Here is a 115343-nt window from a genome sequence, read left to right as displayed (position 1 = left end):
TGCGGAGGCCGGAGAGATCGTCGGAGGCGACCGTGAATCCCATCAGCGCGATCTGTACAACGCCATCGAGAACAAGGATTTCCCAGCATGGCGTGTGTGCGTGCAGATCATGCCGGAAGCGGAGGCGGAGAACACACCCTACAACCCGTTCGATCTGACCAAGGTCTGGCCGCACGGCGATTATCCGTTGATCGAGATCGGTGAACTGACTCTGAACCGCAATCCGGAAAACTACTTCGCCGAGGTGGAGCAGGCCAGTTTCAGCCCCGCCAATGTGGTGCCGGGGATCAGCCACAGCCCCGACAAGATGCTGCAGTTCCGTATCTTCAGCTACGCCGACGCGCACCGTTACCGGCTTGGTGTTAACTACGAGAGTCTGCCGGTGAATCTGCCACGCTGTCCGGTGCATGGCTATCACCGGGATGGCCGGATGCGTTTCGATGGTAACGGTGGCGGCAGCGTCAATTATGAGCCGAACAGCTTTGGCGGTCCGGTGGAGGATCCGGCGTTCAGAGAACCGCCGCTGAACATCAGCGGTGACGCTGATCGCTACGACCATCGTGAAGGCAATGACGACTACACCCAGGCCGGCGACCTGTTCCGGCTGATGACACCGGAACAGCAGGAGCGCCTGTTCGGCAACATCGCCCGCGCCATGGACGGAGTGCCGGAAGAGATCGTGCGCCGGCAGCTTGAGCACTTCGAGAAAGCCGATCCGGCCTATGCCGCAGGAGTGGCCAAGGCGTTGGGGCTGAGTCGCTGATACGCCGGGTGTCAGCCCATCGCGGCTTGTGAGCGGAGTAGCTGCTCACGGGCCGCGAGGCTTGTCGGCGTCATCGCCTTACATTCCTTACGGAACTGTGCATTAAATGTGGATTCCCGCGGACGCGGTTGCGCGCGCGGGAAGGCGCTCTCTAGAATGCGAGTCGTTATCATCTGATCGCCCTGCCCGGTGAGGTCTCTGGTGTCCGTGCTCGCCCGAGTGCGGCGTCGGCATCGCCGGCGGATTGACCCTGTGCCGGTGCCGACTCCATGTCTGAAACTCGTTCCGTTCCATTGTCCCGATCTCGCCTGGCCTGGGCGGTGCTGCTCATCGTCGTGCTCGGCGGGCTCTGGTATCTGCTATCCCGTTCCAGCTCCACACCCACCGGACCGATGCCGCGCAACGCCTGGGAAGGTCCGGTGGTGGTGCGGGTGGTGAATGCCGAAGCCGGTGACCTCAATGTTCAGATCAAGGCCATTGGCACGGTGACGCCGCTGAATACCGTCACCGTGCGCAGCCGGGTGGACGGGGAACTGGCCCGCGTGTTGTTCGAGGAAGGCGCGGAAGTCAGCAAGGGTACCCTGCTGGCGGAGATCGATCCGGATCCGTATCAGGTGCAGCTGGCTCAGGCCCAGGGGCAGTATCAGCAGAACAAGGCGGAACTGGCCGGCGCCGAGCAGGATCTGGCGCTGTACCAAACGCTTTATAAACAAGACTCCATCGCCCGGCAGCAACTGACCCAGCAGCAGGCGCTGGTCAATCAGCTGCGGGGCGCGGTGAAGGCGAATCAGGCGCAAGTCGACGATGCCCGCCTGCAGCTGTCCTGGACCCGTATCGAAGCGCCCATCGACGGCCGGCTCGGCCTGCGCAACGTGGATGCCGGAAACCTGGTGAGCAGCGGCGACACCGATGGGCTGGTGACGATCACCCAGATGCGGCCCATTTCGGTGGTGTTCACGGTGCCGGAGACGCAACTGGATGCGGTGCGCAATGCCTTCGCCACGGGCGCGGCAATGCCGGTTCAGGCACTGGATCGCAATGGCGCCACCCTGCTGGCCAGCGGCCGCCTCACCACCCTGGACAATCGCATTGATACCGCCACCGGAACCCTGCGTTTGCGGGCGGAATTCGCCAACGAGAAAAACGAACTGTTCCCGAATCAGTTCGTCAATGTGCGCTTGCAACTGCGGACCCTGCCGGACGCGGTGACCATTCCCACCGACGCGGTGCAATACGGCTCTCAAGGCACCTATGTTTATGTGATTGAAGACCAGAAGGCGCAATTGCGGCCCATCACCCTGGGGCCGGTGGACGGTGACCGTATCGCCGTGAGTGAAGGGCTGGCCGATGGCGAGGTGGTGGTGCTGGAAGGCATGGAAAGGCTGCGTGATGGCCGTGACGTGATCCTGGTGGAAGGCGACAGCCAGCCGGTTGCTCCGGCCGGAGCCGGTGAAGGCGCCACCGGCGGTCGCCGCGGTGGTGGTCAGGGCGGCCGTCCATGAGCCTGTCCCGGCCGTTCATCCTGCGCCCGGTGGCGACTTCGCTGCTGATGGTGGCGCTGCTGGCGGCGGGGCTGCTGGCCTGGCGGCTGTTGCCGGTGGCGGCGTTGCCGCAGGTGGATTACCCGATCATCCAGGTGTTCACCTTCCAGCCGGGCGCCGGGCCGGATATCACCGCGCGCACCATCACCGCGCCGCTGGAGCGCAGCCTGGGGCAGATCCCGGGGCTCAAACAAATGTCGTCCACCAGTTCCGGTGGGGCGTCGGTCATTACCCTGCAGTTTTCCCTGGAGGTGGATCTGGGGGTGGCCGAACAGGAAGTGCAGGCGGCCTTGAACACCGCCGACAACCTGTTGCCCAGCGACCTGCCCACGCCACCGATTTATCGCAAGGTGAATCCCGCCGACGCGCCGATCCTGACTCTGGCGATCACTTCGGACACGCTGCCGTTGCCGGATGTGTACGATCTGGTGGATACGCGCATGGCGCAAAAGCTGGCTCAATTGGGCGGTGTCGGCATGGTCAGCCTGGCCGGCGGCCAGCGGCCGGCCTTGCGTGTGCGGATCAATCCCATGGCCCTGGCCGCCCATGACCTGGATCTGGAGGACGTGCGCAGTGCCATCGCCGCCACCAATACCAATCAGCCCAAGGGCAGCTTCGATGGTCCGCAACGTTCCACTTTGCTGGACGCCAATGACCAGATTCGTTCGGTGGAGGATTACCGGCAACTGATTCTTGCCTGGATCGACGGCGCACCCCTGCGCTTGGGCGACGTGGCCACCATCGTCGACGGCGCCGAGGATCGCTTCCTGGCCGCCTGGGCCGATACCCAACCGGCTGTGTTGCTCAATATCCAGCGTCAGCCCGGCGCCAATGTCATCGACGTGGCCGACAGTGTGCGCGAGTTGCTGCCGCAACTGATCAATACCCTGCCGGCCTCGGTGGACGTGACGGTGCTGACCGACCGCACCCAAAGTATCCGCGCCTCGGTGCGGGATGTGCAGAAGGAACTGGTGTTCGCCATCGCTTTGGTGGTGCTGGTGACCTTCGCCTTCCTGCGCAATGTTCCCGCCACCATCATTCCCAGCGTGGCGGTGCCGCTGTCCCTGGTCGGGACTTTCTCGTTCATGTATCTGGCCGGCTTCTCCATCAACAACCTGTCGCTGATGGCGCTGACCATCGCCACCGGCTTCGTTGTCGATGACGCCATCGTCATGCTCGAAAACATCGCCCGGCACCGCGAACAGGGCGCCTCGAAAATGGAGGCGGCCTTGAAGGGCGCCGGGGAAATCGGCTTTACCCTGGTGTCGCTGACCTTCTCCCTGGTGGCGGTATTGATCCCGTTGCTGTTCATGGGGGACGTGGTCGGGAGGCTGTTCCATGAGTTCGCGGTGACGCTGGCGGTGGCCATCGTCATCTCCCTGGTGGTGTCGCTGACCCTCACGCCGATGATGAGCGCGCGCATGCTCGACAAGCCGCCCGGCCATGACGAGCAGTCGCCGGGGTTGATGAACCGCGTCATTCGCCGCTATGGCCAAGCGCTGGACTGGGTGCTGGAAAGACAGCCCCTGGCCATGTTGGTGATGCTCGGCACCATCGCCCTGACCGCGGTGTTGTACCTGCTGGTGCAAAAAGACTTCTTCCCGGTACAGGACAGCGGCGTGATTCAGGTGGTGACGGAGAGTCCGCAAACCTCATCGTTTGCCCGTATGTCGGAACGGCAGCAAGCGTTGGCGGCGGCGTTGCTGGAGGATCCGGGCGTGGCCAGTCTGTCATCGTTCATCGGTGTCGATGGCACCAACACCACGCTCAACAGCGGCCGCATGCTGATCAATCTGCCGGCCCACGGAGAGCGCGACGGTTCCGCCTTCGAAGTGATGGACCGGCTGCGAGAGCGGGCGGAGAAGGTCGAAGGGATCACCGCCTGGTTCCAGCCGGTGCAGGAATTGAGCATCGAGGACAGAGTCAGCCGCACTCAGTACCAGTTCACGCTGACCACCCCGGACAGCGCCACCCTCAACGAATGGGTGCCGCTGCTGATCGAGGCGCTGCGGCAGCAACCGGAGCTGGCGGATGTGGCCTCGGACCTGCAATACGACGGCCTGCAGGCGTATGTGGATATCGACCGTGATGCCGCGGCGCGCCTTGGGGTCAGTGTCTCCGCCATTGCCGGCGCGCTGCAGAACGCCTTTGCCCAGCGACAGATCGCCACCTTGTTCACCCAGGCCAATCAGTATCGGGTGATTCTGGAAGTGGACCCGGAGCACGCCGAGGGCCTGTCCGCGTTACAGACCACTTATGTACCCACCGCCTCCGGCCAGCCGGTGCCGTTGTCCAGCGTCGCCCGCGTCACCCAGCGCCCGGCGGCGCTGCTGATCAATCACCAGGGGCAGTTTCCGGCGGCCACCATCTCCTTCAATCTGGGGCCGGACGCGTCCCTGGGCGGGGCGGTGAAAGCGATCGAACGGGTACAGCAGGAGATCGGTCTGCCGACGGAAGTGGAAAGCCGTTTCCAGGGCGCGGCGGAAGCCTTTCGGGCTTCGTTGTCGAATACCCTGTGGTTGATCCTGGCGGCGATTCTGACCATGTATATCGTGCTGGGTATTCTGTACGAGAGCACCATTCACCCGATCACCATTCTTTCCACTTTGCCTTCGGCCACCGTCGGCGCCTTGCTGGCATTGCTGCTTACTGGCCGGGCGCTGGACCTGATCGCGGTGATCGGGGTGGTACTGCTGATCGGCCTGGTGAAGAAGAACGGCATCATGATGGTGGACTTCGCCCTGGAGGCGCAGCGTAATCAGGGGATGCCGCCGCGGCAGGCGATACATCGTGCCGCCATGTTGCGTTTCCGGCCGATTCTGATGACCACGCTGGCGGCGTTGTTCGGTGCCATTCCGCTGATGCTGGCCAGCGGCTCCGGTGCCGAGCTGCGGCAACCGCTGGGCCTGGTGATGGTCGGCGGCCTGCTGGTGAGCCAGGTGCTGACACTGTTCACCACACCGGTGGTGTACCTGTTCTTCGACCGGCTGGCGGGCCGCCGGTCACCGGTGGTGGACCAGGGTGGGGCGGGCCCGTGAACCCGGCGCGGGCGTTCATTCAACGGCCCATCGCCACCGTCCTGATGGCGGTCGCGGTGGTGCTGTCCGGTCTGCTGGCCTGGCGCCTGTTGCCGGTGGCGCCGTTGCCGCAGGTGGATTTCCCGATTATCACGGTTTCCGCCAGCCTGCCCGGGGCCAGTCCGGAAAGCATGGCCGCCACCGTGGCGACGCCGCTGGAACGCGCGCTGGGCAGTATCGACGGCATCATCTCGATCACTTCGTCGAGTAATCAGGGTGCCACGCAGATCATGCTGCAGTTTGAATTGGGGCGTGATCTCAATGACGCTGCCCGCGACGTGCAGGCGGCGATCAATGCGGCGCGCAGTCAGTTGCCTTCGGGTATGCCCGGCAACCCGCAGTATCGCAAGGTGAACCCGTCCCAGGCGCCGGTGATGGGCCTGGCGTTGTCCTCGCCGAATCTGGCGCCGAGCGAACTGTACGATGCCGCCGCTACGATTCTGGCGCAGAAACTGTCGCAGATCAGCGGGGTCGGTGAAGTCAGTGTCAGCGGTGCGTCGCTGCCGGCGGTGAGGGTGCAACTGGATCCCGGTGCGCTGCTGCAGTATGGCATTGCGCTGGATGACGTTCGCAATGCCATCAACGAAGCCAATGCGTTGCAGCCGCTGGGTCTGGTGGAAAATGACGACCATCGCTGGGAAGTGCGCACCAGCGATCCGCTGCGCAAGGCCAGTGCCTATCGCAAGCTGGTGATTCGTCACCAGGATGGCGCGGTAGTGCGGCTGGAGGACGTGGCCGAGGTGTCGGATTCGGTGGAGAACCGCTACAGCAGCGGTTTTCACAATGATCACCCGGCGGTGATCATGATGATCAGCCGGCAGCCCGGCGCCAATATCGTCGAAACCATCGATGCCATCCGTGAGACCTTGCCGGGGCTGCGTGCCCTGATGCCGGCGGACAGTGAACTGGCGGTGGTGATGGACCGCTCGCCGGGGATCCGCGCCACCTTGCGTGAAGCGCAAATCACCTTGCTGATCGCGGTGGCCCTGGTGGTCATGGTGGTGTGGTTGTTTCTGGGCAGTGCCCGTACCGCGCTGATTCCCACCGTGGCGATCCCGGTGTCCCTGATCGGCAGCTTCGTGGTCATGTATTTCTACGGTTTCTCGGTCAATAACCTGTCGCTGATGGCGTTGATCATCGCCGCCGGACTGGTGGTGGACGATGCCATCGTGGTGCTGGAAAACATCGAGCGGCATATCGAGAACGGGCTGCCGCCGTTGCAGGCGGCGATCAAGGGGGCTGGCGAAGTGGGCTTCACACTGCTGGCGATGAATGTGGCGCTGGTGGTGGTGTTCGTGTCGATCCTGTTCATGGGCGGCATTGTCGAGCGTTTGTTCCGCGAGTTCTCCATTACCCTGGCGGCGGCGATGCTGATTTCCCTGTTGGTCTCGCTAACCCTGACTCCCAGCCTGTGCGCGCTTTGGTTGCGGGGAAAAGCCACCGGCGCGCCCTCGGCCCTGGCCCGGCGCAGTGAGGCCGCGTTCCATTCCCTGCAACACGCCTATGCCGCCAGTCTGGACTGGGCGTTGCGTCATCGGCTGATTACCCTGCTTACCTTGCTGGCGGTGGTGGCGGTCAATGTGTGGCTGTATGTGGCGATCCCGAAAACCACGCTACCGCCGCAGGACACCGGACAAATTCGCGGCTTCGTCCGCGGTGACGACGGTTTTTCATTCCAGTTGATGCAGCCGAAGATCGAAGTGTTCCGGCAATTGATCATGGACGATCCGGCGGTGCAGGACGTTACCGGCACCAGCGGTGGCGATGGCGGTATCACCAATGCCCAGCTCACCATCAACCTCAAGCCGCTGGCGGAACGGGGGGTGTCGGCTCAAGAGGTGGTCAACCGGCTGCGGGCCAAGGCGCCTCATGTTCCCGGTGGCATGATGTTTCTGATGGTGGATCAGGATATCCGGCTATCGGGAGGGTTCAGTCGCAGTGATTATGAGTTGGTGTTGCGTTCGGATTCCCTGGAGTTGCTGGATATCTGGTCACGCAAGGCATCGGAAGCGATGCAGAAACTGCCGGAACTGGTGGACGTGGACTCCGCCGGTGACGAGGAAGCGCAACAGGTGGTACTGGATATTGATCGCGAAGCGGCGCGGGTGCACGGGGTCGACATGGCGACGGTGGCGTCGGTGTTGAACAACTCCTTTTCCCAGCGGCAGGTGGCCACGCTCTACGATGAATTGAACCAGTACCGGGTGGTGATGGAGTTATTGCCGCGCTACACCGAACAACCTTCGGTACTGGAGCAACTGGAAGTGTTGACCGACGATGGCGCGCGCGTGCCGCTGTCCACCTTCGCGACCTGGGAATACGGACTGACCAACGACCGCATTCGCCACGACTCTCAGTTCGCCGCCACGGGGATAGGGTATGCGCTGGCCCCCGGGGTCACGCCGATACAGGCGGAAGAAGCGATCCAGAAGGCGCTCAACGACATCATGCTGCCGCCGAGCGTGTATGCCGGGCCGGGTTCCGACCGGCCCAATTTCGAAGGCAACCTCAGTCAGCCTCTGCTCATTCTGTCGGTACTGCTGGCGGTGTACATGGTGTTGGGCATGCTGTACGAAAGCACCCTGCACCCGCTTACCATTCTTTCCACTTTGCCTTCCGCCGGTATTGGCGCTTTGTTGGCGCTGCGTATCAGTGATACGCCATTCAGCCTGATCGCGCTGTTGGGATTGTTCCTGCTGATCGGCATCGTGATGAAGAACGCCATTCTGATGATCGACTTTGCCCTGGAAGCGCAGCGCCGGGATGGCCTGGCCCCGCTGGCGGCGATCCGTCAGGCGGCGTTGTTGCGATTACGGCCGATTCTGATGACCAACCTGGCCGGTCTGCTCGGCGCGGTGCCGCTGGTACTGGGACTCGGCGAAGGATCAGAGCTGCGCCAGCCGCTCGGGATTACCATCATCGGCGGTTTGGCGTTCAGTCAGCTGTTGACGCTGTACACCACGCCGGTGATCTATCTGTATCTGGAAACATTGCGCCAGCGCACCCTGCGCCGCCGGTCAGGTGATAACCCTCTGGAGTCGGTATGAAGAGAAGAGGCCTGTAATGATGCGTCTATCCGCCACTTCCCTGTTGTGCTTGCTGGCCCTTGCCGGCTGCACCCTGGGACCGGACTATCGCACGCCGGAGAGTGCCATTCCGGCGCGATTCCAATACCAGGATGGCTGGCGAACCATGCCGGAGCAACCCTGGGTGGCCCAGGGTACCTGGTGGGAAGCGTTTGACGATCCAGTGCTGACCGATCTGATCCGGCGCGCGGATCAGGCCAGCCAAACCCTGGCCCAGGCGGAAGCCCGTTTCCGCGCCGCCGAGGCGCAGTGGCGTCTGGCCCGTGGTGAGTACAGCCCGCGACTGGACGCGTCCGTGAACGGTACTCGTAGCGGCGGCAGCGATACCGATCCCGGCAACTTGTTCAGTGGCCGTCTGGATATCAGCTGGGCGCCGGATCTTTGGGGGCGGGTGCGGCGCCAGGTGGAAGCGGAGCGTGCTGGTCTGGCCGCCAGCGCCGCCGACATCGCCGCTGCCCGACTGACCCTTCAGGTAGCGGTGGTGCAGGGCTATGTTCGGGTACGCGCGCTGGATCGCCAGCGCGATATTCTCGAACTGACCATGGCGGCATACGATCGCTCGGCGGAGTTGACTCGCAATCAGTACAACGCCGGTATCGTGTCCCGGTCCGATGTGATCCAGGCGGAAACCCAGCGCCAGTCTCTGCGCACGCAGCTCTATGATCTGCAACAACAACGAGCCCAGGAAGAAAATGCGCTGGCGGCCTTGTTGGGCGTGGCGCCGGTGTCGTTCAGCATCGCCGCCACCGATGACCTGCCGTTGTTGCCGGCACTGCCGGCGGCCCTGCCATCGGTGTTGATCGCGCGCCGCCCGGATGTGGTGGTGGCGGAACGGGGCGTGGCCCAGGCCAATGCGCTGATCGGCGTGGCCCAGACCGCCTGGTTGCCGGATCTCACCTTGAGCGCCTATGGCGCTTTGCAGGATGACACCTTCTCGGGCTTGTTCGATGCGCCGCAACGAATCTGGTCGGTGGGGCCGTCACTGGCGCTGACATTGTTCGATGGTGGCCGCCGGCGCGCCACCCGCGATATCGCGGTGGCCCAGTACGATGAGCAGGTGGCGAACTACAGACAGACCGTCCTGGACAGTCTGCGCGATGTGGAAGACGCCCTGGCGACGATGCAAATTCTTCGCGAGAAAGCGGAACAGCAGGATGAGCTGCTGGCCTTGGCGGAACAGAATGAAAGCGTCATCACCAACCGCTACCGTGCCGGCATGGTGTCTTTCCTGGAGGTGGCCACGGCGCAGAATCTCACCCTGGAAGCGCGCCGCTCACGCCTGGACATCACCAGCCAGCAATTGCAGGCAGCGGCGGAACTGGCCGCCGCCATAGGCGGCGGCTGGGACCTGGATGACCCGGTGATCCAGCGTATAGCCCGCCCTGAACCCGGCGAATAGCCAGCCAGGCGTGTTCGCATAGTGAAGGGCTATGGCAAAAATAGAGGCAAACGTTTTTATTAATTAAGACTCTGTCCTTATGCTCCTTGTCTATCAGAGACGTAATGAATGAAAGACGAGGAGAGTGTCCATGTTGAGCAATCGGGAAGGCCAGCGTGTTCCGGAAGTCACCTTCCGCACCCGGGAAGGCAATGAATGGCGGGACGTGACCACCACGGACCTGTTCCAGGGCAAGACGGTGGTGGTATTCGCGTTGCCGGGGGCTTTCACGCCGACCTGCTCCTCCACTCACCTGCCGCGCTACAACGAGCTGGCGCCGGTGTTCAAAAGCAATGGCGTGGACGACATTCTGTGCCTGTCCGTTAACGACGCCTTTGTCATGGACGCCTGGGCTGGCGACCAGGCAGCGGAGAACATTCGCTTTATTCCCGATGGCAACGCCGAGTTCACCGAGAAGATGGGCATGCTGGTGGGCAAGAAGGAGCTGGGTTTCGGTTCCCGCAGCTGGCGTTACTCGATGCTGGTGAAGGACGGCGTGATCGATAAGATGTTCATCGAGCCGGACCAGCCCGGTGACCCGTTCGAAGTCTCCGACGCCGACACCATGCTGGGTTATATCAATGGCGAGGCGGCGTTGCCCAAGCGGGTGACGGTATTCAGCAAACCGGGTTGCCCGCACTGTGCCCGCGCCAAGAACGCGCTGCGAGAGGCGGGTTACAGTTTCGAGGAAATCGAGCTGGGCAGCCGTGGCCTCAGCTACAGCACTCTGGCGGCGGTGACCGGCGCCGGTACCACCCCGCAGGTCTATATTGAAGGCGAACGTATTGGCGGCGCCGATGAATTGGAACAGTGGCTGGCGGCCGCCGTTTCCTGACCCTTACCCGCGCTCACCGGGTAGCGGCGCACAAGGACGCGCGCCCACTGTTTTCCCCAAGTGACTTCCCCTTCCTCGGCCGGCTCCCCGCCGGCCTTTTTTTGCGGTGAGCCCCATTCACTTATCAGTCTGAAACCGTTTCCTATCGAAAGGGCTACGGAGCCGCTGTAGATACCCTGTTCGATATCAAGCGTTTTGAAGCCCTTGAGGCTGAAATAAACGCGATGAATCGAATGGGGTATCGGTCTTCAAACAGGCCCACAGGCCGGTGAGGTATTTACGCATCACCGCTACCAGAGCCTGGATCTTCTTCTTGCCCCGCGCCACCAGAGCCTCATAGAACGCCTTGGCGTTGGGATCATAGCGCACCGCCGATAGCGCCGGCATATACAAGGCGGAGCGTAGGTAAACATTGCCCGCCTTACTGATGCGTCCAGGCCGGTTCACACTGGTTCCAGACTGGTGCTGACGCACATCCAACCCCGCATGCCGACTGACCTGACTGGACTTCAGATCCCGTGGCAGCACGCACAACTCCGCCAGGACCGACAAGGCTGTCGCCTCTCCAACACCCTTGGCCGCCAACAGATGCTCATACTGACGCTGCAGTACGGGAGCCTCGGCCATCAGCTCCAGGGCGGCCTGGCGAAGCCGCTCAATACGGCTCTCCAGAGTGGCGATGCCGTCCTGCTCATCCTCGATCAGCAGAGCCGGAGTGGAGCGGGTGGCCTTCAGAGCATGCAACCGGTTCTTAGCCTGAGCCCGGCTGCCCACCAGCCGGTTGATCTGTCGTCCCAAGCTTCTCAGCGCCTGGTGCTGCTGATCGGGCGGCGTCCACAGCGCCGGGGCCATACGCTGGCCGTATTCGGCCAACAGATCCGCATCGATGCCGTCGGATTTACTGGTCTGCAGCTTCAACTCAGCGAAATGGCGGAAACTCTTGGGGTTGATCACCGCGACCGGCAGGCCCGCGTCGGCCAGTGCCACCGCCAGATCGAAATAATAGATGCCCGTGGCTTCCATCACGATCAGGGCCGGCTTGGCCTTCTTCAGCTGTGAGATCAGAGCCGCGTGCCCCTCCACGGTCTGTTTGTACTGCTTGGGCTGAGAGGCCTTGTCGCCTTGCCGAATCACGGCATCCACGCTGTAAGCACTGATATCCAAGCCCACATTAACTGACACGTCACTTCACCCCAGGTCATTGATTAGAGACAATGGGCACCGGTTCCCCGACCTCGCACTGCTTGCCACTACCGACCTTGTGGATACGAAGTCCCTTGGTGGGCTTCGGGATACCCTTCGGAGTGAGCAATGAGGCGGGGAGCCGCTCTACAGACGAAGTCAGACCACGCTGCTTCCAGGAGCGAACGGCCTCCCCGGTAACCGTGTTAAACCCTATCAATATCTTCCGGGGCAACATACAAGGGGCTTCGTAGCACCGCTCATGGACCCTGATCGGCTGGCGCCCGGCGTCCGCCAGGCCGTTTTTGGCATTCCGGGCAGGGCAAAATGGCACAAGCGGCACTGGCGTGCCGAATCGCCGTGATCGCATAGTGAAGGCCATTCGAGAAGTTCATCGGGAGACCGGGCATGAACGCCAAAGTGACCGCCATGCGCACCAACGCCAGCGACATCCAGCCGCGCCGTATGGATTTCCAGTTCGATCCGTCCATGTCGCGCTACTGGTTCGCCGACGATCAATTCAAAACCACGCTGCTGACGGCTTTATCCTGCACCTTTCCAGAGGGCGAACGTTTCTTCGTCCGCGCCGTGCGCCACTATCAAAAGCAAATCTCCGATCCGGATCTGCGCGAGCGGGTGAAAGGGTTCATCGGCCAGGAGGCGCACCACGGTAAGGAGCACGAAGCGTTCAATGATTTCATGGAAGAAAAGGGCGTGCCGACCCGCAAGGTCCATGACTTCGTGCACAACGGCATGAAGTGGATCGCCAAGAACCTGTCTCCGGAGCGGCAATTGGCAAAGACCTGCGCGTTGGAGCATTTCACCGCCATGCTGGCGGAACTGATTCTGGAAAACCCGGAGTTTCTCGAAGGCATGGACGAACGCATGCTGCCTCTTTGGCTATGGCACGCGGTGGAGGAAAGTGAGCATAAGGCGGTGGCCTACGACGTGTACGCGGATCAGGTCGGCAGCTACTGGATTCGCACTTCGGAAATGGCGCTGACCACGGTGGAATTCATCGGCTTCACCATTTTTCACTATATCCAGTTGCGTCAGGGTATGGACGATAAACGGGATCTTCGTTCCGTGGGGAACGGGCTGAACTGGTTGTTCGGCCGGCCGGGTTGGCTCCGGCGCCTCGGACGGTCCTATGTGGCGTATTACAAGCCATCTTTCCATCCGGAAAAAAAGGACAGCCGCGCGGTACGTGAACAGGCGCTGAAAAAGCTGTCTCGGATGCTTGATCGTCCAGAGCTTCAGGGCGTCGGCTAAAGCAAAAAATAGCCGGCGGAGTTGCCGCCGGCCATCGTCGTTATTGCAGAGCTTCGGTGATGGCGTCGAGGGCCGCCGTGGTGGAGGTATAGGTAAAGCTGGAGCTGGCCACCGGGTGAGAAGAGAACTTCACCACCACCAGTTCCGCTTGCGGATCGATATGAATCATCTGGCCATGGATGCCGGCGGCCTGTAAGGCACCATGGTCGTTGTGGGTCTGATACCACTGATTGTGATAGGACTGCCCCCGACGGAAATCCAGACCACCGCCCTCGAATTTGGATCGCTCGCCACCTTTGAAGATGTCCTCGATGGCGGCCTTGCTGACCATCTGCTCACCATTGTAATGGCCTTTGCGGCGCACCATTTCGGCGAAGCGGGCGAGGTCGCGCAAAGTAGCGTTCATGCCGCCGCCGGCCAGCGGTGTGCCGTGGGGATCCACCAGAACATAGGCATCCCGTTCGGCGCCCAGCTTGCTCCAGATACGTTCGGACAGCAGGTCGGTGTAGTCCCGCCCGGAGGCCTTGCTGATGATCCAGGCCACCACTTCCGACTGCACCGTCTGGTAGGTGAACTGCTTACCGTGCTCGCCGCTCTTCTCGGTCAGGCTGGCGAGAAATTCATAAAGGGAAGCCGGACCCTGATAGTTTTTCGGTTTTGGCAGAATGCCGGAAGAGAAGGCGTAGCGGTAAACGTCGGAGGTGAAGTCCTTGTAGTCCTCGCGGTAACGCACCGCGGCGGTCATATCCAGTACCTGTTGTACGGTGGCGTCACCCCAGGCACTGTCTTTCAGTTCCGGCACGTAATGGGCCACGGTGGCGTCCGGGTCCAGCTCGCCACGTTGAATCATGTCGGCGGCCAGCAAGCCGGTGACTGATTTGGTAACGGACCACAGGATGTGCTGATCCTGATCATCCATGCCATCGGCGTAGGTCTCGTACACCACCCGTCCCTTGTGCAGTACGATGAAAGCGTCGGTATAGGTGTCGCGAAGCCATTCGGAAACGGTGGTGGTCTGGCCGCTGCCGTCGTCGAAACGGAGATCGCCCAGACCGCGGTCCTTGTACTTCAACTTTGCCACATCCGCCAGCGGATCGCGGGCGATGCCCCGTGAGGGTTGCAGTTCGCGCATGTGATGCAGTGCCCAGCGGCCATTGGGGAAACGGTTGAAATTAGCCTGGGTGACCAGCTTGTCCGGCGGTGGAGGGAAGCCCTGCATCAGTTGCAGTTTGGACAAAGTGGTGCTTTCCGGTGGCGGCAGTTGAGGTGTGTCGGCATGGCTCTGGCTGGTGATCAACAGGGCCGTGGCCGCCAAGCCGTAACGGAGGCTTTGTAACATGGTGTTCTCCCGATGGTTTTAATCCTTATTGGCTCCCGGGGTGAACAGGATCACTCAACCGTACATGGCCACGCGTTTGCGGCCCGGTGATTCACCGAACCAGTCGCGGAAGGCGCGATAAAACTGCGCTGTCTGACTGTAACCGAGCCGCACCGCCAGTTGCTCGGTGGTGAGATCGCGCCAGGGCATCAGTGTCAGCGCCAGTTGCCGGCGGCTGTCACTGAGGAGGGAGCGGAAATCCTGCCCCTCCGCTTCCACCCGCCGTTGCAGGGTGCGTTCGCTCACCGCCAGTAGCGAGGCGCACAGCGCCAGCGGCTTGCCCGGCAGCCCCACCACGGTCGGCAGCAGGCCGCGCACCGAGTCGCTCCAGCCGAGGCCGGGTTGCATGCGCCGCAGTTGCCGCTCACGCTGGCCAAGGGCGTCGAGACTGCCGGCCGTGGCGGAAGGTTGCAGCAGGTGGGCGTTGCTGAAGACCACGCCGTCCTGCTCTTCCCCGCAACTGACCGGTACGCCCAGCAGCGCCTCCAGATCCCGGCGGTCCCGCTCACCATGATGGGCGCGCAGAGTCACGCGCCGTATGCGCAAGGGGCTGCCGCGTTCCAACAGGCGGCAGGTGGAATACAGCAATGCCAGAGCCTGGCCGTCGTAGCCCTCGAAGCCAGGGCGCCGGAACAACTGCAGGCTGCTTTCCTCGGTACCGATCCGCAGACGGTAGTCACCGAGCTCCGAATGCAGGCACAAGTAGCGCTGGTACTGGTTGACCCGGTCCAGAATGTCGCCGGGGATCGGCGACAGGCCGGGGAACAGCCGGCGCTGTTGTTCCAGCGCCTGAAACCCCCGGGCCAGCAGTGCCGGATCGCCCTGCTGATCGGCAAGCCGGGCGGTCAGATCGGCGCAACGCCAATGATTGATCCGCTCCGCTTCGGTACAGCGTTCCAAATGGTACTCGTTGAGCGCCTGATCCAGCCTCCCGCCAGGCACGCGTGCATCCAGGGCCGCTACCACATGATGGAAGTTCTGGCGGGACATGGTGGCATCGATGAGCATGGTCGGGACGGTTCCGGGAACAGACTGGCTCCCATTGTCGGTTTGTCCCGCTGACCGGCAAGTGCAATTCACGTCAACCACCTTACCGTCAGCCACGCAGGATGCGCGGGCGGGGAATCCCGCGCTCCTTGAGCAACGTGGTGACGCGCACCACCACGTCGCTGCGGAAGGCGGTCTCGTAGCGCACGTCCAGGACATACGCCTTGGTGCGGAAACGGATCGCCAGGGCATTGCCGATTTCCACTTCTTCGATGGCGAAGGTCACCGGTTTTTTCAGATAAGCGTAGCGGCTGGTGACCACCACTTCGCGAATCAGCGCTTCGATCTGCTCCAGATCCGCGTCCAGGGCGACATGAAAGTCCGACACCACCATCATATCCAGGGCGCCGGCATTGCCGGAGGCGACGGCGTCGGTAATGAACAGGGAGTTGGGGATAGTGACCAGATTGTCGTCCAGGGTCTGCAGCCGCACCGCGCGCAAACCTATGGCCACGATCTCGCCGTAGGTCTCGCCGAACTGCACCCGGTCGCCCACTTGAAATGGCCGGTCGAACAACAGCAGCAGTCCGGCCACCAGCGATGCCACCACATCCTTGAGAGCGAAACCCAGCGCCACCGCCAGGGAACCGGCGGCGGCCAGAATGAACTCCCTGGGCGGGTTCAGAACGCCGAGGATGAGGGCGCCGGTACCGAGCGTGTAAATCAGAAAGCTGACCAGCGTGATGAACTGGAGAATCAGGAAGCGGCGGCTGGGCAACCGTTCCATCAGGGAATGGCCGAGCCGGTTCAGCCCCCAATTGAGCGCCCACAGAAACAGCCCGCCGAGAATCAGCAGCAGTATGGCGTAGGCGTTGAACAGGTCGATCACCACCGCCAGGTCGCTGACAATGTCGCCGTTCTCATTCATGGAGCAGATTCTTCCTGTTCAGTTGATTGATCACGGTGCGATACCACATCGGCACCACCCGGTAGCGGCTGTCTTCCCCCTTATAGATGAACCCGGCGTCCTGGCCTGCCTTGAGCGCGGAACGCACTACATTCTCGGAGAGGTCGGTGACAGCGACGATTTCATCGCCGGACAGATTCTCATGGCTGACGATGGCGGCGTAGACGAACATCAGGGAATCGCCGGACTGGCCGGCGGCCAGTGCCGACGAAGGCTGTGCCGGCAGGCCCACCAGCACCTGCCGGGGGGTGACCTTGATCGATGTCAGCCACAGTTTCAGCGCGACCATCGGGTTGCCGCCACAGGCGTCCCACAGCAAACTGAAATAGCGCTGTTCCGCATTGCGCATATTGCCGGCCTCCGGACCCCGCGAGGACAGCAGCAGATCATCGTAGCGCAGCTTCTGCTTGCTGAGGTGGTGGCGTGACAGGATCAGTGAGCGGATCTCGCTTTGATCCCAGCGTTTCACCTTGATGACCCGGCGGAACTGGTAGTCACGGCCGAACACATTGGAGAGATAGGACCAGCTCTGGTTGTTGATCAATACCAGCCAGAACAGGTTATCCAGACGGGCGTTGGTGAGCGTGAGCAAGGTCTGCCAGCCTTCCAGCCCGCCGATACGGGCGAGGAAGCAGTTTTGCGTTTCGTCCAGGATCAGCAGGGTGGGCGGGCGCTGCTCGTCGTTCTTTACCAGGCTGGCGGGGCCTTCGTCCAGGGATTCGCCGAGAGCGTCGGCGATCATCGAGGTCACCGCTTCCGGTGTCACCGTGCGCGGCGGCACCGATACCGTCACCAGGCGCAGGTCCGGTTGTTCTTTTTCCATTTTGCTGACCAGCTTGCGCATGGCCATGCTTTTACCACTGCCCTTTTCGCCGGTCACCAGCAAAGCGTTTTCTTCCACGCTTTCAGAATGCCATTGCTCCACCGCCTTGATCATCGCATTGAGCAGGCCGGTGTCGATAAACGGGGTTTCCTGGTCGTCCGGCAACTGATTGGCGAACCACTTTTGATATTCCTTTCCGGCCTCGCTGGTGTCTTCCCGAACCGGCTCCTCATCCTCTCCGACCCCTTTGGTGCGTAACCGGAACCAGCGCGCCTTGAGGCGCAGGTACCAATCCAGTTCACCGAGCAGCATGTCCAGGTAATGAAACAGAAAATTCACCAGCGCCACCGGTAACAGCACCGGTGCGGTCCAGCCAAAACGCAGGCCCTTGAGCAGGCGCTCCGCCACCGGATCCAGGACCGATGGCAGAATATTCTGTAAACACAGCAGATAATCGTCACGGCGGAACGCCAGCAGCCGGCCGATGGCGACATAAAGACACACTCCCACCAGCACCGTGCAGAGCAAACCGATAAGAGATTGGCCAATCAGCCGGTCCACCGCGAACCATAGCGCCCACGGCAGCATCATCCACAGTGCCTGACGGCGGGCCAGAGCGCTGGCCTCGGTGATCTGGGCATCGTTGAGATAGCTGTGGGCGCTCTGGCAAACCCGGAACACCAGCCATTCCCCGAATAACCACAGCAGACCGAACAGCACATACAGGCGTGCCAGTGGCAACAGCCAGCGCACCACCTGGGTGGACGGGGAATCGAGCAACGGTGCCAGCAGATGGATCACCAGCCAGAGCAGCAGCCAGGGCACCAGGGGCGCGATGCCGCTGAGCAGCCGGCTGGCGTTCCACAGCCAGCGCTTCTGGCCAGCCCGGGAAACCAGACGCTCATGCAGGCGAAGCAGGGCACGGCGGCCGCGCCGGCCCAGTTTCATCACCAGCGCCAGGATGGCGAGACCGAGTATCACCGCCAGAGCATTGCTGACCAGCGGGGTGTAATGGCGTATCTCCCGGTTCAGAGTCCATTCCCGGTAGGTCTGCGCCAAACCCTGATGGAGGCGGTCGACGGTCATCCGTGCCTCCAGGCCGAGCAGCGGGAGCCACTCCGCCGGCGCGTAGCTGAGCCACAGTCGCAGCACGCCCTGGCGCTGCCACAGCCCCGAGCGCAGCGCCAATTGTTGCCGCCGGGTTTCATAGTGGTGACGCCATAGCGCCAGACGTTGCGGGGCGGGGATATCCGCCTGGATGTCCGCCACCGGCGGCGGCCAGAGAACGTCGATCTGGCGGGCCGCGTTGGCCGGTTGGTTGCGCAAGGGCGGGAGCAGGGCGATCAGCGCGGTGAGATGATCACGCAATGGCCCGGAGGGGACCAGCGGATCGGTTTCCAGGGCCGTCAGGGACTGGTATTCCTCAAGCAACGCCAATGCGGCGGCGCGTTCCTGACGGGACAGGGAAAACCATTGGTCGCGTTGGTCATCAAGCAGGGCGCGGACGCCACGGCGTTCGGTAACCGCCTGATTGAGGCGCTCCTCCAATTGTTCGCAGCTCAGCGAGGGTGGCGTGATGGGGCCGGGCGGAGGCCGGTTGGCGGCGTCCGCCGGTGCGCCAAGCGCCTGATTCAACGTGTCCGGAGCAATGGGCGTTCCGTCCAGCAAACGCTGCAGGGGCTCCACCTGCCGATCCATGCTGACGGTTTGCTGTTCCCATTGCTCCAACTGCCGTTGTTCCCGGGCGCAGGTGGTTTCGGTGGCCGCGTTGGCCTGGCCGGCGAAAGCCAGCAGCAGCCCGGCCATCGACATAAACCAGCGAAGCCCCATAGTGTCTCCTTGTCCCTGTCCGCCCTGTCCTTCGACGGGTTCGACCCATTGTAGGGAGCCGGGGGAGGGGCGTCATCCGTAAGAGCCCTAAGACCGGCTCTTGCGCTTCACTCGGCTGGCCGGGGTGCTATAGTCGAAACAAGGACGATTTTTATGGCCACCGTCCATGGCGGCTACCCCGAAAAGGGTTGGGAAAGGGCCCTGTGAAGGCTTTTGCAGTATCGCGATGTAGGGAGAAGCATTATGGCGGGTCTGTTGGTGAAAGACGTGATGATCAAGCATCCCATGTCCATCCCGGCCGATATGGACCTCACCCTGGTGGTGGACACGCTGCTGCAATACCGCATCACCGGTTTGCCGGTGGTGGATAACGAAACCCGTGTCATCGGCTTCGTGTCGGAGCAGGATTGCCTGCGGCAACTGCTGGTTTCCAGCTATCACAGTGAAGGCGCGGTGCGTGTGGAGCAGGTGATGCACGGTGATCCGCTCACCGTGGACGTGGAGGAATCGTTGGTGGATCTGGCGGAGCTGATGCTCAAACAGAAGCCGAAAATCTATCCGGTGGTGGACGAGAAGCGCCGGCTGATCGGTTTACTGACCCGCGGTCACGTGTTGCGGGCCCTGCGCGACAGCCGTCGTGGTGGTTAAGAGCCTGTTCACGATCTCTACACCACCGCGCCGGAGTTCATTTTGTTGTCAGGCCGTGATTCCGATTGTGCGGTGTAGTTAGTCTACATAAACAAGCGTAATCGCGGCCTGGCGACAAAAGGGGCCCGGCCCTCCGGGTTGCGCTGGAAAAGCCGCCAGACGACGCCCCGGCCTTTGCCTTTGGCGCCACCAGAGCCTGCAGTCCGCGACGCCGTCTGGCGGCTTTTCCAGCGGCAACGCGGTGGTGTAGAGATCGTGAACAGGCTCTAAGCAGCCATTCCATACAATTCCCGGAGGCGGGCGCGGGCTAATCTGTCATCGATAAAGTCGTGCCGACCATGGCATCAGCCACGGCATAACAACAACAGGGAGGCGGAAGTCATGCGTGATTTAAATACCTTTTTGAGCGACTACGGTGAGAGCCACCGTAATCCGGTGAACCAGTGGGTGCACATCGTCTGTGTGCCGCTGATTTTCATTTCCACACTGGGCCTGTTCTGGTTGATTCCGGTGGGCCGCTGGCTTGGCCTGGAGGGCGCCGCCGCCTATTGGGTCAACGGCGGTTCGATACTGGCGGTGTTGTGCATGCCGTTCTACCTGCGCCTGTCCATGGGCGTATCGTTGTTGATGCTGGGCTGGCTGGCGGTGTCGATCGCGGTGGTCACCGGCATCGATCGCAGCGGTTTGCCACTGGGCTGGACGGCGCTGCTGGTGTGGGTGCTGGCCTGGGCCGGTCAAGCCTGGGGGCATAAAGTGGAAGGCAAGAAGCCGTCGTTCTTCGACGATCTGATCTTTCTGCTGGTGGGGCCGATTTTCGTCAGTCTGGAGCTGATGCATAAACTCGGTCTGAGCCGCACTCCGGGGCACGGCCGCCCCTCCTGACGGGCCGCGCGAGTGCCGTGACGCCGTTATCGCCGCTGTTTATCTGGCAGGGAGGCTGGCTGATGCTGGCCTCCTCTCTGCGTAATCGTCCCCATCGCCATGTGGCCGCCTCATTGCTGGTGGGGCTGGAAGGGCCGCTGCGCGTGCAGATCGCCGGGCACTGGGTGGGTTCGCCGCTGGTCTGGGTGGCACCGGACGTGGAACAGGCCCTGGAAAGCCCTGGCCCGGTGGCGGTACTGCATCTGGATCCCGATGACGGCGCCTGGCGCGGCCTGCCGGTACAGGGGCCGGGCGGCGCCCTGCCGGAGTCGCGTCTGCCGGGCTTTCGGGAGGCCTTGGCGGGTCTCAGGGAGCAGTCCGGGGTAGAGGCCGTGAGAGCCTTGCGTGAGCGTCTGCGGGCCGCCGCGCCACCGCTGGATCCGCGTATCGCCGCGGCCTGCCAGGCCCTGCGCCGGGAAGATCTGGACGGCGCCCGCCTGGCATCGGCGGCCGGGCTGTCCGAATCCCGCTTCCGGCATCTGTTCCGTGAGCAGGTCGGTGTGTCGCTGAAACGCTTCCAACTGCATCTCAAATGCCAGCGCGCGCTGAGGCTATGGCGCGATGGCATGAGCTTCGCCGAATTGGCCGGCGCCGCCGGCTTCTACGATCAACCCCACCTCAATCGTACCCTCCGCGCCATGTTCGACGCGCTGCCTTCCCGTTATGCTAGAGCCTTTCCGGTCCAGGTAGTGCACCTGGATTGTCTCTGACGGCCTTTTTGGCGGCCGTCCCGGCGGTTTGTTGGCGCCGGCTCAATAACAAGGAGCAGCTTATGGAGTACCAACACATCCATACCGCGTTGGCGGAAGATGGCATCCTCACCGTGACTTTGAATCGTCCCGATCGTCTCAATGCCTTTACTCTGCGCATGAAGGACGAGCTGGTGCACGCTTTCGGCGAGGCCAGCAAGGATAACCGGGTGCGAGCGGTGGTGGTTACCGGTTCCGGCCGCGTGTTCTGCGCGGGTATGGAGATGGAACCGGAGGACGGCGGCAACCTGTTTGGTTATGACCGTGCCGACAGTGAAGAACCGCCGCTGGAAGTCATACGCGACTCCGGTGGTGAGGTGTCATTGGCCATTTTCGAATGCCGCAAGCCGGTGATCGCCGCCATCAATGGCGCCGCCGTCGGCGTCGGCATCACCATGACCTTGCCGATGGACTTTCGGGTGGTGGCGGAAGGCGCCAAGATCGGCTTCGTCTTCAGCCAGCGGGGGATTACTCCGGAAGCCTGTTCTACCTGGTTCCTGCCCCGGCTGGTGGGCATGCAACAGGCGTTCGAATGGGTCTACAGCGGTGATATCTTCCTCGCCGAGGAAGGTCTGAACGCCGGTTTGTTCCGCAGTGTTCACCCCCGTGACGAAGTGCTTGAAGCGGCCTATGGTCTGGCCCGCAAGCTGATCGCCAAGAGTTCACCGGTATCGGTGGCGCTGGCCAAACAGATGTTGTGGCGCAACCCTAACTTCGATCATCCGATGCAGGCCCACGCGGTGGAGTCGCGTCTGATTTACCGGTCCAGTGAATACTGGGACGGCAAGGACGGCTTCAAGGCCTTCCTGGAAAAACGCGACCCGGTGTTCGACACCGACCTGAATTCGGTTCCAGCCCAGTTCGATTTCTGGCCGGAACCTCCTTTGCGGTAAGCGCGAGGGCGCTTGCCTTTTTAAACCGTTTGAAGGACTAGGGAAGAGAACAATGAAACGAGAAACCATAGCGATTCACGGCGGCTTCGCCGGCGACCCGGAAACCCATTCCGTGGCGGTGCCGATTTACCAGACCACCAGCTATTACTTCGACAACACCCAGCATGGCGCCGACCTGTTTGATCTGAAAGTGCCGGGCAATATTTACTCGCGCATCATGAACCCCACCAATGGCGTGCTGGAAGAGCGTGTGGCGCAGCTGGAAGGCGGCATCGGCGCTCTGGCCATGGCCTCCGGCATGGCCGCCATTACCGCGGCGGTGCAGACCCTGGCCCGTGCCGGCGACAATATCGTTTCCGTCAGCCAGCTCTATGGCGGTACCTATAATCTGTTCGCCCACACTCTGCCGACCATGGGCATCGAAGTACGCATGGCGGACGGCCGCGATGTGCAGGCTATGGCCGCCGCCATCGATGACAACACCAAGGCGGTGTTCTGTGAATCCATCGGCAACCCGGCGGGTAACATCGTGGATCTGGCCGCGCTCGCCAAAGTGGCCCACGATGCCGGCGTGCCGCTGATCGTCGACAACACCGTGGCGTCTCCGGCGTTGTGCCGGCCGTTCGAGCATGGCGCGGACATCGTGGTGCATTCCCTGACCAAATACATGGGCGGTCATGGCACCACCGTGGGTGGGATCATCGTCGATTCCGGTAATTTCCCCTGGCAGGGCAACGCCCGCTTCCCGCAGTTCAACGAGCCGGATCCCAGCTACCACGGGGTGATTTACACCGAGGCCATGGGCCCGGCGGCGTTTATCGCCCGCGCCCGGGTGGTGCCGTTGCGTAACATGGGCGCGGCGCTGTCGCCGATGAACGCCTTCCTGATTCTGCAGGGTATCGAGACGCTGAATCTGCGCATGGAGCGTCATTGCGAGAATGCCATCAAGGTGGCCCGTTACCTGAAAGCCCACGACAAGGTGGAATGGGTGAACTATGCCGGGCTGGAAGGTGACCGTGACGCGGAGCTGGCCAAGCGTTACATGGATGGCGGCTTGCCGTCGGCGATTCTCAGTTTTGGCATCAAAGGCGGCCGCGAAGCCGGCGCGCGCTTCATCGATGCGCTGCAAATGATCAAGCGTCTGGTGAATATCGGTGACGCCAAGAGTCTGGCCTGCCACCCCGCCACCACCACGCACCGGCAGCTTAATGACGACGAACTGAAGACCGCCGGCGTGAGCGCCGATCTGGTGCGTCTGTCCATTGGTATCGAGCACGTGGACGATATTCTCGCCGATATCGAGCAGGCCCTGGACGCCGTTTAGTCACCGCGTTCCGCGCGGAACCGGGCCGGCGTGCTGCCGGTCCAGCGTTTGAACGCCTTGACGAAGGCGCTTTCGTCGGAGAATCCCAATTCCTCGGCGATCCGGCCGGCGCGCTCGCCGTCGGCCAGCGCCTGCTCCGCCCGTTCCCGCAGCAGGGTGTCGCGCAACAGCTTGAAGCCGGTGCCTTCATCAGCCAGCTTGCGGATCAGATGGCGCCCGCTCATACCCAGTTGCCCGGCGATACGTTCCTTGCCCCAGTGCGGATGATCGCGGATCAGAGCGCTGACCCGGGCACCCAGGGACGGATTTTCCAGGCGCGCCAGCACGTCATCGGCGAGGCCGCGCAGATGTCGGCACAGGGCCGGGTTGGCGTGAATCAGCGGCAGTCCCAGCTGCTCGGCGTCGAATACCAGAGCGTTGTGATCGGCGTTGAAGTGCACCGGCACCCCCAGCCTGTCATGGTAGCGTGCGGGGTCGCTCTGGGGAGCGTGGCACACCGTCAGACAGGCCGGCCGGAAGGCATCGCCGGTGCTCCAGCGGGTCAGATTCAGCGTGCTCGCCATCACCGCCTCCACCCGGGTGGCCTGGCGAGTATGGTAAAGCGGCTGGTAGCGCAGCTCGCAGCGGTGGGCCGTGACCGCCTGAAAATGAAAGGTGCCGCCCTCTCCGACAATGGGGTGGTAGTCGAGCAGTGACGCCACCGCCTCGCCCAGGGTTTCGCAACTCATCAGGATCATGCCGGCGGTATCCAGGTGCCCCACCTGCAGGGCCAGCCCCAGGTCCACGCCCACCAGTGGATCGGCGGCGGCCCGACAGAACGCTTCCCAGAGCCGGTCCTGGCTGTCCAGATCCACCCGCTCCCGGGCTTCCATCTCCGCCACCAGATCATCGGGCAGACGCAGCCCCAGGCGTTGTGCCGCCTGCAGGATGGCTTGGGAGAAGTGCACCGTCACCGTGGGACTGTGGTTCATGAGCGAAGTCCTGAATTAACCGGGGCCGGGTCGCGAATCAGCCATGCCCGGCCGCCTCGGTAGGATTAGCCTGAAAACAATAACAAAAAGGACAGGTATTCATGTACGCAGTGATCGGTGCCGGACCGATGGGCCTGGCCTCGGCCAGAAACCTCAGTAAACAGGGTTTGCCCTTCGTCGGCTATGAATTGAACAACGACGTGGGTGGTTTGTGGGACATCGACAACCCGCACAGCACCATGTACGAGACCGCCCACCTGATTTCCTCCAAGCGGATGACGGAGTTCCGCGAATTCCCCATGGATGAGCGGGTGGCCACCTATCCTCACCACGCCGAACTGAAGCAGTATTTCCAGGATTACGCCCGCCACTTCGACTTGTATCGGCACTACCGGTTCGGTACCCGGGTGGTCTCGGTGACGCCGGAGGGCGAGGGTTGGCGGGTGACGGCGGAAAAAGACGGCAACCAAGACAGCCGCTACTTCGATGGTGTACTGATCGCCAGTGGCACCTTGCACACCCCTAACCGGCCGACGCTGCCCGGGCAATTCGAAGGTGAACTGCTGCACGCATGCGATTACCGCGATCCTGTGCTGTTCAAGGACAAACGCGTGTTGATCGTCGGCTGTGGCAATTCCGCCTGCGACATGGCGGTGGATGCGGTACACCAAGCGAAACGCGTGGATCTGTCGGTGCGCCGGGGCTATTACTTCCTGCCCAAATTCATTGGCGGTCGGCCGTCCGACGCCATCGGCGGCAAGCTCAAATTGCCGCGCCGCCTCAAACAGCGGTTGGATGCCTGGCTGATTCGCATGATCATCGGCCGGCCCAGCGACTACGGCCTGCCGGACCCGGATTATCGCCTGTACGAAGCCCATCCGGTGGTCAACTCCCTGGTGCTTCATCACCTGGGCCATGGCGATATCACGCCGCGTTCCGACATCGCCGGCATGCACGGCCGCACCGTCACGTTCACGGACGGGGCCCAGGCCGAATACGACCTGATTCTTCTGGCCACCGGCTACAAGCTGGATTATCCGTTCATCGACAGCGCGCTCCTCAACTGGCGTGGCGCCGCGCCGAGCCTTTATCTGAACCTGTTCCATCCACACTACGACAACCTGTTCATGATGGGCATGATCGAGGCCGCCGGCCTGGGTTGGGAGGGGCGCAACGAGCAGGCGGAGCTGGTGGCGCTGTATTTGAAGCGTCGCGCCGAGGGGCATCCGGCGGCGCGGGAGCTGGCCCGCTTGAAGCGCGAGCGCGCCGGGCAGAGCCTAGATGGCGGTTATCACTATCTGAAGCTGTCGCGCATGGCGTATTACGTGCACAAGGACAGTTATCGGGCCGAGCTGGCCAAACGGCGCCAGGCGCTGCAATAACCGGGAGACCGTTTCATGGGCCCTGATTCCCCGATTGATTTCAGCACCGGCAATCTGATCGTGCTCAACGTGATTCTCGCGTTGATGATGTTCGGTGTGTCTCTTTCCCTGCGCGTGGAGGATTTTCGCCGTGTGCTGCGCATGCCCCAGGCGCCAGCGGCGGGGCTGCTGGCGCAGTTCCTTTTGTTGCCGGCCTTGACCTGCGTGGTGACCTGGGTGCTGGATGTGGAACCGGGGCTGGCGTTGGGCATGATTCTGGTGGCGTCCTGTCCGGGGGGCACCTTTTCCAACATCATGACCTGGCTGGCGCGGGCCAATGTGGCGGTGTCGGTGAGCATGACCGCGGTGTCCAGCCTGGCGGCCACGATACTCACACCGCTCAATTTCGCCTTTTATGGCTGGCTCAATCCCCACACCCGTGATCTGGTCACCGAGATCGCCTTGAACCCCTGGAACATCCTGATGCTGGTGGTTCTGGTCCTGGCGGTACCGCTGCTGCTGGGTATGCTGACCGGCCGCCATTTTCCACGCTTCGCGGTCAGGGCGCAGAAACCCATGCGTGTGTTCACCTTGCTGGTGTTACTGGCCTTTGTCGGTCTGGCTTTCGCCAAGAACCTGGATGTGTTCCTGCAAAACGCCCACCGCATTGTCGCTCTGGTGATTGGGCAGAATGCCCTGGCACTGGCGTTGGGGGCCTGCGCCGGCATGATGATGCGGCTCGATCGGGCCGACCGGCGGGCGGTGACCTTGGAAGTGGGTATTCAGAACTCCGGGCTGGGGCTGGCGATCCTGTTCACGTTCTTCCCGCAGGCGGCGGGCATGATTCTGATCGCCGGTTTCTGGGGAGTATGGCACCTGGTCAGCGGCTTGATTCTGGCGTTGATCTGGTCGCGTGGTACCGAACCCGCGCGATCCGGGTGGGAGGCATCATGAGCCGGGTGCTGATCACTGGAGCCGGCGGTTACATCGGCCGCCTGCTTGGCGAGCGGCTGGCCGCCGGGCACACCGTGCTGGGGCTGGATGTGCGGGTACCGGCGGATTTGCCATTCGAGTGCCGGCAGGGCGACATCCGTGATCCGGCTCTGGCGGAGCTGATGCGGGAGTGGCGCATCGATACCGTGGTGCACCTGGCGGCGGTACTGGAGGATTCCGGCAATCGAGCGCGTGACCACGACATCGATGTCAACGGCACCCGCAATGTGCTCGATGCCTGTCTGATCGCCGGCGTCACCCAACTTATCGTCACCAGTTCCGGCGCCGCCTACGGCTACCATCCGGACAATCCGGCCTGGCTGGATGAGCAGGACCCGCTGCGCGGCAATCCGGAGTTCGCTTACTCCGATCACAAACGTTTGGTGGAAGAAATGCTGGCGGGTTATCGCCATCGCCATCCGGACTTACGGCAACTGATTCTGCGGCCGGGTACGGTGCTAGGGGAAAGCACCCGCAATCAGATCACCGCCCTGTTCGAGCGCAAGCGGATTCTCGCCATCGCCGGTTCCGATTCGCCGTTCGTGTTCGTCTGGGATCAGGACGTGGTGGGCGCCATTGCCCGCGGCGTGGAAACCGGCGCCGAAGGGATCTACAACCTGGCCGGCGACGGTGCTCTCACGGTGCGGCAAGTGGCTTCGATATTGGACAAGCCGCTGTTGGTCCTGCCCGCGGGTGTGTTGCGCGCGGTACTGTGGTTGGGGCACCGGCTGGGGCTTACCGTCCATGCGCCGGAGAAAATCAATTTTCTGCGTTACCGGCCGGTGCTTGGCAATCGCCGTTTGAAGGAGGAGTTCGGTTATTACCCGCAAAAAACCTCCGAGCAGACGTTCCGCTTTTTCGCTGAACGGGCCCGTGCCCGGGGGCAGCTATGACCGATAACACCGCGACCACCACGTTGATTACCGGCGCCGCCTCCGGCCTGGGCTGGGCTTTGGCCCAAGCGGCTTTCCAGCGTGGCCACCGGCTTATTCTGGTGGACCGCGACGCCATGGCGCTCGCCAACAAGAGTGAGCAACTGGCCGCCATGGATCCGTCGCGGGTGACGCATTTTGCCCTGGACCTCACCGACGGCCCGGAGCGAGATTGTTTGATTGAGCGGATCGCGGCCCGGGGGCGCCTGGATGTGCTGATCAACAACGCCGGCATTACCCATCGTTCGTTGGCGGCGCGCACCGAACTGAGGGTCTTTCGCCAGGTCATGGCGGTGGACTGGGAGGCGCCGGTAGCCCTGACTCTGGGGTGCCTGCCGTTGCTGCGAGACAGTGGTGGCTGCGTGATCAATATTGGCTCCATGGCCGGCTGGATGCCGGTGCTGGGGCGGGCCGGTTATTGCAGCGCCAAGGCCGCGCTGGCGCAGTTCTTCGAGGTATTGCGTGGCGAAGTGGCGGATCAGGGCGTCGGTGTGCTGATGGTGTACCCCAGCTTCCTGGCCACGCCGATCGAAAGCAATGCCCTGGGTTTCGACGGCAAACCCGCCGCTCATGCCCGCTCCTCGGTGGGCAGGGTGCGTAGCGCCGGGTGGATGGCGGAGCGCGTTATGGATGCCTTTGAGCGGGGTGAAAAACGCCTGTTCCCGGACCGCTTCACTCTCATGGCCAGTTTGCTGTGGCGGCTGGCGCCTGATCTCTACCATCGGTTGATGCGACGCCGCTTCGCCGAGGAACTGAATTCCTGACGGCCCGCCGGTTCAGGGGGTTGCCACTGGCCGGAGCGGCTCTGGTGTAGGGCCTGTTCACCCTATTTGCATCCCGCCTGCTGGATGCCCTTTTTGCCTCCAGCCAGGCGGGATGCAAATAGGGTGAACAGGCCTTAGCATCGACGGCAGCAGTCAGGAGATCAGCAGTATGTCCAGTGTGGAAATTCGTCCGGTGAGCGGGATCGCCGTGGAACCCTGGTTGGATGAGTTGGCCGGATTACGCATCCGGGTGTTTCGCGATTACCCCTATCTCTACGATGGGGATCCGGACTATGAGCGCCGTTATCTGGATCGCTATGCGAGGTCCGACCGCAGCCTGTTCGTGTTGGCGCTGGAATACAACCGGGTAGTGGGTGTGGCGTCGGCGTTGCCGCTGGAAGACGCGGACGAGGAATTTCTGGTGCCGTTCCAGCAACGGGGGCCCTCGCCGGAGCAGGTCTATTATTTCGGTGAGTCGGTGCTGTTGCCTGAATATCGAGGCCAGGGGATCGGCCATCGCTTTTTCGATTTGCGTGAGTTGTACGCCAGTGATTTCGGCTTCTCCACCACTGCCTTCTGTAGCGTGGTTCGGGCCACGGATGACCCTCGCCAGCCGCGAGGATACACCGGCCTGGAATCGTTCTGGCGCGGCCGCGGGTACCGTCCGGCGGCGGGATTGACCACCGGCTTTTGCTGGCGCGATCTGGGAGAGCAGGAAGAAACACGGAAAACCATGCAGTTCTGGTTGCGTGATGCCCCGGAATAAATGTAAAACTTCCCAGGTGTAGGACGTCCTTCTCGCGCCCGTGGCCCGTGGCTGTCTATAGTCCTGGTGGCAACGGAGGAGCCGCTATGGATTGGTCTAACCGGGGAGCCGGAACTCTCAAACGTCTGGCAATCATTATTTCCCTCGCCCTGATCGCCTTGTTCATCGCCATGGTGGTGGCCGGGTGATTTCTCTCCTGTCAATGCTCTCGCCGGGCAGGTTCCGGCGGGCCAACGTCACACCAATCTAAATTTCTGATGCAAATGCGTCATTGATTGGATTCCTGTCGGCCCATTTTCTGGGCCAAGATATCCGGCAGTTAAGCGGGATGTGTCTGTCCGCGTTTCGGCTCGGCTACTGGAAATAAGTGAAGAGGCCCGGGGATCGAGAATGAAATGGCGCAACGATGATCAGCGTTACGGTGCCGTCACCGTGGGGTTGCATTGGCTGGTGGCCTTGGTGGTGTTCGCCTTGTTCGGCCTTGGGCTGTACATGGTGGAACTGGATTATTACCACCCGTGGTATCGCAGCGCGCCGCACTGGCATCGCAGTATTGGACTGCTGCTGTTGGCGGTGGTGCTGGTGCGGCTGATCTGGCGGGTGCTGTCGCCGCCGCCAGCGGCGCCCGAACAACACCGCGCCTGGGAGAAAGCCGGTGCCAGACTGGCTCATTGGGCACTGTATTTGCTGTTGTTGGTGGCGATGGTCAGCGGTTATCTGATCAGTACCGCCGATGGCGCGCCGATCCAGGTGTTCAACTGGTTCTCGATGCCGTCATTGACCGGTCGCCGCAGTGGTCTCGAGGATCTTGCCGGAGCCGTGCATTACTGGGCGACCTGGGCGGTGATCGTACTGGCCGCGCTGCATGCGCTGGCGGCGCTCAAACACCACTTCATCGATCGCGACGATACCTTGCGCCGTATTTTCGGGCTGGCTCCCCGCCGGCCATCATCCCATCGTTAATCCAAGGAGAACGACCCATGTTCAAGCTGTTCACCGCTCCCGTGCTGGCTTTGATGTCGGCGTTGATGCTGAGCTCCGCGGCTTTGGCCGCCGATAAGCCCGCTGGGACCTACCACTTCGATACCGAAGGGCAGCACCAGTTCATCATGTTCAAGATTTCCCATCTGGGTTACAGCTGGTTGTATGGCCGCTTCAACGATTTCGATGGCGCTTTCACCGTGGATGCCGACAATCCGGAAAACAGCACCGTGGAAGCCACTATTCAAACGGCCAGTCTGGACAGTAACCACGCTGAGCGTGACAAGCATCTGCGCAGTGCTGATTTCCTCGACGTGAGCAAGTATCCGACCGCCACCTTCAAGAGCACCGGGATCGAAAAAACCGGCGATGACAGCGCCCGGATCACCGGTGATTTCACGCTGCACGGTGTCACCAAGCCGGTCACTCTGGATGCCAAACTGATCGGCTACGGCGATGATCCCTGGGGCGGCTACCGTATGGGGCTGGAGGCGTCCACCACCTTGAAACTGGCGGACTTCGGCATCACCACAAACCTGGGGCCGGCCTCGGAAACGGTGGAAATCATCATCTCCGTGGAAGGTGTGCGGCAGTAATCGTCAGAGGCCGGACGCTTAGGCGTCCGGCTTCAATCCAACCGCTGCAAGATCACCGCCGGGTTCTCCGCGTACACCACTCGCCAACCGTCCCGCCGCGCCAGCCAGGCGAAAGTCTCCGGTTTCCAGAAACAAACGTGGGTTGGATCACGACGGTAGTGCCAGCGTGGAAAGTGAGCGTCGTCGGTGAGCCAGCGGGTCATCAGGCCGAGCCAGCCGCCGGGGCGCACCAATTGGGCAAAGCGGGTCCACTCACGGTGGGGCCAGTGCAAATGCTCGATCACCTCGGTGCAAGTGACGAAGTCATATTGCCGTGTCAGCACGTCCGCCTCAGGATGATATAGCGGGTCATACAGAGCCATGGCAAAACCGCGTTCGAGCATCAAGTGTGCCAACGCCGGCCCGGGGCCGCAGCCGTAATCCAGCCCGTTGGCGCCAGCCGGCAGCTGTTCGGTCAGCGGTGCCGCCACCTGATCCAGAAAGCGGCGATAGCCGGCGTCTCCAGGGTCGTTCTGGTGCAGATCGTACTGGGCTTTCTCCTGATCCCGATCGGGCAACTGGCCCTGATCCAGAAAAGTCAGTTGGCAACGGGAGCAGCGCCAATAATCGCGGCCTTCCACATTGGCGAAGAGCCGGGTATCGCTGGCCCGGCACAGGCGGCAGGTTACCTTCACAGTGCCAGCCAGTCGCCCAGGGCACGGTAGGTGCGGGCATCGGAGAGCATGGCCATGTGGCCCATGCCGTGGAACAGAGCCCGGGTCAGTTGTGGCGCGTCCGGGTAGAGGCGGCGGGCGAGAGCGCTGTCGACCCCCACCAGCCAGTCGCCCAGCGGCTCCGGAGTACGGTGTTCACTCAGGGTGCCGGCCAGAAACAGATGCTGGATGTGGTCGTCCAGCGGCACTTTGCTGCGTGGGCGGGGCGCGTCTTCCGGCAAACCTTGCCACTGTTCCTCGACCACATAGCCGAAGCGCAAATCGCGGATACCGTCGGAGCGCAAATTGCCCAGCCGCATCAGCGGGCGGGAATAGGGGGTGACCGCCAGTAGCCGGTTGGCCTGGTTACCCACCTGCTCCAGCAGAGCCCCCTGATGGGGCGAACCGAGGCAAGCCAGGTGCGATACCCGTTCGACCCAGCGGTGGCCATGCTGGCGGGCATGGTGCACGGCGCTGCGGGCGAGCAGGCCGCCCATGCTGTGTCCGATCAGGATCAGCCGTGGCGGCAGGGGCGTGTGTTCAAGCAGCCGGGACAGGCGGGCACCGTTGTCGGAAATATGGCGGCCGGTGTTGTAGCGCAGATAGGCGATATCCGCATTGAAGACACTTTCGAGACGCCGGTTGAAGCGTTGCTGCGCGGTGTGTTGCCAGCAGCTTTCATTCATGCACAGGCCGTGCAGATACAAGACCAGGGCGTCGCGCTCCGGCTGCGGCCGTGGCGGATGCAGCGTCATGGGCAGGGCGTAATGGCTGCGCTGGGCGCTGAGCAACTGGCCGAAGATGCCATTGAGGACACTTTGCAGATCGAGATAACTGACCCGGCGATAGGGATCCGCGGCCAGGGCGCCAAGGGCGGCGACTTCTCCGGCGTGGCGCAGGCCTAGGCGCACCGCCCCGTAGATCCGCGGCGCCGGCACATAGTCGGCACCGCGCCAGCCCAGCGGATTGGCGATGGCGCCGTGCATGTCTTGTACCACCTGGGTGATTTCACTCCCCATGGCGGTGATCAACTGGGTCAGGCCGCCCAGCTGCCGTCCAATGCGCTTCATTCCTGGTCCTCCGCCAGGAAGCATAGCAAGGGCGCCGCGGGGCTCCCAGCGCACATGTGTGACCGCACGGTCACGATGGCCATCCCTATTGCTATACAATGCGCGGCCTCCCTGTCCAACGGAGCCTTCGATGACCCCTGAACAGCAGTTCAGCCGCTGGGTGCGCCGTGCCCTGGTGGTGTTCGCCCTGGTATTCACTTATGTGGTCTGGATGGACCTGCATGCGCCTTTGACCACTTTGTCGAGAGTGCAGCGTTATGTGGTGCAGGTGGCGCCGCAGGTGGCCGGAGAGGTGACCGGTGTGGCGGTGACCAACGGCGATCACGTGAATCAGGGGGACCTGCTGTTCACCGTGGCGGAGCAGGATTACCGGCTGATCATGGATGGCGCGGAACTACGGGTGGCGGAGGCTGGGCAGGATAACGCCGTATTATTGGCGGACCTGGCCGGTGCCCGTGCCCGTGAGACCAGCGCCCGGGCGACGCTGGAGGAGGCGCGACGGCAGCGCCAGCGGCTGAAGAACCTGTTCGAGGGCGGGGCGGTGTCGCGCCAGGAATGGGAACAGGGTGAGCTGGCGGTGGATAACGCCGAGTCCGAACTGGAGTCGGCCCGGGCCGCCATCCGCAGCCTGGAAACCCGTCTGGGCGAGGACAAGGAACACAATCTGGCCCTGGCCCAGGCCATGAACGAGCTGGAAAAGGCGCGCCTGGATTGGTCGCGAACCCGCATCACCGCGCCGGTGGCCGGGGTGGTGGACAATCTGCAGCTGGAGTCGGGGACCTACGCCAATGCCCGTGAGCCTCTGGTCAGCCTGATCGCCGATGCGCCGGTCTGGGTAGCGGCGGATTTCCGCGAAAAGAGCCTGCGGGACGTGCACCCCGGTGATCGTGCCGAAATCGTTTTCGATGCCTGGCCCGGACGGGTATTCGAGGCCCGGGTGCAATCCATGGGCAAAGGGGTTCGCGATGGCCAGGGCGTGCCGGACGGCCAACTGGCTCAAGTGGAAAATACCGACCGCTGGGTGCGTGACGCGCAAAGGGTACGGGTGCGGCTGGTACTGGAAGACAGTGAGGAAAATCTGCCGTTGCGGGTCGGCGCGCGTACCACCGTGCAGCTTTATCCACGGGATGGACTGGCGTGGCTCAGTCACGGCTTCGGCTGGCTGCAGATCCGCATGCTCTCCCTGCTGCACTACCTGTACTGAGCGGGGCTGGTATGGCGGCACATGACGCTCTCAGCCTGACCCAGGATCAATTCCGGCAATGCCTGCGTATCAGCCTGGGTTCCCTGATCGGGTTCGGCTTCGCCCACCTGACTCAGTGGAGTACCGGCCTGTTTTTCTGCGTTTACCCGGTGCTGCTGCTGGGCATGGTGCCGCGATTCAGCACCCATGCCAGCCTGCAGTTCGTGGCGGCGTCGCTGGTCAACGTGGTGGAGGTCTATGTGCTGGCCGGCATGTTCGGTGACCAGCCGCTATTGATGACCCCTCTGGCCTGGTCGCTGTTCGCCATTCGTTTCTATTGCATGGCCAGCGGGCGCTTTTTCCTGTTTGGCGCCAATGGCCTGGTCTCCTCCAGCGTGCTGTTCCATTTCGCCAGCTATCCGGACATGGACTTCGGCGGCATGGCCAAGGCCAATGTGGCGGCCTCACTGTTGACGGTGGCGGTGGCCTGGCTACTGTGCGGTCTGTTTCCGCCGAAGCAGGCCGCCGCGCCGCCCTCGCCACCGCAAAAGAGCCCGGAGCAGTTGCGGCACCAGGTGTTGCTGGGTTCGACGGTCGCCACCGTCAGTTTCCTGGTCTTCCAGATTTTTGACTTGCGCGATTCGCTGTCCGCTCAGGTCACCACCTTGTTGATGTTGTTCCCGATGACCTATGCCGGGGCGCTGCAGTACGGTCGTGCACGGGCGGTGGGCGTGCTGCTGGGTTGCAATGCCGCGTTGCTGATTCAACTGCTGTTATACGATTGGTATTCAAACTGGCTGCTGGTCGGCCCGCTTTACTGGGTGGCGCTGATGTTTTTTGCCCGGCGGCATGTCAGGGAAGGCGTCAGCGGCGTGGGGTTTGCCGGGGCGACCACCATCGCGGTGATTTTTGGGCAGTATTTATTACCGCAGCAGGACGCGATTTATCAGACGCTATACCGATTCAGTTCCATTACCGTGGCGGTGATGGTGGCGCTGACGGTGATATATATAGTCCATAAAATGCTCAATTTGTTGCCTGCCACCCGTTATACCGTTTCGTAAAATCATCATGGATATTCGTAAAATCCCAGGAAAACGCCGGACATGTAGCTGACATAAAACGGGGAAAAGCCTAGATTTGCTGCAACGTTCATGGATACGTGCAAGGAGCAATTATGCGTACGTTCAGCAAAGGTTTTGTCGTTGTGTTGTTTGGTGCCCTGCTGGGGCTGGCTGCCTGTGATCAACAGGAAGGCCCGATGGAGAAAGCGGGTGAAAAAGTGGATCAGGCCGTGGACGATATGACCAACGAAGGGCCTATGGAAAAAGCAGGCGAGAGCGCTGACGAAACCTGGCAGGATACCAAGGAAGCCAGTAAGGAAGCCCTGGATAAGACCAAGCAGGCTGGTGAGGATGCCTGGGAAAAAACCAAGGAAACCGGTGAAAACGTTAAAGACGCGGTTACCGGCGAAAACCAAAACTGATCTTTTCGTTGCAGTCTGAAAACACGCCGCTCCCCCGGTGGCGTGTTGATTTTCCGGCGGCGCCCGCGCCGTCGGCGATCTTCTTTTCCCGCCGCCGCGGGTGTCATGCCCAACCGATACAATCGGCTACATCCATTCACGCAAACGGCACTGTTTCCCTCTTTGGTGACTCCGGTCGAACTGACTAGAGTTACAACCCGGTTGCCGTGATTGTGAGTGACCGGGAAACCGCGCTCCGTTTTCCCCAGTGTGAGGTGGACCCATGGGATGCCAGGAACAGATCGATGCCGGGGATTACCCCGTCGACCTCGCCCTGTGCGCGATTCAGGGGCGTGTGCAAGCCTTGCAGGAGTATCTGGCGGTGTCCCGTTCCATGGTGCGCAACCGGCATGCCCGCGCCAGGGAACTGCGGCGTGACATTCGGCGGTTGCGGGCCTGGGCGCTGTACCTGAGTGAATCCCGCCGGCGGCCCTGGTGGTGGCGCTGGCTGAGCCATGGGGCCCGCCGTACCACCCTTGAACCGGGCGCGACGAATAGCGGTCGCAGCGGGCTGGGGTCAAGAGGGGTGCAACGTCTCAGTGCCTTCAGTGTGGTGGAGCGGGCGTATGCCGCCCTGCAGGAGGAATACCAGGGACGGCTGCTGACGCTGCGCCTGGCACAGTCCCGCCATCCGTTGACGAACCGTATTGCCGTCATTGACGAAATGGAGCAACGCGTTCAACTGTTGACCTCCATGAGGGCTTTGCTGGCCCGGCACCCCGCGGGCGTTACCCTGGTTTGCTCGGTGATCAGTCCGGCGCTGCGCGTCCGCCACTGGCTGGGATTTCGTGAAGAGTCCGTGTTCACGGTGCGCCAATGATCGAAACGGGTCCGGTATTTACTCTGGCCGACATCAAGCAAAGCGGCAGCAGCGACGAAGAGGCGATGGCGCTGGTATTGCGCTGGCTGGAGAGCGGCCGGGTGCGGCAGGTGGCGCCGCCGAGGCCGGTGTTTGTCCGTTGCGCGGTTGGTGAGGTTCTGGCCGACGAGCATCTGGCCACCGCCTTGCGATTGGCCTTTCCCTCCCTGGTGATCATCGGTGGCTCGGCGTTATGGCGGCATCAGGTCAGCCGTGAACGGGATGCCCGGCTCGACTGCGCGGTCTCCGAGGAAACCGACGGTTGTGTGTTTTCATCCGTACGCCTGCACCGGCGGCCCGTTGAGTGGCTTCGGGAAGTGTCTCAAGCCGGCGGCTTGAGCGGGCAATGGTTGCGGGTACCGCTGCTGTCGCCGGAGATGGCGGTGGCGGATGCCGCCGCGTTCACCGATGTGTGGGTGCCCGATCGGGACTCGGTGGATTGGAACCGTCTCGACCCGCAAGCCATCAGCACGGCCCAACGTATCATGCGTTCGCTGTCCGGGTAGCCTGAACCCGTCCCGCTTGCGGCTCGCCCGCCTTGACCCTGTCCGGCCCGCGGGGTTATAAATGCGAATCGTTATCATAATTTGTTGCCTCTTTCCTCATGACGCTACTTCTGGTGGTGGTGACCTTGCTGGGCGCCGCCTTGCTTTATTTCTCTGATCGGCAGCAGCGGCTGCTGGCTTTGCCTTTGCCACCGGCGGCCCGCTTCGGTGGGTTATTGATGATCGTCGGTGGCCTGGCGGGCTGGGCCGCGCACTGGGGCGTCGGTGTGGGCCTGTTTACCGGTTTGTGGGTGTTTGCCCTGGGAGGCATGGTGCTGCCGATGATAGTGGGCCATCTGGTGGACGGTTACCGGGCTCAGGGGCGATCCCGCTCATGAGGGCGCTGCTTGGAACCGTGCTGGGGCTGCCGCTGGCTTTGATGCTGTGCGGCCTGCTGGCGGCGATATTGCCGGTGGACTGGCGGCAGTGGCTGGTGCTGTATTTGCTGCTGTCCGTGGTCCTGTGGTCGGCACTGATCACCTTGGCCGCGCTGCCCGCCAGCCACTGGCGCACCGCGGTCTGGCTGGTGGCCGCCAACGGCGTCGCCTGGATAGTGCTGCAAACCACCGGACTCTATGGGGCGGCGGCATGAAAGCGGATACCCTGCGCAAACACATTGATCTGCACGGTTGGCTGGGCATGCTGGCCGGTCTGGCGCTGTTCGTGGCGTTTTTCGCCGGCGCTCTGAACATGTTCCATGAGGAGCTGCATCACTGGCAGGAGCCTTATGTCGCCGAAAGCGACGGCGGTGAGGGCGACCTCCAGGCATTGCTGGACCAGGTGCTGGCGGTCACGCCGGAGGCGGCCAAACTGATGTATCTGGTGCCGGGGGACGACCCGGTGGCCCTGTGGCAGGACGCCGACCAGGAATGGCAATTCGACCATGCCAGCGATTTCAATGCCGCCGGCGAACGAGTCAAAAAGCCGCGCTCGGAGCTGGCCGAGTTCATCAATGAGCTGCATTACAAACTGGCGCTGCCAGTGGTCGGCCTTTATCTGATGGGTATTATCTCGGTGCTGTATGGCGCAGCGCTGATTGGCGGGCTGGTGATCCACTGGCCAAAACTGAAAAAGGAATTCTTTGCTCTGCGCCATCAAGGCAACCTGCGGCGTTACTGGAAAAACCTGCATAATCTGGTCGGCGTCATCAGCTTTCCGTTCCACGCCATCTTTGCCATTACCGGTGCGGCCATGGGCTGTTTCGCGCTGCTGGCGCTGGTGGCCGGCACCCTCGTGTTCGGGCCGCAATTGCAGGGGGCCATCACCGACGCCACCGAGGCCTGGCCAACACCGCGGGCCAGTGGTGAATCGGTGGCGATGGCTGGCGTGGAGGCCTACGTGGCCGCCGCCCGTGCCGAGTTGCCGGATTTGCGGGTGGATTGGATCGAGCTCCAGCAGTACGGGGACCGTAATGCGGTGGTGGATGTGGCCGGGTCCGTGCCCGGGTGGATCGCCCATCACGCCCACGTGGTGCTGGCCGGTGATGACGCCCGCACCCTGACCGTCACCAGCCCCGGCAACCGGCCGTTCAACCATGCCGCTTTGTCACCAGTGTACTCCCTGCATTTCGGCGACTATGGCGGATTGCTGGTGCGTAGCCTGTACTTCGTTCTCGGTCTGTTGGGGTGCCTGTTGTTCTTTTCCGGCAATGTGATGTGGGCCGAACGGCGCACCGACCGCCAGGGGCCGAGCCGGTCCGCCATCATCATGCTGCGGGTAACGCTGGGGGTGACTTTTGGCGTGATGGCGGGGCTCGCGGTGAGTTGTCTCGCCAACAAGGTGGTCAGCCATTCACCATGGGCCGGTGCCGTGGCCTGGTCGGAAAAGGGAGCTTTCCTGGCGGTGCTGCTGCTGACCCTGCTGCTTGCCCTGCGGGCAGCGCCACTGGCCATGTGCCGGTGGGGACTGCGCGGCTGTATCGCGCTGTACCTGCTGGTTCCTTTGGTACAAGGCGGGCTGGAAGGGTTCGCTTCCTGGCGTGAGCCCCACATCCATCTGGTCAACACCGCCTTGTGGGCGGTGGCGGCCAGCCTGGCGGCGGTGGAGTGGCTGCGGGTGCGGCGCTTGCGCCGGGCCGGGCCACATCCGCTCTGGGTGCCCGCCCCACCGGCTCCGGCCAGTGAGGCGGAGCTGGCCAGCTCCTGATACAAACCGGCTCTGGCATCATCGCCGGGTCTGGCGCATCCTGCCTCCTCTGTCGATGGCGAGCGAGGATCGAAAGCGGATGAGTCTGGAACAGGAGTGGGCGGGTTTGACGCCCCGGGATGCCATCGCCTTGCAGCGGAAAACCGCCACCGCCGTGATCACTGAGGACCAGCTTCCCGTGGTGCGTACCGTGGCCGGCGTGGATGTGGGTTTCGAGAACAAGCACACCGCCCGTGCCGCGGTGGTGGTACTGGACGCCGCTACCCTGGAGCCAGTGGACCATGCCCTGGCGCGCCTGCCGGTTTCTTTCCCTTATGTGCCCGGTTTGTTGTCCTTCCGCGAATGCCCCGTGGTCCTGCGGGCGCTGGCGTCGCTGAAGGTCACACCGGATCTTTTACTGTGTGACGGTCAGGGTATCGCCCACCCGCGTCGTCTGGGGGTGGCCTCCCACCTTGGTGTGCTGACCGGCCTGCCCAGTATCGGCGTGGCGAAAAGCCGGCTGGTCGGTACTCATGACCCGGTGCCGGACCGGCGCGGTGCCTGGGTGCCTCTACGTGATGGCGATGAGGTGATCGGCGCGGTACTGCGAACCCGGCAAGGGGTGAAACCGTTGTTCATCTCGCCGGGCCATCGTCTTTCCCTGGCCACCGCGCTGGAGTGGGTGATGGCCTGTATCACCCGCTACCGTCTGCCGGAAACCACCCGCTGGGCCGATGGGCTGGCCTCCAATCGCGGCCAACGCTGGCTGGATCGCCTGAAATAGCCCGGCCTGCTAATCTGCCACTTTGTCCGGCGAAGTGCCGGTATGACCAGGACACGGAATGGAGAGTTGTATGTATTGTCGACCCCGCACTCAATGGCGCTGGATGACGCTGGCGTTATGTTTGTCATTCGGGGCTGCCGTTCAGGCCGAGGAGGCGCGCTACGATGCGCCCAGGGCCGTGGTGGGGCCCCTGCCGTATCTCGGTGTGCACGGACTGGGCGTGGACACGGAAGGACGCTTGTACGCCGGCAGCGTGGTGGGGCAATCGCTTAATCGCGTGGACATCAACAGCGGTAAGGTGACGGTGTTTGAAGGGCCGGATGAGGGCATGGCCGATGACGTCGCCTTCGGGCCCGACGGCGAAATGGCCTGGACCTCTTACCTCAGCGGTATTCTGCGCATTCGCGATGCCGATGGCGAAGTGCGTGACGCCGCTCTTGGCCTGCCCGGCATCAATTCCCTGGCCTATAACCAGGAAGGCCGGCTGTTCGCGACCCAGGTGTTCATGGGGGATGCGCTCTATGAAATCGACCGTCAGGGTGAGGCGCCGGTCCGTAAGATCAAGGAAGACATGGGCGGCCTCAATGGTTTCGAGTTCGGCGCCGACGGCAAGCTGTACGGGCCATTGTGGTTCAAGGGCAAAGTGGTCCGCGTGGACGTGGACAGCGGCAAGATGGAAACCGTGGCGCGGGATTTTCAGGTGCCGGCGGCGGTGAACTTCGATGCCGAAGGGCGGCTCTACGTGGTGGATACCAAAACCGGCGAGCTGGTGCGGGTGGATGTGGACAGTGGCGCCAAAACCACGGTGGCGACGTTACAGCCGGCCCTGGACAACCTGGCCGTGGATCACAAGCGCAAACGTATCTACGTCTCCAACATGGCGGATAACTCGATTCAGGAAGTGGACCCGGAAAGCGGCAAGATCCGCACCCTGGTGCGTTCGGATCTGGCCGCGCCGGCGGGGCTGTCGGTGGTCGGCGATGACATCTACATTGCCGATGTATTCGCCTTGCGTCGCTACGCGGTGGGCGAAGATAAGGTGCACGAGTTGGCGCGGGTGTGGGGCTCTGACCTGGAGTACCCGATGAACATCTGGGCGGATCAGGACACCGTGGTCACCGCCAGCTGGGCCGCCGGCGTGGTGCAGGAATTCGATCGGCACAGCGGTGAATTGAAGCGCTCCCTGCATGAGTTCAAGGCGCCCCACGATGTGGTCCGTCTTAACGACGGCAGCCTGCTGGTGGCGGAGCTGGCCAGTGGCGATCTGGTGCGGGTGTCCGGCGAGGAAGGCAAGAAAAGGGATGTGGTGGTTGAGGACCTGGAAGGACCGGCCGGCTTGTCCTTGAACAAAGACGGCTCGGCGCTGTATGTGGCCGATGCCGGCGGCAATCTGTGGGCGTTCGATACCGATGACTGGTCCCGCCGTCTGATCCGCGATGACCTGGTCTTGCCGGAAGGCATCGATCTGACCCGGGATGGCAAGCTGCTGGTGATGGAAGTGGGCAAGCGCCGTCTGTTGGAAGTGGACCCGGTCCGGGGCGACCAGCGCGTGCTGGCGGAGGAACTGCCGGTGGGGTTGCCCCAGCTTCAGGGCTTGCCGCCCACTGGCGTCTTCAATGATGTAGTGGAAGCCGCCAACGGGGATCTCTACTTCAGTGCCGACCGCAAGGGTGGTCTGTATCGTATGAAGCGGCGTTGAGGCGCGGAATGGAAGAAAGGATCGCGGCCCTTGTGAAGAAGGTCGCGATCCTGGTTTCCGTCTGGATCAGTTTTTCTTGCGGGGCAGGGTGAGCCAGTCATTGGGACTGGGAGCGCTGCCCGAAGTGGTCTCGACCACGGCCAGACCTTCGCCAACCCACTGCGTCACCTTCACCTTGCCGGCGACGGCGCCGGGGCGCCAACCGATCACCTGACCGGACGGCGCCTGGATCGCCTGTCCCGGCTGCCGCACTTCCAATTCAGTGCCCAATGCCAGCCCGTTGCGGCGGCCGGCGGGGATATAGACATGGCCGTCACCACCGTCGAAAGCGCGTACCGACCAGCGGGCGCTGTCGGCGCGGGCCGCCAGCTCATCCAGCAGCGCGTTGGCGCCGCCGTTGCTGTCCGTGTCCAGGGTCACCGTGGAGACGCCTTCACGGGTAGTATCGCGCAGGGAAACCTGCAGTTGATTCTGGCCGGCGGGAACCACTTCCACCAACAGACGAACACCTGGATAGGTGGTCAAACCGTCCAGGCAGCTTTCGCTTTGCAGCGGGGCATTGCCACAACCCTGGGTATTGCTCAGGGCGTCACGCAGGGTGCCGGTGGGAACAATCACGAAACCGTGTTCCGGAGCGCCTTCGGTGAGCGTGCTCCAGAAGGCATCGGCATTGCCGAGCTGACCCTGTACCAGCACGCCGACATTATTGAGGGGTTCATCGCGACGTTGGAATGCGGTGACGGCACCCTGGTCACTGGCGCCACGCTCCCAGAACGGCGTCTTCCATTCCGGTTTGGGCGTGTTGAGCTCGGCCGGAGAGTCGACCATTTCCAGTGCGTTTTCAGTGTCCAGGTTCTGGCTGGCGCAACCGCTGACAAAAGCGGCCGCCAGGAGGCCAAGCAGGGCTCGACGGGGGCTGTTATTCATGGATGTTTCCGTTTCTACCGCATTGAGGGGGCGGGTCGGAGCAGGCCGGCCCGGACGTCTCTTGGAGTTTGCGCAACTGAAGAGGGAGTGTCCAGTGTCAGGCTCTCCGGCCCACATGAAAAAGCGCCGCGTACCAGCGGAAATGGCACGATCCGCAGGTGACGCGACGAGAGGCGGACAACAGGGCGAAGGGACCCTCATGCCGCGCGGTATGGTGCAGTGAATCCAAACGGATTCCACGGAGGGCGGTCCATCCTGGACTGCCCCCACCACACGGAACCGGGAGCTTAGAAGTTGACGGTCATATTCAGGCTGGCGGCCTTCACATCGTCATCGGCGAAAGCCGCCGACGGCAGAGGGCCGACCAGGCCGTTGCTGGACAACATGCCGGCTTCGTTTTCTTCCAGCATACCCACGGACAGCCAGGTTCTCAGAGTCTTGTTGACCTGATAGCTGAACTGCAGGTCGTAGAACATGCTGTCGTCATCGGCGTTGATGGTCGGGTTGTCAACGGACAGTTGACCCACGGCGCCGGTAACGGCGAACTTGTCGGTGAGGTTCCAGGTCAGCTTACCGGCGATCACTTCCTCATCGTAGCCTTTGACCCCGAGCGTGCCACCCATGCGATACATGCTGGTGGGGCTTTGGGTGGAATCGGGATTGTTGTTGATCAGGCTGGAGTAGGTGTCGAAGCCGGGGGAGATCAAACCGCCGTCCTTGGACATGATGTACTGAAGGCCCCAGCCCACCACGCCGGCATCGCCTTCAAGGCGCAGATACGCCGAGGGGGCGTCATCGGTGAAGTACTGGTCGTCGGCGGCGCCTTCCACGTTGCCGTTGGTGAAATAGTTGAAGCCCACGGTAGCTTTGGCGACATCGCCGAGGCCGCCGCTGACATAGCCTGAGAAGAGGGTAACGTTGGACAGCACATAGGGCGTGGCCGCGCCGGGATAGGCGATGCTGCCCTCGTAGTTGTTCATCCACTGTACGTAGACCAGCCCGGCATTCACGTTATCCGTGATTTTGCTGGTGATACCCAGGGTGGTCATGTCGCCGTTGTCCTGGTTGGCGAACGGCGCGGCGTCCTGGCGGCGATCGTAGAGCGCCACCAGCGTGGTTTTCTTGCTCAGCGGTTGAATCATCAATACCCGGTCTCGGCGGTCATCACACACCAGGAAGCAGTTGTTGTAACTGGTGGCCTGACGGCCCACGCGGAAGATGGTGTGGCCTACCGGAATCTGCACATAACCCAGATCCAGGCGCACATTGTCGCCGCGGCTGCCGGTGTTGAAAGCCTGGTCATTGGCGGGTGAGGCGGCACCGTGGTTGTCACCCACCCAGCGGTCACCGGCCAGTTCCACGCTGGTGTAGACGGAGATACCGGTGTCCTCATCCAGGAAGTTGGCTTTGACCCGGATCAGATGGCCGAAGCCGGTATCCGTGTCGGAGGTGCCGGGATCGGTGGAGTCGAACGCGTCGGAAGTGACGCCGAACGCGGTGGCGCGATACTCCATGCCGAAATCGGTTTTCAGTGCCATGGCGGAGGACGACATCAGAGTGCCGAGGCCGATGGCGGAGCCGATCGCGGCGGCTTTAATACTTTTGCGGAGTTGATTTGAAGGGGTGCTGGTGGTCAGCGGTGTGTTTTGTTTATCGGTCCACTTAAATGCCATTGTTGTTGCCCTTTATTGTTCGAAGTTTATTGGTATATGGGAACTTCGGACGGCGCCGATGCGCCATGGCGACCACACCCGGTGTTGATTTGTACCCGTGTGCCAATCCCCGATGTCCCTCGCGTGCCCTTCCGAAGGCAGTTTCTCCCGAGTGAGCCAGCCTTATTCAGGAAGGCCCTTAATTGCCGGAGTGTATTTCTGCATAAGCGTATTAATACGCCCCGGTCAGCTTATCTTTCCCTTCATGGAGAAACGGTAACAATCGTCGTTTCCGACGAGATGTGAAATTTATACTGGTGAGAATGTTTCTAATCTTAAATCGATTTAAAAGGACTGAGTTACGGGTTAATAAAATCATTATTTAAAGTGTGGGACGATTGTTCCATTAATATAAAAATAAAAAGGGAAATGCATGAATATATAAACCGGGTTGAATTAAATAATAATGGCATGGAGAGGGATGTTTTGGGCGTGATCGGGGCTGGGGGATTCATCTTTTCCGGTGAGGCTTGATCGTGTGCTGACACACGGGCATCCCCCATGGAAAGCGGCTGAGAGATGTCGGGATTTGGCGTGGAGGGCATTGTTGACTCTCGGGCGACGGCGGCGAGCGGAAGCCGGGAGAGCCGCTGAGGTTATCTGCGGTGGGGGACAATATCAGGGTGGGTAGGGAGAGGACAAAAGGAAAGGGGCGGCTTGGGCCGCCCCTTTCCGGAGGGTTACTGATTCAGCAAACAATCAGAAGTTCACGGTCATGTTCAGGCTGGCCGCCTTCACGTCGTCGTCGGCGAAGGTGTTCATCCCCGTCAGAGGACCAACCAAACCGTTGCCGGCCAGCAAGCCGGCCTTGTTTTCCTCCAGCATGCCCACGGACAACCAGGTGCGCAGAGCTTTGTTGACCTGGTAGGCGAACTGCAGGTCGTAGACCATGCTGTCGTCGTCCACGGTACCGGTATCCACGGACAGTTGGCCCACGGCGCCGGTAACGGCGAACTTGTCGGTAACGTTCCAGGTCAGCTTGCCGATCACCAGATCCTCGTCCATGTCCTTGAGGCCGAGAGTCCGGCCCATGGTATACATGCTGTTGGCGCTCTGGGTGGCGTCCGGGTTGTTGTTGATCAGGCTGGAATAGGTATCGAAGCCGGGAGCAATCAGGCCACCATCGCGGGACAGGACGTATTGGACGCCCCAGTCAACGACGCCGACGCCGCCTTCAAGGCGCAGATAGCCGGACGGAGACTGATCGGTGAAGTACTGATCGTCCGCACCGGTTTCGACGTTACCATTGGTGAAGTAGTTGAAGCCCACGGTGCCCTTCACGGCATCACCGAGACCGCCGGTCACATAACCGGAAAACAGGGTTACATTATTGAGGGCGTAGGGGGCTGCGCCACCGCCTGGATGCGGGGTGACCCCTTCGTAGTTGTTCATCCACTGCACGTAGAGCAGCCCGGCATTCCAGCTATCGCTCAGCTTCCCGGTGACACCCAACAGGGCCATGTCGCCATTGTCCTGGTTGGCGAATGGGGTGGTATCGGAGCGACGGTCGTAGCCCAGCACCATGGTGGTGGTCTTATTTAGAGGCTGGATCATCAGGAGCCGGTCACGGCGGTCGTCACAGACCAGGAAACAGTTGTTGTAACTGGTGGCCTGACGGCCCACGCGGAAGATGGTGTGTCCTACCGGGATCTGCACATAGCCGAGATCCAGGCGAACGTTGTCGCCACGGCTGCCGGTATTGAACCCTTGTGCGTTGGTGGTGTTATAGCCGCGGTTGTCGCCGGTCCAGCGGTCGCCCGCCAGTTCCACACTGGTGTAGACGGAGATGCCGGTGTCTTCATCCAGGAAGTTGGCTTTGACGCGGATCAAATGGCCGAAACCGGTATCCGTTTCGGAAGTGCCGGCAGCACCGGTATCGAAAGCATCGGAGCTGGCCGCGAAGGCGGTAGCACGATATTCCATGCCGAAATCGGTTTTCAATGCCATGGCCGGAGCCGACATCAAGGTGCCAATGCCGATGGCCGAGCCGATCGCGGCGGCTTTGATACTGGTGCGGAGTTGGGAACGGGCAGGGCTGGCCTGACCCCCTTCGTGATTGCTGGTCCACTTAAGTGCCATTGTTATTCGTCCTGTGTTCTTCGAAGTTTATTGATAGAGGGGCCGCTGTTTTGAATTATGCCCCTGTGCCTCCCTTCGCCCTTCCGAAGGCAGTTTCTCCCGAGAGAGGACCTCCATCCCGGAGGCACCCTAGAAGACGTGCAAGTATACCCGTTTCGCAGGCCTTTAATGGGGAACGGGCGTACTCCCTGTCGACGATATGGTTGTCTCTGTGACCGAACGGTAACAATCGTCGGTTTCGACGAAATGCCTGGAGCGCCCGAAGCCCCTTGCCTTCGCGCTTTTCCCCCGCGCGTGAAGAAGGGCGATATACCGATGGTAAGCGGCTTTCAGGGGATTGGCGAACCCCTCCTTAAGTCGCATGGCCATGTGAATAATTCTTCCAAAACAATGAGTTGCATGCGATCCGCCATGACATGAAGTGTTTTGCGCCGTTTGCCGGCTGCGCCGGCCTTCGTCGCGAGCGGGTGTTCACTGGCAGGAAACGATCACGGAAAAAGAGAAATGAGAAGAGATTCTGGCGACGAAAACAATTTCCAAATGTGTCATTCGATCGGGAAATTGATCGTAAATTGAGCGATTATGGCAGTCCCTAACATATTTAATGGAAGAAAAAATCGTCCATACCGATAAGAACTATTTCAAAATAAAACAAGAGGACGTGTAAGTAAGCGCGCACACTTTAAGAAGACCTCCGAAAAGAGGATAGATTCCCCGCCCGAGGGGCAAATCGTCGCTTCGGACGACGAGTCTTCCGGGGTCACCCCCTAACAATGGAAAGAGAAGAACAACATGGACCCGGCAGTTCCGGAGAGATCTATATGGGAGACAAGGTCCCCTTCGCCGTTCGCCATGAGTACCACTTTGGCGATCGCCTGGTGCGTTGCTACGCCACCAGACCGGCCAATCTTTTGGCCTCCTTTCGCCGTGCAGTGAGCCGGGCGCCGGACAATGAGTGTCTGGTTTGTGATGGTCAGCGGCTGACCTATCGGGAGGCCAACCGGCGCATACAACATATCGCGGCCCAGCTGGCGCGGCGCGGCGTGGAGGCCGGTGACCGGATCGCCTTGCTGATGGCCAACAGCAACGAGTTCGTGCTGGCGTTGCTGGGGGCGCTGCGGCTCGGTGCCATAGTGGTGCCGGTCAACATCCGCGAATCCAAATCCGGGCTGGCTTATATCCTGTATCACTGCCAGGCCAAGGTGCTGATTCATGATGAAGTTCAGAGCGATAAAGTCAGCGGCCGGGAAACCTTGCCGGCGCTGGCGTTCCGCTTCGCGGTGGGTGACGAGGTCGCCGGCGCCGAGCCATTCGAGGCGCTGCTGAAGGAAGGCGCCCCGCGCCTGCCTCTGCCCACCCCTCAAGAAGATGATACCGCCATCCTGCTGTACACCTCGGGCACCACCGGACGCCCAAAGGGCGTGCGCCTGACCCACCTGAACCTGCTGCACAGCCTGCTGCACTTTGAACAGTCCATGGCGCTGGGTGAAAACGAGCGCTCGTTGCTGGTGGTGCCGGCGAGTCATGTGACCGGTGTGGTGGCGGTGATTCTGACCCTGTTCCACGTGGGGGGCTGCGTGGTGATTCAGCGGGAATTCGACGCCCAGCGTTTCCTGGCTCTGGCCGATCGGGAGCGGATCACGCATACGGTGATGGTGCCCGCCATGTATAACCTTTGCCTGCTGCGAGCGGACTTCGGTCAATATGACCTGTCCGCCTGGCGGCTCGGTGGCTTCGGTGGCGCGCCCATGCCGGAAGCCACCATCGAGAGATTGGCGGAACGGTTGCCGAACCTGCAGTTGGTCAACGCCTACGGGGCCACCGAGACCTGTTCACCGGCTACTATTCTGCCGTTGGGTGAGGCGGCCCGGCATGCCGACAGTGTCGGCCGGGTGGTCACCTGCGGTGACATCAAGGTGATGGACTCCAATGGCCGCGAACGGCCACCGGGCGAGGCCGGCGAGTTATGGATCGCCGGCCCCATGGTGACGCCGGGATATTGGAACAACGCGGAGGCGGATCGTGCCGAATTCGCCGGCGGCTACTGGCGTTCCGGAGACATCGGTTCGGTGGACGAAAACGGCTACGTGCGGGTGCTGGACCGCAAAAAGGACATGATCAACCGTGCCGGCTACAACATTTACAGCGCCGAACTGGAAGGATTGCTGCAGGGGCTCGACGGCGTGATCGAGTGTGCCGCGGTGGCCCGGCCTGATCCGGTGCTGGGAGAGAAAATCCAACTGTTCGTGGTCAGCGACGACCCTAGGCTCAGCGCCGCCCGTCTCAAGACTTACTGCGCCGAACATCTGGCCGATTACAAAATCCCTGATTTCATCGACTTTCTTGAAGAGCCGCTGCCTCGTAACGCCAATGGCAAGGTGTTGAAGGCGCAGTTACGGCTCCGTATCAGCGAAACCCAAACAGCGTCCGGCTAGGCCGCGGCGGTTCACCGCAACCGCCGCGGGATGGTTCCTGCGCTCCCAACATCAGCACGGATAAGCCGGTTGCGTTGCCGGGGAGGACATCTTTATGCGCGTGGTACGTTTGCTTCTGGTTATGACACTCACGGTGATGACGGCGGTGTCCGCCGCCGCGCCTTTGAGAATTTCCGCCGGTATGGGGCAGCAGCACTTCTGGGTCGGCCAGCACATGGACCCGTTCGTGGACGCCATGGAAAAGGAAACGGACCTTTCCTTCGTGCGTTTCTATTCCGGTTCCCTGGTGACACCGGGGCGGGAATGGGATGCGCTGAAGACCGGCACCATTTCCGTGGCCGCGCCGCTGCTGGCACCCTACCATGAAGGCAGTTTTCCGCTGTCCGACGTGACCCAGCTACCAACTCTGAATACCACTTCGGTGATGGTCACCAAGGCGCTTCAGACGCTGATGGACTCCGACCGGGAACTGGCGGACGGCAAGACCTTTTACCAGTACGAGTTGGCCAGCAAGGGGCTGCGTGGCTGGCCCCTGGGGGCCACTTCCGCGTATTCGTTGTCCACCATCGGCAGGGTGCTGGATTCTCCGGACGACCTGGAAGGCGCGCCGATCCGTGCCGGTTCCGCGCTGCACACCATACTGCTGCAGGAACTGGGCGCGACGCCGGTGACCATGACCAGCGCCGACTCCTACGAGGCGCTGTCCCGCAAGACGGTGATTGGCACCATCCTGTCGGTGGCGGATTGGCCGTCGTACTCGTTCGAGGACCTGCTCAAGTACACCATCACCGGCATTTCCATGGGACATTGGGAAAGCTACCTGGCGGTCACCGACCAGACCTGGAACGGATTGACCGAACAACAGCGCGCCACCTGGGACCGGGTGGCCCGTCAGATCGCCCTGGATAACGCCGCCCATATCGATAGGCAGGAGGAAGCAGTGAGAGCCAGGACCCAGAAGGCGGGCGCCACCTTCGTGGAACTGAGCGAGCTGTCCGACGACATGGCCGGGCATTTGCAGGATGCCGCCAGCCGTACCTGGATTCGCTGGATCGAACAAATGGAGGAGGCCGGGCATCCGGGCAAGGCCACCGCGCGCCTGTGGGCGGAGCTGATTGAGGAGCAGGGCGGGACCATTCCGCCGAGTGCCGCGGACTACCTCGAACAGGACTGAGCGGCACCATGTCGAATACGCAGATTATCTGGATAGTGCTGGCCTGGTTCGCCGCTTTCCTGGTGCTTGGCCAGAACGTGGCCACGGTACTGTTTGGCGCCGGTATGTTGGGCATCGTGCTGGTGGTCGGCGTGGACGTGCTCGGAGGGATTCTTGGTTCCGATACATTCTACACGGCGTCGATTTACTCCCTGTCCATCGTGCCGCTGTATCTGTTGATGGCGCAGCTGTTGTTGCGTGGCGGCGTGATACGGGACCTGTTCGCCGTGGGGCACCGGTTGTCCGGTTATCGGCGCTTCCCATTGGGGGTGGCGACCATCGTCACCGGCTCGTTGCTGGGCGCGGTGTCGGGCTCCGGCGCCGCCAGCTCCGCCTCCCTGGCATCACTGGCGTCGCCGGAGCTGGAAAAACTGGGTTACACCCGGCGCTTCTCGTTGAGCCTGTCGGCGGTGGCCGGCTCCCTGTCGGCGATCATTCCGCCGAGTCTGATCATGATCATTTATGGTTCGCTGGCATCGGTGCCCATCGGCCATTTGTTCATCGGTGCGATCGGGCCGGGGCTGCTGTGTATCGTGATCTATATCGTTTGCCTGCGCCTGTTCGGTGAATTGCGCGAGGGCGCGGTGGACGGCCAGGCGCCGGAACAGGCGCCGCCCTCCGGGGAGGCTCGTCGCAGCATGACCGCCTTTCTGTTCGTGGTGGCGCTGATGATGATCGTGTTTGGCGGTATCTACGGCGGTGTGGTCACGGTGGCGGAGGCCGGCGCGCTCGGCGCCTTCACCGCCATGGCGGGCATGATGCTGATGAGGCGGGTTAACCTGCGCGGATTGTTCGAGGCGCTGGCGGAGTCGGTGAAGGTCACCGCCACGCTCATGATGCTGGTGCTCGGCGCCAAGATTTTCGCCCGTTTCCTCACCTTTTCCCGTTTGCCCAATGAGCTGCTGTCGCTGATGGAGCCGATACTGGGCCACCCCAATGTGGTGGCGGCGATTCTGATGGCGGTGTTCTTTCTCGGTGGCATGTTCCTGGAATCGGCGGCGGTGATCGTGTTGCTGGTACCGATCATCCTGCCGCTGCTGCAAAGCGCCGGAATCGACCTGCTGTGGTTCGGGGTGATGGCCTCGCTGATGATCGCATTGGGGCTGCTCACGCCACCGGTGGGGCTGGCCACTTTCGCCGCCGCCAGCGCCGGCAACTATCCGGTGGCGCGGGTATTCCGGTCCGCCAGTCTGTTCGCGCTGGTGGCCGGCGTGGTGCTGACCGTTCTGCTGATCAGCTATCCCGCCCTGATTACCTGGCTGCCACAGCAAATTCGCTGAGCCGCGAGAGAGGTGACGCCATGGCGTTCTGGAAAGCGATTGATCGATTGGAGGGCGGGCTGGCCTCGGTGGGCGCGGGACTCTGCCTGTTCCTGATCATGATGATCACGGTGATCGGGGTGCTCGGCCGTTATCTGCTGGGAATGGACCTGATTCCCGGTGGTTACAACATGATCGAGCGCATGCTGTTTCCCTTGTTGGTGTTCTGGGCGGTGCCGCTGGGGCATCGGCAGGGCACCTTTCCCCGCTTCGATATTCTGGCCGACAGGATGTCGCCGGGATGGGCGCGAGCGATGGTGGTGTTGGTGCTGACCGTGGAGATCGTGATCTTTGCCGTATTGCTCTGGTACCTGTGGCAATTTGCCTGGGAGGCCGCGCAAAGCGCCCGGCAGATGCAGATCGGTACCCGGCTCTGGCCAGTGTGGCCGGTGATGTTGATGATGCCGCTGGCGTTCGCGCTGATGCTGCTGGAGATGGTGCGGCTGTGGTGGCAAGCGCTGGCCGGCCGCCCAGCCGGAAACGGCGAGTCATAACGGACGGCTCATGGCCAGGCGCAGGGCGAAGCCGATCAGCAGGGTGGCGAACAGGCCCCGCTGAAGGCGTTGCGCCCAGGGACGATGTTGCATCCACAGGCCAAGCGCGCGGCCACCGGCGATATAGAACAAGTCAAACAGTACGCCCAGGCCCACCAGAATCGTGCCCAGCAATAGAAACTGAGAGGCCACCGAACCGTTGCCGATGTCGATGAACTGGGGCAGCAACACGGAGCAGAACAGCAGCGATTTGGGATTGGTGAAATTGGTCAGCAGGCCGCGCCAGGCCGCCGAGCCATAGGCTCGGGGCGGGCTGCCCGGCGTCGCCACTGAATCTTCCAGTGACCAGGATGCGGAACGGCCGATCCTGATGCCGAGCCAGACCAGATAGAGCACCCCGATCCAGCGGACCAACTCGAATACCCAAGGTGAGGTTTTCAGCAACGCGGCCAGACCGGCTGCCGCCATGACCACGTGGGCCCCACGGGCCACCGCCAGCCCCGCCGCTGTCGCCAGGCCCTGGGCGCGCCCCCTGACACTGGCGGTCTCCAGCACCAGAACCAGGTCCGGACCGGGTACCAGATAGGCCACCACCAGGGCGCCAATGAAGGTTTCAAGATGAGCCATGCCAGCGGGGTTCCGGTTGCCTCTTCATGGTGCTAAGAGTACGGCCTGGATCGGCAGGTCGGATTGCGTTTTGGCGGGTGATAACGTTATGTGTTGGCATATAATGCCAATGATGAGCCTGAAGGGACCCATTTATGCCAGAAATGAAGTTGGACAATCTGGACCGGCGAATTCTGGCCGCGTTGCAGCGGGACGGCAGATTGAGCAACGTTCAGCTGTCCGAGGAAGTGGGGCTTTCGCCGTCACCCTGCCTGCGCCGGGTTCGTTTGCTGGAACAACGCGGGATCATTCGCGGCTACCGCGCCGAGTTGGACCGTGCCGGAGTGGGTTTGGGGTTGACGGTTTTCGTTGGCATCAAGGTAGGGCAGCACGATGATGAGGCGGACAGTGCCTTTCGTGGGGCCGTGGCGGATCTGCCGGAGGTGGTGTCCTGTTATCTGCTTTCCGGAGAGTCGGACTTTCTGCTTCAAGTGGTGGTGCCGGATTTGCCCGCCTACGAGCGGTTTTTGCGCGGCACCTTGCTGAAACTCCCCGGTGTCACGGATATCCGCAGTAACTTCGCCATCTCCACGGTCAAGCGGGAAACCGGGTTGTCGCTGGCGCATCTGCCAGGGGCGGCGGGATGACGGGAAGGAGGGGCGCGGGCCCCTCCTGATCAGAGGCCGTGGAACTCGGCGATCTCATCCAGCGGCGCGCGCTTGGCGCGCAGCTGATTCACTTCCGCGTTCTCGTCCCGGTAACCAATGGACATGCCGGTGAACAGCATCCACTCGTCGGGCGCCTGGAGGAATTCACCCAGGGTTTGCGGGTACAGCGACCAGCACTCCTGCGGGCAGCTGTCCAGACCGGCCTCGCGCAGCAGTAGCATCACCGATTGCAGATACATACCCAGGTCAGACCATTGCGGTGGCCCCATGGTGCGGTGCACATAGCAAAACAGAGCCACCGGCGCGCCGAAGAACTGGAAGTTGTTGGCGAACCAGCGTAACCGTGCCGCCTTGTCGTCGCGGGGAATGCCGAGCAGGCCATACATGTCCTCGCCGACCTGAAAACGCCGGTCCCGGTAGGGGGCGATCAGGTTCGGGGGATAGACGTCGTACTCTCTGTTTTCCCCGCCAGGCGAGTCTTGCAGGCGCTCACGCATGATCGCCTTGAACTGGTCCAGGCGCTCGCCCCCCACCACATAAAGATGCCAGGGCTGCAAATTGCCTCCGGACGGGGCCCGGCTGGCTTTTTCCAGAATGGCGCGCAACAGGGCGCCGTCCACCGGACGATCCTGAAAAGCGCGGATCGAGCGCCGGGATTCCAGCGCCTCACTGACGGTCTTGGCGGCATCGGTCATCGGGCCTCCCTCCTTAAATGGCCTTAAACGGCGGTTCGCTCTGCCATTCGAAGCAGTCCGGCATGTCGGTGGAGACGCGGTCGGGGAACTGCGCCGGGCGTTTCTCCAGGAACGAATTGACCCCTTCGCGAACGTCGTTGGAACCGCCCCGGGATTTCATCGTCGCACTGTCCAGGCGGTGGGCTTCCATGGGATGGGAAGCCCCGGCCATGCGCCATATCATCTGCCGCATGGCGGCGATGGAGACGGCGGAGGTCTGGTCGGCGAACTCGCGAGCCAGTTTTACCGCCTCGTCGTACAGTTCGTCAGCGGGATGCACGGAACGCACGAGGCCACGTTCCTTGGCCTCCTGAGCGTTGAAAACCCGGCCGGTGAAGCACCATTCCAGCGCCGAGGAAATCCCCACCACACGGCTCAGGAACCAGGAAGACGCCGCTTCGTTGACGATGCCCCGTTTGGAGAAAACAAAGCCAAAACGGGCGTTTTCAGCGGCGAGCCGCACGTCCATGGGCAGTTGCATGGTAATCCCGACCCCCACCGCGGCACCGTTAACGGCGGCGATCACCGGCTTGAGACTGCGGTAGATGCGCAGGGCCACCTGACCACCGCCGTCACGGTGAGCGTCGTCCGGGTTGGCGCCTTCGCCGCCGCGCTTCTTGTAGTCGAAGGTGTCGCCGCCGGAGGCCAGATCCGCGCCGGCGCAGAAGGCGCGGCCCTTGCCGGTGACGATCACCGCGCGTACTTCGTCAGTGGCGTCGGTGAAATCAAAGGCGGCGATCAGTTCGTCCTTCATCTCCCGGGTAAAGGCGTTCATGCGGTCCGGGCGATTGAGATAAAGGGTGGCGATACCATCATCGACGGTCAGTTCCAGTGTTTGGAAGGAAGGAATTTCCATGGTGACTCCCGAGTACAAAAAAAGGTAAAGGGCGGTCAGCCCGCGATCATCGCGGAAGCGCCGCCGTCCACCAGCAAAAACTGGCCGGTGGTGTGCTTGCCGGCGTCCGAAGCAAACAAAAGCGCCACGCCCTTGAGCCCCTCCTCGTCACCGATCTGGTTGAGGGGGACCCGCCGTGCCAGGCCTTCGTCGCCGTGCCGCTCACTAAGGTAGCGGGACATCTTGCTGGGGAACACCCCCGGGCCGATGGCATTGACGGTAATATTGTAAGCACCCCATTCCGCCGCCAGCGCCCGGGTGAAGGTGACCACCGCGCCTTTGCTGGTGCTGTAGCCCACCGCCTGCATCAAATCGCGATTGCCGCCGAGGGCGGCGTTGGAGGCGATATTGACGATGCGGCCGTAACGGCGCGGGATCATGCTCAAGCGGCCGATTTCCCGGGTCAGCAGGAACAGGTTGCGCACATTGAGGGTCATCACCTTGTCCCAGCCGTCCATGGGGTAGTCCTCCGCCGGAGCGCCCCAGGTGGCGCCGGCATTGTTGACCAGGATGTCCACCTGGCCGAGTTCCTTGACCGCCTGTTCCGCCAGGTTCAGCACATGCGCCTCTTGGGAAAGATCAGCCGGCAACAGCAGCACTTCGATGCCGCGTTGGCGCAGATGCTCGGCGGCTTCCTCCAGTTCCTTGACCTTGCGCGCACTGATCGCCACGCGGGCCCCGGCTTCGCCCAGCGCCTCCGCCATCTGCAGGCCGAGGCCGCGCGAACCGCCGGTGACCAGGGCGGTTTTGCCGGTGAGATCGAAAAGGGCTTGGACGGTACGTACGGGCTGTTCGCTCATGGCTGGGCCTTCTCTGCTCTGCTGTGCATGGGAGATACAGATTCACGACCCGGGTGAAAAGCGGCAATCGTCGGTTAGGACGAATCGTCTTTTCGGACGACGCCCACGGAGGGGGTTCCCAACGATCATGCGGAGCCACCTCATTGGCCTGCAAGGAGTCACCATGACCAGCGAAGCGCTTGTCGATTATCGGGTGAACGGGGCCGTGGCGATCGTCAAGATGAACCGCCCGGACGCCCTCAACGCCTTCAATATCCCTCTGCGCGAAGCCCTGTTGGCCGCCCTCAACGAGGCGGAGCAGGATGACCGCGTCAAAGTGGTGGTGCTCGGTTCCACCGGCCGTGCCTTTTCCGCCGGCGCTGATTTGATGGAGTCGCCGGAGAACAAGCCTAGTGTCATTGAGACCCTGCTGGATGGCTATCGGCCGTTACTGGAGAAAATCTCCACCATGCCGCTGCCGGTCATCGGCATGGCGCCCGGTGTCGCCGCCGGCGTCGGCGCGGCGGTGCTGATGGCCTGCGATCTGGTGTTGATGGCGGAGGAAGCCCGGATTTACATGGCGTTCAGCCACATCGGGCTGGTCCCTGATGGCGGTGCCACCTGGTTCCTCTATCAGCATCTGGGCTATCAGCGTGCTTTCCAACTGATTGTCGAGGGCGGCAGTCTGGACTCACAGCGTTGCCTGGCACTGGGTATAGCCAACCAGGTTCTGCCGGTGGATCAACTGGAAGAGCGGGCATTGGAATGGGGCGGCCAACTGGCGCAACGCTCCCCGCTGGCCACCGCGGAAGCCAAGCGATTGCTGCGCGCGGCGGCCACCAGCAGCTACGCGGAAACCTACCAGCAGGAAGCGGTGGCGCAACACCGTTGCATCGCCAGCCCGGAATCGAAAGCGGCGGTGGAGGCCTTTAAAACGAAGTCGAAGAAATAAGCGACTCAGCAAATCGTCTGATTCGACGACGTTAATCCGGCTGGCGGGTTCCTAGAATTTTTAAGCTTTCCGCCGCCGGAGCCTGAGTCCCGGTGGCGGCTGAACCGGGGTCGCGGACCCAATGAGCAGCCAGCATGGGGATCTCATGGAGTTAAACCAGGAAAACGTGGGTAAGGCGTTGCAGGCGTTGTCCTCGCGTCTGTTACCCGGTGCCGCGATTGACAAACTGACCCGTCTGACCGGTGGCGCCAGCCAGCAGATGTGGTCGTTCAATCTGGTCGGCGACGATGATGTGGAGCCGCTGATTCTGAGAATCGCCAGCCCCATGAACGGCTCCGATTCCACCACGCTGACCATGGACCAGGAAGCACGCCTGTTGCGGGAAGTGCTGCGTCACGATGTGCCGGTTCCCATCGTGCGTTACGAGTTGAAGGAGGAGGATGACCTTGGCGTGGGCTACATCATGCGCCGGGTCGATGGGGAAACCCTGCCGCAACGGATCCTGCGCGACGAAGCCTATAGCAATGCCCGCTCGGTGCTGGCGCGGCAATGCGGACAAGTGATGGCGGGTATTCATCAGGTGCCGTTGGACAAGGTTTCGTTCCTGCGTCAGCGCACCGCCGAACAATTGATCGACACCTACTACCAGCGCTACCAGGCCTGCGGCGAACCGCGTCCGGTATTCGAGCTGGCGTTCCGGTGGCTGCGTGACAACCTGCCCGCCGAGCCGGCGGAACCCTGCCTGGTTCACGGTGATTTCCGCAACGGCAATCTGATGGTGGATCGCAACGGCCTGCGTGTCGTGCTGGATTGGGAGCTTTCCTATCTCGGTGATCCGATGGCGGATCTGGGCTGGATATGCGTCAACTCCTGGCGCTTCGGGAACAGTGCTCTGCCGGTGGGGGGCTTCGGCACCCGCGAGGAGCTGTTCCAGGGCTACCAGGAAGCCAGTGGTCGCCGGGTGGATCCGAGCAGGGTGGCGTTCTGGGAAGTGTTTGGTGTTCTCAAGTGGGGTGTGATCTGTCAGAAGATGGCCCAGGCCTTCATCAGTGGTACCGACCGCACCGTGGAGCGGGGGGCCATTGGCCGCCGTGCTTCGGAAACCGAAATAGATCTGTTGACCCTGTTGGCGCGCTGAGCGCCTGTTCGAGGAGCGATCGATGCAAGATTTGCCCAAGGACCCCGACCTGCTGGCCGTGGTGGCGGAGTTCCTGCGCCGTGAAGTGATGCCGGCGGTCAGTAACGGGCTGGCGTTCCGGGTGCGGGTGGCCGCCAATGTGGTGGATATGGTCCAGCGGCAACTGACACAGCTGGAGAATATCGCCGCGGAGGAGCGGCAACGGCTGCGTGATCTGCTTGGTGAGGACGGCGATACCCGGCTGTTGACCGAACGTCTTTGTCAGGGCATCGCCAACGGTGAATTCACTCTGGATACCCCGGGGCTGGCCGATTTTCTCTGGTTCGTCACCCTGCACAAGGTGGCGGTGGATCAGCCCCGTTATTCCGGCTACCTCAACGCGCGGGACCGTTGAGGCGCGCCGATGGTGGCGGGCCGGTACAGGATTCACTCCACGGAGCCCACCCCACAAAACCCACGAAGGAGGGTGTGATGGATTTCAATCTGCCGGCGGAATTGACCGCCTATCTGGAACAGCTGGACGCGTTCATCGAAGCGGAAATCAAACCGCTGGAGAATCAGGACGATAACATTCGGTTCTTTGACCACCGCCGGGAATGGGCGCGCACCGACTTTGACAATGGCGGTCTGCCCAGGGAAGAGTGGGAAGCGTTGCTGATGGAAGCCCGTCGCCGCGCCGACAAGGCCGGCCATTGGCGTTTCCCTTTGCCGAAACAATACGGCGGTCAGGATGGTTCCCATCTGGCGATGACGGTTATTCGAGAGCATCTGGCGGCAAAAGGTCTCGGGCTGCACAACGATCTGCAGAACGAGCACTCCATCGTCGCCAATAACCCCTTTGTCTTGATGTTCCGGGATTTCGGCACCGCCGAGCAGAGCGACACTTTTATCCACGGCATGCTCAACGGTGAGCTGAAACTCTCCTTTGGTCTCACCGAGCCCAATCACGGTTCCGACGCCACCCATATGGAAACCCGCGCGGTGAAGCAACAGCGGGACGGCGTCGACGGTTGGCTGATCAACGGCGAGAAAATGTGGATCACCGGCATGCACACGTCCACCCACTGCCTGACATTCGCCCGCACCAGCGGCAAGGACGGCGACGCCAAAGGCATCACCGCCCTGCTGGTGCCCTCGGACACGCCAGGGTTGAAGGTGGAGGAGTACCTGTGGACCTTCAACATGCCCACCGACCATCCGCGCATCAGCTTTACCGATGTCTGGGTGCCGGCGGACACACTGTTCGGCGAAGAGGGCAACGGCCTGGCGCTGGCCCAGCATTTCGTTCACGAAAACCGCATCCGGCAGGCCGCTTCCAGTCTCGGCGCGGCGGTGTTCTGCATTCAGGAAAGTGTGCGGTATGCTCGCGACCGCAAACCGTTTGGGGAAGCGCTGGCGAAGAATCAGGGCATTCAATTCCCGATGGTGGAACTGCATACCCAGGCGGAAATGCTGCGGTTGCTGATTCGCCATACCGCCTGGCGGATGGATCAGTTGCCAAAGGTGGAAGTGGAGAAGCAACTTTCCGATAAAGTGTCGATGTGTAATTTCTGGGCCAATCGCCTGTGCTGTGAGGCGGCGGATCGTGCCATGCAGATCCACGGTGGCATGGGCTATTCCCGGCACAAGCCATTCGAACATATTTACCGGCACCACCGCCGCTATCGGATCACCGAAGGGGCGGAGGAAATCCAGATGCGTAAGGTCGCCGCTTATCTGTTCGGCTATCTGGGGCCGAATCGCTGGCGGGACGAACAAGGATAATGGCTATGGAATACAACTCGATCCAACTGCAACGGGACGGCGCCATCGCGGTGCTGAGCCTGCACCGCCCGAAAACCATGAACGCGCTGGCGACGGAACTGCAAAAGGAGATGCTCCACGCTCTGGCGGCCATTGAGCAGGACGACAGTGTGCGTGCCCTGATTGTCACCGGCAGTGGCCGTGCCTTCTGCTCCGGCGCCGATTTGGGCACCATGGCGCCGGCCAGCGATGAGTCGGTGGGCACGCGAGTGGCACGAATGATGCGGGAAACCTCGGTGCCCCTGATTCAGGCACTGCGCCGCTGCCGGGTACCGGTGGTGTCCGCGGTGAATGGCGCCGCGGCGGGGGCGGGGGCCAGCCTCGCGCTGGCCGGAGACGTGGTGGTCGCGGCCCGCTCCGCTTATTTCCTGTTTCCGTTCATTCCCACCCTGGGCATCCTGCCGGACCTGGGCGCTACCTGGCACCTGCCGCGTCTGGCCGGTTCCGCCCGCGCCATGGGGGCCACCCTGCTGGGAGAGCGCATCCCCTCGGAGCAGGCGGAGCGCTGGGGTATGATCTGGGGCTGCTGCGATGACGAGGCGCTGGAGAAGACCAGCCGCGAGCTGGCCACGCGCCTGGCGGCCTTGCCGCGGGGCGCTGCTCTGGAAGCCCGCCGCGCCCTGGACGCCGCCCAGCACAACACCCTGGATCAGCAAATGGAGCTGGAAACCCAGGGACAACAGCGATTGATCGATAGCGATGCCTTCCAGGAAGGCGTCCAGGCCTTTCTGGAAAAGCGCAGGCCGAACTTCGATTGATCCACCGCCGGTGACGATGCCGGCGCGATCGGCATCGTTCCTCTATCCCTTTCTCCGGTTGGAGTCACACCACGTGAAAACACAACCCTGGCAACGGGACCCCGAAGCCTACGATTTTCAGTTCACCATCACGCCGCTGTTTTTCCATCTGGATGTGGAGCGGCACGTCAATAATGTGGCGGTGCAGAGTTTCCACACCGAGGGCCGCCTGCGTTATCTGATGAACGTATCCGGAGCCGATGGCATCTGGTGTTCCGATCAGGTGTTGTTGCGCCCGCGCCGTACCGTCACCCAGTTTCTTGAAGAAACCCACTACCTCACCGACGTGCAGTGCGCGGTGAAACTGGTGGCGGTGGACAAGGACAGCTGCCGTTTCGTCATCGCCTTGTTCCAGAACGGGGAATGCACCAGCGTGCAGGACTGCCTGATGGGCGCCTGGAATGATGGTCAATGGCAGCCTCTGCCGGCGTCCTTATTCGATACCTTGAGCGCCCGGCTCGGAGAGGTGCCGGAGCTGGCGCCCTGGCCGGATTTTGAAGCCGGCCCGGAGGCGGATCAGGGCTACCCGTGCCGGACGCCTCTGGAGCCGCGCTTTATCGATCAGGACACCGACCGCCGTCTGGGGGAACTGACCATCGCCCGTTATCTGGAACAGTCCCGGGTCAGTTCTCTGGATGCCATGCGCCTGCCGGGTCTGGGTTTGCTGGTGGCCCGCATTGATATCCACTATCTGGACTGGCCTGCGCCCCTGCACAGCGCCTCGCTGGCCACCGGAATCGCGGGTTTTGGTAACAGTTCATTCCGGGTGCACAGCGGTGCCCGCGTCAACGATGTTCTGGTCGGCGTCTGCGAAAGCGTGATGGTGCTGATGAACCGCGAACAGCGGCGGCCCACCCCGATTGATGCCGCCATGCGGGACGCCATGGCCGGGTCGCTGGTGGCTGGATAAAACGCCAGCGCCTTTCCAGTCGTCCTTTTCGACGATGCGCGCCTGTGCAACCGGTCGCACCATGAATGTCCTTTGATAATGGCGGTTGGCGAGGAGGACAGCATGTCGGGACCCCTGAAAGGTTTGAAGATCATCGAGATGGTGGGCATCGGGCCGGGCCCGTTTTGCTCGATGATGTTCGCGGACATGGGGGCGGAGGTGATCCGCATCGACCGCCCCGGCCGCGGCGAGCCCGGGTCCGCCCGGTTTGATGTGCTGGCCCGGGGACGGCGTTCCGTGGCGCTGGATTTGAAGAAGCCCGGTGCCGCCGATCTGGTACTGGATCTGGTGGAACAGGCCGATGTGCTGATCGAGGGTTTCCGCCCCGGGGTGATGGAAAAAATGGGGCTGGGACCGGAAGTCTGCCTGCGCCGGCGGCCTTCCCTGGTATTCGGCCGCATGACCGGGTGGGGCCAGTTCGGTCCGCTCTCCAGCGCCGCCGGCCACGATCTGAATTACATCGCGCTGACCGGTGCGCTGCATGGCATCGGTCGTGCTGACGGCCCGCCGCCTCCGCCGCTCAACTATGTCGGTGATTTTGGTGGCGGCGCCATGATGCTGGCCTTCGGTATTCTCGCCGCTGTCCACGAATCCCGCGCTTCCGGCCAGGGGCAGGTGGTGGATGCCGCCATGACCGATGGCGCCGCGCTGCTCTCGGCGATGATGTACGGCATGAAAGCCGCCGGCGCCTGGCGTAACGAACGCAGCGCCAACCTGCTGGATGGCGCCGCGCCTTACTACGACACCTATCAGTGCGCCGACGGCAAGTTCGTGGCGGTGGGCGCCATTGAGCCGCAGTTCTATGCCGAGTTGCTGAAGCGCGCGGAAATCGACGATCCGGAATTCGAAGCGCAGAACGATCGCCAGCGATGGCCGTCTCTGAAGGCCAAACTGACCCGGCTGTTCGCCAGCCAGCCCAGGGATTACTGGTGCGAGCGTCTGGAAGGAAGCGATGCCTGTTTCGCGCCGGTGTTGGACTGGGAGGAAGCGCCGCAACACCCGCACAACCGTGCCCGCCACACCTTCATCACCGTGGACGGCGTGGTGCAGCCGGCGCCGGCGCCGCGTTTCAGCCGTACTCCGCCACCGGCGCCACGGGCCCCTTCCGCCCGTGGGCAGGACAGTGAAGCGGTGTTGTTGGACTGGGGCATCGACGAGACCCGCCAGGCCGGTCTGCGGGAAAGCGGCATTCTTTAAGAGCGTGCGGGCTCTGAGCGGAGGCATTATGAGTGAATCCCTGGTCATCGAGGAACGGGACGGCGTCGCCTGGGTGACGCTCAATCGGCCCGAGCGGTTGAACGCCCTCAGCCGTGAACTAATTCGTTCTCTCAACCATTACTTCATCGAGCTGTACCAGCGCGATGAGATTCGCGTGGTGGTATTGCGCGGTGCCGGCCGCGCTTTTTGCGCCGGCCTGGATCTGAAGGAGCGGCACGGCGCGCCCACCGAACGTCAGGTACAGGAGGCGCTCAACGGGCAGCGTGAAGTGCGCGACATCATGGTCAACATGCGCCGCTGTCCACAGCCGATCATTGCCCTGGTGCAGGGCAGCGCCAGTGGCGGCGGTTTCGCCCTGGCGCTGGCCAGTGACATCCGATTGATCACTCCGGATGCCCGTTTCAATGCCGCTTTCATTCGCATCGGCCTGGGCGGCTGCGATGTCGGCGTCAGCTATTTCCTGCCGCGCATGGTGGGCAGCTCGGTGGCCGCCGAATACCTGCTCACCGGCCGGTTCATGGACGCCGGGCGCGCTCACCAGTTGGGGCTTGCCAGTCGTGTGGACGAGTTGCCGGCACTTGAGGAAGAAGCCCGTTCGCTGATCGATGACATGCTCGCCACCACGCCGCTGGGCCTGCGTTTGACCAAGGACGCCCTGGGGCTGGCGGTGGATCTGCCCAGCCTGGAAGCGGTGGTGGCGCTGGAGGATCGCAATCAGATCCTGTGCGTGAAAGACGACAATTTCGCAGAAGGGGTGGCGGCGTTTCTGGAAAAACGTCCGCCCCGGTATGCCTGATCCGGAGGAAATAACCGTGCAAGCCAGTGATTTGATGTTTCGCCCCGATTTGCTTAAGGGACACCGCATTCTGGTGACCGGCGGGGGGACCGGGCTGGGCAGGGAAATGGCCGAGGCCTTGCTGATTCTCGGTGCCCGCGTCTATATCTGCGGCCGCCGTGGCGCGGTCCTGGAAGAGACCGCGAAAGCCTTGATGGATGCCCATGGCGGCACCGTGGTGCCGGTGACCTGTGATATTCGTGACGCCGACGCCATCGAGGCCATGGTCGACACCATCTGGAAGGACGGCGGCGCCCTGACCGGATTGCTCAACAACGCCGCCGGCAACTTCATCAGCCGCACCGAGGACCTGTCCAGCCGCGGCTTCGATGCCATTTCCAGTATTGTGTTTCGCGGCAGCTTCCTGGTCACCCAGGCCTGCGGCAAGCGTTGGCTGGCGGAAGGCGTCAGTGCTTCGGTGGTGTCCATTGTCACCACCTGGGTATGGAACGGCTCGCCGTTCGTGGTGCCTTCCGCCATGTCCAAGGCCGGCCTTCACGCCATGACGCAGTCGCTGGCGGTGGAATGGGGTAACCGGGGGTTGCGCTTCAACGCCATCGCGCCGGGCCTGTTCCCCACCGAGGGCATGAGCAAGCGGCTGGGACCGCTGGGCGGTGTGCAGGTGCGCGGGTGCCCCATGGGGCGCCCGGGCAAAATGCCGGAACTGGCCAACTTGGCGGCCTATTTGCTGGCGCCGGGTTCCGAATATGTGAACGGCCAGACCATCGCCATCGACGGCGGGCGTTATCAGGCGGACGGTGGTAACTTTGCCGAACTCGCGGCCTGGGGCGATGATGAATGGCAACAGGCCCGGGATGCCATTACCCGCCAGAACGAAAAGGACAAGCAGCAGCGTTCTTGAGCGCGGCTGTCTGGCCCGAGGAGAAACCATGAATGACGTGATCCGTGTGATCGAAACCGAGACGCCCGGGGTGGTGGAGGTGCGCCTCAACCGGCCGGACAAGCACAATGCGCTGAACAGCGAGCTGTTTGCCGCCCTGGCGGAAATGGCCGAGCGGCTTTCCGCCTGGCAGGGCCTGCGCGCCGTGGTGCTCAGCGGTGAGGGCAAGAGCTTTTGCGCCGGGCTGGACATGGAAAATTTCTCGCGCATGGCGCAAGGCAGCGGCGCCGGTGTCGGCGGCCGCAAAACCCTGGCCGAGCGCACCCACGGCGACAGCAATCTGGCCCAGTACGCCGCCATGGTCTGGCGCGACGTGCCGGTGCCGGTGATTGCCGCAGTACACGGTGTCGCCTTTGGCGGCGGCCTGCAAGTCGCCCTGGGCGCGGACCTGCGTCTGGCCCGTGCCGATTCTCGCTGGTCGGTGATGGAAATTCAGTGGGGGCTGGTGCCGGATATGGCCGGCATGGTGTTGATCAGCGAGCTGGTACGTCCGGATCGGGTGCGCGAACTGTGCTATTCCGGCCGTATTTTCGATGGTGAAGAGGCGGCGGACCTGGGACTGGTGACGCGGGTATGCGAGTCTCCCCGCGAGGAAGCCCTGGCCATGGCCCGGGACATCGCCGGCCGCAACCCCCATGCGGTGCGCGCCATGAAGCGCCTGCTCAATCAATCCGCCATGCCGCAGGAGCAGGCCGCCCGGGTGCTGCTGGCGGAATCGGTGGAACAGGATGCGATCATCGGCCAGCCCAACCAGGTCGAAGCGGTTTATGCCAGAATGGAGAAACGCGCGCCGGTGTTCCGTGATCCGGAGCATTGAACGTTCTTTTCATGACTGTCCCGTGAGGTGATACGGGTGGACCTACAGCAGGATCCGGAGGCGCCCCGGCGCCTTCTGCGCGAACTGTTCGACGCGGCGGTCCTTGCCGCGCAGCCGGAACATTGTGTTCCGCCCTGGCTGCCGGAAGACGATGGCGGGCCGTTGCTGGTGCTCGGTGCCGGTAAAGCGGCGGCGGCCATGGCACGGGCGGTGGAAGCGCATTGGTCCGGCCCGCTGTCCGGCCTGGTGGTGACCCGTTACGGCCATGGTCTGCCCACCCGCCATATCGAAGTGGTGGAAGCCGCGCATCCAGTGCCGGACGAGGCCGGAGAACGGGCCGCCCGGCGTATCCTGGAACTGGCCCGGGCGGCGGGGCCCGGAGACCGGGTGCTGTGCCTGATTTCCGGCGGCGGCTCGTCATTGCTGAGTCTGCCCGCCGAAGGCTTGTCCCTGGCCTGCAAACAGACGCTCACCGGTGAGCTGCTGCGCTGCGGTGCCGCCATCAATGAGATCAATACGGTGCGCAAGCACCTGTCGGCGATCAAGGGGGGACGCCTGGCCGAGGTGCTGGCGCCCGCCGAGTCCCATACGCTGGTGATTTCCGATGTGCCTGGTGATGACCCCAGCGTCATCGCGTCCGGTCCCACCGTGCCGGACGCTTCCACTTCGGCTCAGGCGCTGGCGGTGCTGGAACGCTACGGTATCGAGATTCCGCGGGCGGTACGCCGTCATCTGGAGGATCCAGCGTCGGAAACGCCGAAACCCGGCGCGCCCTGTTTTCAGTCCACGCGCCTCAACTGCATCGCCACGCCGGCACTGAGCCTGCGCGCCGCTGCCCGGCGGGCGCGGGAGCGGGGAGTGGCGGCGGCGGTGCTGTCCGACCGAATTGAAGGCGAGGCCCGGGACCTTGGCGCCCTGCACGCGGAGTTGGCCCATCAGGCCCGGCGTGGCGGCGGATTTGGCGGTTTGCGATTGCCTCTGGTCCTGTTATCGGGCGGCGAAACCACGGTGACCGTGACCGGCAAGGGGCGGGGTGGTCGCAATGCGGAGTTTCTGCTCGGGGCGGCGCTGAATCTGGATGATGTGCCGGGTATTCATGCGCTGGCCTGTGACACCGATGGCATCGACGGTACCGAGGACAACGCCGGCGCGCTCTACTACCCGGGTTTGATGGCCGAGGCCCGGGCGCGCCAGTTGGATGGCCGGCGGGCGTTGGCCGATCATGATGCCTACGGCTTCTTCCAGGCGTTGAACGGCCTGGTGGTCACCGGCCCCACCCATACCAACGTGAATGATTTCCGCGCTTTCCTGATCCTGGGGTAGCCGGCGTTTGCCTGCACACGTAGCCGCTGTGGGAGCTTGCCTGCAAGCGAATTGTGCTTTCGAACTCCAAGGATTCGCTTGCAGGCAGGCTCTTATGTAGCCATCTCTGATTTATGTCTCCGGCTCTAAACCACCCCGGCCTTGCGGGCAATGGCCACCGCTTCGGTGCGATTGCTGGCGTTGAGCTTGGCGTTGATATTGCGTAAATGGGTGCGGATGGTGCTGTCCGAAACGAACAGCTTTTCCGCCATGGCACTGTTGGAGTGCCCTTCCGCGAGCAGCTTGAGGACGCGGATTTCCTTGCGCGTCAGCGGTTCGGGCAGCAGCAGTGCCTGGGCATCTTCCACTGGCGGATAAGCATTGAACACGGTGGGGCCGAATCCTTGCAGCAATTGCTGCAGATACTCGGCGAACAGTGGCTCGCGGCGATCCTGTTTGCGCTCGAGCGTATCGGATTGCAGATGCACCACCAGCGCGCCCACTCGCGGGCCTTCGTCCAGGATCAGGCGGAAATAACCTTCCCGGCAGGCTTCCTTGAGCACCTTCTCCATTTCTTCCAGGGCGCCGCGCAACTGTCCCTTGCGTTGCAGCGCCACTGCCAGGAACAGGCGCAGTTTACAGGCGCGACGATGGCGGGAATCGTGCACCGCTTCCGCGATCGCTTCGCGCAGCTTCTCCACCGCGCTGCCGGCGTCGCCGACCAGGCTCTCCCAGCGTAACCGGCCGATTTGCGCGGTTTCCAGATCGTTGGCGAGCAGCCGCAGTCCCTTTACCCGGTCCCATACTTGCGGATCGTCGGCCCGGTCCAGCTCAGCCAGTGAGGCCTCTTCGTCACCTTGCAGCAGCATCAGGTGGGCCCGTTCCAGGCGCGCCGTGGCGACCACCCGGGGCTGTTGGCGCCGGTGTCCGGTCAACTCCAGGGAGGCCAGAATCTGGAAGGCTTTATCCAGATCGCCTTCGTGGAAGGCGATGCGGGAGAGCATGACATCGCCAAGGATCATGTGATCCGGCAGGCCGATGTCGCGCACCAGTGGCACATAGACGTTAAGCAGCCGCGCCGCCTGCGGCAGATCATTGGACTCATAGACGGCACTGGCATGCAATACGCCGGCCCAGGCATTGCCGGTGGTGCCGCTGAAGGAAAAGGCGCCGCGCGCCCGGGTCATGCCCACCGCCAGACGGAAGCGGGCGGCGGCCTGGCGCTGGCGGCCTTCCTGCAAGTCGATGATGCCTTCCACCGACTCGGAATACATGGCATTGAAGGCGCTTTCGTAGACCCCCTGGACATCGCGGGCGCCGTCCAGCAACTGCCGTGCTTCCTGGTATTCGCCCATCACCGAATAGGCATTGGCCACGGTATTGACCAGCGCGGTGTCGGCGAAAGGGTCGCCGTTGGGCAGTTGCTTCAGGGCTTCGCGGCCGATCCGGTAGGCTTCCTCGAAGTCGTCCATGATCGCCAGGATCGATGGGCGCAGCGCCAGCACGTGAGGGCGGATTTGCGGATCGCGGGAGTTTTCCAGGCCGGTGCGCTGCAGCAGGTCCATGGCCTTGCGCGGGCTGGCGGTGAAACACAGAGCCCAGACATGAATCGCCTGCAGTAGCGGATAGCCTTCCAGACGCTCCGCCGGGATGGTCTCGAACCAGCGCGCCAACAGACGCATGCGCCCCTGGGCCAGCAGCTCCTCGCCGTGCACCGACAGTAACTCCAGAGCGCGGCGATAATCCTTGCCCTCCAGGGCATGGTCAATGGCCGGCACCGGGCGGTGCTGATCCTCGAACCAGTGCGAGGCGGCGCGGTGCAGATACGGGACTTCCTGGGGCAGGTGCTGCTCCAGTTGGGCGCGCAGGAAGTCGGCGAACAGGCTGTGATAACGGTACAACCGCTCCTGGCCTTCGATCGGCACCAGAAAAATGTTGGCCTCGTTGAGCAGATTGATCAGCGATTCGCTGTCGGTGTCCGGTAACAGGGCATTGCACAGCGGCACGCTCATGTAGCGCAGGATGCTGGTGCGCAGCAGGAAATTTCTCACCCGCGGCGGTTGCTGGGAGAGCACATCCTCGGCCAGATAATGGGCCACGGCCCGATTCTCGCCAGAGAAGCTGGCGATGAACTCCGCCGGCGCCGGGTGGTGCTCCAGCGCCAGGGAAGCGAGCCAGAGCGCCGCCACCCAGCCTTCGGTTTTGTCATGGATATGGCCGAGATCGTCCAGCGACAGCGACAGCTGGCGGCAGCCATTGAGAAACTGGTGGGTTTCCTCCTTGGAAAAGCGCATCAGCTCGGAGTCTATTTCCAGCAGCCGCCCACGCGCACGCAGCCGGCCCAGGCCCAGCTCCGGCATGCTGCGGGAGCCGATCACCAGGCGGCAGTTGTGCGGCAGGTGATCGATGATTTCACGCACCAGCCCCAGCACGGTGGGTTCATGGATCCGTTCGAAATCATCCAGGAACAGGGCGAAGGCGGCGTGTTCGGCGGCCAGACTGGTGACCAGTTCCAACGCCGTGTCGCCGGGCGACTTGCTGGAATGAAGGCCGCGTTCCGACTCCCGGGGCAGTTCCATCATCGAGGAGATGGCCGCCTCGACGCAGGAGAGGAAGCGTTGGATGTCGTTGTCGGCGTCGTCCAGGGTCAGCCAGGCTGTGGCCACGCCCTCGGACTCAAACCGTTCCAGGCATTGCGCCATCAGCGTGGATTTACCGAAGCCCGCTGGCGCCTGGAACAACACCAGCTTGGCGGCACTGGCCCCGACCACGGAGTCACGGATGCGGGTGCGGGTAACCTGTGAAGAATGCGACGTGGGCGGACTCAGCTTGCTGTTGAGCAGCGTCCTCGTGGAAAGCAGATAGCTCGACGTCTTCATGGATGCCTACCTCAGGGGTGAACCGAGCCGATGCAACCATCGGTTCTTGTTGTTATGGCCTTTGGGGCTGCCAGTACCAGGGCAAAATGCAGGCGCGAAGCGATGAGTAGAGAGTCGTGCGGCTCCCGAGCCGATCTTGCCGCTCTCTCGTACCTATTACCTTCTAGCTGGTTCTTGCCAATTCCCGCACCTACCAAAGAGTATCCTGAAAACTACAGCCGTGGGAGCTTATGTTCAAGCCAGTGCGGTTACTTGTAGGGAGGTGGCTGGGGGTTGTCAATGAACCCGGTCAAGTGGCGAGGTTTTGCCAACCGGAGCCGGCAGTTTTCGCCAGGGATCAGACAGGAAAGCCAGGGCCATATTTCTGTTTATTCCATAAATATCAAAGGCCTTGCACTGTTTCGTCCGTTTAGACGATATCCAGCATCGATGCACTCTCCTAGCCTTTCAAAAGTAGCGGCGTGGTCTTGCCGCGGCCTTGAGCAGAGAACGAGCGTACACCGTCAGAGCCTGAATACTTCCTGGAATTTCAGTGGTCATTGCGATGCAGTGTTCTCGGAGCCGCCCCAGCGCCGCTGCCATCCCTTTATAAGTTAATTGAAGGATTTCCTATGAAACTGGATTCTTCCGTGAGCGCAGTGATTACCGGTGGGGCTTCCGGCCTGGGTGCGGCCACCGCGCGGCGCCTGGCCGCCCACGGGGTGCGTGTGGCGCTGTTCGACGTCAATGAAGAGCAGGGTGAAGCCCTGGCGGCCGAGCTGGGCGGCGTGTTCTGCAAGGTGGACGTCACCGATGACGCGTCCGTGGATCAAGGCTTCGAAAAGGCCCGCGCCGCCATCGGCCAGGAGCGCATCCTGGTGAACTGCGCCGGCATCGGAGGCTCCGCCAAGACCGCTGGCCGGGACAAGAAGGACGGCACCACCAATCATTATCCGATCGACCAGTTCAATCGCATTGTCCAGATCAACCTGGTTGGCTCTTTCCGCTGCTCCGCCAAGGCGGCCAAGGGCATGCTGTCCCTGGATCCGCTGGAGCATGGGGAGCGAGGGGTAATGATCAACACCGCTTCGGTGGCTGCTCAGGATGGCCAGATCGGGCAAACCGCCTATTCCGCCTCGAAGGCCGCCCTGGTGGGCATGACGTTGCCGATGGCCCGTGATCTGATGGGCGAGGGCATCCGTGTCAACACCATCATGCCGGGTATCTTCGAAACCCCGTTGCTGGCCCGTTTGCCGGAAAATGTGAAACAGTCTCTGTCCGCCTCGGTACCGTTCCCGAAACGGCTGGGCAGTCCCGATGAATTCGCCCAGTTGGCGGAAACCATGATCGTCAATGGCTACTTCAACGGGGAAAGCGTGCGTCTGGACGGCGCCATCCGCATGGCGCCACGGTGATCCGGCAAGGGCGGGAAAATCGTCGCTTCGGACGGTGCTCCCGCCTGGTCACGCTTTGAGAATTCAATCAATCGGTGCCGTCCGTGTCGGGCGGCACGCCGCAGGAAGGATCAAAACATGAGTGAAGCCTATATCGTTGCCGCGGCCCGCACCGCGGGTGGCCGTCGCGGCGGCCGTCTCTCCGGCTGGCACCCCGCCGATCTTGCCGGCCAGGTACTCAATGCCCTGCTGGATCGCGCCGACGCGGACCCGGCTCTGATCGAGGACGTGATCATGGGCTGCGTCGGCCAGGCCGGTGAACAATCCAATAACGTGGCCCGCAACGCGGTACTGGCCTCGCGTCTGCCGGAATCGGTGCCGGCCACCTCGGTGGACCGTCAGTGCGGGTCTTCTCAGCAGGCGCTGCATTTCGCTGCCCAGGCGGTGATGTCCGGCACCCAGGACATCGTTATCGCCGCCGGCGTGGAATCCATGAGCCGGGTCCCCATGGGATCTCCGTCTTCTCTGGCGCGTCAGCAGGGGTTGGGGCACTACTTCAGCCCGGCGATGAAGGAACGCTACCCGGATATTCCCGATTTCAGCCAGTTCATGGGCGCCGAGATGATGGCCGAGAAGTACGACCTGGCCAAGGACGAGTTGGATCGCTTTGCCCTGCTCAGCCATGAGCGTGCCAAGCGCGCCACCGAAGCCGGTGACTTCAAGGACGAAATCGTGCCGCTGCCGGTTCGCAGTGTCGATGGCGCCGGTGACGGCGAAACCCACGACGTGGATGAAGGCATTCGTTTCGACGCTACCCTGGAAGGCATTCAGAACGTCAAGTTGCTGAAAGAAGGCGGGCGTATCACCGCCGCCACCGCCAGCCAGATCTGTGATGGCGCGTCCGGCGTCATGGTGGTCAACGAACGTGGTCTGAAAGCCCTGGGACTGGAGCCCATGGCTCGCATCCACCATTTGACCGTGATCGGCCACGATCCGGTGATCATGCTGGAAGCGCCGATTCCGGCCACCGAGCGGGCACTGAAGAAAGCGGGCATGAGCATCGATGACATCGACCTTTTTGAAGTCAACGAAGCTTTCGCGCCGGTACCTCTGGCCTGGCTGAAAACGCTGGGCGCCGACGCCGACCGTCTGAACGTGAACGGCGGCGCCATTTCCCTGGGGCACCCGCTTGGTGGCTCCGGCACCAAGCTGATGACCACGCTGTTGCATGCTCTGAAAAAGCGCAACAAACGCTATGGTTTGCAGACCATGTGTGAAGGTGGCGGTCTGGCCAACGTGACCATCGTCGAGCGCCTCTGATCCCGGGCGCCCCGATCACCTCGCGGGCCGGGGCATACCGGCTTGCGGGGTCCGTTCGGTGGACGAACGGCATAACGAATAACAAAAGGAGGTATCCATGCAGGGTCTGATGCAAGACAAGCCGCTGTTGATTTCCTCGCTTATCGAGCACGCGGCCACTTTCCATCCTGAACAGGAAATTGTCTCGCGCAGCATTGAGGGGCCTATTCATCGTACCAATTACCGGGAAATCGCCCATCGCGCCAAACAGGTCGCCAACGTCCTGAATGAGCTGGGTGTCGAATTCGGTGATCGGATCGGTACCCTGGCATGGAACACCTGGCGGCACATGGAACTTTATTTCGGGGTTTCCGGGTCCGGTGCGGTGCTGCATACGGTGAACCCCCGTCTGTTCCCCGAGCAAGTGGAGTACATTCTCAATCATGCCGAGGACAAGGTGCTGTTTTTTGATACCAGCTTCGCGCCGCTGGTGGAGAAACTGGTTCCACAACTGAACAGTATCGAGCATTTCGTGGCGCTCACCGATCGCGCCCACATGCCCGAGGTCGATATTCCCGGTCTGCTTTGTTACGAAGACCTGGTGGAAGCCGCCAGTGCCGAATATGTCTGGCCGGAATTCGATGAACGCACCGCGTCGAGTCTGTGCTACACCTCCGGCACCACCGGCAACCCGAAAGGGGTGCTGTACTCCCATCGTTCCACCGTATTGCACTCGCTGATGGCGATGGCGCCGGACGCCTTCAATGTCAGCGCCCGTTCGACCCTGCTGCTGGTGGTGCCGATGTTTCACGCCAACGCCTGGGGCATGCCCTATGTGGCGGCCATGGTTGGTGCGAAAATGGTTCTCCCCGGTGAACATCTGGACGGTGAGCATCTCTATCCGCTGATGCGTGACGAGCGAGTGACGTTCTCCCAGGCGGTACCCACGGTGTGGCTTATGTTTTTCCAGTATCTGGATGCCCATCCGGAACTGGATCTGGATAAGGAACTGTGTATCGACACCATCGGTATCGGCGGCAGTGCTCCGCCCCGGGCCATGGTACGGCGGCTTGAGATCCAGCTGGGCGCCCAGGTGATTCAGGGCTGGGGTATGACCGAGACCAGTCCGCTGGGTGTGGTCAACCGGCCTCTGCCGAAACACGATGGCCTGGACCGCGATGGCCTGGATGAACTGAAGGTGAAGCAGGGGCGCGGCATCTGGGGCGTGCATATCAAGATCGTCAACGATGAAGGCGAGCCGCAACCCTGGGATGGCGTGCATTCCGGCCATCTCTATATACGAGGCCCCTGGATCGCCAGCGGCTACTTCCGGGCCGAAGGCGGTGGCGTGCTCGATGACGAGGGCTATTTCCCTACCGGTGACATCGCCACCATGGACCCGGATGGCTATTTGCAACTGGTGGACCGGGCCAAGGACGTGATCAAGTCCGGGGGGGAGTGGATTTCCTCCATGGATCTGGAAAACGCCGCCTTTTCCCATCCCGGCGTGGCGGAGGCCGCGGTGATCGCCATTCCCCATGAAAAATGGCAAGAGCGCCCGCTAATGGTGGTGGTGAAGCGCGAGGGCGCGCGGGTTGATGAAGACGAGATCATGGCGCACCTGGCCGAGCGGGTGGTGAAGTGGTGGCTGCCGGACGACATCGTGTTCGTGGACGAACTGCCGCATACCGCCACCGGGAAGCTGCTGAAGACCAAACTGCGTGAGCAATTCGCCGGTTATCGCCCTCGACGCGAAGCGGAGAGGTCCTGATTTATTTACCTTGAATTCCGCGTCTGTATTGCAGGCCAACCGTCCCATCGGCGTCTCTCAGGAGACCGGGCGCGGAGTTCCTTTTTAATCTCTTCCCTTTGTTTTCCCCTGGCGCTTGCTCCCGCTCTTCCTCCGGCTCATCTTCCGGCTCTTTGTTCCGGGAAGGGAGACTTCGTCGGAACCGACGATGATACCCGCACAAACCGCCTCTTACACTCGAAGCGCCGATGGATGAAGCGTTGCCATATATTCCCTCCAAACCCGAAATGGCAATGAATCAATTGGCTTTACTTAATAGATCACTGTTTCAGAGCCCTCTGGTTCGTCATGGAAAAGACTTAAAACAAAAACGCCGTGTCCGTTGATAACGGCGCGGTAACGCACGGGAGTCGCAATATGGCCTGGATAACAACAACAGCAAAAATCGACCTGCTTTTCCGCTAAGGAGCTTTATTTATGTATGCATTGGGTCGTTGGCTATCCAAAATCACTAATCTCATGACCGTCATCGGTGGCCTTGCCATCGCGTTGATGATGCTCCATGTCACCTTCGATGTTATTGGCCGCTATGTTTTCGGTACCCCGATACCGGGAACCATCACCATCGTCTCGCACTACTACATGATCGTCGCCGCCTTCGTGCCCCTGGCCTATGCCGAGCAGAAGAACGCTCATATTACCGTGGAAGTAGTGACTGAACGGTTGCCCCAGATCGTTCAGAAACATCTGGAAGGGTGGGCGCTGGCGTTTTCCGGCGTGGTGTTCTCTTTCCTGACGGTGCGGACCTGGGGCGAAGCCTTGTCCAAACACGCGATTAACGCCTCCGTGGTGCAAGGGGACGCCAGTATCGCCGTCTGGCAAACCTACTTTGTCCTGCCGGTGGGTATCGGCCTGATGACCCTGGTTCTTTTTTATAAGTTCATTGTTTATTTATTCGGTTTGAAATCCGGTTTGGATGACGAACGCGCGCAGCCGGATGAGATGCCGATTGCCTCGAGCCATCATTCGGACGCGAACTAGGAGACCGGCGATGAGTGACGTACAAATTGGTTTGACCGGTCTGGCTCTGCTATTGGTCTTGATCGGGTTGCGCGTGCCAATAGGCATGGCGTTGATCGGCGTATCCTTTGGCGGTTTGTGGTATCTGATGGGCTGGGGCGTGGCGTGGGGCTCTCTGGGCCTGATTCCCTATCAATTCGCCGCCAACTGGGTGCTCAGCTCCGTTCCCATGTTCCTGCTGCTGGGGTTCATCTGCTTTCATGCTCAGTTAACCCAAGGGCTGTTTCGTGCGGCGCGGCTATGGCTGGCGTCCATTCCCGGCGGTCTGGCGGTGGCGTCGATCTTTGGCTCCGCCGGCTTTGCGGCGGTATCCGGTTCTTCCGTGGCGTGCTCCGCGGCCATGGGACGCATCGCGGTGCCGGAGATGATTCGCCATAAATATCATCCGGAGCTGGCCACCGGCACGGTGGCGGTGGCCGGTACCATCGGTGCGCTGATCCCGCCATCCATCATCATGATCCTGTACGGCATCATTGCCCAAGTCCCGATCACCGGCTTGTTTCTGGGCGGTATCAGTGCCGGCATCCTGACCACGGTGGGGTACATCCTGGTGGTGATGATAAGAGTGAAGCTGAATCCGTCTCTGGCCCCGGACGTCAAGGAAGAGGTTTCCAGACGGGAAAAGATCGCGGCGCTCAAGGAAACCTGGCCGGTTCTCCTGATCATGATCGGTATTTTCGGCGGTCTGTTCGGCGGCATTTTCACGCCCACCGAAGCCGGTGCCGTCGGTGCGTTCCTCGCCTGTATCGTTGCCTGGATGCGCAAGGCCCTGACCTGGGAGCGGTTTCGCAACGCAATTCTGGAAACGCTGCTTACCACCGGCGCCTTGATGGTGATCGCCGTGGGCGCGAGCCTGCTGACCCGTTTCCTGGCGCTGTCCGGCGCCGGTGATTATCTGTCCTCTCTGGTTATTGGTGGCGGTGCCAGTACTTTCATGGTGTTGGTGATGATCGTGCTGATCTATCTGTTGCTGGGCATGTTCCTGGAGCCGATTGGAGCCATGCTGCTGACCCTGCCCATTGTTCTGCCGATTATCGGTGCCGCCGACTTGAGTCTTCTTTGGTTTGGCGTGGTGCTCACCAAGTTGCTGGAAATTGGCATGATCACGCCGCCGATTGGCATGAACGTGTTCGTGATAAAAGGGGTGGTGGGTAATCTGGCCTCCACCACCTCGATCTTCAAAGGCATTTTCTGGTTCCTGATCATGGATCTGTTCGTGCTGATCTTCCTGATGAGCGTGCCGGACTTTATTTTGTTTCTGCCTCGTATTATGGGGTAGGCCTGCGCGCGGCGCGCCATGCCCGGGCGCGCCGCTACTTACTGATGACGGATAACAACAGGGAAGAACCCGATGACAAAACAATACGACCTTTCTGACTCTGTTCAGGTGGCCATTCGCAACACCATTGGCGATGCTCTGCGCCGCTCCGCCGGCCGCCAACCCACCGCGCCGGCCCTGCAATTCGAGGATCGTCTCTGGTCCTACCAGGAGCTGGATCTGGCCGCCAATCGGGTCGCTAACGGCTTGCTGGCATTGGGATTGCAAAAAGGGGACCGTGTCGCCGCCTACGGCAAGAACTCCGACGCCTATGTCCTGCTCTGGCTGGCTTGTGCCCGTGCCGGTTTGATCCATGTGCCGGTGAACTACGGGTTGGTCCAGCGTGAGCTGGCCTACATCTGTAACCAGTCCGGCGCCCGTGCCCTGTTTTGCGACCAAAGCCTGGCGGCCAATGTGGAGGCGGTGCGCGGAGAACTCGGCGTTGAATTGCACGGATCCCTGCGCCTTGGTGAAGCCGGTGGAGAGACCGATATTCTGGCCCTAGCCCAGGGCGGCGGCAGCGCGGAGGCGCCGGACGTATTGCTCGACGATGACGATGTGGCGCAGATCCTTTACACCTCCGGTACCACCTCCGATCCCAAGGGAGCCATGCATACCCATCGGTCTCTCATGGCGGAATACCAATCCTGCCTGTTACATCTGGATATCAGTGGCAAGGACCGCAGCCTGGCGGCACTGCCTCTGTATCACTCGGCGCAGATGCATGTGTTCTTGATGCCGGGCCTGCTGTGCGGAGCGTTCAACTATCTCATTGATGCGCCGGTGGCGGAGCAGGTTCTGGCACTGATCGAAGAGCAGAAGATTACCTCGTTCTTCTCTCCGCCAACGGTGTGGATCGGTCTGTTGCGTCACGCGGATTTCGATCGCCGGGATCTGAGCACCTTGGAAAACCTGTACTACGGCGCGTCCATTATGCCGGAGCCGATCGTCCATGAATTGGCTGAGCGGCTGCCCCAAGGGCGCCTGTTCAACTGCTATGGTCAAAGCGAAATCGCGCCGATGGCGACGGTTCTGGGCCCCCATGAGCATGCCGACCGGCCCAGCTCCTGCGGCCGTCCCCTGACCTCGGTGGAGACCCGGGTGGTCAAACCCGGCACCCTGGAGGATTGCAAGCCGGGGGAGCAAGGCGAGATCGTGCATCGTTCCCCCCACTTGATGGTGGCCTACTGGGACAAGCCCGAGGAGACCGCGGAAGCCTTCAAGGGCGGCTGGTTCCATTCCGGCGATCTGGCCTACCAGGACGAGCAGGGCTATCTGTATATCGTCGATCGTATCAAGGATGTGGTGAATACCGGCGGCGTTCTGGTGGCCAGCCGCGACGTTGAGGAAGCCTTGTACGGTCACGAATCGGTGGCGGAGGTGGCGGTGATCGGGGTGCCTCACGAAAAATGGATTGAGTCGATTGTTGCCGTCGTTGTGGTAAAGGAAGGCAAAACCGCCGACGCCGCGGCGCTGATTGACCATGCGCGTCAGCACCTGGCGCCGTTCAAGGTGCCCAAGGCGGTGCATTTTGTTGAGGCTTTACCGAAGAACACCGCGGGAAAACTGCTCAAGCGCACGCTTCGTGAACAGTACGCGAGCTGAAGTGGAGGGGCCATGTATCTGACACAGCCGTTGCACAAGGCTTTGCGCGAGTGCCCCGGGCGGGAGGCCCTGGTCTTCGCCGATCGCCGTTCAACGTATCGGGATCTGGTGGGTGAGGTGGCCACGCTGGCGTCGGTATTGAAAGGGCTGGGCCTGGAAGAAGGGGAACGGGCCGGCATCCTGGCTCTGAACTCGGATCGTTACGTGACATTCGTGTTCGGCGTGCTTTGGGCTGGCGGCGTCTTCAACACCGTCAATATTCGCTGGAGTCCGGTTGAGATTGCTTATTCACTGGACGATTGTGATACCCGGATTCTGTTCGTCGATGATGAGTTCGTGCCATTGATCAAGGAAGTGCGGACTCTGTCGAAATCGCTTGAGACCGTCGTGTACATCGGCGAGAAAGCCTGCCCCGAGGGCATGTTGAATCTGTCTGAATTAATGGCCGGAGCGGAGCCGGTGGACGACGCCGGGCGCAGCGGCGACCAATTGGCTTGCATTCTTTATACCGGAGGCACCACCGGGGCTCCGAAAGGCGTGATGCTCAGTCACGCCAATCTGTACACCTGCTCCATCGGCGCGGTGATGCCCGCTTGCCGTGGTGACGGTGTGGTGGGATTGCATTCGGCGCCCTTTTTCCACGTGGCCGGAGTGGGGCTGATCCTGCAGTTGACGTTGCGGCTGGGTACCCACGTGATCGTGCCCCGGTTCGAAGAGGTGGCGGTCATGAGCGCCATTCAGCAGGAACGAGTGGTGGAAACCTTCCTGGTGCCGACCATGATGCGCGCCGTGCTCGCGCACCCGCGATTCCCGGAATTCGATCTCTCTTCCCTACGCTGCATGATGTACGGCGCGTCACCCATTGACAGCACGCTGTTGAAGAAGGCCATGACCGCCTGGCCGGAGGCGTCCTTCCTGCAGCTCTACGGTATGACCGAACTCTCACCGGTGGTCTGCATTCTCCCGGATTATTGCCATAGCGACGCCGCTTACGCCGATAAGTTAATGGCGGCCGGGTTGCCGGCGCATATGGCGGAGGTGCGCGTGGTCGACAGTGAGGATAACGAGGTGCCACGCGGCCAGGTGGGCGAGATCGTCGCCCGTGGCCCGATGGTGATGCGGGGCTACTGGAATAAGCCGGAGCAGACCGAGGAGGCATTACGCCGAGGATGGATGCATACCGGCGATGCCGGCTACATGGATGACGCCGGCTACGTTTTCCTGGTGGACCGGATCAAGGACATGGTGGTGACCGGCGGTGAGAACGTTTATTCGGTGGAAGTGGAAGACGCCTTGCTACGCATGCCCGCCATTGCCCAATGCGCGGTGATCGGGGTGCCGGATGAAAAGTGGGGTGAACGGGTTCACGCGGTCATTGTTCTGGCCGCGGGAGCGGAGGCCGCCGAAGCGGATATCGTTGCTCACTGCAAGACATTGATCGCCAACTACAAGTGCCCCCGCAGCTTCGAGTTCGTGGATGAGATGCCGCTGTCCGGCGCCGGCAAGATCCTGAAATACAAACTCAAGGAGGCTCATTGGAGTGGTCAGGGGCGCCGTATCGGCTGACCTCAAGGACGTCCGCCATGGACAGCGCAACACAAACAATCGGCGGAGGGCGGCTCCAGACCCGCCGCCATAGGGAGAGCAACATCATGGCACCACGCGCTTTGCTGCAACGTATTGTTATTGCCACGGTCTTCATGGTCGGCGTGCTTGGCGGTACATCGGCGTCCGCCCGTACCATCAGCTATGCCACCGGCTATCCGCCCAACTCCATCGGCTCCGACTCGGCGCTGGCCTATGCCGACGCACTTAAAGAGCTTTCTGGCGGTGATCTCAGCGTCAAGGTCTTTCCGATGTCCTTGCTGAGTTTCAGTGAAGCCTCACCCGGTATCCGCGACGGTATGGCGGACTCTGGATTCGTGTTGTTTTCCTATTTTCCCTCGGAATTTCCCAACACCAATCTGATCGCGGAACTGACCATGTTGCTGGAGCTGGACGATGTGGCCCCGAGCCATGCCGGTCTGGCCTATGTCGGTGCCATGTCGGAGTATCTGTTCCACCATTGCCCGGAATGTGTCGAGGAATTCGCCGCGCAAAACCAGGTGTTCACTGGCGCATCCGCCAGCGCGCCCTACATGATGTTATGCAACAAGGAAGTGACCAGTCTCGCCGATATCAAAGGCAGGCGGTTACGTAGTGCCGGCCCTCAATGGGCGCGTTGGGCACAAGCGGTGGGAGGAACACCGGTGACCATCTCCGTCAGCGATGCCTATGAAGCGCTCAATCAGGGCGTTCTGGATTGCTCCATCAGCTCCAGCGTGGACCTGGATATCTTTCGCCTTTCCGAAGTGGTCAGTGATGTCACCGCCGGCGTTCCTGGCGGCGTCTTTGGCGGCACCGGTGTCAACAACTTCAATCGGAAAGTCTGGCAGGGTTTGAGTGAAGCGCAACGCGAGCAGGTGCTTCGTGCTTCAGCCACTTTCGGAGCGATCATCAGTTGGGACTACCAGGTGGGGGCCGCCAGGGAACTCGAGGCCGCGCCGAAGCAAGAGATCAAAGTGCATGAACCGGCCGGGGACCTGCAACAAGCATCGCACCGCTTCATCGTCGAGGACATGAAGACCATCGCCCGCAATTATCAGTCCCGTTCGGGGGTTGATAACGCCGAGCAAAGCATCAAGGCGTTCCAGCCGATCCTGTCGAAATGGGTCAAGCTGGTAAAAGAGGTCAGCAACCCGGAAGAACTGGCGGAGATCTACTGGCGGGAGACCTATTCCAAAGTGGACGTGAGCGAATACGGCTTGTGAGAACCTGCTTAAACAGGCTCCAAGCCGCATCGGCCTGGTCTGTTGGCCTGGCCGCCATGACCGGAGCTGGCCTGCTTCGGATTTGAAAATGCTAGGAGAATAATAATGACGATACAGCCACGACGCGCTGCCATCGCCGCGCTGACCCTGTGCGCGGGAGCCATCACCTTCGGTGTCGCCGAAGCCCGAACCCTGACCTACGCCATGGGCTATCCGCCCAAATCGATTGGCGCCAACGCTGGTGAAGCCTACGCCAAGCGGCTCGAGGAATTGTCCGGCGGTGACCTCAAGGCACGGGTGTTTCCCATGTCTCTGCTCAGCTTCAAGGAAACGTCCGCGGGCGTACGTGATGGTATGGCGGATTCGGGGTTCCTGCTGATTTCCTATTTCCCTTCTGAATTTCCCTATACCAATCTGATTACCGAACTGACCATGGTGGATGAGCTGCAGGGCGTTCCCGACAGCCACGTGGGGCCTGCTTACGTGGGCGCCATGTCCGAGTATGTCTTCCACCATTGTGATGGCTGTCAAAAGGAAATGGCGGACCAGAATCAGGTCTTCAATGGCAGCATGTCGACGCCGCCCTATGCCTTGCTGTGCACCAAGCCGATCGCCACCGAGGAACAGCTGAAAGGTGCGCGCCTGCGTAGCGCCGGTGCCTTGTGGGCCCGTTGGGCGGAGACCATGAATGCCACGCCCGTGACGCTGTCCATCAGCGACGCTTACGAAGGGCTCAGCCAGGGAGTGATCGATTGCACCATGAGTTCCACCGTGGAGCTGGATATCTTCAACCTGCGTGAGGTGGTCAAGGATGTGACCGTGGGCGTGCCCGGCGGCATGTACGCGGCGGTGGGTGTGAACAACGTCAATAAATCCGTTTGGAAATCGCTCAGTGAAGAGGAGCGTTCCCAGGTCCTGAAAGCGTCCACGGTTATTTCCGCCAAGGGCAGTTGGGATTACCAGCTCGGCGCGGCAAAGGAAGTGCGGGACGCGAATGACAACGGCATCACCGTGCACCAGCCGAGCGAGGCACTGGTGGCGGCCACCCGTGCCTTCGTGCGTAAGGACGTCGATACCATCGTCAAGAATTACGTGGAACGCCATAACATCGACAACGCTCAGGAAATGGTCGATGAGTTCCGGCCGCTGCTGGCCAAATGGGTCAAGCTGGTGGACGGCGTGGACAACGCCGAGGCGTTGGCCGATCTGTATTGGCGGGAAACGTTCTCCAAGGTGGACGTCAGCACCTACGGTCTTTGATCAAGCCGGGGCGCGCCCGCGGGTGGCGCCCCTTGCCGGAGTAAACCATGGAAACCAAGTCAGTGGATCTTCAGGCTTTTCGTCAGGAGGTCCGTGCCTTCATAGAACAAGAGGCGGATGAATCGATTCGGGAAGCCGGCCGCAAGATGACCAGTTTTTTTCCGCCGTTCGAACAGTGCATGCGCTGGCACCGCAAACTGCACGCGCGCGGCTGGTCCGCGGCGTCCTGGCCAGAGCAGTACGGCGGGCCGGGATGGAGCCGCGAACAAAAGCGCATCTTCGAGGAGGAGTGCCGGATTGCCGGTGTGCCGCGATTGCTGCCTCAAGGTCTGGGCATGGTTGGCCCGGCGATCATGAAGTTCGGCACCGACGAACAGAAACGCCGTTTTCTGCCAGGCATCGCCTCCGGTGAGGATTTCTGGGCCCAGGGGTATTCCGAACCCAATGCCGGCTCCGATCTGGCCTCGCTCGCCTGTCGAGCCGAGCGCCGCGATGACCACTACGTTATCAACGGCAGCAAGACCTGGACCACCTACGCCCACCATGCCAACCGCATGTTTCTGTTGGTGCGCACCAGCAACGAAGGAAAGCCACAACAAGGCATCAGCTTCTTTCTGATTGATCGTCTCGATCGTCCGGGCCTGGAAATCCGGCCGATCATTGGTCTGGACGGCTTTCCTGAACAGTGCGATGTGTTCTTCGACAACGTCGAGGTGCCGCTGGATTGCTGTCTGGGAGAGGAGAATCAGGGCTGGACGGTGGCCAAATATCTGCTCGAGCACGAACGTGGCGGCAGCGCGTCTTTTGCCGCCACGTTCGGTATGGAGCTGAACCGGATCCGGGAGCGGGCCGCCGAACTCGGCGACGGCTTTGGCGGTATTCTGCGTGACGACCCGGTGTTTCAGCAGCGCTTCACTCGCCTTTATCTGGAAGTCGCTGCTCTTGATGCCACCGAGAGCCGCTTCGCCGCGATGGAAAAGGGCTCGCCTGAGTCGGGGCCGATGAGTTCGATGATCAAGATCACCGCTATGGAAACACTGCAACGCATTACCGAACTGGCGGTGGAAGTGGAAGGAAGCCCGACACTGACTTTGCAACTGGCGGCGCTGACCGTCGGCGCCGGGGTGGCGCCTGAAGGGCCGGAGCAGGCGCTCACCGTGATGCCCAAATATCTTAACAACCGGGCCGCCACTATCTTTGGCGGCAGTAACGAAATTCAACGCAACATCATTGCCAAGATGTTGTTGGGCTGAGGGACGCGACATGGCTTTTCTTAACGACGAAACCCGCGTCATGCTGGAAGACAGCGTTGATAAATTTCTCGGTGCCCATTACGACTTTCACCAGCGCCACGCCTGGGTGGAGCAGGAACCGGGGTACAACCGGGAGCACTGGCAACAGTTCGCCGAACTGGGCTGGCTGGGTCTGCCTTTCGCCGAGCGCCATGGCGGTCTCGGCGGGGATATCACCGATACGCTCGGCCTGATGCGGCGCTTCGGCGGCGCGCTGGTGGTGGAGCCTTATCTGAGCGTGGTGGGGCTGGGTGGTCAGGCCATTGCTCGGGCGGATAATCACGATGTCGCCGATAGCCTGCTGCCCGAACTGATCGCCGGCAAGGCCATGCCGGTGCTGGCCTGGGAGGAAAGCATCGGCCGCGGCAATCCTGAGCATCTGGCCACCAGTGCCCGCCGTATCGACAGTGGCTGGCGTCTGGAAGGCGAAAAGGTGGCGGTGGTCGGCGGTGACCTGGCATCCCATTTCGTGGTGTCGGCGCAGGCCTTCGAAGACGACACCGGGCCCACGGTGGAGCTGTTTCTGGTCCACGCCGATGAGCTCCAGGTGACCGGCTTTCCCACCATGGATGGGCATCGCGGCGCCCGTTTGACCCTGGCCGCCGTGGACGTCGATGACACCCGGCGTTTGACCCGGAATGGGCGTGGCGCTGAAGTGCTGCGTCAGGTGCTGGAGCAGGGGATCATGATGATGGCGGCGGAAGCGGTGGGGGCGATGCAGGCGCTGTTGCGCCGTACCCTGGACTATACCCGGACGCGCCGGCAGTTCGGCGTGCCGATCGCCTCTTTCCAGGTGCTGCAGCATCGAATGGTCGATATGCATATCGCCATGAAGAATCTGGAACATCTTCTGGATGCCGTGGCGGGCCGCTGGCAGCAGGCTCCGTCGCACGCCCGGGACAGTGCGCTGCTGAAGGCGCAGTTGTGTCAGTCCGGCCGTTATGTGGGGCAGCAGGCGGTGCAGTTGCACGGTGGGATCGGCATGACCGATGAGCTGGATGTTGGCCACTATTTCAAGCGGCTGACCGCCCTTGGGTTGCTGTTTGGTGACGAAAGCTATCACCTCAAGCGGGCTTGGGCGGCGTTGTAAGGTGCGGTTACAAGTCCTCGTCACGGACTGCCTGACGAACCAGATTCCAGATCTGTTCGCTCAGGGCCTGCTCCGTGGGGCCCTGGATCGGCATTGAATCGAATTCAAGTCAATGCTGAAAGAGCCATCACAACAACAAAAGGGAGGAGCTCATGCCACGCAAGATCGCCAATTTGAGCGTGCTGGACAGTGATCTGGCCGCTCGCCACAAGGCCTTGCGGCCATCCGCCGAGCGCAGCTCGCCGGAGATCGATCGGGACTTCGACACCCTGATGCGTGATGGCTACGTCATCATCGAGGGCGTGCTGGATCGGGACACGCTGAGCGATATTCGCTCGCGGATAACCCCGTTATTGGACAAGACCGGCAGGAATACCTTCGAGGGGGCCCGGACACAACGGGTCTACGACGTTTTCTCCAAGACCCGGGTTCTGGATCATCTGGCGGATCACCCTCGTATCCTGGGATTGATGGACAAACTGTTCCTGCCCAATTACCTCATCAGTCAGGCCCAGATCATCAACATCCTGCCCGGGGAGGCGCCGCAGCTTCTGCATGCGGATGACAGTTTCTATAAAGTGCCGCGGCCACGGCCGCCGTTGGGCGCGGCGACGATCTGGGCGATCGATGACTTCACCGAGGATAATGGCGCCACTGTGGTGATCCCGGGCAGCCATGCCTGGGGACAGGACCGCAGGGGGCGGTGGGAAGAAGCGATACCCGCAGTCATGCCGGCTGGCTCGGTGCTGTTTTTCCTGGGGACCACCTGGCACGGTGGTGGAGAAAACCGTTCCGACAAGCCCCGTCTGGCGGTGACCTGCCAGTATTGCGAGGCCTATTTGCGGCAACAGGAGAACTTTCTGCTGGAGCTGTCCAGGGAAGTGGTGCGTGAATTGTCGCCGGAGCTTCGGTCGCTGATCGGCTATTCCATCATGCCGCCGTTCATGGGCATGGTGGATGGCAAGCACCCGCTACGGCTGCTGGAGGAAGAGTGATGAGCCTCGTTTTCCTGGAGGTATGAACTTGGAGGTCGCTACAAGGTCGCTGTAGGAGCCAGCCCTGCTGGCAAACAGATTCGCCAGCAGGGCTGGCTCCTGCAGCGGCTTCGTAGTTCGGTCCGTGGGAAGCTGCTTTAGCGGCGAATGGCGCGAGAGGATGGATTCGCGCCCGTTGGGCGCTCACCCTTCGGGCGCCCTGCGGGCGTCCACTCTCCGCCTGCGGCGTCGAGTGTCGAACGAAGGTTCGAATCAAGGCCCTCGAGCAGACCCGATAAAACACAAAAGCCCGCGCAGGGCGGGCTTTTGTGTTTTATATGGCCCGCCCGAGAGGATTCGAACCTCTGACCTCTGCCTCCGGAGGGCAGCGCTCTATCCAGCTGAGCTACGGGCGGAAAACGATTTTCACGGCACTTTCGATGGCACCCCGGGGGCGCGGACGCGCATGATAGCGGTTCAGCGTCGACGAGTCCACGATTGGGAATGAACGGCAAGGCGCGTATAATCATCCGGCTTGTGGACGGAGCCATGATTCCGTCCCTTCAGGGTTCCGCGTCAGGGGGTGATGCGGACATCGGCTATACCCGGGGGGAGAGGCGTGAAAAGCACGTTTTTCCTGGGTTTCAGCGAGGCTCGACGGGTCGGCATTTTACAATCTTTTCCCGCGATACCGGAGTGGATTCGGTAACCTCTTGCGACATTAGGATGGAGAAAAAACGGTGCGTATCGCCTACCTAGAAGACGACCAGGCCCAGGCCGAGCTGGTGACACACTGGCTGCGCGAAGCAGGCCACACGTGTATGCACCTGTCCAGCGGTCGCGAGTTCATGAGCTTGCTGCGACGGGACACCTTCGACCTCCTGGTACTCGATTGGGAAGTGCCTGATATGAGTGGTTACGCCGTTCTCGAGGAAGTGCGTGCCAGTGGCAATCGCACGCCTGTCCTGTTCGCCACTCAACGCGATGACGAGTCTTCCATCGTGGGCGCGCTGACCCAGGGAGCCGACGACTATATGGTTAAGCCAGTTAAACAAGCGGAGCTGCTGGCCCGACTCACTGCCCTGGGGCGGCGAGCGGGTGTTGCCGACATGGACGATCAAGGAACCCTCAACGTTGGACCCTGGACCATCGACCGGGCCCGGCGACAGATCTTTCTCGACGACGAAGCCGTCAAACTCACCGACAAGGACTACGAACTGGCGTGTTACCTGTTCCAGAACGTAGGCAAACTGATGTCCCGGGCACACCTGCTGGAAAAGGTGTGGGGTATCATGACGCCGATCGAGTCCCGTACGGTGGACGTTCATATCAGCCGCATCCGCCGCAGCCTGCAAATCCGTCCCGAACGCGGCTATCGCATCAAGACGGTGTACCAGCATGGCTACCGGCTGGAACCCATGGAAGAATAAACGCCTATGCTTTCCCGCTGGTTGGCCGCCGTGGTGCTGTGCGTGATCGCCGCCACGGCGCAAGCCGATGCCAATGCCGATCACTGGCAATACACGGTTCGTCCTGGCGACACGCTGTGGAATCTGTGTGAGCGTTTCGCTCAGGACCCGGTATTTTGCTGGCGCCAACTGGCGGCGAACAGCGCGGTGGATGATCCCTATCGCATGTCTCCGGGCAAGGTCATTCTGATCCCGCTCGCCTGGCTCAAGGAGCAACCGATGCCCGCCCGTGCCGAACGGGTCAATGGCCAGGTCTGGCTGCGGGTTGGCGATAACGATCCGGAACCGGTGGAAAACGGCGCGGAGATTGCCTTCGGCGACACCATCGAGACCGGCGAGGCCGGCAGTGTGGTAGTGCGTTTCGCCGATAATTCCGAGGTGGCGGTGAAGCCCGACACCGTGCTCAAGGTGAATCATTACCGGCGTTTCGTCGATGTCGGCAACGAGCCCACGGAGCTGCAACTGGAGCGGGGCGCCATCCGCAACACCGTTACGCCCCGGGATACCGATGCCCGGGTGTTTCGTGTCTACACTCCCGGTGTGATGACCGCGGTTCGCGGTACCGAGTATCACGTTCGCGTCACCGATGACGCCGTCACTCTCAGCGAGGTGGTGAAAGGCGAAGTGGAAGTCGCCGCCGCCCGCAGTGCCACGCCTGTGCCCGCCGGCTATGGCACTCTGGCGCGGGATGGCCAGGCGCCGGCCCAACCGGTCAAATTGCTGCCGGCTCCGGAGGTGACATTGAAGGCTGGCGGTCGCAGCCTGCGCGCGGAATGGCCGCCGGTGGAAGGCGCCGAAGCCTATTCAGTGGAATTGTTCGATGCCGATGGCGTTCTGCGACAGAGTGAGCAGATCAGCGAACCGCAATGGCGAGCCAAACCCCAGGCCGGCGAGTATCAGCTACTGGTAAGGGCGATTGATGCGCGAGGACTGCGTGGGCAGGAGCGTTTGCTGGACGCCACGGTATCCAAAGGCGCCTGGCCCTGGGACGCTCTTCTGTTCATCGGCGGTGCCGGTTTGCTGCTCGCGCTTTGACCCTCCATGTCCTGGTGGCCACCGTCCAGGGCGGCCACCTTCATTCTCGATGCGCTTCTTCTTTTTGCCGCCTTCGTCGCGTAAAAAAACATTGGAAATGAAAGGCGTAGATCGGGATAGTGATAACTCCGGTTTGATGCCATAACAAAGGCGCCCGGCGGTATCCAAGGGAAGAGGTTCGGGGTTCATGAGTAGAGGGTTCGATAGCCACCAGCGCCGTTATCTGGTTGAGCACATGTCCGTGCTGTTGGTGGTGGCGAGCCTGTGTACCCTGCTGTCCATCAGTGGTGGTCTGTCTTTCCTCAATCGTTACGTCTACGACACCCTGCTGCCGCGGCTGCCGACGGAGCCCTCCGGCGACATCCTTATTGTCGGCATCGATGAGTACAGCCTGCGGGAAGTGGGGCGCTGGCCCTGGGATCGCAGCATCCATGCCCGTCTGATTGATCAACTCTCCAAACAGGGTGCCCGTGGGGTGCTGATGGATCTGATCCTGTCGGAGCCGGACCGGTCACGTCCGGCGGCGGATCAGGCGCTGGTCCGGGCGCTGTCCGAGAACGGCAATGTTTATCTGCCGGTGCATGTGGAGCAACTGCGCTCCGGCGGGCAACTGATCGAGGTATTGCCGGCGGGGCCCTTCGCCCGCGCCGCCCGGGGGCTCGGCCATGTGGATCTGGAGCTGGATGGTGACGGGGTGGCCCGTTCGGTCTACCTGCGTTCCGGGATCGGACAACCCTGGTGGCCACACATTACCCAGGCGATGCTGGAAGGCGAGGGCCTGATCCCCGAGGACCGCTTTCCCGCCGGCGAAAACGACGATTTCGTCGGTCTGGCCAATGTTCGCAAATACCCCCGTTACATCCCGTTCGCCGGCGGCGCGGGAAGCTATCCGCACGTCTCCGCGGTGGATGTGCTGGAGGGCCGGGTTCCGGACCAATTGATCAAGGACCAGTTCGTGTTCATCGGCGCCACCGCCGCGGGGCTGGGCGATATGCTGCCGACCCCCATGGCCGGGCAGGGGGACCTGATGGCAGGCGTCGAGATCAACGCCAATATCTTCGATGGTCTGCGCCATGAGCGCATGATTTCAGGCATGAGCCGGCCCTGGGCCATAGCCCTCGGCGTGTTGCTGGCCTTACTGGCACCGCTGCTGCTGCCGTTCTTCTTGCCGCGCTGGAGTATTCCGCTGATTCTCGGCTCTCTGCTGTTCACGCTGGGAATCTGCTACGCGCTTTTGGCGGTCTGGCAGATCTGGTTTCCGCCGGCGGCCTCGGCCATCGCCGCGGTGGTGGCTTATCCGCTGTGGACCTGGCGGCGCCTGGAGTACTCCATGGCGTATATGCGTAATGCTCTGGAGCGCTTGGCGGAATACAGTGATCTGAACCGCCGTCTCACCGAGCCGGCGCCGCTGTCGCGGATGCTGCGCATGCTGGATCAAGTGCTGCCGGTGCGGGCCTGGCGGCTGCAGGCCCAGGCCGGCGCCCCGGTGTCCGGCGGCGAGCAACTGGAAGCCACGGCCTGGCGGGGGCAGCTGTCTCGCCGCTATCCGTTCCGCCATGACGGCAAACGTTATGAACTGACCGTGGTGTGGCGCCAGGCTCTGGATGCGGACACTTATGATTACTGGATTCGCGCCATGCTGGCGCGTACCGAAACCCATCAGGCCGGTATCGGGCCCCGCTACGAGGTGCTGGAGAAGCATATCGAGCGATTGCGCCGGGAGGAGCACCGCCAGCAGGCCCTGACCCGCTTCTTCCAGGTTGGTCTGGCGCAGATGAGCGAAGGAGTGCTGATCACCGATGCCTGTGGCGGCGTGGTGTTCATGAATCCGCAGGCGTCCTATCTGCTCAGTATCGAGGGCGTGGCCCAGGACACCCTGGGGCTGGCGGATATTGGCCGCGAACTGGAATTCACCGGTGATCGCGGTTGGCGCACGCTGCTTCAGGAAGCGCTGGCGGATGGTCGGGTGCAGAAAGAATGCCGCAACCGCCGTGGCATGGATCTTTATCTGGATATGATTTTGGTACACGCCGGCGACCAGCCGGGGCGCATGCTGATCATCAGTCTCAAGGACATTTCCGACGTCAAGCAGGCCATGCGCACCCGGACCGAGATGCTTGATTTCCTGTCCCATGATCTGCGTTCGCCGATGGTGTCGGTGCTGGCGTTGGTGGGCAAGATGCGGCATGGCCCGGACGGTGAGCGGTTGTCGGACTTCCTGGACAACGTGGAGCATTACGCCGAACGTAACCTGAACATCGCCGAGCAGTTCCTGCAACTGGCCCGGGTCGAGGGAGTGGATTCGGTGGAGATGATGGAGCTGGACATGCTCGATGTGGTGGAATCCGCCATCGATCAGGTGCAGATCCAGGCCCAGGCCCGGGATATCACCTTGCGGTTCGCCTATGACGAGACCGAGGAGGTCTGGGTAAAGGGCAATAACGAGCTACTGGAACGGCTGGTGGTGAATTTGCTCACTAATGCGGTCAAGTACAGCTATGAAGGCAACTCGGTGGATGTGCGCCTGTTTACTCAAGGGGGGCAGGTGACCTGTGAGGTGCGGGATCGCGGCGTGGGCATTCCGGAGGCGTTCCAGGACAAGCTGTTCGACCGTTTCAGTCGCGCCAGCACCAGCGGCGGGGCCCGTACTCGCGGGGCCGGCCTGGGGCTGCGCTTCGTCAAGGTGGTGACGGAGCGTCACGGTGGCGATATCAAGGTGGCCAGCGCTCCCGGCGAGGGCAGCCGTTTTACCCTGTTGCTGCCACGAATCCAGTTATCCTGAGCTAGGGCCTGTTCAGCCTATTTCCATCCCGCCTGCTGGATGCCCATTTTGCCTCCAGATAGCTACTCCCAAGGTACTGATTTTATCCCCGCGATTTCTGAGGGTATAATCGCGCCCGCAATAACAAACAGAGCCGGCACGTCTCTGAATGAGTCCCGGCCCCGAGGGGCAGCCGGGCGTTATTCAAAGCTGTGTTTCGGGACATACCAATAACCGAGGTGGAACCGTGAAAAAAATGCTGACTGCTGGCCTGATTGTACTGGCCACCCTGTTCGCCGGCGCCGTAATGGCCGCCAGCACCAAGGACATTTCCCCGTATCCTCTGGGCGAGCGCTCGGTTCTGGGTGACCGTGCCACCGCCGAGCGGATCAAACCGGTGGGGTCTGTGTGCGTGGAAGGCGAAGAGTGCGGCAGCGCGGTGGCCGCCGCGGAAGGGAGCGGTGAACCCCGTTCCGGCCAGGCCGTGTACGATACCGGCTGTGCCGCCTGTCACGCCACCGGCGCCGCCGGCGCGCCCAAGTTCGGTGATGCGGGTCAGTGGGCCAGCCATATCGAAAAGGGCATGGACACCCTGGTCAAGCACGCTTTCGAAGGCTTCAATGCCATGCCGCCCAAAGGCATGTGCATGGATTGCTCCGAAGAGGAAATCCGCAACGCGGTGGAATACATCGTCGAGAACAGCCAGTAGTTTCGGCGGATACGCCATTCGCTGCCAAGGCAGCTCCCACAGCGGCTTCGTAGCAGAGCCTGTGGGACGCTGGCTTGCCAGCGAATGGGCCTTGGCGGCAAAGGATTCGCTTGCAGCGGCTCGCCGCCTGGATAAAGGTCCAGCGGTTTCATGGCCCGGTTCGTGGGCTTTCCGGAACCCTCTTACTCCAGCAACGCCTTGAGATTGGCCAGGCTGGCTTCGGCCATCTCGTTGTCCCGTTCCTCATCGCGGGGGGCGCCTTCTCCGATATATTCCAGATCGTCCGGCGGCAGTTCGTCGATAAAACGGCTCGGTGTGGTATCCACCTTCTCGCCATACTGTTTGCGGGTGCGTGCCTGGGTCAGAGTGAGGGTTTCCCGCGCCCGGGTGATGCCCACGTACATCAGGCGGCGTTCCTCGACGATATTGTCTTCCTCGATGCTGGTGCGGTGCGGAAGCAGCTCCTCCTCCACGCCCATCATGTAAACATGGGGAAACTCCAGCCCTTTTGAAGCATGCAGGGTCATCAGCTGGACCCGGTCGGAGTCGTCTTCCTCGTCCTGCTGCTCCAGCATGTCCATCAGGACCAGCTTGCCGATTACCGCTTCAAGGTCGCTGGACCCGTCGTCCTCTTCTTCCTGCTTTTCCAGCATGCGCTCGATATTGCGCACCAACTGCCAGACGTTTTCGATGCGCTTTTCACCGATGCGCGGGCTGGAGGCGTTTTGCATGATCCAGCCTTCGTAGTCCATTTCAGTGATCAGTTCCTTCACCGCCTGCAGGCTATTGTGCCGGAAGCAATGTTCACGCTTGCCATCGAGCCACTGTTTGAACTCCCGCAGTTTCTCCGCCGCCTTCGGTGGCATGGCCTCGCTCAGACCAAGGTCGCCGCAGACGTGATACAGGCCCTGATCGCGCCGGCCCGCCCAGGCCGCCAGCTTTTCCAGGGTGGCCGGGCCCACTTCCCGGCGGGGCGTATTGATGATGCGCAAAAAGGCGTTGTCGTCGTCCGGATTCACCAGCAAGCGCAGATAGCACATCAGATCCTTGATCTCGCTGCGCGAGAAGAAACTGGTGCCGCCGGAGACCTTGTAGGGAATCGACAGCGATTGCAGCTTCATTTCCAGGATGCGGGACTGGAAGTTGCCGCGATAGAGAATGGCAAAGTCCTTCCAGTGCAGCCCCCGCTGCAGGCGGCGGTGAAACAGATCGCCGGCGATCCAGTCGGTTTCCCCGTCCTCGTCGCGCAGCGCCGCCACCCGTATTGGTTCGCCGTAGCCGTAGTCCGACCACAGGCTTTTCTCGAACACGTGGGGATTGTTGGCGATCACCGTGTTGGCGGCCTTGAGGATGCGGCCGGTGGAGCGGTAATTCTGTTCCAGCTTCACCACTTTCAGGGCCGGCCAGTCCTGCTGCAACTGATCCAGGTTTTCCGGGCGGGCGCCGCGCCAGGCGTAGATTGACTGGTCGTCATCGCCGACCACGGTGAAGCGGCCTTCCGGCAGGGTCAGCATGCGCACCAGCTCGTACTGGGCGCCGTTGGTGTCCTGATATTCGTCCACCAGCAGGTATTGCAGGCGATGACGCCACTTCTCCAGAATCCGTGGCTGTTCGCGGAACAGCTGCACCGGCATCATGATCAGGTCATCGAAATCCACCGCGTTGCAGGCGCGCAGCATGCGGTTGTAGCCGCTGTAGGCCATGGCCGCGCGTACTTCTTCCTCGGTCTGGGCCTGGCTCACCGCTTCCTCGGGGGACACCAGCTCGTTTTTCCAGTCCGAGAGACACTTATGCACCGCCTCCACCGCGTTCAGGTCCCGCTCGGATTCCCCTTGAAGCAGGATTTCCTTGAGGATCTCACGGCTATCGGTCTGGTCGAGAATGGAGAAGCCGGAACGCAGGCCGCAGGCCTTGAGTTCGCTCTTGAGAATGCGCAGACCCAGGTTGTGGAAAGTGGAGACGATCAGGCCCCGGCTCTGGCCGCCCTGGACCAGGCTTTGCACCCGTTCCTTCATTTCCCGGGCCGCCTTGTTGGTGAAGGTCACGGCGGCGATGCGCCGGGCCGACACGCCCCGCTCCTGGATCAGCCAGGCGATCTTGCGGGTGATCACGCTGGTCTTGCCAGACCCCGCTCCGGCCAGCACCAGCAGTGGGCCGTCGGCGTAATGGACCGCTTCCCGTTGGCGAGGATTCAACGAGGTCATGAGGGCTCCAGGGGTAAACGAAGGCGCGTATCATAGCAGCCACGGCGGCATGAAACAGTGTCCGCCGACGCCTGATGACGAAGGCGCTATACTGCCCGCCATGCGTCTCGACTACTACGTTGCCCACGCCACCGGGCTCACCCGCAAACAAGTCAAAACCCTGATCCGCTCCGGCGCCATTCAGGTGTTCGACGGTGCCGGCGGCGAGCTGCCCGCCAAACCGGAGCGGCGTCTGCAAACGGATATGCGGGTGCTCTGGGAAGGGCGGCCGCTGAGACTGGAAGGGCATCGTTATTTGATGCTGCACAAGCCGGTGGGCGTGGTCTGTTCCACCGACGACCCGGGCCACCGCACCGTTCTGGATCTGCTGCCCGGTGACCAGCGCGCCGGGTTGCATGCCGCTGGCCGGCTGGATCTGGACACCACCGGACTGGTGTTGCTCACCAGTGATGGCCACTGGTCCCACCGCATCACCTCGCCACAACACCATTGCAACAAGCGTTATCGGGTCACCACCGCCGAACCAGTGACCCGGACTCAGGTTGATGCGCTGTCGGCGGGCGTGGTGTTGCGCGATGATCCCCGCCCCACCCGGCAGGCACACGTGGAGGTGGTGGATGCTCTGTGTTTGCGCCTGACCATCAGTGAGGGGCGTTATCACCAGGTCAAACGGATGCTGGCGGCGGTGGGTAACCGCGTGGTGGCATTGCATCGGGAGGCGGTCGGCGACGTGGTACTGGACCCGGCTCTGGCGCCGGGAGAGTGGCGCCCGCTCACCGAAGCGGAACAGAAGCGGCTGGGCCCGCCGGGTTGAGCACGGTGCCAGCCGGGTTCGTCGGATCGGACGACGAGGGCGGGCCGCGACAAGGTTAGATTGGAGATCGGGTTCATGCCCGTCGCGCGCCGTAGCCGCGGGCCTCCGGGACCGCGGGTGCGGCGCGCAGCTTATTCGAGAGCCTGCCGTACCGGGGGGTTGATTGGCCGCCCGCCATCGTTGATCACCGCCGCAATTGCGCCCCATCCACCATCCGCGCCGCTGTCAGTGGGGCGCCTGTGTTCCCAAGGGGCGCAACAGAGGCCGGGGACGGGTTTGGGTTTCCCGTGGTAACGGCGCATAGTGCAAGGGGAGTCCGGGTTACGGTTGCCATCGATGGGGCGGCCTGGACCGCCACTTGTCATTTTCGGACACGGTTGAGCACAGGTGTATGCTTGAGGTTATGAACAGGACGCTACACAACGACCCCGCACTGGCCAGTGATCGTTCGCCGATCCCGGTTAACTATGTGCGTAATCTGGTGGAGCTGGCCCGCGAAGCCGGGCTCGACCCGTCCCGTTTATTGGCGCACGCCGGCTTGTCGGAGCCTCAGGTGTACAGTGCCGAGCCGGCGTTGAGATTCGATCAGTTCCGCCGTGTCATGGCCAGCGCCCGGGAGCTGTCCGGCGATCCCGCCATCGCTCTGAGCCTGGGGCAGCAGCTTACCGTTACCGCTCATGGCCTGCTGGGCTACGCCGCCATCAGCAGCCGTGACCTGGGGGATGCGCTGCAATTGTTGGAGCGCTATTTCCGCACGCGTACCCGCCTGTGTCTGCCGCGTCTCGACGTGGAAGAGCCCTGGGTGCGTTTCGCCCTGATGGAAAGCTACGACCTGGGTGAGATTCGCCGCCCCTATCTGGAAGTGGTCACCGCCGCGCTGGTGGCCGGACTGCGTTATTTGCTTGGCGATCGTTTTCACGGTGCGGTTCTGACCCTGCCCTATGCGTCGCCGGACTACGCCGCGCGGTATCAGGAGCTGCTGGGCATGACCGTTCGCTTCGGCGCCGATACCGCCGTGCTCAGTTTTCCGGCGGCCCTGTTGAGGGAGGCTCTGCCGATGGCGGACGCGTCCTCCCGGCAGATGGCCGCCCAGCGGTGCGAGGAGGAACTGCAACGGCTGGAAGCGGATCAGGACTGGGCCTCGCGGGTGCGCGCCCGTCTGATGCAGGCGGAAGGTGCCTTGCCGAGCCTCGAGCAACTGGCCACCGGGTTCCACCTGACCTCACGGACCCTGCGCCGCTATCTCGCCGCGCTGGGCGTCAGCTACCGCTATCTGCTGGAAGAAGTACGCATGGCCCGCGCGGTACGTTATCTCCAGGCCAACCTCACCGTGCAGCAAGTGGCACAGAAGCTGGGTTACGCCGAACCCAGTAACTTCACCCGGGCTTTCCGCCGCTGGACCGGCCGTCCGCCCAGCGACTATCTGGGCAATCTGTAAGAGTCTGTTTGCGCCATCGCCCCGATCACCAGCCAAGATGTAACAGACCGCGACAGACTTCACTCCAGACGCTGGAAACCGGCACAATCAATGCCCTCTTTCGGGCCTTAGAGCCTGTTCATGATCTTTACGCCACCGCGCCGGAGTTCCCGCGGTCCGTTTTTGCTTGGTTTTTTATAGACAGGTTTGGGAGACAGCCATGTTCGATATCACTAACAAACGCGTTCTTATCACCGGCGCTTCCAGCGGCTTTGGCGCCCGTTTCGCCGAAGTGCTGGCCGAGTACGGTGCCGATCTGGTGCTGGCGGCACGGCGGGTGGACAAACTCGAAGCCACCGCGGAAAAAGTCCGCGCCCTGGGGCGTGACGCCCGGGTGGTGGAAATGGACGTGTCCGATCACGCCAATGTGGCACGGGCTTTCGAGAACATGCCGGCCCTGGACGTGGTGGTGAACAACGCCGGGATCACCCGGGAAGGCGCCACCGACACCCTCTCCGAGGAAGACTGGAACGCGGTGGTGGACACCAACCTCAACGGCGTCTGGGCGGTGAGCAAGTTCGCCATCCAGCAATGGCGCCGGGACGAGCGCCCCGGCAACATAATCAATATCGCTTCCATCCTCGGCTTGCGGGTGGGCGCCATGCTGTCACCGTACACCGTGTCCAAGGCCGGCGTGGTGCAGCTGACCAAATCCATCGCTCTGGATTACGCCCGCTACAACATTCGCTGCAACGCCATCTGCCCGGGTTACATTGAAACCGACATCAACCGGGAGTTTTTCCAGGGCCCCCATGGTGGCAAGCTGATCAAACGCATCCCCTACCATCGCCTGGGCCAGATCGACGAGCTGGCCGGTCCGTTGCTGCTGCTCGCCTCCGACGCCTCTTCCTACATGAGCGGCGCGGCGATTCCGGTGGACGGCGGCCACCTTTGTAATACGCTTTGATGTCCTGTTATCCGCGCCCGGCTTGCCGCCGGTATTGTTCCGGGGTAGTGCCGGCCAGACGCCGGAACATGGCGATGAACGCGGACGGGTTGCTGTAGCCCAGATCATAGGCGATGGCGTGGACGCTGTGTTCTTGCTCCAGGGCCTCCAGCGCCAGCAGGTAACGCAACCGCTGGCGCCACTCCCCCAGCGGCATGCCCAATTCCCGGTGACACAGGCGGGCCAGGGTGCGTTCGGTCATGTTGGCCTGCCGTGCCCATTGCACCTGGGTGCGATTATCCGCGGGGTTGTCCCGCAGCGCCTCCAGGACCCTGCCGAGCACCGGGTGATCCGTGTAGGGGAGGAAGTAGGGGACCCCCTGAGCACTGAGGCTGAGCTGGTCCAGCATCACCCGCGCGAGCCGCTGATCGCTCTCGTGCTCCGGCTCGTGCACGCCGCGCCGGGCGAAATCCACCAGGATGGCCTTGAGGATGTCGGTGATCGCCACCGTGCAGGCCTGGGTCGGCAGATCCCCGCACAGCGTCGAGTCGATATACACCGAGCGGTAGATCACGGCATTCGGGTTGTAACTGCCATGGGCCGCGCCGGGCGGAATCCATACGGCATACTGAGGCGGCGACAAAAACCGCTTTCCCTCCACCCGCAAATGCATGATGCCCTGGGTGGTGTAGTTGAGCTGGCCCCAGTCATGGCGGTGCTCCAGCGACTCACTGCCGGCCGGGAACTCGTCGTAGCGGAAGTACACCGGCGACGGCAGCGTGGTGAAATCCGGCAGTGGCAGATAATGGGGCGCTGTCATGTCCGAAATCCCCTGTGGGTTGTCTGGATAGGAGTATAAGGCTTATTTCAGACAGCGCCATAATGGCGCCTCGAAAAAGGGAGGCCCCTGGTATGGCGTATTTGCTTCCGTTGGCGGCGGTACTGATCTGGTCCGGCAACAATGTGGTCAACAAGTTGGCGGTGGGCGTGCTGTTCCCGGCGGAAATCGGCTTTTATCGCTGGGTGCTGGCGGGGGCATTGCTGACGCCGCTGATGGCGCCGCGACTGTGGCGGTACCGTCATCAGGTGAAACCGCTGATTCCCCGTATCATCGTGCTCGGTTTGCTGGGCATGGCGGTGTACCAGACCCTGGCCTACTATGCCGCCACCCTCACCAGCGCCACCAACATGGGCATCATCCTGTCGCTGATGCCCTTGATGGCATTGGGTTTATCCACGGTATTGCTGGGCCTGCCCCTGACTCTGGGGGCACTGGTGGGCGCGGTGATCTCTCTGGGCGGCGTGGTGCTGGTGGTCTCTTCCGGTGACTTCGCCACTCTGGTTGCCCGGGGCATTAACCAGGGTGATGCCCTGATGGTGCTGGCGACCTTCGCTTACGCGGTCTATGGCGTGTTACTGAAACGCTGGCAGCCGCCCTTGCCGGCCATGCTGCTGCTGTACCTGCAGGTGCTGGTGGCGCTGGTGGCGCTGTTCCCGCTGCTGTTGCTGTCACCCCAACAGGGAGCCAGTGTCGAGGCCGTGCCGCTGGTGATCTATGCCGGGGTACTGGCCTCCATGGTGGCGCCCTTGTTGTGGATGCAGGGGATCGCCCGGCTCGATCCCAGCCGCATGAGCCTGTTCTTCAATCTGATGCCTCTGCTCACCGCGGTGATCGCTTCAGTATTGTTGCGCGAACAGCTGACCTGGGCGCATCTGATCGGCGGCGGGCTGACCCTGGCCGGCGTGATCCTGGCGGAAACCTGGCGGCGGCCGTTGCGCCGCGCCGCCGGCGTCAGCCTTCCTGGTTCCGCCGATAGCTGAGCGCCTCGCTCAGGTGAGCGCGGTCCACCCGGTCCGCGCCCGCCAGATCGGCAATGGTGCGGGCCACCCGCAAGCTGCGGTGCAGCGCGCGGGCGGACAGGCCAAGCCGTTCCATGGTCTCGATCAGCCAGGCGCGGTGCGGCGCCAGTATCGCTTCCAGCGTGTCGGCGGGCAGGTCCCGGTTGAGCCGGCCCTGGCGTTGCTGCTGCCGCTGGCGGGCGGCGATCACTCGCTGGCGTACCCGTTCACTGCTCTCTCCGGGCTGCCCTTGCAGCAGTTCCGCCGCCGGCAGCGGCGGCAGGTCCAGGTGCAGATCAATGCGATCCAGCAGCGGCCCGGACAGGCGCGCCTGATAGCGGCGGGCCTTTTCACAGCGGTAGCCACAGCCGCGTTCGGGATCGCCAAGATAGCCGCAGGGGCAGGGGTTCATCGCCGCCACTAGCTGGAAGCGGGCAGGGAACGTCAGTTGCTGGGCGGTGCGGGCGATGTGCACCTCGCCGGTCTCCAGCGGTTCCCGCAAGACTTCCAGCACGCGCCGTTCGAATTCCGGCAACTCATCAAGGAACAGCACGCCATGATGGGCCAGGGAAATTTCCCCCGGCCGTGGGCGGCTGCCGCCGCCCACCAGGGCAATGGCGGAGGTGGTGTGATGGGGGCTGCGGTAGGGGCGTTGCAGAAAGTGCTCCGCCGGCCGGCTGGCGCGCAGCGAGTAAACGGCCGCCACTTCCAGAGCCTGGGCCTGGTCCAGTGGCGGCAGCAGGCCCGGCAGCCGTGACGCCAGCAGACTTTTACCGGCCCCTGGAGGGCCGCACAGTAGCAGGGAATGGCCGCCGGCGGCGGCGATTTCCAGCACGCGTTTGCCGCTGATCTGACCCCGTACATCGGCCAGGCAGGGATGATGCGGGGCCGATTGACGGTCGATGTCCGGGGCGGGGTGGCAAGGCAAGGGCGTGGCGCCGCGCAGATGGGCGCAGAGATCATTGAGGCTGGTCACCGCCAGGGTACGGGCGCCAGCCAGCGCCGCCTCGTCGGCATTCTCCGCCGGCACCACCAGGGTATGGCCGGCGTCGGCGCAGGCCAGCGCGGCGGGCAACAGCGCCGGCACCGGATTGAGACGGCCGGACAGCGCCAGCTCGCCAATGAATTCGTGGCCATTGATGTCCACCCGTCCCAACTGGCCGCTGGCCAGCAGGATGCCCAGGGCGATGGGCAAGTCGAAACGGCCGCCGTCCTTGGGCAGGTCCGCCGGTGCCAGATTGACGGTGATGCGCCGTTGCGGAAATTCGAAGCCGCTGGTGACCAGCGCCGAGCGGACCCGGTCGCGGCTCTCCCGGACCGCGGTATCCGGCAGGCCGACAATGGTGAAACCGGGCAATCCCGGCGCCAGATGGGTTTCCACCGTTACCGGAACGGCATCGATGCCCCGGCTGGCGCGGCTGAGCAGGCTGGTAATGTTCATGCCATCGAGGGTAGGGCAACGGGCCCGGAAAGACTGTCAGCCAGGGTGGTGACGGTGAGTGCGATATTGTCGTCGGCGCGCGTAGGAAAAAGGCCCGGAGCGAGTCAGTGCTGGTCCGCCCAGGCCTGGATCAGTGACAGTGCCTTGTGCGCCGCCGGCGACAGGGTGCGGTTGGCCAGGCGCGCCACCGCCAGTTCCACTTCCTGATGACTGTCCTGAATGTTCAGCCGTACCAGCCGCCCCGCCGCCACCTGGGCGCGGCAGACCGAGGGCGTGGCGCTGAGCACGGCATCGGTCCGGGTCACCACCTCGCGCAGGGTCACCAGATCGTTGCATTCGAGGCTGAGTGCCAGGGCTTCTCCGGGAGACTGGCCCAGCCTCCGTTTCAGACGGTTGCGGGCGGTTTCCGGCAACGGCACGGACACCAGTGGATAGTCGCCGAGATCGCGCGTGGCCACCGCTCTTCCATCCGCCAGGGGGTGCCCCCGGCGCACATACCAGCCGGCGGCCTCCTTCGACAGGGGCTGGCTTTCCAGGGCGGAGTCGTGGGGCACGGTGCGCCGTTCCACCACGGCGAAATCCAGTTCCTCCGTTTCCACTTTACGCAGCAGGGTGGCCCAGTCGTTCACTTCCACTTTGATTTGCAAATGCGGGTATTCGCTCATCAGGGTGCCGAGCACGTCCGGCAGCAGAATGGCGGAAGGGTAGGAGCCGGCGCCGAAGCGGACCTCGCCCATCTCGTGATTGCGGATCAGGGCGGCGTCCCGGCGCAGACCGCGGGCTTCGAACAACACCCGCCGGGCACGATTGATCAGTTGCTGGCCGGCGGCGGTGGGGACCACGCCCTGGGGAGTGCGGTCGAACAGGCGGATACCCAGCTCGTGTTCCAGGTTCTGGATGCCACGGGTCAGGGCGGGTTGGCTCAGGTGGGTGCGTTCCGCGGCTTTGACGAAGGAGCGCTCCTCGGCCAGGGCCACCAGTTGTTCCAGCCGGCGCAGATTCATGAATGCGATAAATGCATTGATTTAATGAATGTTATGCATTTGTAACATTGCGGGCGCCGGCGTACAACAGGGCGCACCCCTGCCCAGCCCGGAGAATCCCATGTGTGATCAATCCAAGCCTGCCCAGCCCGCTACCATTGCCTGCAATCATGGTTGGCGGGATCGCCTGCCATTCGAGGACAGAACCGATTTCGAAAATGCCCGGCGTGGTTTTATCGCCACTTTCGATGGCGACGAGGTGCGTCGGGAGGATGGCCGGGTGGTATGGGATTTCCGCGCCTATGATTTCCAGGAAAGCGAGGAAGCGCCGGATACGGTAAACCCCAGCCTGTGGCGGCTGGCGCGTCTGAATAACCACACCGGCCTGTTCCAGGTGTGCGAGCGCATCTACCAGGTGCGTGGTTTCGATCTTTCCAACATGAACATCATCGAAGGCGACAGCGGCTTGATCATCATGGATCCGCTGGTCAGCGCCGAGGTCGCCAAGGCGGGACTGGAACTGTATTACCAGCACCGTCCGCAACGCCCGGTGGTGGCGGTGATTTACACCCATAGCCATGTGGATCATTTCGGTGGCGTGAAAGGGGTGATCAGCGAAGAGGAGGTGCGCTCCGGCAAGGTGCGGGTGTACGCCCCGGAAGGGTTCATGGAAGAGACGGTCAGCGAAAACGTCTACGCCGGCCCGGCCATGCGCCGCCGTGCGCAGTACATGTATGGCGGCTTGCTGCCGAAGGGGCCGCGCGGTCAGGTGGACGCGGGTCTGGGCAAGGGCACGTCCCGGGGCACCGTGACCCTGATCGCGCCCACCGATGAAATCAGCGAGGCGTTTGAAACCCACACCATTGACGGTGTGGAAATCGAATTCCAACTGACCCCGGGCACCGAAGCCCCGGCCGAAATGAACCTGTATTTTCCGCAATGGCGGGCACTGTGCGTGGCCGAGAACGCCTGCCAGTGCATGCACAACATTCTCACCATCCGTGGCGCGCTGGTCCGTGATCCGCGCATCTGGTCCTACTATCTTGGCCAGACCCTGGCCCGCTACGGGGAGCGCAGTGATGTGCTGTTCGCCCAGCACCATTGGCCCACCTGGGGCGCGGACAATATCCGTGAGTACCTGGCCGATCAGCGGGATATGTACGCTTTCCTCAACGACGAAACCCTGCGCCTGCTTAACCACGGGCTGACGCCGATGGACATCGCCGAGCACATCAAGAGCCTGCCGCAACCGTTGGCGCAACGCTGGCATGCCCGTGATTATTACGGCTCGGTGAGTCATAACGTGCGCGCTGTTTACCAGCGCTACATGGGGTTCTACGACGCCAATCCGGCGCACCTGAATCCGCTGCCGCCAGTGGCAAGCGCCCGCCGTACCATCGAGTGGATGGGCGGTGCCGAAGCGGTATTGGAAAAAGCCAGAGCAGAGTTCGAGCGCGGTGAATATCGCTGGGTGGCGGAGATCGTCAACCAGGTGGTGTTCGCCGATCCGGACAACGCCGCCGCCCGGGAATTGCAGGCCGATACCCTGGAGCAACTGGGTTATCAGTGCGAGAACACCACCTGGCGCAACGCCTACCTCACCGGTGCCCAGGAGCTGCGCAAGGGCGTCAAGCGGGTGCCGGGCGGGCAGGCGCCGGATCTGGTGCGGGCGCTGACTCCGGCGTTTTTCTTTTCCTTGCTGGCGATCCGGCTGGACAGCGAAAAGGCCGCGTCACAACCGATGACGCTGAATTGGCACTTCCCGGATCTGGACCAGGACTTCGCCTTGACCGTGCGCAATGGCGTGCTCACCTATCTGGAAGGGCACCGTCATGATAACGCTGACGCCAGCGTCACCATGGGCAAGGCCGACCTGGATCAGGTCGGTCTGGGTAAACTGACATTGCCGCAGTGCATGCAGGACGGTCGGCTGGCGGTGGCCGGGGATCAGGCCAAGGTGGCGGCTCTGTTCGGCATGCTCGATCAGTTCCAGTCTTCCTTCAACATCGTTACCCCGGCGACGCTGGGGTAACCGCTATTGCTGATCTGATTGCGCGGCGCGCTCCAGCGCCGCCACCTGCTTTTCCAGCGCTTCCAGCTTCTCGCGGGTGCGTTCCAGCACCCGCTGTTGCACATCGAATTCCTCCCGGCTGATCAGATCCAGCCGCGCCAGCGCTTCGCCCAGCACTGCCCTTATACTGTGCTCCACATCGTCGCGCAGCTGCCCCGGATCTCCGGGCAGGCGCCGCTGAATGTCGGCCATTAGTCGGTCGATAAAGGGTTGGCTTTGCATGGCCGTAGGCTCCACTATGCGTTCAGTCGGCGTGATGGTATCACTCCAGGTCGGGGTTGTGCGGCACTGACTGCCGTGCCCCAAAATGGAACGCGCTCCAAGTCGGTGCACTATTATACCGCAGCGGAGTTGGAGCGTGGCCCGCGTCGGCGATGTAACCCTTTGAGAAAGCGTGACTTTTTAAAACTGGCATGGGTCGTGCACAAGATGGGTCAGAGCGTTCGCGCAAGTGGATGGATCGGGAACCAAAGAGGGGCCTGAAACGAAACGGACGTTACCGGACGCGTTAAGAGCGTTGAGGAGATAGCAATGAAACTGGTTACAGCCATTATCAAGCCGTTCAAATTGGATGATGTGCGTGAAGCACTGTCCGAGATCGGCGTTCAGGGCATCACCGTTACCGAGGTCAAGGGTTTCGGTCGCCAAAAGGGGCACACCGAGCTCTATCGTGGTGCGGAATACGTCGTCGACTTCCTCCCCAAGGTGAAGATCGAAGTGGCCATTGCCGATGGCAGCCTGGATCAGGTGATCGAAGCAGTCACCAAGGCCGCCAACACCGGCAAGATCGGTGACGGCAAGATCTTCGTCACCAATCTGGAGCAGGCCATTCGCATTCGTACCGGTGAAACCGGTGAGGATGCCATTTAAGAAGTTTTAGAACGTGTGCTGAATCGACCCATGCCAAGGCTTTTGGACACGTTTTTATTTCTCGGAGGGTTGCAACGTGGAAAACCAAATCTTTGAATTGCAGTACGCCATCGACACTTTTTATTTCGTGATCTGCGGCGCACTGGTGATGTGGATGGCCGCGGGCTTCGCCATGCTGGAGGCGGGCCTGGTACGCGCCAAGAACACCACTGAAATTCTGACCAAGAACGTGGCGCTGTTCGCCATCGCCTGCACCATGTACATGGTGTGCGGCTACGCCATCATGTACGACGGTGGCATCTTCCTGAAAGGCATCACCGACTTCGATCTGGCCGGTGTGTTGTCCGCTTCCGCGGAGAACGGCTTTGACGGTGATTCCGTTTACTCCGGCGCGTCCGACTTCTTCTTCCAGGTGGTGTTCGTGGCCACCGCCATGTCCATCGTTTCCGGTGCCGTGGCTGAGCGGATGAAGTTGTGGGCGTTCCTGCTGTTCGCCGTGGTCATGACCGGTGTTATCTATCCGCTGGAAGGATCCTGGACCTGGGGCGGTGCCGACGTCTTCGGTATGTACAATCTGGGCGACCTGGGCTTCTCCGACTTCGCTGGTTCCGGCATCGTGCACATGGCCGGCGCCGCCGCCGCCCTGGCCGGGGTGCTGCTGCTCGGTCCGCGTAAAGGCAAGTACGGCGCCAACGGTCAGATCAACGCGATCCCCGGTGCCAATCTGCCGCTGGCGACCCTGGGGACCTTCATCCTGTGGATGGGCTGGTTCGGCTTCAACGGCGGTTCCGTACTGAAACTGGGTGACGCCGCCAACGCGCACTCCGTGGCCGTGGTGTTCATGAACACCAACGCCGCCGCCGCCGGTGGCGCCATCGCCGCCCTGATCGTGGCCCGTATCCTGTTCGGCAAGTCCGACCTGACCATGTTGCTCAACGGTGCCCTGGCCGGTCTGGTGGCGATCACCGCCGAGCCGTCCACGCCGACACCGCTGTTGGCGACCCTGTTTGGTGCGCTCGGTGGTGTGCTGGTGGTGTTCAGCATCGTCACCCTGGACAAGCTGAAAATCGACGACCCGGTGGGCGCCATCTCGGTGCACGGCGTGGTGGGTCTGTTGGGCCTGCTGCTGGTGCCGGTGACCAACAGTGACTCGTCCTTCTCCGGCCAGATCATCGGCGCCCTGACCATCTTCATCTGGGTGTTCGTGGCCAGTCTGATCGTCTGGGGTATCCTCAAAGCGGTCATGGGGGTTCGTGTCACCGAGGAAGAAGAGTACGAAGGCATGGATCTGGTGGACTGCGGTATGGAAGCGTACCCGGAGTTCGTCAAAAGCTGATCGATCACCTTCCGGATGAAAAAGGGCGCCCATGGGCGCCCTTTTTTTATGACCACCATCCTGTTGTCTTATGTCATCCGTTTGACCAGAGACAACGGCAGCACCTTCATGGCAAAACCCAGCGGTGCCCAGGGCCAGCGTGGTACGTAGGCTTTGGCCGGTTCTTTTTCGATGGCTTCCACTAGTTGCCGGCAGCCGGTTTCCAGATCGACGATAAACGGCGCGTTTTTCACCTGGGCATTGATGTCGGTGCGGATGTAGCCGGGATAGATCGTGCTCACCTTGATCGGCTTGCCGAGCATCTCCATGCGCAGGCCCTCGGCCAATGCGGCCACGCCGGCCTTGGTGGCGGAGTAGGTATTGATGTTTTTACGCAGGCCGCGCAAGGCACTCATGGAAGACACCACCACCAGATGGCCGCTGTTCTGTTCGCGGAAGATTTCCATGGCCGCCTCGCACTGAGCCAGGGCGGCGACGAAGTTGGTCTCGGCGGTCTGGCGATTGGCGTGGAAATGACCGGTGCCCAGCGGTTGTCCCTTACCGATGCCAGCGTTGACGATGATCCGGTCCAACTGACCCAGCTCCGCCTTGAAGGCGCGGAATACGTCAAAGACCTGCTCGTAGTCGTTCACGTCCAGTGGCCGGATCGCCACGGTGATGGTCGGGTGTGCCTGTTCCAGCTCGTTTTTCAGGGCTTCCAGTTTATCCAGGCGTCGGGCGCAGAGAGCCAGGTCGCGGCCCATGGCGGCGAAACGCCGGGCCATGCCCATGCCCAGTCCGGAACTGGCGCCGGTAATCAGAATGGTTTTGCGGTGCGGCATTGGGAGTCCTTATACGCCTGATGTGCCGGTGGTGGCTTGCGAAATCGCTGTAGCCCTCTGTGGGAAGCTGCTTCAGCAGCGAATCGCCTGCAAGTGACACTGCGATTGCGGAGCAGCGAATGAGGATGGTGCCGCTAACCGGGGCGGCCCGCCAGTCCCGACGGGCCTTTCGTCAGGATCAGCGATAAGTAAGCAGCTCGCCGCGCAGATGCAGGTGTTCGTTGAGCGTGGCCAGGCGCAGGCGGCCGGCGTTGACCAATAGACGGGTGACGCTGGTGTTGACCAGGCCGCGATTGAAGGTGATCAAGGCGTCGTCGGCCAGTTCAAGCAGGTGCTGTATGGCCACGCTGATGGCGCCGCCGGAGGTGAACACCAAAGCGGAATCGCCGCGCTCCAGGCCATTGGCCAGGCTGTAAAGCGACGCCAGAACCCGCTCACGGAATGCCGGCCAGGTTTCCTGGTAGTCGTCTTCGTTGCGCTGCCAGCGTTGCAGGGCCTCCTCGAAGCGGGCCTGGAAGGCGCGTCGGGGATTGGGCTGCTCGGCCAGCCAGGCGGACAGCGCCTGATGATCGGCGGACTCCGGCCAGTGCACATGGAGCAGGCTCTTATGGTCGTACTCGTCGAAACCATGATCGGTCTGCCATTCCTTCGGCAGGGCCATTTGTTCCAGTGTCGCTTCGGCGGTTTCCCGATGCCGGCGCAACGAACCGCATACCGCCTGGGGGGCACCCAGGTCCTGCTCACTCAGATGGCGGCCGAGGATCCGGCTCTGCTCCCAGCCGGTGTCGGACAGGGCGTCATAGTTCTCCGCGCCAAAGCTTGCCTGGCCGTGGCGGATCAGATAAATCACAGGCATTGCGTACTCTCCCGGAGTCCGCTGGCGCCGGTGCCAGCGAACGCAGCAACCATTGACCTCATGCTAGGTATCGGTTTTCAATAAATCTAATGAATATTTGAAATAATTCCGGATAAGACTCATGCATGTTTCGCGCTTCGATCTGAACCTGTTCGTGGTCTTCGATGCTATTTACACGGAAGGGTCCCTGACCCGGGCGGCGCGGGTACTCAACCTCACCCAGCCGGCGGTGAGTCACGCCCTGGCGCGATTGCGGGAGCGTCTGGAGGACCCGCTGTTCGTGCGGCAGGGGGCGCGGATGGTGCCCACCAGCCGGGCCCGGGCCATGGTGACGCCGGTGCGTCATGCGCTGGGGGGCTTGCAGCGTTGCCTCAGTCATGAAGGGGGCTTCGATCTTGGTGAGGCGGAGCGCACTTTCGTGCTCGGGTTGCGGGATGGTCTGGAAGGATGCCTGTTGCCGCCGCTGATCTCCGCTTTGGTGGACGAGGCCCCGGGCATACGCCTGCAGTCGATGACGGTGCCGCGCCGGCAACTGGCCACGGAGCTGGCCAGTGGCCGCCTCGATCTGGCCACCGATATTCTGCTGCCGTTACCGGAGTCGGTGCAGCACCGGCGGGTCATGCAGGGGCCCTTGGTGGTGCTGATGCGCGAAGGTCATCCGCTGGCCGGGAATCTCGACCTGCCCGCCTATCTGGCCGCCCAGCACGTGCTGGTGTCGTCCCGCCGCGAGGGCCCGGGGATGGAGGATTTCGGGTTGTCCCGGCTGGGCTACCGGCGCCACATCCGGCTACGCTGCCAGCATCACCAGGCCGCGTTGTCCACGGTGATGGGATCCGATCTGCTGCTGACCTTGCCGGAACTGCTGGCCCGCCGCCTGGCGCCGAAAGGGGCGCACACCGAGTTCCTGCCGGTGGACATTCCCGGGCTGGAGTTACATCTGTACTGGCACCGGGATCAAAGCGCCGACCCCGGCCATAGCTGGTTGCGACAGAAGGTCATGGCGGTTATGGAACAGTTGTCCACTCATTCTTAATGCGGTGCTTACTGTTCCTCCTTTGTTCGTATTGTGTGACCTATATCCCACTTGTACCTTTTTAGCTCCCCGCTGTCGCGGGGTAGCCAAAAATGAAGGGGGACTCGACCATGTGGCACGTCAACTGGCCCCTGGTACGACGACGAGTGCTGCTCATCGTCATTCTGGGGGTCGTGGCCTGGGCCGTAGCGGTACAAGTGGGTGGCTGATTCCGGGTTGTGACCACTCAGAAAAAGGAGCCTTTGGCTCCTTTTTTTATGACCGCCGGTCATCCACCTTGCCGCCAGGCGGTGTCCGGTGACCGGCCTTCGTCGGGCAGTTCCAGCCGTTGTGCCAGGGCGGGGTTGGCCGCCACGGTGACATCCCGCGGTCCCACCACTTCGCCACAATCGGCGCAGGTGAGCTGAGCCTGGAAACGGTGTCCGTGACCGCGATGAATATGCTGCAGCGGGGCGCCATGGTCATCGGACAGCCAGCGGTCGCCCCATTGCACCAGGTGAATGATCGCCGGGTGCAGTTCCAGCCCCATGGCGGTAAGGCGATACTCTTCCCGCAGGGGGCGTTCCTGGTAAGCCCGCTTTTCCAATACACCAGCCGCCACCAGCTTGCGCAGCCGGTCGCTGAGCACATGCCGGGTGACGCCCAGCCGTTCCTGGAAGCGCTCGAACCGGCGCACACCAAGAAAACAATCCCGCAATATCAACAACGTCCAGCGGTCGCCGATCACCGCCAGGGTGCGGGCCATGGAGCAGGGCTCCTGATCCAGATCTTGCCAGCGCATAAATTTCTCCCTAATGGCCCGTAGTATAGGGGTTTGACAGGTTCTGAAAAAGAATGGACTATTGAGTTCCTTTTTGGAACCTTCAATGTCGATGGTCGGTGCCGTTATGTTGATCGTGGTGCATGCGTTGATCGCGGTGCGATGGGCCGGCCGTGGCGCAATTGGGAGAGAGTAATGAGTAAACCCGCGATGCTGGTGGTGGGGGCCGGTGATGCTACCGGCGGTGCCATCGCCCGGCGCTTCGCCCGCGAGGGTTATGTGGCCTGTGTCAGCCGCCGCAAGAAGGAATCCCTGGCGGATCTGGTGGCACGGATCGAAGCGGAGGGCGGAGAGGCCCGCGCCTTTGGCTCCGACGCCCGTGATGAAGAGCAGGCGGTGGCCCTGGTGGATACCATCGAACAGGAGGTGGGACCTCTGGAGGTATTGGTGTTCAACATTGGCGCCAACGTCAACTTCCCGATCCGTGACACCACCGCCCGGGTCTACCGCAAGGTCTGGGAGATGGCGGCGTTCGCCGGTTTCCTGGCCGGGCGTGAGGCGGCGCGGGTGATGGTGCCCCGAGGGCGCGGGACCATCATCTTTACCGGTGCCACCGCGTCGCTGCGCGGTGGTCGAGGCTTCTCCGCTTTTGCCGGCGCCAAGTTCGCGCTGCGCGCGCTGGCCCAAAGCATGGCGCGGGAGCTGGGACCGGAGGGCATCCATGTGGCGCACAGCATCATCGATGGCGCCATCGATACCGCCTTTATCCGTGACAACTTTCCCCAGCGTTACGCGCTCAAGGAGCAGGACGGCATCCTCAATCCGGAGCACATCGCCGACGCCTACTGGACACTGCATCAACAGCCCCGCGATACCTGGACCCATGAGCTGGATCTGAGACCCTGGATGGAGACCTTTTGAGATGAGCAAAACCGTGGAATTCTTCTTCGACGTGGGCAGCCCCACCACCTATCTGGCCTGGACCCAATTACCCGGAATCGCCGAACGTCATGGCGCCGAACTGGTGTACCGCCCGATGTTGCTTGGCGGGGTATTCAAGGCCACCGGTAACGTCTCCCCGGCGGCGGTTCCGCTCAAGGGCCTGTACACCCGAAAGGATATGCAGCGCTATGCCCGGCGTTATGGTGTGCCCCTCAAGCAGAACCCGCATTTCCCGGTGAATACGCTGAATTGCATGCGCCTGCTCTCCGCCGCCTTGAACACGCCGCAATGGGACACCATGCTGCGCGCACTGTTCGAAGGGATGTGGCTGCGGGAACGCAAACTGGATGAGCTGGACGTGCTCGGCGCGACCCTCCGGGAAGCTGGTCTTGATCCAGAGGAATGGGCGGCCCGGGCCCAGCAGCCGGAAGTTAAGGACGCGCTGAAAAAGACCACGGAAGAAGCCGTGTCCCGCGGCATCTTCGGCGCCCCGACCATGTTTGTCGGCGATGAAATGTTCTTCGGTCAGGACCGGCTGGATTGGGTGGAAGAAGAGCTAAGTAAAAATTAACAGTTAACAGTGAATAGTTAACAGAAAAACAGAGTCTGCTTATTCGCAAATACAGCTTGCGGATAAGCAGTTTGTCCGATTTTGATGCTATTCACTATTCACTATTCACTATTCACTATTCACTATTCACTGCTTCTCAGCGCTATATGAAACGCAATCTGGCCGATGACGCCGGCACTGGCGAGGACCACCGCGGCGGCCAGGGCCGGGTCGTCGCCGAGCACCGCCAGTGCCGAGCAGAGTGCGCCGATGGCCATTTGGGTAAAGCCGTACAGGCCGGAGGCGGAACCGGTGACGCTGGGCATCACGCTGATCGCTTCGGTGAGCGTGGCCGGCGCGGCGATACCGAGGCCGGTGGCGAATACAAACAGGGACAGCAACAAGACGGTCAGTGACAGATGCTCGCTGAGCACGGCACCGAGAAACACGAACGCCGCCAGCACACTGACCTGATTGGCGCGCATCAGCACCGTGCGCATGGGGAACCGCGCCAGCAGACGGCTGGCGAACACATTGCCCATGGACATGCCGGACACCAACAGAGCCAGATATAGCCCCACGTGTTCCGCCGGCACCTGCAACTGGTCCACGAACACAAACGGCGCCGCGCTGATAAACGCGTAGACTGACGTGGTGGCGCAGCCGCCGCCGAGGGCGAAGCCCAGGAACGCCGGTGAGCGCAGCAGCGCTTGATAATCCCGGACCAGGGTTTTGACGTTGCCGCCGCCACTGTCGCGCGGTCGGGTCTCCGGCAGCAGCCGCCAGGTGAACAGCACGTTGGCCACGCCCAGTCCCACCAGCAGATAGAAAATCCAGCGCCAGCCCAATTCGTTGGCCAGCAGCCCGCCGAGAATCGGGGCGATGCCCGGGCCCAGGGTTACCATCAGATTCATCATCGCCAGCCGTTGCGCCGCCTCCCGGGGCGCGGTGGTGTCGCGGACGATGGCCCGCGCCAGCGTCAGGCCGGCGCAACCGCCCAGGGCCTGAAACAGACGCGCGGCGATCAGCGCCTTGGCTTCCGGGGCCAGGGCCGCGGCCAGTCCGGCCAGGGTGTACAGGCCCAGGCCCACCATCAGCACCGGCCGGCGGCCGAAGTGGTCGGACAGCGGCCCATAGACCAGCTGCCCCACGGCGAGGCCGAGAATATAAAGGCTGACGGTCATCTGCATGGCGCTGGCGGAGGCATTGAGGTCGTCGCCAGCCAAAGCCAGGGCCGGCACGAAGATGTGCATCGCCAGGGTGCCGCTGAAGGTCAGTAGCGCCAGCCCCCAGAGCGGGGCGCTGGCGCCCGGTGTCGGGCGGGAATCGGTCATTGCTTCCGTGATTCGACGCCCCTGGAGAAGCCTTCTTCCCGGGGGCGCCGTGGTTGAGCCGTGGCGTGATCAGGCGCCGATGGCGGCGCTCATGAATGGCGGCAGGGTCAGGGCACCACGATGGATGGCGTCGCTGTAATAGCGGGTGTCGAAGTCCTTGCCGGCGGCGTCCGCCTCGCGGAAGGCGCCTACGTCACAGCCTTTGCCGGCCAGAGTGCAGCTCCACCAGCCGCTGGGATAGACCGGCTGAGGGAACGGCAGGGTCTGGGTGTGATCAAAGCCAGCCTCGCGCATGTTCACGTGCAGGTCGCGAATGATGGTGTCGCTGTGCAGCAGCGGTGATTCCGACTGCTGTACCAACACCCCGCCATCGGCGAGCACGCGGTGGCAGTGACGGAAGAATTCCGCCTTGAACAGCCCTTCCGCGGGGCCCACCGGATCGGTGGAATCGACGACGATGACATCGAACTGGCCGGGCTCGCAGTCCTGCATGAATTTGACACCGTCCTCGAAGCGCAACTCGGCGCGAGGGTCGTCGTTGGACTCGCACAATTCCGGGAAGTACTTCTCGGAGAAGCGGGTGACCTGTTCGTCGATGTCGATCTGCACCGCTTTTTCCACACCGCCATGGCGCAGTACCTCGCGCAAGGTGCCGCAATCGCCGCCGCCGATGATCAAGACCCGGCGCGGTGCCGCGTGCGCGAACAGGGCCGGGTGCGCCATCATTTCGTGGTAGAGGAAGTTGTCGCGGCTGCTCAGCATGGTGGCGCCGTCGATGGTCATCAGATAGCCGAAGGTGTCGGTTTCCCACATTTCGATGTGCTGGTAGGGGGTTTGCACCGCTTCCAGCTTTTGTTTGAGCCGCAGGCCGAAGGCCACGCCGGCGGAGTCGAAATGCTCGATGAACCAATTGCCGTCTTGGGCACTCATAGGACTCTTCCCGCTGATGGATGGTGGAGAAAAACAGTAAATGGGAACGGCGCCGATTGTACTGGCCCTCGGCCCTCGCGCCTACGGGAAATCATTCAATCGCTGCCAGGGTGGCTTCCCGCGGGGGGCGCGAAGCCGCTGCCCGCCAAATCACACCCAAGCAAGGATTTGCCACCCCTCCATGATGGCCCATAATTGGGGCTGCCCTCATCCTCTACACCAAGGATCACCAGCCTATGAGCACCACCCCGGAACGCCCCTTTGACGCCATCTACAATGTGGATCGCTGGGGGGATGGCTATTTCCGCATCGATGACCGGGGACGCCTGTGCGTGCGGCCGCAGGGCGATGAAGGCGCGGAAGCACCGTTGGAAACGGTGCTGGAGGCCTGCCGGCAGGCCGGGTTGCGGCCTCCGGTGCTGGCCCGGTTTTCCGGCATTCTCAAGGACCGGGTGCGGCGTTTGTCCGGCGCCTTCGCGGCCGCCATCGAGGATCTGCAATACCGGGGAGAGTACACGCCGGTATATCCAATCAAGGTGAACCAGCAGCGCCGGGTGGTGCATGAGATCATCCGCGCCCGTGAAGACGGCGACCGGGTCGGCCTGGAAGCCGGCTCCAAGCCCGAGCTGCTGGCGGTGCTGGCGCTGTCCAATCCCGGTGACACGGTGGTCTGCAACGGCTACAAGGATCGTGAATATCTGCGCCTGGCGCTGATGGGTCAGACCCTGGGATTCAAAGTGCATATCGTGGTGGAAAAGCTCTCGGAGCTGCCGCTGTTGCTGGAAGAGGCGGACCGGATCGGGGTGGAGCCGATCATTGGCCTGCGCGTGCGACTGATGAACATCGGCAAGGGCAACTGGCAGAACACCGGGGGGGAGAAATCCAAATTCGGTCTGAGCGCGCCGCAACTGATCGAGGCGGTGGCGCACTGCCGGGACGCCGGCAAGCTGTCCTGTGTGCGCATGCTCCATTTTCACCTGGGTTCACAGGTGGCCAACATCCAGGACATCAAGGCCGGCATGCGCGAGGCGGCCCGCTACTACGTGGAACTGCGTGGCCTGGGCGCGCCGGTGGATACCGTGGACGTGGGCGGCGGCCTCGGCGTGGACTACGAAGGCACGCACTCGCGCTCCTACTGCTCGATGAACTATGGCGTGGCCGATTACGCCTGGCACATCGTCCATACCCTGGCCGAACAGTGCGCCACCCATAACTTGCCTCACCCCGATGTGATTTCAGAGTCCGGCCGCGCGCTCACCGCCCATCACGCGGTGCTGTTGCTCAATATTACCGACGAGGAGCGCCAGACTCTGGCGGAGGTGGCCCCGCCCGGTGCCGACGACAGTGTGGAATTGCATGAGTTGTGGCGGTTGAACGGGCAACTGGAACGCGGCGAGGGCAACCTGCTGGAGCTGTATCCGGAACTGATGGGCGCTTGGCAGGATCTGCAGCTGCGTTACCTTAACGGGGACCTCGGCATCGTCGAACGTGCCCGCGCCGAGCAGTTGTACGTGAATGCACTGCTGCGCTTGCGCCAGCGCCTGGATCCGCGCCGCCGGCAGCAGCGGGAGTTGCTGGATCAGCTCAATGAACGTCTGGCGGACAAGTTGTTCGTGAACTTCTCCGTGTTTCAGTCGGTACCGGACGTTTGGGGTATCGATCAGGTGTTTCCGGTGCTGCCTTTGTCCGGGCTCGATCAGCCGGCCACCCGCCGGGGTGTCTTGCAGGACATCACCTGCGACTCGGATGGCCGTATTGATCAGTATGTGGATGGTGAGGGCGTGGAAAGCAGCCTGCCGCTGCCGGAGACCCTGAATGGCCATCTTGGTATCTTCATGGTTGGCGCTTATCAGGAGATTCTTGGTGACATGCACAACCTCTTCGGTGACACCGATTCGGTGGACGTCACTGTCACGGAGAATGGCGATATTGAACTGGCCCACGCGATTCAGGGGGACACCGTCAGTACCGTGCTGCGCTACGTTAATTTCGATCCGCAACGGTTGCTGGAAACTCTGGAAAACCGGTGCCGGGACGCCCATCTGGACGAATCACGCCGGCAGGCATTTCTGAACGACATTCGCGACGGCCTGGCTGGCTACACCTATCTGGAATAACCGATTCCGCAGACTGGAAAGGAGATCAGTGCATGGATGAACAGGAACGTCAGCGCTATCAGGCGGTGCTGGAGCGGCTCGACCGATTCAGCACCTGGACCGACTCCAGTATCGGTATTCCCTTCACCCGTTTTCGTATTGGCCTGGAAGCCATTATCGGCCTGATTCCTGGTATCGGCGATGTGGTGGGTTTGCTTCTGTCCGGCTACGTGCTGCTGCAAGCGCAGAAAGTGGGGGCCAGCGGCAAGGTCAAACGGCGCATGGTGCGCAACATCCTGGTGGACTTTATCGGTGGCCTGCTGCCGGTGGTGGGCGATGCCTTCGACGCGGTGTTCAAAGCGAATACGCGCAATACCCGATTGCTGCGTGAGTACCTTTACGAGCAGTTGGAAGAAGAACCGAAGCAACGGTTTCCCTGGTGGCCTTTCATTGGGCTGTGCGTGTTGTTTGCGGTAATCACCGCTGTGGTGATGTGGATTTGGTAAAGGGACGGTGACGTGGTTTTTACATCTTTCACACCGGCATAGGGGTTTGGATGTAGTAGGTTAAGTAAGGCATCAAGGACTTTTTTTGGCTTGCCAGAGGAGGACTGTCAGATGGCTGACCTTAGCCCGCCCGATGATGCTCAGACGGATCTGCCCCGGGACCGCATCAATCCGGTGGTATTCTACGGATCCGTTATCGGCATCGTGCTCTTCGCCCTCTGGGCGATGTTCTTCACCGCTTCCGCCGGGCGCGTCATAAATGGCGCCCTGGGCTGGATTTCCGGTTCTTTCGGCTGGTTTTACTTCGTCGCCGTCGTGGCTTATCTGGTTTTCGTCATTGTCGTCGCCCTGTCCCGCTTCGGTGACATCAAACTCGGGCCGGATCACGCGGAACCGGAATTCAACGTGGTGACCTGGGCCGCCATGCTGTTCTCCGCCGGTATCGGCATTGACCTGATTTTTTACTGTATCGTCGAGCCGTTGACGCAATTCACCCAGCCGCCGGTGGGTGAGGGCGGCAGCATCGAAGCGGCTCGCCAGGCGATGCAGATTACGTATCTGCATTGGGGGCTGTCGGGATGGGGCATTTACACGCTGGTGGGTATGGCCCTGGCGTTTTTCAGCTATCGCCACGGGCTGCCGCTGACCGTTCGCTCCGCTTTGTATCCCATCTTTGGCAAGCGTATTTATGGCTCGCTGGGACATGCGGTGGACATCGCGGCGGTACTGGGGACGGTGTTCGGCGTGGCCACCAGTCT

General features: G+C 62.2%; 100 protein-coding genes and 1 tRNA gene (2 of these 101 cut by a window edge). 74 read left to right on the top strand and 27 right to left on the bottom strand.

Annotation, left to right across the window (positions count from 1 at the left end; all coding sequences use genetic code 11):
* The 6 genes from RYH70_RS20010 to RYH70_RS19985 all read left to right on the top strand — a co-directional run.
* Window positions 1–763: the 3' portion of a catalase gene (locus RYH70_RS20010; protein WP_284455352.1), read on the top strand. 680 nt of this gene lie to the left of the window's left edge; only the last 763 of its 1443 coding nucleotides appear in the window; its start codon lies beyond the left edge, outside the window; it ends in the stop codon at window positions 761–763.
* A 269-nt stretch (window positions 764–1032) separates the two neighbouring features.
* A complete protein-coding gene (locus RYH70_RS20005) occupies window positions 1033–2265 on the top strand; it encodes an efflux RND transporter periplasmic adaptor subunit (RefSeq protein ID WP_317009571.1) in 1233 nt (410 codons plus the stop codon).
* Window positions 2262–5342: a multidrug efflux RND transporter permease subunit gene (locus tag RYH70_RS20000; protein ID WP_317009570.1), complete on the top strand. Its 3081-nt coding sequence runs from the start codon at window positions 2262–2264 to the stop codon at window positions 5340–5342. The genes RYH70_RS20005 and RYH70_RS20000 overlap by 4 nt, the downstream gene beginning before the upstream one ends.
* Window positions 5339–8428 carry an efflux RND transporter permease subunit gene (locus RYH70_RS19995; RefSeq protein WP_317009569.1) on the top strand — a complete coding sequence of 1030 codons (3090 nt, stop codon included), beginning with the start codon at window positions 5339–5341 and terminating at the stop codon, window positions 8426–8428. The genes RYH70_RS20000 and RYH70_RS19995 overlap by 4 nt, the downstream gene beginning before the upstream one ends.
* A gap of 16 nt (window positions 8429–8444) precedes the next feature.
* On the top strand, window positions 8445–9866 hold the full coding sequence (locus tag RYH70_RS19990) for an efflux transporter outer membrane subunit (RefSeq protein ID WP_022994695.1): 1422 nt from the start codon (window positions 8445–8447) through the stop codon (window positions 9864–9866).
* Window positions 9867–9996: 130 nt separating this feature from the next.
* A complete protein-coding gene (locus tag RYH70_RS19985) occupies window positions 9997–10740 on the top strand; it encodes a glutathione peroxidase (protein WP_022994696.1) in 744 nt (247 codons plus the stop codon).
* A gap of 186 nt (window positions 10741–10926) precedes the next feature.
* On the opposite strand, the gene RYH70_RS19980 is transcribed toward RYH70_RS19985, so the two are convergent.
* Window positions 10927–11922, bottom strand: coding sequence for an IS110 family RNA-guided transposase (locus RYH70_RS19980; protein ID WP_080530207.1), 996 nt, complete (start codon window positions 11920–11922; stop codon window positions 10927–10929).
* A 408-nt stretch (window positions 11923–12330) separates the two neighbouring features.
* On the opposite strand from RYH70_RS19980, the gene RYH70_RS19975 reads away from it, so the two are divergent.
* The gene (locus RYH70_RS19975) at window positions 12331–13194 is read left to right on the top strand and encodes a metal-dependent hydrolase (protein WP_022994697.1); all 864 of its coding nucleotides are present in this window, start codon (window positions 12331–12333) and stop codon (window positions 13192–13194) included.
* 40 nt (window positions 13195–13234) lie between these two features.
* Here the strand turns inward: RYH70_RS19975 and RYH70_RS19970 are convergent, their stop codons facing one another.
* The 4 genes from RYH70_RS19970 to RYH70_RS19955 form a co-directional block, all read right to left on the bottom strand.
* Entirely contained in the window at window positions 13235–14533 is a 1299-nt protein-coding gene (locus RYH70_RS19970; RefSeq protein ID WP_026948362.1) for a serine hydrolase domain-containing protein, read from the bottom strand.
* Window positions 14534–14587: 54 nt separating this feature from the next.
* Window positions 14588–15580 carry a helix-turn-helix transcriptional regulator gene (locus RYH70_RS19965; RefSeq protein ID WP_317009568.1) on the bottom strand — a complete coding sequence of 331 codons (993 nt, stop codon included), beginning with the start codon at window positions 15578–15580 and terminating at the stop codon, window positions 14588–14590.
* 88 nt (window positions 15581–15668) lie between these two features.
* Window positions 15669–16487 (bottom strand): mechanosensitive ion channel family protein, encoded by an 819-nt coding sequence (locus RYH70_RS19960; protein ID WP_317009567.1) that lies wholly within the window; start codon window positions 16485–16487, stop codon window positions 15669–15671.
* Window positions 16480–19179, bottom strand: a complete 2700-nt coding sequence (locus RYH70_RS19955) for an AAA family ATPase (RefSeq protein ID WP_055100366.1) — start codon at window positions 19177–19179, stop codon at window positions 16480–16482. The genes RYH70_RS19960 and RYH70_RS19955 overlap by 8 nt, the downstream gene beginning before the upstream one ends.
* A 243-nt stretch (window positions 19180–19422) precedes the next feature.
* On the opposite strand from RYH70_RS19955, the gene RYH70_RS19950 reads away from it, so the two are divergent.
* The 5 genes from RYH70_RS19950 to RYH70_RS19930 all read left to right on the top strand — a co-directional run bounded on the left by RYH70_RS19950 (window position 19423) and on the right by RYH70_RS19930 (window position 23714).
* Entirely contained in the window at window positions 19423–19827 is a 405-nt protein-coding gene (locus RYH70_RS19950) for a CBS domain-containing protein (RefSeq protein WP_022994702.1), read from the top strand.
* Window positions 19828–20208: 381 nt separating this feature from the next.
* Window positions 20209–20709 carry an Mpo1 family 2-hydroxy fatty acid dioxygenase gene (locus RYH70_RS19945; protein ID WP_022994703.1) on the top strand — a complete coding sequence of 167 codons (501 nt, stop codon included), beginning with the start codon at window positions 20209–20211 and terminating at the stop codon, window positions 20707–20709.
* A gap of 62 nt (window positions 20710–20771) precedes the next feature.
* A complete protein-coding gene (locus RYH70_RS19940) occupies window positions 20772–21458 on the top strand; it encodes a helix-turn-helix domain-containing protein (RefSeq protein ID WP_022994704.1) in 687 nt (228 codons plus the stop codon).
* A 62-nt stretch (window positions 21459–21520) separates the two neighbouring features.
* Window positions 21521–22390, top strand: coding sequence for a crotonase/enoyl-CoA hydratase family protein (locus RYH70_RS19935; RefSeq protein ID WP_022994705.1), 870 nt, complete (start codon window positions 21521–21523; stop codon window positions 22388–22390).
* A gap of 52 nt (window positions 22391–22442) precedes the next feature.
* Window positions 22443–23714 carry an O-acetylhomoserine aminocarboxypropyltransferase/cysteine synthase family protein gene (locus RYH70_RS19930; RefSeq protein WP_026948359.1) on the top strand — a complete coding sequence of 424 codons (1272 nt, stop codon included), beginning with the start codon at window positions 22443–22445 and terminating at the stop codon, window positions 23712–23714.
* On the opposite strand, the gene RYH70_RS19925 is transcribed toward RYH70_RS19930, so the two are convergent.
* Window positions 23711–24685 carry an AraC family transcriptional regulator gene (locus tag RYH70_RS19925; RefSeq protein ID WP_022994707.1) on the bottom strand — a complete coding sequence of 325 codons (975 nt, stop codon included), beginning with the start codon at window positions 24683–24685 and terminating at the stop codon, window positions 23711–23713. The two genes, RYH70_RS19930 and RYH70_RS19925, sit on opposite strands and share 4 nt — an antisense overlap.
* A 101-nt stretch (window positions 24686–24786) precedes the next feature.
* Between RYH70_RS19925 and RYH70_RS19920 the strand changes: the two genes are divergently transcribed.
* From RYH70_RS19920 to RYH70_RS19890, 7 genes are all read left to right on the top strand, one after another.
* Window positions 24787–26067, top strand: coding sequence for a flavin-containing monooxygenase (locus RYH70_RS19920; protein ID WP_055100370.1), 1281 nt, complete (start codon window positions 24787–24789; stop codon window positions 26065–26067).
* A 15-nt stretch (window positions 26068–26082) separates the two neighbouring features.
* The gene (locus RYH70_RS19915; RefSeq protein ID WP_022994709.1) at window positions 26083–27000 is read left to right on the top strand and encodes a bile acid:sodium symporter family protein; all 918 of its coding nucleotides are present in this window, start codon (window positions 26083–26085) and stop codon (window positions 26998–27000) included.
* A complete protein-coding gene (locus RYH70_RS19910) occupies window positions 26997–27932 on the top strand; it encodes an SDR family oxidoreductase (RefSeq protein WP_022994710.1) in 936 nt (311 codons plus the stop codon). The genes RYH70_RS19915 and RYH70_RS19910 overlap by 4 nt, the downstream gene beginning before the upstream one ends.
* Window positions 27929–28735 carry an SDR family NAD(P)-dependent oxidoreductase gene (locus RYH70_RS19905; RefSeq protein ID WP_233917302.1) on the top strand — a complete coding sequence of 269 codons (807 nt, stop codon included), beginning with the start codon at window positions 27929–27931 and terminating at the stop codon, window positions 28733–28735. Before RYH70_RS19910 ends, RYH70_RS19905 begins: the two co-directional genes overlap by 4 nt.
* 169 nt (window positions 28736–28904) lie before the next feature.
* Window positions 28905–29501 carry a GNAT family N-acetyltransferase gene (locus RYH70_RS19900; RefSeq protein WP_022994712.1) on the top strand — a complete coding sequence of 199 codons (597 nt, stop codon included), beginning with the start codon at window positions 28905–28907 and terminating at the stop codon, window positions 29499–29501.
* A gap of 390 nt (window positions 29502–29891) precedes the next feature.
* Window positions 29892–30464, top strand: a complete 573-nt coding sequence (locus tag RYH70_RS19895) for a cytochrome b (protein ID WP_022994714.1) — start codon at window positions 29892–29894, stop codon at window positions 30462–30464.
* 17 nt (window positions 30465–30481) lie between these two features.
* Window positions 30482–31078, top strand: a complete 597-nt coding sequence (locus RYH70_RS19890) for a YceI family protein (protein WP_063141197.1) — start codon at window positions 30482–30484, stop codon at window positions 31076–31078.
* Between the two features lie 32 nt (window positions 31079–31110).
* Here the strand turns inward: RYH70_RS19890 and RYH70_RS19885 are convergent, their stop codons facing one another.
* Together RYH70_RS19885 and RYH70_RS19880 are read right to left on the bottom strand one after the other, a co-directional pair.
* Window positions 31111–31752, bottom strand: a complete 642-nt coding sequence (locus RYH70_RS19885) for a class I SAM-dependent methyltransferase (RefSeq protein ID WP_317009566.1) — start codon at window positions 31750–31752, stop codon at window positions 31111–31113.
* A complete protein-coding gene (locus RYH70_RS19880) occupies window positions 31749–32840 on the bottom strand; it encodes an alpha/beta fold hydrolase (RefSeq protein ID WP_022994717.1) in 1092 nt (363 codons plus the stop codon). Before RYH70_RS19880 ends, RYH70_RS19885 begins: the two co-directional genes overlap by 4 nt.
* 130 nt (window positions 32841–32970) lie before the next feature.
* Between RYH70_RS19880 and RYH70_RS19875 the strand changes: the two genes are divergently transcribed.
* The 10 genes from RYH70_RS19875 to RYH70_RS19830 all read left to right on the top strand — a co-directional run bounded on the left by RYH70_RS19875 (window position 32971) and on the right by RYH70_RS19830 (window position 41559).
* On the top strand, window positions 32971–34044 hold the full coding sequence (locus RYH70_RS19875; RefSeq protein ID WP_022994718.1) for an HlyD family secretion protein: 1074 nt from the start codon (window positions 32971–32973) through the stop codon (window positions 34042–34044).
* An 11-nt stretch (window positions 34045–34055) separates the two neighbouring features.
* Window positions 34056–35087 carry a DUF2955 domain-containing protein gene (locus RYH70_RS19870; RefSeq protein ID WP_063141193.1) on the top strand — a complete coding sequence of 344 codons (1032 nt, stop codon included), beginning with the start codon at window positions 34056–34058 and terminating at the stop codon, window positions 35085–35087.
* A gap of 113 nt (window positions 35088–35200) precedes the next feature.
* Window positions 35201–35509 (top strand): hypothetical protein, encoded by a 309-nt coding sequence (locus RYH70_RS19865; protein WP_022994720.1) that lies wholly within the window; start codon window positions 35201–35203, stop codon window positions 35507–35509.
* 262 nt (window positions 35510–35771) lie between these two features.
* The gene (locus RYH70_RS19860; RefSeq protein WP_022994721.1) at window positions 35772–36368 is read left to right on the top strand and encodes a hypothetical protein; all 597 of its coding nucleotides are present in this window, start codon (window positions 35772–35774) and stop codon (window positions 36366–36368) included.
* Window positions 36365–36913, top strand: coding sequence for a hypothetical protein (locus RYH70_RS19855; RefSeq protein ID WP_022994722.1), 549 nt, complete (start codon window positions 36365–36367; stop codon window positions 36911–36913). The genes RYH70_RS19860 and RYH70_RS19855 overlap by 4 nt, the downstream gene beginning before the upstream one ends.
* Window positions 36914–37011: 98 nt before the next feature.
* On the top strand, window positions 37012–37290 hold the full coding sequence (locus RYH70_RS19850; RefSeq protein ID WP_022994723.1) for a hypothetical protein: 279 nt from the start codon (window positions 37012–37014) through the stop codon (window positions 37288–37290).
* Window positions 37287–37544, top strand: a complete 258-nt coding sequence (locus RYH70_RS19845) for a hypothetical protein (protein WP_026948350.1) — start codon at window positions 37287–37289, stop codon at window positions 37542–37544. The genes RYH70_RS19850 and RYH70_RS19845 overlap by 4 nt, the downstream gene beginning before the upstream one ends.
* Entirely contained in the window at window positions 37541–39097 is a 1557-nt protein-coding gene (locus RYH70_RS19840) for a PepSY-associated TM helix domain-containing protein (protein ID WP_026948349.1), read from the top strand. The genes RYH70_RS19845 and RYH70_RS19840 overlap by 4 nt, the downstream gene beginning before the upstream one ends.
* A 79-nt stretch (window positions 39098–39176) precedes the next feature.
* Window positions 39177–39860: a deoxyribonuclease V gene (gene nfi / locus RYH70_RS19835; RefSeq protein ID WP_055100376.1), complete on the top strand. Its 684-nt coding sequence runs from the start codon at window positions 39177–39179 to the stop codon at window positions 39858–39860.
* 70 nt (window positions 39861–39930) lie between these two features.
* Window positions 39931–41559 (top strand): SMP-30/gluconolactonase/LRE family protein, encoded by a 1629-nt coding sequence (locus RYH70_RS19830; protein WP_199466621.1) that lies wholly within the window; start codon window positions 39931–39933, stop codon window positions 41557–41559.
* 66 nt (window positions 41560–41625) lie between these two features.
* On the opposite strand, the gene RYH70_RS19825 is transcribed toward RYH70_RS19830, so the two are convergent.
* The 3 genes from RYH70_RS19825 to RYH70_RS19815 form a co-directional block, all read right to left on the bottom strand.
* Entirely contained in the window at window positions 41626–42486 is an 861-nt protein-coding gene (locus RYH70_RS19825) for a hypothetical protein (protein ID WP_317009565.1), read from the bottom strand.
* Window positions 42487–42773: 287 nt separating this feature from the next.
* On the bottom strand, window positions 42774–44159 hold the full coding sequence (locus tag RYH70_RS19820; RefSeq protein WP_022994729.1) for a hypothetical protein: 1386 nt from the start codon (window positions 44157–44159) through the stop codon (window positions 42774–42776).
* Between the two features lie 738 nt (window positions 44160–44897).
* Window positions 44898–46277, bottom strand: a complete 1380-nt coding sequence (locus RYH70_RS19815; protein ID WP_063141179.1) for a hypothetical protein — start codon at window positions 46275–46277, stop codon at window positions 44898–44900.
* Window positions 46278–47098: 821 nt separating this feature from the next.
* Here RYH70_RS19815 and RYH70_RS19810 point away from each other — a divergent pair.
* The 4 genes from RYH70_RS19810 to RYH70_RS19795 all read left to right on the top strand — a co-directional run bounded on the left by RYH70_RS19810 (window position 47099) and on the right by RYH70_RS19795 (window position 51738).
* The gene (locus RYH70_RS19810) at window positions 47099–48712 is read left to right on the top strand and encodes a class I adenylate-forming enzyme family protein (RefSeq protein ID WP_284455364.1); all 1614 of its coding nucleotides are present in this window, start codon (window positions 47099–47101) and stop codon (window positions 48710–48712) included.
* Window positions 48713–48806: 94 nt separating this feature from the next.
* Window positions 48807–49886, top strand: coding sequence for a TRAP transporter substrate-binding protein DctP (dctP, locus tag RYH70_RS19805; RefSeq protein WP_284455365.1), 1080 nt, complete (start codon window positions 48807–48809; stop codon window positions 49884–49886).
* A gap of 8 nt (window positions 49887–49894) precedes the next feature.
* A complete protein-coding gene (locus RYH70_RS19800; RefSeq protein ID WP_284455366.1) occupies window positions 49895–51205 on the top strand; it encodes a TRAP transporter large permease in 1311 nt (436 codons plus the stop codon).
* 20 nt (window positions 51206–51225) lie between these two features.
* The gene (locus RYH70_RS19795) at window positions 51226–51738 is read left to right on the top strand and encodes a TRAP transporter small permease (RefSeq protein ID WP_316309064.1); all 513 of its coding nucleotides are present in this window, start codon (window positions 51226–51228) and stop codon (window positions 51736–51738) included.
* Here the strand turns inward: RYH70_RS19795 and RYH70_RS19790 are convergent.
* Window positions 51733–52365 (bottom strand): LysE family translocator, encoded by a 633-nt coding sequence (locus tag RYH70_RS19790; RefSeq protein WP_317009564.1) that lies wholly within the window; start codon window positions 52363–52365, stop codon window positions 51733–51735. The genes RYH70_RS19795 and RYH70_RS19790 overlap by 6 nt on opposite strands.
* Before the next feature lie 134 nt (window positions 52366–52499).
* Between RYH70_RS19790 and RYH70_RS19785 the strand changes: the two genes are divergently transcribed.
* The gene (locus RYH70_RS19785) at window positions 52500–52991 is read left to right on the top strand and encodes an Lrp/AsnC family transcriptional regulator (protein WP_031228218.1); all 492 of its coding nucleotides are present in this window, start codon (window positions 52500–52502) and stop codon (window positions 52989–52991) included.
* Window positions 52992–53020: 29 nt separating this feature from the next.
* Here the strand turns inward: RYH70_RS19785 and RYH70_RS19780 are convergent, their stop codons facing one another.
* Genes RYH70_RS19780 through RYH70_RS19770 form a run of 3 tightly spaced genes read right to left on the bottom strand, consistent with a single transcriptional unit; the run spans window position 53021 to window position 55441 of the window.
* Window positions 53021–53707, bottom strand: coding sequence for a nitroreductase (locus RYH70_RS19780; protein WP_022994737.1), 687 nt, complete (start codon window positions 53705–53707; stop codon window positions 53021–53023).
* 13 nt (window positions 53708–53720) lie between these two features.
* Entirely contained in the window at window positions 53721–54602 is an 882-nt protein-coding gene (locus RYH70_RS19775) for a crotonase/enoyl-CoA hydratase family protein (protein ID WP_055100387.1), read from the bottom strand.
* 35 nt (window positions 54603–54637) lie between these two features.
* Window positions 54638–55441, bottom strand: a complete 804-nt coding sequence (locus tag RYH70_RS19770) for an SDR family oxidoreductase (RefSeq protein WP_317009563.1) — start codon at window positions 55439–55441, stop codon at window positions 54638–54640.
* Between the two features lie 163 nt (window positions 55442–55604).
* Here RYH70_RS19770 and RYH70_RS19765 point away from each other — a divergent pair, with 163 nt between their 5' ends.
* The 11 genes from RYH70_RS19765 to RYH70_RS19715 all read left to right on the top strand — a co-directional run bounded on the left by RYH70_RS19765 (window position 55605) and on the right by RYH70_RS19715 (window position 66153).
* Window positions 55605–56372: an enoyl-CoA hydratase/isomerase family protein gene (locus tag RYH70_RS19765; RefSeq protein ID WP_022994740.1), complete on the top strand. Its 768-nt coding sequence runs from the start codon at window positions 55605–55607 to the stop codon at window positions 56370–56372.
* 145 nt (window positions 56373–56517) lie between these two features.
* A complete protein-coding gene (locus tag RYH70_RS19760) occupies window positions 56518–57510 on the top strand; it encodes a phosphotransferase family protein (protein ID WP_031228219.1) in 993 nt (330 codons plus the stop codon).
* 22 nt (window positions 57511–57532) lie between these two features.
* A complete protein-coding gene (locus RYH70_RS19755) occupies window positions 57533–57904 on the top strand; it encodes a DUF6285 domain-containing protein (protein WP_317009562.1) in 372 nt (123 codons plus the stop codon).
* Between the two features lie 77 nt (window positions 57905–57981).
* A complete protein-coding gene (locus RYH70_RS19750; RefSeq protein WP_055100389.1) occupies window positions 57982–59274 on the top strand; it encodes an acyl-CoA dehydrogenase family protein in 1293 nt (430 codons plus the stop codon).
* Between the two features lie 5 nt (window positions 59275–59279).
* Entirely contained in the window at window positions 59280–60071 is a 792-nt protein-coding gene (locus RYH70_RS19745) for an enoyl-CoA hydratase-related protein (protein ID WP_026948339.1), read from the top strand.
* Between the two features lie 73 nt (window positions 60072–60144).
* The gene (locus RYH70_RS19740; RefSeq protein WP_284455369.1) at window positions 60145–61020 is read left to right on the top strand and encodes a hypothetical protein; all 876 of its coding nucleotides are present in this window, start codon (window positions 60145–60147) and stop codon (window positions 61018–61020) included.
* 102 nt (window positions 61021–61122) lie between these two features.
* Complete coding sequence (locus tag RYH70_RS19735; protein ID WP_022994746.1) at window positions 61123–62256, top strand: CaiB/BaiF CoA transferase family protein; 1134 nt, start codon at window positions 61123–61125, stop codon at window positions 62254–62256.
* A 28-nt stretch (window positions 62257–62284) separates the two neighbouring features.
* Window positions 62285–63073, top strand: coding sequence for an enoyl-CoA hydratase/isomerase family protein (locus tag RYH70_RS19730; protein WP_022994747.1), 789 nt, complete (start codon window positions 62285–62287; stop codon window positions 63071–63073).
* A 16-nt stretch (window positions 63074–63089) separates the two neighbouring features.
* Window positions 63090–63974, top strand: coding sequence for an SDR family oxidoreductase (locus tag RYH70_RS19725; RefSeq protein ID WP_097057704.1), 885 nt, complete (start codon window positions 63090–63092; stop codon window positions 63972–63974).
* Between the two features lie 28 nt (window positions 63975–64002).
* On the top strand, window positions 64003–64830 hold the full coding sequence (locus RYH70_RS19720; RefSeq protein ID WP_022994749.1) for a crotonase/enoyl-CoA hydratase family protein: 828 nt from the start codon (window positions 64003–64005) through the stop codon (window positions 64828–64830).
* Window positions 64831–64866: 36 nt separating this feature from the next.
* Complete coding sequence (locus tag RYH70_RS19715) at window positions 64867–66153, top strand: glycerate kinase type-2 family protein (protein WP_317009561.1); 1287 nt, start codon at window positions 64867–64869, stop codon at window positions 66151–66153.
* Between the two features lie 125 nt (window positions 66154–66278).
* Here the strand turns inward: RYH70_RS19715 and RYH70_RS19710 are convergent, their stop codons facing one another.
* A complete protein-coding gene (locus RYH70_RS19710) occupies window positions 66279–69011 on the bottom strand; it encodes a LuxR C-terminal-related transcriptional regulator (RefSeq protein WP_035450468.1) in 2733 nt (910 codons plus the stop codon).
* A gap of 611 nt (window positions 69012–69622) precedes the next feature.
* Here RYH70_RS19710 and RYH70_RS19705 point away from each other — a divergent pair.
* From RYH70_RS19705 to RYH70_RS19650, 12 genes are all read left to right on the top strand, one after another.
* A complete protein-coding gene (locus tag RYH70_RS19705) occupies window positions 69623–70405 on the top strand; it encodes an SDR family NAD(P)-dependent oxidoreductase (protein ID WP_022994752.1) in 783 nt (260 codons plus the stop codon).
* 117 nt (window positions 70406–70522) lie between these two features.
* Window positions 70523–71704, top strand: a complete 1182-nt coding sequence (locus RYH70_RS19700) for an acetyl-CoA C-acetyltransferase (protein WP_022994753.1) — start codon at window positions 70523–70525, stop codon at window positions 71702–71704.
* A 97-nt stretch (window positions 71705–71801) separates the two neighbouring features.
* Entirely contained in the window at window positions 71802–73454 is a 1653-nt protein-coding gene (locus RYH70_RS19695) for a long-chain-fatty-acid--CoA ligase (protein WP_317009560.1), read from the top strand.
* 456 nt (window positions 73455–73910) lie between these two features.
* A complete protein-coding gene (locus RYH70_RS19690; protein ID WP_022994755.1) occupies window positions 73911–74474 on the top strand; it encodes a TRAP transporter small permease in 564 nt (187 codons plus the stop codon).
* Between the two features lie 10 nt (window positions 74475–74484).
* Window positions 74485–75792 carry a TRAP transporter large permease gene (locus RYH70_RS19685; RefSeq protein WP_317009559.1) on the top strand — a complete coding sequence of 436 codons (1308 nt, stop codon included), beginning with the start codon at window positions 74485–74487 and terminating at the stop codon, window positions 75790–75792.
* 72 nt (window positions 75793–75864) lie between these two features.
* Window positions 75865–77436 (top strand): fatty acyl-CoA synthetase, encoded by a 1572-nt coding sequence (locus RYH70_RS19680; RefSeq protein WP_317009558.1) that lies wholly within the window; start codon window positions 75865–75867, stop codon window positions 77434–77436.
* Window positions 77437–77448: 12 nt separating this feature from the next.
* A complete protein-coding gene (locus RYH70_RS19675; RefSeq protein ID WP_317009557.1) occupies window positions 77449–79002 on the top strand; it encodes a long-chain-fatty-acid--CoA ligase in 1554 nt (517 codons plus the stop codon).
* An 86-nt stretch (window positions 79003–79088) separates the two neighbouring features.
* A complete protein-coding gene (locus RYH70_RS19670; protein ID WP_317009556.1) occupies window positions 79089–80246 on the top strand; it encodes a C4-dicarboxylate TRAP transporter substrate-binding protein in 1158 nt (385 codons plus the stop codon).
* 105 nt (window positions 80247–80351) lie between these two features.
* A complete protein-coding gene (locus RYH70_RS19665) occupies window positions 80352–81506 on the top strand; it encodes a C4-dicarboxylate TRAP transporter substrate-binding protein (RefSeq protein WP_055100401.1) in 1155 nt (384 codons plus the stop codon).
* A gap of 47 nt (window positions 81507–81553) precedes the next feature.
* Entirely contained in the window at window positions 81554–82759 is a 1206-nt protein-coding gene (locus RYH70_RS19660) for an acyl-CoA dehydrogenase family protein (RefSeq protein WP_022994761.1), read from the top strand.
* 10 nt (window positions 82760–82769) lie between these two features.
* Window positions 82770–83888: an acyl-CoA dehydrogenase family protein gene (locus RYH70_RS19655; RefSeq protein ID WP_317009555.1), complete on the top strand. Its 1119-nt coding sequence runs from the start codon at window positions 82770–82772 to the stop codon at window positions 83886–83888.
* Between the two features lie 152 nt (window positions 83889–84040).
* Window positions 84041–84883, top strand: coding sequence for a phytanoyl-CoA dioxygenase family protein (locus RYH70_RS19650; protein ID WP_284455378.1), 843 nt, complete (start codon window positions 84041–84043; stop codon window positions 84881–84883).
* A gap of 318 nt (window positions 84884–85201) precedes the next feature.
* Here RYH70_RS19650 and RYH70_RS19645 read toward each other — a convergent pair.
* Window positions 85202–85278, bottom strand: a tRNA-Arg gene (locus RYH70_RS19645).
* A 324-nt stretch (window positions 85279–85602) separates the two neighbouring features.
* On the opposite strand from RYH70_RS19645, the gene RYH70_RS19640 reads away from it, so the two are divergent.
* From RYH70_RS19640 to RYH70_RS19625, 4 genes are all read left to right on the top strand, one after another.
* The gene (locus RYH70_RS19640; protein ID WP_014996509.1) at window positions 85603–86292 is read left to right on the top strand and encodes a response regulator transcription factor; all 690 of its coding nucleotides are present in this window, start codon (window positions 85603–85605) and stop codon (window positions 86290–86292) included.
* Between the two features lie 6 nt (window positions 86293–86298).
* On the top strand, window positions 86299–87366 hold the full coding sequence (locus RYH70_RS19635; RefSeq protein ID WP_317009554.1) for a FecR domain-containing protein: 1068 nt from the start codon (window positions 86299–86301) through the stop codon (window positions 87364–87366).
* 187 nt (window positions 87367–87553) lie between these two features.
* Complete coding sequence (locus tag RYH70_RS19630; RefSeq protein WP_284455380.1) at window positions 87554–90148, top strand: CHASE2 domain-containing protein; 2595 nt, start codon at window positions 87554–87556, stop codon at window positions 90146–90148.
* Window positions 90149–90383: 235 nt separating this feature from the next.
* On the top strand, window positions 90384–90836 hold the full coding sequence (locus tag RYH70_RS19625; protein ID WP_022994766.1) for a c-type cytochrome: 453 nt from the start codon (window positions 90384–90386) through the stop codon (window positions 90834–90836).
* 182 nt (window positions 90837–91018) lie between these two features.
* Here RYH70_RS19625 and rep read toward each other — a convergent pair whose 3' ends face one another.
* Entirely contained in the window at window positions 91019–93040 is a 2022-nt protein-coding gene (rep, locus tag RYH70_RS19620) for a DNA helicase Rep (RefSeq protein ID WP_317009553.1), read from the bottom strand.
* Window positions 93041–93089: 49 nt separating this feature from the next.
* Between rep and RYH70_RS19615 the strand changes: the two genes are divergently transcribed.
* From RYH70_RS19615 to RYH70_RS19605, 3 genes are all read left to right on the top strand, one after another.
* A complete protein-coding gene (locus RYH70_RS19615) occupies window positions 93090–93854 on the top strand; it encodes a pseudouridine synthase (RefSeq protein ID WP_199466626.1) in 765 nt (254 codons plus the stop codon).
* 403 nt (window positions 93855–94257) lie between these two features.
* Window positions 94258–95292: an AraC family transcriptional regulator gene (locus tag RYH70_RS19610; RefSeq protein ID WP_080531709.1), complete on the top strand. Its 1035-nt coding sequence runs from the start codon at window positions 94258–94260 to the stop codon at window positions 95290–95292.
* Window positions 95293–95491: 199 nt separating this feature from the next.
* Window positions 95492–96238: an SDR family NAD(P)-dependent oxidoreductase gene (locus RYH70_RS19605; protein WP_022994770.1), complete on the top strand. Its 747-nt coding sequence runs from the start codon at window positions 95492–95494 to the stop codon at window positions 96236–96238.
* Window positions 96239–96245: 7 nt separating this feature from the next.
* On the opposite strand, the gene RYH70_RS19600 is transcribed toward RYH70_RS19605, so the two are convergent.
* Window positions 96246–97037 (bottom strand): AraC family transcriptional regulator, encoded by a 792-nt coding sequence (locus RYH70_RS19600; RefSeq protein WP_022994771.1) that lies wholly within the window; start codon window positions 97035–97037, stop codon window positions 96246–96248.
* A gap of 92 nt (window positions 97038–97129) precedes the next feature.
* Here RYH70_RS19600 and RYH70_RS19595 point away from each other — a divergent pair, with 92 nt between their 5' ends.
* Window positions 97130–98038, top strand: a complete 909-nt coding sequence (locus RYH70_RS19595) for a DMT family transporter (protein ID WP_022994772.1) — start codon at window positions 97130–97132, stop codon at window positions 98036–98038.
* On the opposite strand, the gene RYH70_RS19590 is transcribed toward RYH70_RS19595, so the two are convergent.
* Both RYH70_RS19590 and RYH70_RS19585 read right to left on the bottom strand, forming a co-directional pair.
* Window positions 98010–99497, bottom strand: a complete 1488-nt coding sequence (locus RYH70_RS19590; RefSeq protein ID WP_317009552.1) for a YifB family Mg chelatase-like AAA ATPase — start codon at window positions 99495–99497, stop codon at window positions 98010–98012. The two genes, RYH70_RS19595 and RYH70_RS19590, sit on opposite strands and share 29 nt — an antisense overlap.
* A gap of 104 nt (window positions 99498–99601) precedes the next feature.
* A complete protein-coding gene (locus RYH70_RS19585) occupies window positions 99602–100501 on the bottom strand; it encodes a LysR family transcriptional regulator (RefSeq protein ID WP_063141139.1) in 900 nt (299 codons plus the stop codon).
* A gap of 100 nt (window positions 100502–100601) precedes the next feature.
* Between RYH70_RS19585 and RYH70_RS19580 the strand changes: the two genes are divergently transcribed.
* Window positions 100602–102512 carry an alkyl/aryl-sulfatase gene (locus RYH70_RS19580; protein WP_063141137.1) on the top strand — a complete coding sequence of 637 codons (1911 nt, stop codon included), beginning with the start codon at window positions 100602–100604 and terminating at the stop codon, window positions 102510–102512.
* 3 nt (window positions 102513–102515) lie between these two features.
* On the opposite strand, the gene RYH70_RS19575 is transcribed toward RYH70_RS19580, so the two are convergent.
* A complete protein-coding gene (locus RYH70_RS19575) occupies window positions 102516–102773 on the bottom strand; it encodes an accessory factor UbiK family protein (protein ID WP_080531707.1) in 258 nt (85 codons plus the stop codon).
* Window positions 102774–103082: 309 nt separating this feature from the next.
* Here RYH70_RS19575 and glnK point away from each other — a divergent pair, with 309 nt between their 5' ends.
* Both glnK and RYH70_RS19565 read left to right on the top strand, forming a co-directional pair.
* A complete protein-coding gene (gene glnK / locus RYH70_RS19570; protein WP_014996495.1) occupies window positions 103083–103421 on the top strand; it encodes a P-II family nitrogen regulator in 339 nt (112 codons plus the stop codon).
* Between the two features lie 76 nt (window positions 103422–103497).
* Window positions 103498–104757: an ammonium transporter gene (locus RYH70_RS19565; RefSeq protein WP_063141133.1), complete on the top strand. Its 1260-nt coding sequence runs from the start codon at window positions 103498–103500 to the stop codon at window positions 104755–104757.
* A gap of 68 nt (window positions 104758–104825) precedes the next feature.
* Here the strand turns inward: RYH70_RS19565 and RYH70_RS19560 are convergent, their stop codons facing one another.
* Together RYH70_RS19560 and RYH70_RS19555 are read right to left on the bottom strand one after the other, a co-directional pair.
* Entirely contained in the window at window positions 104826–105578 is a 753-nt protein-coding gene (locus RYH70_RS19560) for an SDR family oxidoreductase (RefSeq protein WP_063141131.1), read from the bottom strand.
* A 178-nt stretch (window positions 105579–105756) separates the two neighbouring features.
* Window positions 105757–106434 carry a histidine phosphatase family protein gene (locus RYH70_RS19555; RefSeq protein ID WP_026948306.1) on the bottom strand — a complete coding sequence of 226 codons (678 nt, stop codon included), beginning with the start codon at window positions 106432–106434 and terminating at the stop codon, window positions 105757–105759.
* Window positions 106435–106555: 121 nt separating this feature from the next.
* Between RYH70_RS19555 and RYH70_RS19550 the strand changes: the two genes are divergently transcribed.
* The gene (locus RYH70_RS19550; protein ID WP_022995124.1) at window positions 106556–107467 is read left to right on the top strand and encodes a LysR family transcriptional regulator; all 912 of its coding nucleotides are present in this window, start codon (window positions 106556–106558) and stop codon (window positions 107465–107467) included.
* A gap of 268 nt (window positions 107468–107735) precedes the next feature.
* Here the strand turns inward: RYH70_RS19550 and RYH70_RS19545 are convergent, their stop codons facing one another.
* The gene (locus RYH70_RS19545; RefSeq protein WP_026948305.1) at window positions 107736–108248 is read right to left on the bottom strand and encodes a winged helix-turn-helix transcriptional regulator; all 513 of its coding nucleotides are present in this window, start codon (window positions 108246–108248) and stop codon (window positions 107736–107738) included.
* 174 nt (window positions 108249–108422) lie between these two features.
* On the opposite strand from RYH70_RS19545, the gene RYH70_RS19540 reads away from it, so the two are divergent.
* Entirely contained in the window at window positions 108423–109148 is a 726-nt protein-coding gene (locus tag RYH70_RS19540; protein ID WP_026948304.1) for an SDR family oxidoreductase, read from the top strand.
* A gap of 1 nt (window position 109149) precedes the next feature.
* A complete protein-coding gene (locus tag RYH70_RS19535) occupies window positions 109150–109740 on the top strand; it encodes a 2-hydroxychromene-2-carboxylate isomerase (protein ID WP_317009551.1) in 591 nt (196 codons plus the stop codon).
* Window positions 109741–109862: 122 nt separating this feature from the next.
* Here the strand turns inward: RYH70_RS19535 and RYH70_RS19530 are convergent, their stop codons facing one another.
* Together RYH70_RS19530 and speE are read right to left on the bottom strand one after the other, a co-directional pair.
* On the bottom strand, window positions 109863–111053 hold the full coding sequence (locus RYH70_RS19530) for a multidrug effflux MFS transporter (protein ID WP_022995129.1): 1191 nt from the start codon (window positions 111051–111053) through the stop codon (window positions 109863–109865).
* A gap of 69 nt (window positions 111054–111122) precedes the next feature.
* Window positions 111123–111983 (bottom strand): polyamine aminopropyltransferase, encoded by an 861-nt coding sequence (gene speE / locus RYH70_RS19525; protein WP_317009550.1) that lies wholly within the window; start codon window positions 111981–111983, stop codon window positions 111123–111125.
* Window positions 111984–112219: 236 nt separating this feature from the next.
* On the opposite strand from speE, the gene speA reads away from it, so the two are divergent.
* The 3 genes from speA to betT all read left to right on the top strand — a co-directional run.
* On the top strand, window positions 112220–114100 hold the full coding sequence (gene speA / locus RYH70_RS19520; RefSeq protein WP_317009549.1) for a biosynthetic arginine decarboxylase: 1881 nt from the start codon (window positions 112220–112222) through the stop codon (window positions 114098–114100).
* 32 nt (window positions 114101–114132) lie between these two features.
* Window positions 114133–114585, top strand: a complete 453-nt coding sequence (locus RYH70_RS19515; RefSeq protein WP_163127995.1) for a DUF4112 domain-containing protein — start codon at window positions 114133–114135, stop codon at window positions 114583–114585.
* Window positions 114586–114696: 111 nt separating this feature from the next.
* A protein-coding gene (betT, locus tag RYH70_RS19510; protein WP_022995133.1) for a choline BCCT transporter BetT crosses the window boundary here: on the top strand, window positions 114697–115343 show its 5' portion. The gene runs 1420 nt beyond the window's last position; only the first 647 of its 2067 coding nucleotides appear in the window; it begins with the start codon at window positions 114697–114699; its stop codon lies off the right edge, out of view.

The organism is Alloalcanivorax xenomutans (assembly GCF_032810065.1).
In the GTDB taxonomy this organism is placed as follows: domain Bacteria; phylum Pseudomonadota; class Gammaproteobacteria; order Pseudomonadales; family Alcanivoracaceae; genus Alloalcanivorax; species Alloalcanivorax xenomutans.
The sequence above is the reverse complement of the archived record's forward strand: the minus strand, read 5'-3'. Positions and strand labels throughout refer to the sequence as shown.

Coding starts and splice junctions, on each gene's coding strand:
- RYH70_RS20005 (WP_317009571.1), top strand. CDS start 1,033: ATGTCTGAAACTCGTTCCGTTCCATTGTCCCGATCTCGCCTGGCCTGG.
- RYH70_RS20000 (WP_317009570.1), top strand. CDS start 2,262: ATGAGCCTGTCCCGGCCGTTCATCCTGCGCCCGGTGGCGACTTCGCTG.
- RYH70_RS19990 (WP_022994695.1), top strand. CDS start 8,445: ATGATGCGTCTATCCGCCACTTCCCTGTTGTGCTTGCTGGCCCTTGCC.
- RYH70_RS19985 (WP_022994696.1), top strand. CDS start 9,997: ATGTTGAGCAATCGGGAAGGCCAGCGTGTTCCGGAAGTCACCTTCCGC.
- RYH70_RS19975 (WP_022994697.1), top strand. CDS start 12,331: ATGAACGCCAAAGTGACCGCCATGCGCACCAACGCCAGCGACATCCAG.
- RYH70_RS19970 (WP_026948362.1), bottom strand. CDS start 14,533: ATGTTACAAAGCCTCCGTTACGGCTTGGCGGCCACGGCCCTGTTGATC.
- RYH70_RS19965 (WP_317009568.1), bottom strand. CDS start 15,580: ATGCTCATCGATGCCACCATGTCCCGCCAGAACTTCCATCATGTGGTA.
- RYH70_RS19960 (WP_317009567.1), bottom strand. CDS start 16,487: ATGAATGAGAACGGCGACATTGTCAGCGACCTGGCGGTGGTGATCGAC.
- RYH70_RS19955 (WP_055100366.1), bottom strand. CDS start 19,179: ATGGGGCTTCGCTGGTTTATGTCGATGGCCGGGCTGCTGCTGGCTTTC.
- RYH70_RS19950 (WP_022994702.1), top strand. CDS start 19,423: ATGGCGGGTCTGTTGGTGAAAGACGTGATGATCAAGCATCCCATGTCC.
- RYH70_RS19945 (WP_022994703.1), top strand. CDS start 20,209: ATGCGTGATTTAAATACCTTTTTGAGCGACTACGGTGAGAGCCACCGT.
- RYH70_RS19940 (WP_022994704.1), top strand. CDS start 20,772: ATGCTGGCCTCCTCTCTGCGTAATCGTCCCCATCGCCATGTGGCCGCC.
- RYH70_RS19935 (WP_022994705.1), top strand. CDS start 21,521: ATGGAGTACCAACACATCCATACCGCGTTGGCGGAAGATGGCATCCTC.
- RYH70_RS19930 (WP_026948359.1), top strand. CDS start 22,443: ATGAAACGAGAAACCATAGCGATTCACGGCGGCTTCGCCGGCGACCCG.
- RYH70_RS19925 (WP_022994707.1), bottom strand. CDS start 24,685: ATGAACCACAGTCCCACGGTGACGGTGCACTTCTCCCAAGCCATCCTG.
- RYH70_RS19920 (WP_055100370.1), top strand. CDS start 24,787: ATGTACGCAGTGATCGGTGCCGGACCGATGGGCCTGGCCTCGGCCAGA.
- RYH70_RS19915 (WP_022994709.1), top strand. CDS start 26,083: ATGGGCCCTGATTCCCCGATTGATTTCAGCACCGGCAATCTGATCGTG.
- RYH70_RS19910 (WP_022994710.1), top strand. CDS start 26,997: ATGAGCCGGGTGCTGATCACTGGAGCCGGCGGTTACATCGGCCGCCTG.
- RYH70_RS19905 (WP_233917302.1), top strand. CDS start 27,929: ATGACCGATAACACCGCGACCACCACGTTGATTACCGGCGCCGCCTCC.
- RYH70_RS19900 (WP_022994712.1), top strand. CDS start 28,905: ATGTCCAGTGTGGAAATTCGTCCGGTGAGCGGGATCGCCGTGGAACCC.
- RYH70_RS19895 (WP_022994714.1), top strand. CDS start 29,892: ATGAAATGGCGCAACGATGATCAGCGTTACGGTGCCGTCACCGTGGGG.
- RYH70_RS19890 (WP_063141197.1), top strand. CDS start 30,482: ATGTTCAAGCTGTTCACCGCTCCCGTGCTGGCTTTGATGTCGGCGTTG.
- RYH70_RS19880 (WP_022994717.1), bottom strand. CDS start 32,840: ATGAAGCGCATTGGACGGCAGCTGGGCGGCCTGACCCAGTTGATCACC.
- RYH70_RS19875 (WP_022994718.1), top strand. CDS start 32,971: ATGACCCCTGAACAGCAGTTCAGCCGCTGGGTGCGCCGTGCCCTGGTG.
- RYH70_RS19870 (WP_063141193.1), top strand. CDS start 34,056: ATGGCGGCACATGACGCTCTCAGCCTGACCCAGGATCAATTCCGGCAA.
- RYH70_RS19865 (WP_022994720.1), top strand. CDS start 35,201: ATGCGTACGTTCAGCAAAGGTTTTGTCGTTGTGTTGTTTGGTGCCCTG.
- RYH70_RS19860 (WP_022994721.1), top strand. CDS start 35,772: ATGGGATGCCAGGAACAGATCGATGCCGGGGATTACCCCGTCGACCTC.
- RYH70_RS19855 (WP_022994722.1), top strand. CDS start 36,365: ATGATCGAAACGGGTCCGGTATTTACTCTGGCCGACATCAAGCAAAGC.
- RYH70_RS19850 (WP_022994723.1), top strand. CDS start 37,012: ATGACGCTACTTCTGGTGGTGGTGACCTTGCTGGGCGCCGCCTTGCTT.
- RYH70_RS19845 (WP_026948350.1), top strand. CDS start 37,287: ATGAGGGCGCTGCTTGGAACCGTGCTGGGGCTGCCGCTGGCTTTGATG.
- RYH70_RS19840 (WP_026948349.1), top strand. CDS start 37,541: ATGAAAGCGGATACCCTGCGCAAACACATTGATCTGCACGGTTGGCTG.
- nfi (WP_055100376.1), top strand. CDS start 39,177: ATGAGTCTGGAACAGGAGTGGGCGGGTTTGACGCCCCGGGATGCCATC.
- RYH70_RS19830 (WP_199466621.1), top strand. CDS start 39,931: ATGTATTGTCGACCCCGCACTCAATGGCGCTGGATGACGCTGGCGTTA.
- RYH70_RS19825 (WP_317009565.1), bottom strand. CDS start 42,486: ATGAATAACAGCCCCCGTCGAGCCCTGCTTGGCCTCCTGGCGGCCGCT.
- RYH70_RS19820 (WP_022994729.1), bottom strand. CDS start 44,159: ATGGCATTTAAGTGGACCGATAAACAAAACACACCGCTGACCACCAGC.
- RYH70_RS19815 (WP_063141179.1), bottom strand. CDS start 46,277: ATGGCACTTAAGTGGACCAGCAATCACGAAGGGGGTCAGGCCAGCCCT.
- RYH70_RS19810 (WP_284455364.1), top strand. CDS start 47,099: ATGGGAGACAAGGTCCCCTTCGCCGTTCGCCATGAGTACCACTTTGGC.
- dctP (WP_284455365.1), top strand. CDS start 48,807: ATGCGCGTGGTACGTTTGCTTCTGGTTATGACACTCACGGTGATGACG.
- RYH70_RS19800 (WP_284455366.1), top strand. CDS start 49,895: ATGTCGAATACGCAGATTATCTGGATAGTGCTGGCCTGGTTCGCCGCT.
- RYH70_RS19795 (WP_316309064.1), top strand. CDS start 51,226: ATGGCGTTCTGGAAAGCGATTGATCGATTGGAGGGCGGGCTGGCCTCG.
- RYH70_RS19790 (WP_317009564.1), bottom strand. CDS start 52,365: ATGGCTCATCTTGAAACCTTCATTGGCGCCCTGGTGGTGGCCTATCTG.
- RYH70_RS19785 (WP_031228218.1), top strand. CDS start 52,500: ATGCCAGAAATGAAGTTGGACAATCTGGACCGGCGAATTCTGGCCGCG.
- RYH70_RS19780 (WP_022994737.1), bottom strand. CDS start 53,707: ATGACCGATGCCGCCAAGACCGTCAGTGAGGCGCTGGAATCCCGGCGC.
- RYH70_RS19775 (WP_055100387.1), bottom strand. CDS start 54,602: ATGGAAATTCCTTCCTTCCAAACACTGGAACTGACCGTCGATGATGGT.
- RYH70_RS19770 (WP_317009563.1), bottom strand. CDS start 55,441: ATGAGCGAACAGCCCGTACGTACCGTCCAAGCCCTTTTCGATCTCACC.
- RYH70_RS19765 (WP_022994740.1), top strand. CDS start 55,605: ATGACCAGCGAAGCGCTTGTCGATTATCGGGTGAACGGGGCCGTGGCG.
- RYH70_RS19760 (WP_031228219.1), top strand. CDS start 56,518: ATGGAGTTAAACCAGGAAAACGTGGGTAAGGCGTTGCAGGCGTTGTCC.
- RYH70_RS19755 (WP_317009562.1), top strand. CDS start 57,533: ATGCAAGATTTGCCCAAGGACCCCGACCTGCTGGCCGTGGTGGCGGAG.
- RYH70_RS19750 (WP_055100389.1), top strand. CDS start 57,982: ATGGATTTCAATCTGCCGGCGGAATTGACCGCCTATCTGGAACAGCTG.
- RYH70_RS19745 (WP_026948339.1), top strand. CDS start 59,280: ATGGAATACAACTCGATCCAACTGCAACGGGACGGCGCCATCGCGGTG.
- RYH70_RS19735 (WP_022994746.1), top strand. CDS start 61,123: ATGTCGGGACCCCTGAAAGGTTTGAAGATCATCGAGATGGTGGGCATC.
- RYH70_RS19730 (WP_022994747.1), top strand. CDS start 62,285: ATGAGTGAATCCCTGGTCATCGAGGAACGGGACGGCGTCGCCTGGGTG.
- RYH70_RS19720 (WP_022994749.1), top strand. CDS start 64,003: ATGAATGACGTGATCCGTGTGATCGAAACCGAGACGCCCGGGGTGGTG.
- RYH70_RS19710 (WP_035450468.1), bottom strand. CDS start 69,011: ATGAAGACGTCGAGCTATCTGCTTTCCACGAGGACGCTGCTCAACAGC.
- RYH70_RS19705 (WP_022994752.1), top strand. CDS start 69,623: ATGAAACTGGATTCTTCCGTGAGCGCAGTGATTACCGGTGGGGCTTCC.
- RYH70_RS19700 (WP_022994753.1), top strand. CDS start 70,523: ATGAGTGAAGCCTATATCGTTGCCGCGGCCCGCACCGCGGGTGGCCGT.
- RYH70_RS19695 (WP_317009560.1), top strand. CDS start 71,802: ATGCAGGGTCTGATGCAAGACAAGCCGCTGTTGATTTCCTCGCTTATC.
- RYH70_RS19690 (WP_022994755.1), top strand. CDS start 73,911: ATGTATGCATTGGGTCGTTGGCTATCCAAAATCACTAATCTCATGACC.
- RYH70_RS19685 (WP_317009559.1), top strand. CDS start 74,485: ATGAGTGACGTACAAATTGGTTTGACCGGTCTGGCTCTGCTATTGGTC.
- RYH70_RS19680 (WP_317009558.1), top strand. CDS start 75,865: ATGACAAAACAATACGACCTTTCTGACTCTGTTCAGGTGGCCATTCGC.
- RYH70_RS19675 (WP_317009557.1), top strand. CDS start 77,449: ATGTATCTGACACAGCCGTTGCACAAGGCTTTGCGCGAGTGCCCCGGG.
- RYH70_RS19670 (WP_317009556.1), top strand. CDS start 79,089: ATGGCACCACGCGCTTTGCTGCAACGTATTGTTATTGCCACGGTCTTC.
- RYH70_RS19665 (WP_055100401.1), top strand. CDS start 80,352: ATGACGATACAGCCACGACGCGCTGCCATCGCCGCGCTGACCCTGTGC.
- RYH70_RS19660 (WP_022994761.1), top strand. CDS start 81,554: ATGGAAACCAAGTCAGTGGATCTTCAGGCTTTTCGTCAGGAGGTCCGT.
- RYH70_RS19655 (WP_317009555.1), top strand. CDS start 82,770: ATGGCTTTTCTTAACGACGAAACCCGCGTCATGCTGGAAGACAGCGTT.
- RYH70_RS19650 (WP_284455378.1), top strand. CDS start 84,041: ATGCCACGCAAGATCGCCAATTTGAGCGTGCTGGACAGTGATCTGGCC.
- RYH70_RS19635 (WP_317009554.1), top strand. CDS start 86,299: ATGCTTTCCCGCTGGTTGGCCGCCGTGGTGCTGTGCGTGATCGCCGCC.
- RYH70_RS19630 (WP_284455380.1), top strand. CDS start 87,554: ATGAGTAGAGGGTTCGATAGCCACCAGCGCCGTTATCTGGTTGAGCAC.
- RYH70_RS19625 (WP_022994766.1), top strand. CDS start 90,384: ATGCTGACTGCTGGCCTGATTGTACTGGCCACCCTGTTCGCCGGCGCC.
- rep (WP_317009553.1), bottom strand. CDS start 93,040: ATGACCTCGTTGAATCCTCGCCAACGGGAAGCGGTCCATTACGCCGAC.
- RYH70_RS19615 (WP_199466626.1), top strand. CDS start 93,090: ATGAAACAGTGTCCGCCGACGCCTGATGACGAAGGCGCTATACTGCCC.
- RYH70_RS19610 (WP_080531709.1), top strand. CDS start 94,258: ATGAACAGGACGCTACACAACGACCCCGCACTGGCCAGTGATCGTTCG.
- RYH70_RS19605 (WP_022994770.1), top strand. CDS start 95,492: ATGTTCGATATCACTAACAAACGCGTTCTTATCACCGGCGCTTCCAGC.
- RYH70_RS19600 (WP_022994771.1), bottom strand. CDS start 97,037: ATGACAGCGCCCCATTATCTGCCACTGCCGGATTTCACCACGCTGCCG.
- RYH70_RS19595 (WP_022994772.1), top strand. CDS start 97,130: ATGGCGTATTTGCTTCCGTTGGCGGCGGTACTGATCTGGTCCGGCAAC.
- RYH70_RS19590 (WP_317009552.1), bottom strand. CDS start 99,497: ATGAACATTACCAGCCTGCTCAGCCGCGCCAGCCGGGGCATCGATGCC.
- RYH70_RS19585 (WP_063141139.1), bottom strand. CDS start 100,501: ATGAATCTGCGCCGGCTGGAACAACTGGTGGCCCTGGCCGAGGAGCGC.
- RYH70_RS19580 (WP_063141137.1), top strand. CDS start 100,602: ATGTGTGATCAATCCAAGCCTGCCCAGCCCGCTACCATTGCCTGCAAT.
- RYH70_RS19575 (WP_080531707.1), bottom strand. CDS start 102,773: ATGCAAAGCCAACCCTTTATCGACCGACTAATGGCCGACATTCAGCGG.
- glnK (WP_014996495.1), top strand. CDS start 103,083: ATGAAACTGGTTACAGCCATTATCAAGCCGTTCAAATTGGATGATGTG.
- RYH70_RS19560 (WP_063141131.1), bottom strand. CDS start 105,578: ATGCCGCACCGCAAAACCATTCTGATTACCGGCGCCAGTTCCGGACTG.
- RYH70_RS19555 (WP_026948306.1), bottom strand. CDS start 106,434: ATGCCTGTGATTTATCTGATCCGCCACGGCCAGGCAAGCTTTGGCGCG.
- RYH70_RS19550 (WP_022995124.1), top strand. CDS start 106,556: ATGCATGTTTCGCGCTTCGATCTGAACCTGTTCGTGGTCTTCGATGCT.
- RYH70_RS19545 (WP_026948305.1), bottom strand. CDS start 108,248: ATGCGCTGGCAAGATCTGGATCAGGAGCCCTGCTCCATGGCCCGCACC.
- RYH70_RS19540 (WP_026948304.1), top strand. CDS start 108,423: ATGAGTAAACCCGCGATGCTGGTGGTGGGGGCCGGTGATGCTACCGGC.
- RYH70_RS19535 (WP_317009551.1), top strand. CDS start 109,150: ATGAGCAAAACCGTGGAATTCTTCTTCGACGTGGGCAGCCCCACCACC.
- RYH70_RS19530 (WP_022995129.1), bottom strand. CDS start 111,053: ATGACCGATTCCCGCCCGACACCGGGCGCCAGCGCCCCGCTCTGGGGG.
- speE (WP_317009550.1), bottom strand. CDS start 111,983: ATGAGTGCCCAAGACGGCAATTGGTTCATCGAGCATTTCGACTCCGCC.
- speA (WP_317009549.1), top strand. CDS start 112,220: ATGAGCACCACCCCGGAACGCCCCTTTGACGCCATCTACAATGTGGAT.
- RYH70_RS19515 (WP_163127995.1), top strand. CDS start 114,133: ATGGATGAACAGGAACGTCAGCGCTATCAGGCGGTGCTGGAGCGGCTC.